Source organism: Stenotrophomonas sp. 3(2025), assembly GCF_052665395.1.
Window position 1 is genome coordinate 1 of sequence record NZ_JBQOIF010000008.1, and the last position, 113,609, is coordinate 113,609.

The 113,609-nt window shown below is 65.8% G+C and carries 100 protein-coding genes, 1 tRNA gene and 1 pseudogene (1 of these 102 running past the window's edge); 50 read left to right on the plus strand and 52 right to left on the minus strand.

The genetic code is table 11. From position 1 onward, the window contains the following. Nucleotides 1-467: 467 nt before the first annotated feature. Nucleotides 468-1,835, minus strand: a complete 1,368-nt coding sequence (gene purB, locus ACUXVE_RS08040; RefSeq protein ID WP_445514179.1) for an adenylosuccinate lyase — start codon at nt 1,833-1,835, stop codon at nt 468-470. Between the two features lie 300 nt (nt 1,836-2,135). Between purB and ACUXVE_RS08045 the strand changes: the two genes are divergently transcribed. Next, nucleotides 2,136-3,575 (plus strand): class II fumarate hydratase, encoded by a 1,440-nt coding sequence (locus ACUXVE_RS08045; protein ID WP_445514180.1) that lies wholly within the window; start codon nt 2,136-2,138, stop codon nt 3,573-3,575. An 81-nt stretch (nt 3,576-3,656) separates the two neighbouring features. Here the strand turns inward: ACUXVE_RS08045 and ACUXVE_RS08050 are convergent, their stop codons facing one another. From ACUXVE_RS08050 to ACUXVE_RS08075, 6 genes are all read right to left on the minus strand, one after another. Then, entirely contained in the window at nt 3,657-4,082 is a 426-nt protein-coding gene (locus ACUXVE_RS08050; protein ID WP_093819044.1) for a hypothetical protein, read from the minus strand. Nucleotides 4,083-4,189: 107 nt separating this feature from the next. Continuing rightward, nucleotides 4,190-4,792, minus strand: a complete 603-nt coding sequence (locus ACUXVE_RS08055) for a YggN family protein (protein WP_222388882.1) — start codon at nt 4,790-4,792, stop codon at nt 4,190-4,192. A 30-nt stretch (nt 4,793-4,822) separates the two neighbouring features. Next, on the minus strand, nt 4,823-5,707 hold the full coding sequence (locus tag ACUXVE_RS08060; RefSeq protein ID WP_445514181.1) for a GIN domain-containing protein: 885 nt from the start codon (nt 5,705-5,707) through the stop codon (nt 4,823-4,825). Between the two features lie 23 nt (nt 5,708-5,730). Next, complete coding sequence (locus ACUXVE_RS08065; RefSeq protein ID WP_445514182.1) at nt 5,731-6,756, minus strand: hypothetical protein; 1,026 nt, start codon at nt 6,754-6,756, stop codon at nt 5,731-5,733. After that, nucleotides 6,753-7,643, minus strand: a complete 891-nt coding sequence (locus ACUXVE_RS08070) for an ABC transporter ATP-binding protein (protein ID WP_222388885.1) — start codon at nt 7,641-7,643, stop codon at nt 6,753-6,755. The genes ACUXVE_RS08065 and ACUXVE_RS08070 overlap by 4 nt, the downstream gene beginning before the upstream one ends. Beyond that, the gene (locus tag ACUXVE_RS08075; RefSeq protein ID WP_012511573.1) at nt 7,643-8,002 is read right to left on the minus strand and encodes a GntR family transcriptional regulator; all 360 of its coding nucleotides are present in this window, start codon (nt 8,000-8,002) and stop codon (nt 7,643-7,645) included. The genes ACUXVE_RS08070 and ACUXVE_RS08075 overlap by 1 nt, the downstream gene beginning before the upstream one ends. Nucleotides 8,003-8,624: 622 nt before the next feature. Here ACUXVE_RS08075 and ACUXVE_RS08080 point away from each other — a divergent pair. From ACUXVE_RS08080 to ACUXVE_RS08105, 6 genes are all read left to right on the plus strand, one after another. Further along, entirely contained in the window at nt 8,625-9,212 is a 588-nt protein-coding gene (locus ACUXVE_RS08080) for a glutathione peroxidase (RefSeq protein WP_025876823.1), read from the plus strand. Nucleotides 9,213-9,308: 96 nt separating this feature from the next. Beyond that, nucleotides 9,309-10,286, plus strand: a complete 978-nt coding sequence (locus ACUXVE_RS08085) for an FKBP-type peptidyl-prolyl cis-trans isomerase N-terminal domain-containing protein (protein WP_049464138.1) — start codon at nt 9,309-9,311, stop codon at nt 10,284-10,286. 23 nt (nt 10,287-10,309) lie between these two features. Next, complete coding sequence (locus ACUXVE_RS08090; protein ID WP_093819050.1) at nt 10,310-11,659, plus strand: UDP-glucose dehydrogenase family protein; 1,350 nt, start codon at nt 10,310-10,312, stop codon at nt 11,657-11,659. Further along, nucleotides 11,652-11,891, plus strand: a complete 240-nt coding sequence (locus ACUXVE_RS08095; protein ID WP_025876828.1) for a SlyX family protein — start codon at nt 11,652-11,654, stop codon at nt 11,889-11,891. Before ACUXVE_RS08090 ends, ACUXVE_RS08095 begins: the two co-directional genes overlap by 8 nt. Before the next feature lie 10 nt (nt 11,892-11,901). Beyond that, nucleotides 11,902-12,585, plus strand: a complete 684-nt coding sequence (locus tag ACUXVE_RS08100) for a DUF2058 domain-containing protein (RefSeq protein ID WP_093819051.1) — start codon at nt 11,902-11,904, stop codon at nt 12,583-12,585. A gap of 68 nt (nt 12,586-12,653) precedes the next feature. Next, entirely contained in the window at nt 12,654-14,738 is a 2,085-nt protein-coding gene (locus ACUXVE_RS08105) for an acyltransferase family protein (RefSeq protein ID WP_445514183.1), read from the plus strand. A 110-nt stretch (nt 14,739-14,848) separates the two neighbouring features. On the opposite strand, the gene metH is transcribed toward ACUXVE_RS08105, so the two are convergent. From metH to ACUXVE_RS08120, 3 genes are read right to left on the minus strand one after another with little or no spacing between them, the layout of a single operon-like run. Then, a complete protein-coding gene (metH, locus tag ACUXVE_RS08110; RefSeq protein WP_093819053.1) occupies nt 14,849-17,533 on the minus strand; it encodes a methionine synthase in 2,685 nt (894 codons plus the stop codon). 54 nt (nt 17,534-17,587) lie between these two features. Then, on the minus strand, nt 17,588-18,682 hold the full coding sequence (locus ACUXVE_RS08115; protein WP_445514184.1) for a homocysteine S-methyltransferase family protein: 1,095 nt from the start codon (nt 18,680-18,682) through the stop codon (nt 17,588-17,590). 7 nt (nt 18,683-18,689) lie between these two features. Continuing rightward, a complete protein-coding gene (locus tag ACUXVE_RS08120) occupies nt 18,690-19,619 on the minus strand; it encodes an ArsR/SmtB family transcription factor (protein WP_025876836.1) in 930 nt (309 codons plus the stop codon). Between the two features lie 134 nt (nt 19,620-19,753). Here ACUXVE_RS08120 and ACUXVE_RS08125 point away from each other — a divergent pair, with 134 nt between their 5' ends. Together ACUXVE_RS08125 and ACUXVE_RS08130 are read left to right on the plus strand one after the other, a co-directional pair. After that, on the plus strand, nt 19,754-20,902 hold the full coding sequence (locus tag ACUXVE_RS08125) for an acyl-CoA dehydrogenase family protein (RefSeq protein WP_032976311.1): 1,149 nt from the start codon (nt 19,754-19,756) through the stop codon (nt 20,900-20,902). 147 nt (nt 20,903-21,049) lie between these two features. Beyond that, the gene (locus tag ACUXVE_RS08130) at nt 21,050-21,337 is read left to right on the plus strand and encodes a hypothetical protein (RefSeq protein ID WP_445514185.1); all 288 of its coding nucleotides are present in this window, start codon (nt 21,050-21,052) and stop codon (nt 21,335-21,337) included. Between the two features lie 99 nt (nt 21,338-21,436). On the opposite strand, the gene ACUXVE_RS08135 is transcribed toward ACUXVE_RS08130, so the two are convergent. The 4 genes from ACUXVE_RS08135 to ACUXVE_RS08150 form a co-directional block, all read right to left on the minus strand. Beyond that, nucleotides 21,437-22,321 (minus strand): hypothetical protein, encoded by an 885-nt coding sequence (locus tag ACUXVE_RS08135; RefSeq protein WP_445514186.1) that lies wholly within the window; start codon nt 22,319-22,321, stop codon nt 21,437-21,439. Between the two features lie 325 nt (nt 22,322-22,646). Beyond that, on the minus strand, nt 22,647-25,820 hold the full coding sequence (locus ACUXVE_RS08140; RefSeq protein ID WP_025876842.1) for a multidrug efflux RND transporter permease subunit: 3,174 nt from the start codon (nt 25,818-25,820) through the stop codon (nt 22,647-22,649). Nucleotides 25,821-25,834: 14 nt separating this feature from the next. Further along, nucleotides 25,835-27,100 carry an efflux RND transporter periplasmic adaptor subunit gene (locus tag ACUXVE_RS08145; RefSeq protein WP_093819058.1) on the minus strand — a complete coding sequence of 422 codons (1,266 nt, stop codon included), beginning with the start codon at nt 27,098-27,100 and terminating at the stop codon, nt 25,835-25,837. Next, a complete protein-coding gene (locus tag ACUXVE_RS08150; RefSeq protein WP_093819059.1) occupies nt 27,100-27,756 on the minus strand; it encodes a TetR/AcrR family transcriptional regulator in 657 nt (218 codons plus the stop codon). Before ACUXVE_RS08150 ends, ACUXVE_RS08145 begins: the two co-directional genes overlap by 1 nt. 250 nt (nt 27,757-28,006) lie before the next feature. Here ACUXVE_RS08150 and ACUXVE_RS08155 point away from each other — a divergent pair, with 250 nt between their 5' ends. The 3 genes from ACUXVE_RS08155 (at nt 28,007) to ACUXVE_RS08165 (ending at nt 34,947) form a co-directional block, all read left to right on the plus strand. Further along, nucleotides 28,007-32,983, plus strand: a complete 4,977-nt coding sequence (locus ACUXVE_RS08155; RefSeq protein ID WP_445514187.1) for an NAD-glutamate dehydrogenase — start codon at nt 28,007-28,009, stop codon at nt 32,981-32,983. A gap of 199 nt (nt 32,984-33,182) precedes the next feature. Further along, nucleotides 33,183-33,956 carry an NAD kinase gene (locus ACUXVE_RS08160; RefSeq protein WP_025876850.1) on the plus strand — a complete coding sequence of 258 codons (774 nt, stop codon included), beginning with the start codon at nt 33,183-33,185 and terminating at the stop codon, nt 33,954-33,956. Nucleotides 33,957-34,002: 46 nt separating this feature from the next. Further along, on the plus strand, nt 34,003-34,947 hold the full coding sequence (locus ACUXVE_RS08165; protein ID WP_033831508.1) for a 5'-nucleotidase: 945 nt from the start codon (nt 34,003-34,005) through the stop codon (nt 34,945-34,947). A 30-nt stretch (nt 34,948-34,977) separates the two neighbouring features. Here the strand turns inward: ACUXVE_RS08165 and ACUXVE_RS08170 are convergent, their stop codons facing one another. From ACUXVE_RS08170 to asnS, 11 genes are all read right to left on the minus strand, one after another. Next, entirely contained in the window at nt 34,978-35,529 is a 552-nt protein-coding gene (locus tag ACUXVE_RS08170) for a DUF2939 domain-containing protein (protein ID WP_093819061.1), read from the minus strand. A 73-nt stretch (nt 35,530-35,602) separates the two neighbouring features. Beyond that, on the minus strand, nt 35,603-36,289 hold the full coding sequence (locus ACUXVE_RS08175; RefSeq protein ID WP_025876858.1) for a DUF2461 domain-containing protein: 687 nt from the start codon (nt 36,287-36,289) through the stop codon (nt 35,603-35,605). Next, on the minus strand, nt 36,286-37,725 hold the full coding sequence (gene sbcB / locus ACUXVE_RS08180; protein WP_222388893.1) for an exodeoxyribonuclease I: 1,440 nt from the start codon (nt 37,723-37,725) through the stop codon (nt 36,286-36,288). The genes ACUXVE_RS08175 and sbcB overlap by 4 nt, the downstream gene beginning before the upstream one ends. Further along, nucleotides 37,725-39,092, minus strand: coding sequence for an FAD-dependent oxidoreductase (locus ACUXVE_RS08185; RefSeq protein WP_445514188.1), 1,368 nt, complete (start codon nt 39,090-39,092; stop codon nt 37,725-37,727). Before ACUXVE_RS08185 ends, sbcB begins: the two co-directional genes overlap by 1 nt. Before the next feature lie 29 nt (nt 39,093-39,121). Further along, complete coding sequence (gene kynU, locus ACUXVE_RS08190; protein WP_093819065.1) at nt 39,122-40,396, minus strand: kynureninase; 1,275 nt, start codon at nt 40,394-40,396, stop codon at nt 39,122-39,124. A gap of 141 nt (nt 40,397-40,537) precedes the next feature. Beyond that, nucleotides 40,538-41,056, minus strand: a complete 519-nt coding sequence (locus ACUXVE_RS08195) for a 3-hydroxyanthranilate 3,4-dioxygenase (RefSeq protein WP_093819066.1) — start codon at nt 41,054-41,056, stop codon at nt 40,538-40,540. Between the two features lie 18 nt (nt 41,057-41,074). Beyond that, a complete protein-coding gene (can, locus tag ACUXVE_RS08200; protein ID WP_093819067.1) occupies nt 41,075-41,737 on the minus strand; it encodes a carbonate dehydratase in 663 nt (220 codons plus the stop codon). Nucleotides 41,738-41,810: 73 nt separating this feature from the next. After that, nucleotides 41,811-42,449: an FMN-binding negative transcriptional regulator gene (locus ACUXVE_RS08205; protein ID WP_445514189.1), complete on the minus strand. Its 639-nt coding sequence runs from the start codon at nt 42,447-42,449 to the stop codon at nt 41,811-41,813. Nucleotides 42,450-42,458: 9 nt separating this feature from the next. Further along, on the minus strand, nt 42,459-42,773 hold the full coding sequence (locus ACUXVE_RS08210; protein ID WP_006376526.1) for a hypothetical protein: 315 nt from the start codon (nt 42,771-42,773) through the stop codon (nt 42,459-42,461). A gap of 7 nt (nt 42,774-42,780) precedes the next feature. Next, on the minus strand, nt 42,781-43,080 hold the full coding sequence (locus tag ACUXVE_RS08215) for a hypothetical protein (protein ID WP_006376524.1): 300 nt from the start codon (nt 43,078-43,080) through the stop codon (nt 42,781-42,783). A gap of 33 nt (nt 43,081-43,113) precedes the next feature. Continuing rightward, nucleotides 43,114-44,508 (minus strand): asparagine--tRNA ligase, encoded by a 1,395-nt coding sequence (gene asnS, locus ACUXVE_RS08220; protein WP_012511556.1) that lies wholly within the window; start codon nt 44,506-44,508, stop codon nt 43,114-43,116. Between the two features lie 130 nt (nt 44,509-44,638). Here asnS and ACUXVE_RS08225 point away from each other — a divergent pair, with 130 nt between their 5' ends. From ACUXVE_RS08225 to zipA, 7 genes are all read left to right on the plus strand, one after another. Continuing rightward, nucleotides 44,639-44,977: a HesB/IscA family protein gene (locus ACUXVE_RS08225; protein ID WP_012511555.1), complete on the plus strand. Its 339-nt coding sequence runs from the start codon at nt 44,639-44,641 to the stop codon at nt 44,975-44,977. Nucleotides 44,978-45,070: 93 nt separating this feature from the next. Then, on the plus strand, nt 45,071-45,613 hold the full coding sequence (locus ACUXVE_RS08230; protein WP_445514190.1) for a CbrC family protein: 543 nt from the start codon (nt 45,071-45,073) through the stop codon (nt 45,611-45,613). 201 nt (nt 45,614-45,814) lie between these two features. Further along, nucleotides 45,815-46,252, plus strand: a complete 438-nt coding sequence (gene rpsF, locus ACUXVE_RS08235) for a 30S ribosomal protein S6 (protein WP_025876882.1) — start codon at nt 45,815-45,817, stop codon at nt 46,250-46,252. 11 nt (nt 46,253-46,263) lie between these two features. Next, nucleotides 46,264-46,494 carry a 30S ribosomal protein S18 gene (gene rpsR / locus ACUXVE_RS08240; protein ID WP_002804494.1) on the plus strand — a complete coding sequence of 77 codons (231 nt, stop codon included), beginning with the start codon at nt 46,264-46,266 and terminating at the stop codon, nt 46,492-46,494. 105 nt (nt 46,495-46,599) lie between these two features. Beyond that, complete coding sequence (gene rplI, locus ACUXVE_RS08245) at nt 46,600-47,052, plus strand: 50S ribosomal protein L9 (RefSeq protein ID WP_049469063.1); 453 nt, start codon at nt 46,600-46,602, stop codon at nt 47,050-47,052. Between the two features lie 400 nt (nt 47,053-47,452). Next, the gene (gene smc, locus ACUXVE_RS08250; protein ID WP_445514191.1) at nt 47,453-50,956 is read left to right on the plus strand and encodes a chromosome segregation protein SMC; all 3,504 of its coding nucleotides are present in this window, start codon (nt 47,453-47,455) and stop codon (nt 50,954-50,956) included. Between the two features lie 46 nt (nt 50,957-51,002). Further along, nucleotides 51,003-51,740 (plus strand): cell division protein ZipA, encoded by a 738-nt coding sequence (gene zipA, locus ACUXVE_RS08255; protein ID WP_093819073.1) that lies wholly within the window; start codon nt 51,003-51,005, stop codon nt 51,738-51,740. 73 nt (nt 51,741-51,813) lie between these two features. On the opposite strand, the pseudogene ACUXVE_RS08260 reads toward zipA, so the two are convergent. Next, nucleotides 51,814-52,778 (minus strand): annotated as a pseudogene (locus ACUXVE_RS08260) (aminotransferase class I/II-fold pyridoxal phosphate-dependent enzyme). A gap of 180 nt (nt 52,779-52,958) precedes the next feature. Between ACUXVE_RS08260 and ligA the strand changes: the two are divergent. The 9 genes from ligA (at nt 52,959) to ACUXVE_RS08305 (ending at nt 66,554) form a co-directional block, all read left to right on the plus strand. Continuing rightward, nucleotides 52,959-55,430, plus strand: coding sequence for an NAD-dependent DNA ligase LigA (ligA, locus tag ACUXVE_RS08265; RefSeq protein WP_445514241.1), 2,472 nt, complete (start codon nt 52,959-52,961; stop codon nt 55,428-55,430). A 51-nt stretch (nt 55,431-55,481) separates the two neighbouring features. Further along, complete coding sequence (locus ACUXVE_RS08270) at nt 55,482-55,967, plus strand: GNAT family N-acetyltransferase (RefSeq protein WP_025876917.1); 486 nt, start codon at nt 55,482-55,484, stop codon at nt 55,965-55,967. Beyond that, nucleotides 55,964-56,920, plus strand: a complete 957-nt coding sequence (epmA, locus tag ACUXVE_RS08275; protein WP_222388905.1) for an EF-P lysine aminoacylase EpmA — start codon at nt 55,964-55,966, stop codon at nt 56,918-56,920. The genes ACUXVE_RS08270 and epmA overlap by 4 nt, the downstream gene beginning before the upstream one ends. Before the next feature lie 134 nt (nt 56,921-57,054). Continuing rightward, nucleotides 57,055-57,786, plus strand: a complete 732-nt coding sequence (locus ACUXVE_RS08280) for a DUF3011 domain-containing protein (protein ID WP_025876921.1) — start codon at nt 57,055-57,057, stop codon at nt 57,784-57,786. 47 nt (nt 57,787-57,833) lie between these two features. Further along, the gene (gene mtnA, locus ACUXVE_RS08285) at nt 57,834-58,898 is read left to right on the plus strand and encodes an S-methyl-5-thioribose-1-phosphate isomerase (RefSeq protein WP_032976294.1); all 1,065 of its coding nucleotides are present in this window, start codon (nt 57,834-57,836) and stop codon (nt 58,896-58,898) included. Between the two features lie 233 nt (nt 58,899-59,131). After that, nucleotides 59,132-61,846, plus strand: coding sequence for a DNA gyrase subunit A (gene gyrA / locus ACUXVE_RS08290; RefSeq protein ID WP_032976292.1), 2,715 nt, complete (start codon nt 59,132-59,134; stop codon nt 61,844-61,846). A gap of 130 nt (nt 61,847-61,976) precedes the next feature. Then, on the plus strand, nt 61,977-64,502 hold the full coding sequence (locus ACUXVE_RS08295; RefSeq protein ID WP_222388906.1) for a membrane-bound PQQ-dependent dehydrogenase, glucose/quinate/shikimate family: 2,526 nt from the start codon (nt 61,977-61,979) through the stop codon (nt 64,500-64,502). Between the two features lie 88 nt (nt 64,503-64,590). Next, nucleotides 64,591-66,021 (plus strand): serine hydrolase domain-containing protein, encoded by a 1,431-nt coding sequence (locus ACUXVE_RS08300; protein WP_445514192.1) that lies wholly within the window; start codon nt 64,591-64,593, stop codon nt 66,019-66,021. A 77-nt stretch (nt 66,022-66,098) separates the two neighbouring features. Next, nucleotides 66,099-66,554 carry a DUF4952 domain-containing protein gene (locus tag ACUXVE_RS08305; protein ID WP_222388907.1) on the plus strand — a complete coding sequence of 152 codons (456 nt, stop codon included), beginning with the start codon at nt 66,099-66,101 and terminating at the stop codon, nt 66,552-66,554. Nucleotides 66,555-66,699: 145 nt separating this feature from the next. Here the strand turns inward: ACUXVE_RS08305 and ACUXVE_RS08310 are convergent, their stop codons facing one another. The 4 genes from ACUXVE_RS08310 to ACUXVE_RS08325 all read right to left on the minus strand — a co-directional run bounded on the left by ACUXVE_RS08310 (nt 66,700) and on the right by ACUXVE_RS08325 (nt 69,861). After that, complete coding sequence (locus tag ACUXVE_RS08310; RefSeq protein ID WP_093819080.1) at nt 66,700-67,092, minus strand: DUF3037 domain-containing protein; 393 nt, start codon at nt 67,090-67,092, stop codon at nt 66,700-66,702. Further along, a complete protein-coding gene (locus ACUXVE_RS08315) occupies nt 67,070-67,846 on the minus strand; it encodes a HipA family kinase (protein WP_032976287.1) in 777 nt (258 codons plus the stop codon). The genes ACUXVE_RS08310 and ACUXVE_RS08315 overlap by 23 nt, the downstream gene beginning before the upstream one ends. A gap of 64 nt (nt 67,847-67,910) precedes the next feature. After that, nucleotides 67,911-69,341: an XVIPCD domain-containing protein gene (locus tag ACUXVE_RS08320; RefSeq protein WP_445514193.1), complete on the minus strand. Its 1,431-nt coding sequence runs from the start codon at nt 69,339-69,341 to the stop codon at nt 67,911-67,913. 13 nt (nt 69,342-69,354) lie between these two features. Next, nucleotides 69,355-69,861, minus strand: coding sequence for a hypothetical protein (locus ACUXVE_RS08325; protein WP_261311881.1), 507 nt, complete (start codon nt 69,859-69,861; stop codon nt 69,355-69,357). Nucleotides 69,862-70,620: 759 nt separating this feature from the next. Between ACUXVE_RS08325 and ACUXVE_RS08330 the strand changes: the two genes are divergently transcribed. The 4 genes from ACUXVE_RS08330 to ACUXVE_RS08345 all read left to right on the plus strand — a co-directional run bounded on the left by ACUXVE_RS08330 (nt 70,621) and on the right by ACUXVE_RS08345 (nt 74,916). Then, the gene (locus ACUXVE_RS08330) at nt 70,621-70,956 is read left to right on the plus strand and encodes a hypothetical protein (RefSeq protein ID WP_025876944.1); all 336 of its coding nucleotides are present in this window, start codon (nt 70,621-70,623) and stop codon (nt 70,954-70,956) included. A gap of 155 nt (nt 70,957-71,111) precedes the next feature. Next, nucleotides 71,112-73,574: a S9 family peptidase gene (locus tag ACUXVE_RS08335; RefSeq protein ID WP_222388920.1), complete on the plus strand. Its 2,463-nt coding sequence runs from the start codon at nt 71,112-71,114 to the stop codon at nt 73,572-73,574. A gap of 121 nt (nt 73,575-73,695) precedes the next feature. Continuing rightward, nucleotides 73,696-74,457 carry a hypothetical protein gene (locus ACUXVE_RS08340; RefSeq protein WP_445514194.1) on the plus strand — a complete coding sequence of 254 codons (762 nt, stop codon included), beginning with the start codon at nt 73,696-73,698 and terminating at the stop codon, nt 74,455-74,457. Between the two features lie 135 nt (nt 74,458-74,592). After that, complete coding sequence (locus ACUXVE_RS08345; RefSeq protein WP_222388924.1) at nt 74,593-74,916, plus strand: hypothetical protein; 324 nt, start codon at nt 74,593-74,595, stop codon at nt 74,914-74,916. A 13-nt stretch (nt 74,917-74,929) separates the two neighbouring features. Here the strand turns inward: ACUXVE_RS08345 and ACUXVE_RS08350 are convergent, their stop codons facing one another. After that, the gene (locus ACUXVE_RS08350; protein ID WP_445514195.1) at nt 74,930-75,913 is read right to left on the minus strand and encodes a hypothetical protein; all 984 of its coding nucleotides are present in this window, start codon (nt 75,911-75,913) and stop codon (nt 74,930-74,932) included. Between the two features lie 140 nt (nt 75,914-76,053). Here ACUXVE_RS08350 and ACUXVE_RS08355 point away from each other — a divergent pair, with 140 nt between their 5' ends. The 3 genes from ACUXVE_RS08355 to ACUXVE_RS08365 all read left to right on the plus strand — a co-directional run bounded on the left by ACUXVE_RS08355 (nt 76,054) and on the right by ACUXVE_RS08365 (nt 78,785). Next, on the plus strand, nt 76,054-77,022 hold the full coding sequence (locus tag ACUXVE_RS08355; protein WP_093819086.1) for a DUF2268 domain-containing putative Zn-dependent protease: 969 nt from the start codon (nt 76,054-76,056) through the stop codon (nt 77,020-77,022). A gap of 94 nt (nt 77,023-77,116) precedes the next feature. Then, nucleotides 77,117-77,863 carry an SGNH/GDSL hydrolase family protein gene (locus tag ACUXVE_RS08360; protein ID WP_445514242.1) on the plus strand — a complete coding sequence of 249 codons (747 nt, stop codon included), beginning with the start codon at nt 77,117-77,119 and terminating at the stop codon, nt 77,861-77,863. A 202-nt stretch (nt 77,864-78,065) separates the two neighbouring features. After that, nucleotides 78,066-78,785: a hypothetical protein gene (locus tag ACUXVE_RS08365; RefSeq protein WP_261311882.1), complete on the plus strand. Its 720-nt coding sequence runs from the start codon at nt 78,066-78,068 to the stop codon at nt 78,783-78,785. Nucleotides 78,786-78,800: 15 nt separating this feature from the next. Here ACUXVE_RS08365 and ACUXVE_RS08370 read toward each other — a convergent pair whose 3' ends face one another. Next, nucleotides 78,801-79,346, minus strand: coding sequence for a thioesterase family protein (locus ACUXVE_RS08370; RefSeq protein ID WP_222388938.1), 546 nt, complete (start codon nt 79,344-79,346; stop codon nt 78,801-78,803). A gap of 69 nt (nt 79,347-79,415) precedes the next feature. Here ACUXVE_RS08370 and ACUXVE_RS08375 point away from each other — a divergent pair, with 69 nt between their 5' ends. Then, nucleotides 79,416-79,994 carry a TetR/AcrR family transcriptional regulator gene (locus tag ACUXVE_RS08375; protein WP_140225818.1) on the plus strand — a complete coding sequence of 193 codons (579 nt, stop codon included), beginning with the start codon at nt 79,416-79,418 and terminating at the stop codon, nt 79,992-79,994. A gap of 12 nt (nt 79,995-80,006) precedes the next feature. On the opposite strand, the gene ACUXVE_RS08380 is transcribed toward ACUXVE_RS08375, so the two are convergent. Then, nucleotides 80,007-80,276, minus strand: coding sequence for a hypothetical protein (locus tag ACUXVE_RS08380; protein WP_258954329.1), 270 nt, complete (start codon nt 80,274-80,276; stop codon nt 80,007-80,009). 205 nt (nt 80,277-80,481) lie between these two features. Between ACUXVE_RS08380 and ACUXVE_RS08385 the strand changes: the two genes are divergently transcribed. Both ACUXVE_RS08385 and ACUXVE_RS08390 read left to right on the plus strand, forming a co-directional pair. After that, nucleotides 80,482-80,895 carry a VOC family protein gene (locus tag ACUXVE_RS08385; RefSeq protein ID WP_093819088.1) on the plus strand — a complete coding sequence of 138 codons (414 nt, stop codon included), beginning with the start codon at nt 80,482-80,484 and terminating at the stop codon, nt 80,893-80,895. Between the two features lie 48 nt (nt 80,896-80,943). Continuing rightward, nucleotides 80,944-81,459: a hypothetical protein gene (locus ACUXVE_RS08390; RefSeq protein ID WP_445514196.1), complete on the plus strand. Its 516-nt coding sequence runs from the start codon at nt 80,944-80,946 to the stop codon at nt 81,457-81,459. Nucleotides 81,460-81,500: 41 nt separating this feature from the next. On the opposite strand, the gene ACUXVE_RS08395 is transcribed toward ACUXVE_RS08390, so the two are convergent. The 6 genes from ACUXVE_RS08395 to hutI all read right to left on the minus strand — a co-directional run bounded on the left by ACUXVE_RS08395 (nt 81,501) and on the right by hutI (nt 90,589). Continuing rightward, nucleotides 81,501-83,609: a TonB-dependent receptor family protein gene (locus ACUXVE_RS08395; RefSeq protein ID WP_445514197.1), complete on the minus strand. Its 2,109-nt coding sequence runs from the start codon at nt 83,607-83,609 to the stop codon at nt 81,501-81,503. 116 nt (nt 83,610-83,725) lie between these two features. Then, the gene (locus tag ACUXVE_RS08400; RefSeq protein WP_445514198.1) at nt 83,726-85,162 is read right to left on the minus strand and encodes a serine hydrolase domain-containing protein; all 1,437 of its coding nucleotides are present in this window, start codon (nt 85,160-85,162) and stop codon (nt 83,726-83,728) included. Nucleotides 85,163-85,312: 150 nt separating this feature from the next. Further along, the gene (hutU, locus tag ACUXVE_RS08405) at nt 85,313-86,980 is read right to left on the minus strand and encodes a urocanate hydratase (RefSeq protein ID WP_445514199.1); all 1,668 of its coding nucleotides are present in this window, start codon (nt 86,978-86,980) and stop codon (nt 85,313-85,315) included. Continuing rightward, nucleotides 86,977-87,831, minus strand: a complete 855-nt coding sequence (gene hutG, locus ACUXVE_RS08410; RefSeq protein ID WP_025876972.1) for an N-formylglutamate deformylase — start codon at nt 87,829-87,831, stop codon at nt 86,977-86,979. The genes hutU and hutG overlap by 4 nt, the downstream gene beginning before the upstream one ends. Next, entirely contained in the window at nt 87,828-89,369 is a 1,542-nt protein-coding gene (gene hutH, locus ACUXVE_RS08415; RefSeq protein ID WP_445514200.1) for a histidine ammonia-lyase, read from the minus strand. The genes hutG and hutH overlap by 4 nt, the downstream gene beginning before the upstream one ends. After that, nucleotides 89,366-90,589, minus strand: coding sequence for an imidazolonepropionase (gene hutI / locus ACUXVE_RS08420; protein ID WP_445514201.1), 1,224 nt, complete (start codon nt 90,587-90,589; stop codon nt 89,366-89,368). Before hutI ends, hutH begins: the two co-directional genes overlap by 4 nt. A gap of 67 nt (nt 90,590-90,656) precedes the next feature. Here hutI and ACUXVE_RS08425 point away from each other — a divergent pair, with 67 nt between their 5' ends. Together ACUXVE_RS08425 and hutC are read left to right on the plus strand one after the other, a co-directional pair. Then, the gene (locus tag ACUXVE_RS08425; RefSeq protein WP_445514202.1) at nt 90,657-92,027 is read left to right on the plus strand and encodes a formimidoylglutamate deiminase; all 1,371 of its coding nucleotides are present in this window, start codon (nt 90,657-90,659) and stop codon (nt 92,025-92,027) included. Nucleotides 92,028-92,055: 28 nt separating this feature from the next. After that, nucleotides 92,056-92,784 carry a histidine utilization repressor gene (hutC, locus tag ACUXVE_RS08430; protein WP_093819095.1) on the plus strand — a complete coding sequence of 243 codons (729 nt, stop codon included), beginning with the start codon at nt 92,056-92,058 and terminating at the stop codon, nt 92,782-92,784. A 131-nt stretch (nt 92,785-92,915) separates the two neighbouring features. Here the strand turns inward: hutC and ACUXVE_RS08435 are convergent, their stop codons facing one another. The 3 genes from ACUXVE_RS08435 to ACUXVE_RS08445 form a co-directional block, all read right to left on the minus strand. Then, nucleotides 92,916-93,932, minus strand: a complete 1,017-nt coding sequence (locus tag ACUXVE_RS08435) for a restriction endonuclease (protein WP_093819096.1) — start codon at nt 93,930-93,932, stop codon at nt 92,916-92,918. Nucleotides 93,933-94,170: 238 nt separating this feature from the next. Next, a complete protein-coding gene (locus tag ACUXVE_RS08440) occupies nt 94,171-94,662 on the minus strand; it encodes a phasin family protein (RefSeq protein WP_025876984.1) in 492 nt (163 codons plus the stop codon). Between the two features lie 81 nt (nt 94,663-94,743). Further along, on the minus strand, nt 94,744-95,019 hold the full coding sequence (locus ACUXVE_RS08445) for a polyhydroxyalkanoic acid system family protein (protein WP_025876985.1): 276 nt from the start codon (nt 95,017-95,019) through the stop codon (nt 94,744-94,746). A 125-nt stretch (nt 95,020-95,144) separates the two neighbouring features. Here ACUXVE_RS08445 and ACUXVE_RS08450 point away from each other — a divergent pair, with 125 nt between their 5' ends. The 4 genes from ACUXVE_RS08450 (at nt 95,145) to aroA (ending at nt 99,827) form a co-directional block, all read left to right on the plus strand. Further along, nucleotides 95,145-95,954: an FHA domain-containing protein gene (locus tag ACUXVE_RS08450; RefSeq protein WP_445514203.1), complete on the plus strand. Its 810-nt coding sequence runs from the start codon at nt 95,145-95,147 to the stop codon at nt 95,952-95,954. 163 nt (nt 95,955-96,117) lie between these two features. Further along, nucleotides 96,118-97,203 carry a 3-phosphoserine/phosphohydroxythreonine transaminase gene (serC, locus tag ACUXVE_RS08455; RefSeq protein ID WP_445514204.1) on the plus strand — a complete coding sequence of 362 codons (1,086 nt, stop codon included), beginning with the start codon at nt 96,118-96,120 and terminating at the stop codon, nt 97,201-97,203. 51 nt (nt 97,204-97,254) lie between these two features. Continuing rightward, nucleotides 97,255-98,445 (plus strand): prephenate dehydratase, encoded by a 1,191-nt coding sequence (pheA, locus tag ACUXVE_RS08460; RefSeq protein ID WP_445514205.1) that lies wholly within the window; start codon nt 97,255-97,257, stop codon nt 98,443-98,445. A 74-nt stretch (nt 98,446-98,519) separates the two neighbouring features. Beyond that, nucleotides 98,520-99,827, plus strand: a complete 1,308-nt coding sequence (gene aroA, locus ACUXVE_RS08465; protein WP_445514206.1) for a 3-phosphoshikimate 1-carboxyvinyltransferase — start codon at nt 98,520-98,522, stop codon at nt 99,825-99,827. Nucleotides 99,828-99,983: 156 nt separating this feature from the next. Here the strand turns inward: aroA and ACUXVE_RS08470 are convergent, their stop codons facing one another. Together ACUXVE_RS08470 and ACUXVE_RS08475 are read right to left on the minus strand one after the other, a co-directional pair. Beyond that, on the minus strand, nt 99,984-100,553 hold the full coding sequence (locus ACUXVE_RS08470; RefSeq protein WP_093819101.1) for an energy transducer TonB: 570 nt from the start codon (nt 100,551-100,553) through the stop codon (nt 99,984-99,986). A gap of 118 nt (nt 100,554-100,671) precedes the next feature. After that, nucleotides 100,672-101,316, minus strand: coding sequence for an energy transducer TonB (locus ACUXVE_RS08475; RefSeq protein WP_445514207.1), 645 nt, complete (start codon nt 101,314-101,316; stop codon nt 100,672-100,674). Nucleotides 101,317-101,429: 113 nt separating this feature from the next. Here ACUXVE_RS08475 and serS point away from each other — a divergent pair, with 113 nt between their 5' ends. Beyond that, on the plus strand, nt 101,430-102,710 hold the full coding sequence (serS, locus tag ACUXVE_RS08480; protein WP_025878753.1) for a serine--tRNA ligase: 1,281 nt from the start codon (nt 101,430-101,432) through the stop codon (nt 102,708-102,710). A gap of 276 nt (nt 102,711-102,986) precedes the next feature. Here the strand turns inward: serS and ACUXVE_RS08485 are convergent, their stop codons facing one another. Beyond that, nucleotides 102,987-103,337: a ligand-binding protein SH3 gene (locus tag ACUXVE_RS08485; RefSeq protein WP_222388976.1), complete on the minus strand. Its 351-nt coding sequence runs from the start codon at nt 103,335-103,337 to the stop codon at nt 102,987-102,989. 130 nt (nt 103,338-103,467) lie between these two features. Then, nucleotides 103,468-104,055, minus strand: a complete 588-nt coding sequence (locus tag ACUXVE_RS08490; RefSeq protein ID WP_093819104.1) for an FMN-dependent NADH-azoreductase — start codon at nt 104,053-104,055, stop codon at nt 103,468-103,470. 122 nt (nt 104,056-104,177) lie between these two features. On the opposite strand from ACUXVE_RS08490, the gene ACUXVE_RS08495 reads away from it, so the two are divergent. Beyond that, nucleotides 104,178-105,170, plus strand: coding sequence for a LysR family transcriptional regulator (locus tag ACUXVE_RS08495; RefSeq protein WP_025878750.1), 993 nt, complete (start codon nt 104,178-104,180; stop codon nt 105,168-105,170). An 85-nt stretch (nt 105,171-105,255) separates the two neighbouring features. Then, nucleotides 105,256-105,345, plus strand: a tRNA-Ser gene (locus ACUXVE_RS08500). A 58-nt stretch (nt 105,346-105,403) separates the two neighbouring features. Here ACUXVE_RS08500 and ACUXVE_RS08505 read toward each other — a convergent pair. From ACUXVE_RS08505 to ACUXVE_RS08520, 4 genes are all read right to left on the minus strand, one after another. Continuing rightward, entirely contained in the window at nt 105,404-105,874 is a 471-nt protein-coding gene (locus ACUXVE_RS08505; protein ID WP_222388980.1) for a hypothetical protein, read from the minus strand. Nucleotides 105,875-106,094: 220 nt separating this feature from the next. Beyond that, complete coding sequence (locus ACUXVE_RS08510; protein WP_445514208.1) at nt 106,095-107,567, minus strand: XVIPCD domain-containing protein; 1,473 nt, start codon at nt 107,565-107,567, stop codon at nt 106,095-106,097. Next, nucleotides 107,564-108,202 (minus strand): hypothetical protein, encoded by a 639-nt coding sequence (locus tag ACUXVE_RS08515; RefSeq protein WP_222388984.1) that lies wholly within the window; start codon nt 108,200-108,202, stop codon nt 107,564-107,566. The genes ACUXVE_RS08510 and ACUXVE_RS08515 overlap by 4 nt, the downstream gene beginning before the upstream one ends. Before the next feature lie 580 nt (nt 108,203-108,782). Then, a complete protein-coding gene (locus tag ACUXVE_RS08520; RefSeq protein ID WP_222388985.1) occupies nt 108,783-109,169 on the minus strand; it encodes a hypothetical protein in 387 nt (128 codons plus the stop codon). Nucleotides 109,170-109,871: 702 nt separating this feature from the next. Between ACUXVE_RS08520 and ACUXVE_RS08525 the strand changes: the two genes are divergently transcribed. Then, nucleotides 109,872-110,279, plus strand: a complete 408-nt coding sequence (locus ACUXVE_RS08525; RefSeq protein ID WP_445514209.1) for a hypothetical protein — start codon at nt 109,872-109,874, stop codon at nt 110,277-110,279. Nucleotides 110,280-110,352: 73 nt separating this feature from the next. On the opposite strand, the gene ACUXVE_RS08530 is transcribed toward ACUXVE_RS08525, so the two are convergent. Beyond that, nucleotides 110,353-110,712 carry a helix-turn-helix domain-containing protein gene (locus ACUXVE_RS08530; protein WP_222388989.1) on the minus strand — a complete coding sequence of 120 codons (360 nt, stop codon included), beginning with the start codon at nt 110,710-110,712 and terminating at the stop codon, nt 110,353-110,355. 520 nt (nt 110,713-111,232) lie between these two features. Between ACUXVE_RS08530 and ACUXVE_RS08535 the strand changes: the two genes are divergently transcribed. After that, nucleotides 111,233-112,096: a Smlt3025 familytype IV secretion system inhibitor gene (locus ACUXVE_RS08535; protein ID WP_222388990.1), complete on the plus strand. Its 864-nt coding sequence runs from the start codon at nt 111,233-111,235 to the stop codon at nt 112,094-112,096. A 19-nt stretch (nt 112,097-112,115) separates the two neighbouring features. Next, nucleotides 112,116-113,441 (plus strand): Smlt3024 family type IV secretion system effector, encoded by a 1,326-nt coding sequence (locus ACUXVE_RS08540; protein ID WP_445514210.1) that lies wholly within the window; start codon nt 112,116-112,118, stop codon nt 113,439-113,441. A 45-nt stretch (nt 113,442-113,486) separates the two neighbouring features. Here ACUXVE_RS08540 and ACUXVE_RS08545 read toward each other — a convergent pair whose 3' ends face one another. After that, a protein-coding gene (locus tag ACUXVE_RS08545) for an EF-hand domain-containing protein (RefSeq protein WP_134833383.1) crosses the window boundary here: on the minus strand, nt 113,487-113,609 show its final stretch. 255 nt of this gene lie beyond the right edge of the window; only the last 123 of its 378 coding nucleotides appear in the window; its start codon lies off the right edge, out of view; it ends in the stop codon at nt 113,487-113,489.

The window sequence follows — 113,609 nt, forward strand, 5'->3', positions numbered from 1 at the left end:
CGGACCCCGCGACAAACCAGCACACGTGCGCAATCCCATCGAACGTCGGACAATGGAACCCTTGGCGGCCCGCCACGGAATGGAAGAAGAAAAGCAAGGCAACAGCGGGTCGCGCGCTGCGCTTGCTCCAACTGCCTGCGCCATAAACAAAGAGGGACGCGGCGAAGCCGCGTCCCTCTCTCAATTCCGTCCCGACAACCCAACGCTCTTCGATCCGTCACCGGGGATCTGTCAGAGGTGGGGCGGGTTGGGTTCGCGGGACCGTTGGCGCCATGGATGGCGCCATCGAGCCCCCAGGGACGGGTTTACGGCGTGTCCCGCGAACCCAACCCGCCCCGCCAAACACGGCAAAAACCCAGAGCCGCTTTTGACGTTGCTTTTGACGTTGCTGTTGCTGTTGCTGTTGCCGTGGCAGTACAAGCCTGCCGCAGGCAGCGCACGCGGCCGCCGCCGCAAGGAAAAAACCCTTAAATCTTCTTCGCCAGCGACTCGGCCAGGCCGGTGTAGCTGCCCGGGGTCATCTCCAGCAGGCGCTGCTTGGCATCGGCCGGCAGCTCCAGCCCCTGCACGAAGGTGCGCATCGACTCGGCCGTGATGCCCTGGCCACGGGTGAGCGCCTTCAGCTGCTCGTACGGGTTCGGCAGCCCATGGCGGCGCATCACCGTCTGCACGGCTTCGGCCAGCACTTCCCACGCCGCATCCAGATCGGCGTCCAGGCGCTGCGGGTTCACTTCCAGCTTGCCCAGGCCCTTGGCCAGCGAATCCAGCGCCACCTGGCTGTGACCGAACGCGGTGCCCAGCGCGCGCAGCACGGTCGAATCGGTCAGGTCACGCTGCCAGCGGCTGATCGGCAGCTTCGCGCTGAAATGCTCGAACAGCGCGTTGGCGATGCCGAAGTTGCCTTCGGCGTTCTCGAAATCGATCGGGTTGACCTTGTGCGGCATCGTCGACGAGCCGACTTCGCCTTCCTTCAGGCGCTGCTTGAAGTAGCCGAGTGAAACGTAGCCCCAGATGTCACGGGCCAGGTCGATCAGGATGATGTTGGCGCGGCGGGCGGCATCACCGATCTCGGCGATGTTGTCGTGCGGCTCGATCTGGGTGGTGTACGGGTTGAACACCAGGCCCAGCCCGGTCACGAAGCGCTCGGCGAAGGCCGGCCAGTCCACATCCGGGTAGCTGGCGATGTGCGCGTTGTAGTTGCCGACGGCGCCGTTGATCTTGCCGGTCAGTTCCACCGCGGCGATCTGCCGGCGCTGGCGCTCCAGGCGGGCGACCACGTTGGCCAGCTCCTTGCCCAGCGTGGTCGGCGAGGCGGTCTGGCCGTGGGTGCGCGACAGCATCGGCTGGCCGGCCTGGGCGTGGGCCAGCGTGCGCAGTGCAGTGGCGATGCCGTCCAGGGTCGGCAGCAGCACCTCGCGACGGGCCTGTTCCAGCATCAGGCCGTAGCTGAGGTTGTTGATGTCTTCGCTGGTGCAGGCGAAATGCACGAACTCCAGCGCCGGCGCCAGCTCGGCATCGTCCTTCAGCTGTTCCTTGATGAAGTACTCCACCGCCTTGACGTCATGGTTGGTGGTGCGCTCGATCTCCTTCACGCGCGCGGCTTGGGCCGGGCTGAAGCCGCTGGCCAGTGCACGCAGGCGGACAATGGCAGCGTCGGAGAACGCGGTCAGCTCGACGATGCCCGGCTCGGCGGCCAGGGCCAGCAGCCACTCCACTTCGACCGTGACACGGGCCTTGATCAGGCCGTACTCGGAGAAGATCGGGCGCAGGGCGTCGACCTTGCCGGCATAGCGGCCATCGAGCGGGGACAGGGCGAGCAGGGCGGATTCGGACATGTCGGCAGGGCTGGGACGAGCGGCGGGGCCGATATTCTACGATGCGTGGCCTTCGCATGCTCGGTAGCGCCGGGCCATTCCCGGCGAAGGGGGGGGCGCGCTGCGCGCGCGCCGGGCGCGGCCCGGCGCTACCCGGCGCTACCCGTTCAATCGGTCCTGCGGATGAAACGATCTGGCCCGTCCTCGCCATCCCACGCTGCGGACAAGGGAGTATCGTTGTCGTAGCCGCCAGCCCGGGAAGCGACACCCTGCCAGCCGCCGCTTTCCTTTCCCCAACTGAAGTAGTGCGGAGTTGATGCAATGAGCAAAGCTGCAAGCAAGAGTGCCTCCAAGGGGTTCCGGATCGAGCACGACAGCATGGGCGAGCTGCAGGTGCCTGCCGACGCCCTGTGGGGCGCGCAGACCCAGCGCGCTGTACAGAATTTCCCGGTGTCGGGCCAGCGCATGCCGCGCGGTTTCATCCGTGCGCTGGGCCTGGTCAAGGGCGCTGCCGCCGGCGTCAATGCCGAGCTGGGTCATCTGCCGAAGACCGTGGCCAAGGCCATCCAGTCTGCCGCGGCTGAAGTGGCAGACGGCACGTGGGACGTGCAGTTCCCGATCGACGTCTACCAGACCGGCTCGGGTACGTCCTCGAACATGAATGCCAACGAGGTCATCGCCACCCTGGCCAATCGCGCCGGCAAGGCCGGCAAGACCACGGTGCACCCGAACGATCACGTCAACCAGGGGCAGAGCTCCAACGATGTGATTCCAACCGCGCTGCGCGTGTCGGCCGTGCTGGCCACCCATGAGCAGCTGCTGCCGGCACTGGTGCACCTGCGCAGGACGCTGGACAGGAAGGGCCGCAGCCTGCGCAAGGTGGTCAAGACCGGCCGCACCCATCTGATGGATGCGATGCCGCTGACCTTCGAGCAGGAATTCGGTGCATGGTCGGCGCAGCTGGCCTCGGCCCAGGAGCGCATCGAAGACAGCCTCAAGCGCGTGCGCCGCTTGCCGCTGGGTGGTACCGCCATCGGCACCGGCATCAATGCCGACCCGCGCTTTGGTGCGCAGGTTGCCAAGGCGCTGAAGCAGCAGACCGGCTTCAAGTTCGACAGCGCCGAGAACAAGTTCGAAGGCCTGGCCGCGCAGGACGATGCGGTGGAACTGTCGGGCCAGCTCAATGCGCTGGCGGTGGCCCTGATCAAGATCGCCAACGACCTGCGCTGGATGAACGCCGGCCCGCTGGCGGGCCTGGGCGAGATCGAACTGCCGGCACTGCAGCCGGGGTCCTCGATCATGCCGGGCAAGGTCAATCCGGTGATCCCGGAGGCGACGGTGATGGCCTGCGCGCAGGTGATCGGCCACCACACGGCGATCACCGTGGCCGGCCAGACCGGCAACTTCCAGCTCAACGTGACGCTGCCGCTGATCGCGGTGAACCTGCTCGATGGCATCGGCCTGCTGGCCAATGTGTCGACCCTGCTGGCCGACAGCGCCATTGCCGGCCTGAAGGTGCGCGAGGACCGTGTGGCCGAGGCGCTGGCGCGCAATCCGATCCTGGTGACCGCGCTGAACCCGATCATCGGTTACGAGAAGGCCGCAGCGATCGCCAAGCGCGCCTACAAGGAACAGCGCCCGGTGCTGGACGTGGCGCTGGAAGACAGCGGCCTGGCCGAAGCCGAGCTGCGCCGCCTGCTGGATCCGGCCGCGTTGACGGCCGGCGGCATCCAGGCCGGTGGCGGTGGTGCCGGCGGCTGATCGAGCGGTGTGCGGGCCGAGGTCCGCAGCCACCACAGGCGAGAAGGAAGAACGCCGCCCGGGAGGGCGGCGTTGTTCGTTTCAGCGACGGTCGGCGACGATGTTGCCGAAGGTCTCGGTGTAATCCTTGAACTCGGGAATGGTCTGCACCAGGTCCGGCGGAATCACCTGCATGCCCTCCGGCGGCACGATCTTCACCGGCTGCATGTCGGGGTCGGCCGGTGCGGCCACCAGCGTGTTCTGGCGCAGCACCTGCAGCTTGCCGAACATCGTCTGCAGCATCTGCTTCTGTTCGGCGTTGAGCGGGATCAGGATCTCGTCGATCTTCATCTGCCCGTCGGGCAGGATGATGATGTTCGGTGCCGGCTGGCGGCGAACGGTCACGATGCTCTCGCTGACGGAAATCTTGGGTTTGCCACGCTCGGCGCGGTGGTTGCGGTAGTCCTGGTCACAGCCGACCAGGCCCAGGCAGAGCAGGGCGGCCAGCAGCAGAAACAGCTTTTTCATGGCGGTTCGATGAAGTGCATCCGGGGCTGCCATTGTAAGCCCGCCGGGGCGCTGCGGCCGGCAACGCAGGTGCGCGGCCGGCCGGGTGCGCTGATCTGTCACAGGGGTCAGCGGTTGACGACGGTGTCCTTGCCGCAGTCGTCCACATCGCTCTGGTCCATCGTGGCATAGGGCTTGAACGCCGGCAGCGAGGCAGCCAGGGCCTGCTGGCTGGCCAGCATGGCCGGCATGCGGTCGCAGATGCGCTTGGCCTGCGCCTCGATCTTGGCGGCCTCGGCGTTGATCCGTTTCTCAATGCCTTCGCTGTCACCGCTGAAGATGCCCTTCAGTGCTTCGCCGGCAGCGTTGGCGCCGAGCTTGGCACCTGCCAGGCCGACATCCATGCCGTCCATCGCCACCGCCACCACGTGGCCGCGGTAATCCAGCAGCTGGCGACGTTGGCCATCGTCCAGCGCCACCGGCTTGCCACCGATCAGCAGCTGTCCCTGCGGAGTGATCTCCGCGCGTGGCTGGTTGTCGGCCGAGATCTTGATGTTGCCGTCGGCGATTTCCCTGCGGGCGTCATCCATCGCCTCCTTGACGGTCTGGCCGACGCCACCGGCGGTGTCGGCCACCGCCTTGCCGGCGGTCTTGTCGGGGCTGGAGGTGTCGCCACAGGCGATCAGTGGCAGGCACAGCAGGGCAGCAGGCAGCAGGCGCAGCAGGTTCATGGCATTCCCCTCGGATGGGATGGTTGGACGTTACTTGCCGCGCGGCAGGGTGATGGTGCCGGACACGTTGCGATGCTGTACATCGCCGCTGCCACTGCGCTCGACGGTGAGGTTGCCGCGCACGCCGTCGACATCGATGTCGCCCGAGCCATGGCTGCGCACGCGGACATTGCCGCCGACCTGCTCGATATCGACGTTGCCGGAGCCGACCACGCCGACCTCGACGTTGCCCTGCACCTGCTTGAAGCCGATGTCGCCCGAGCCGACGGTATCCAGCCGCGCGTTGCCACGCACGTCGGTCACCTTCAGGTCACCGGAACCGACCGTGCCGACGCTGGCATCACCGCCGATGTTGCGGGCGTTGACGTCGCCCGAGCCCAGCGAGAGCAGGTTGAACGATGCGGCGCCATCGACGTCCAGGTCGCCCGAACCCACGGCGGCATGCACGCTGCCGCGGGTGCCGCGGGCGATGCCATCACCGGAGCCGACGTCCATGCTCAGCGACTGCGCGTTCTCGATGCTGCCATCGCCCGAGCCGATCTTGAACTGCAGCGGCAGGTTGTCCGGCACGCTGCCACGGATGTCCAGCCAGGCGTAGCTGTTACCCATCGACAGCGTGTCGCGGCTGTCGCGGCGCAGGCTCACCACCAGCTTGTCGCCTACGCGGCGCTGGTCCAGCACCAGCTGGTCCAGCCAGTCCTTGTTGGACGCGCAGGCACGGCCTTCGAGCTGGCCGCCACCGGCGCTGGCGACCACTTTCAGGTCATGCTGGTTGATCTCGAACACCACCGCTTTGGCACCGGCCGCGTCGATCTTCAACGTGCGCGGCGCGGAGAACTTGCAGTTCGGCGCATCGGCGGCCAGCGCCGACAGCGGCAACAGCAACAGTGCAGTACAGGCAATCAAGGAACGCATGGGTGGTGCCTCCAGGTTGGAGATCAGATTTCGCCAGCGCGCTTGCGCAGGCGGATGGCGATGAAGATGAAGGCCACGCCGAAGGCCGCGCCGATCCACAGGTCGGGCATTGCCAGCGACTTCAGCTGCTGGGCAGGGGCCATCAGCGAAACGATGGAATCCAGGCTCTTGTGTTCGTTGCTGGCGCCCAGGCGGTACAGCAGGTCCACGCCGGGAACGGTGCCCAGCAGCAGGCGGCCGACGATGTGCTGCCAGAACCAGCCGGTGCTCAGGTCGAACAGGTGCATCAGCTTGGTGGTGCTGACGATGATGCCGGCGAACAGCGGCAGCATCACCGCCCACAGGAACGGCTTGCTCTTGGCCCAGGCCGAGCAGAGCAGCAGCCAGCCGGCGGTAGGCAGTGCCCACAGCGCGTAGACCGGGATGGCGGCGAGCAGGCCGGCGGCAAGGGTCAGCGGGCTGGCCGGGCCCCAGATCAGGGTGGTGGGGCTGCCGCCATGGGTCAGCGCGACCAGGCTGATGATCAGCAGGAAGCCGAACATGGTGACGATGGCGGCCAGGGTGGCAACCAGCGGGGCCACGATCAGCGCGCTGAGCACTTTGGACAGTACGGTCTGGGTATCGGACAGCGGCAGCGACTTCCAGAACAGGATGCTGCGGTCGCGGCGGTCGTCGTACAGCGCGCCCAGGCAGTAGAAGAACACCACGAACGCCAGTACCAGGAAGGGCCAGGTCGAGCTGAGGATGAGGGTCAGGTCCAGGCCATTGCCCAGGTCAGCCATGTCCTTGGCGCTGATCTGGCGGGTCAGCAGGCCCAGATCCAGGCCGTTGATGTTCACGTCCTCGCCATCAATGTGCAGGCCGCCGTCGCGCGCGGCACGGTGCAGGGCGAACAGGCCCAGGCCGATGCCGATGCTGCTCATCAGCAGCGAGACGATGCCTGCGATCACCGGGGCATACAGGAAGCCACCGCGGTTTTCCCAGTACTCGCGCTTGAGCAGCCAGCGCAGGGTGCCTGCAGGGCTGACAGGATGGTTGACGGCATTCATGCGTAGGTCCCCTTCATGACAGCGACGAACAGATCGGCAAGGCCGGCGTTGCGGGTTTCACCCAGGCTGGCCAGCTGGCTGCGTGGCACCCCATCGAACAGCAGGACGGTCTTGCCGAAGGCCTGGCTGCGCTCGTCGATGGGCTTCAGTGCGCGGGCGGTTTCAAGCTGGTCGGCACCGACCAGCAGTTCGGTATAGCGCTCGCCGACCTCGTCCATTTCCGCATTGAGGACGATGCGACCATCGCGGATGAACATCACGTCGGTGAGGATATGCTCGATCTCTTCCACCTGGTGGGTGGTGACGATGATCGTCTTCTGCTCGTCGAAGTAGTCTTCCAGCAGGCGCTGGTAGAACTCCTTGCGGTACAGGATGTCCAGGCCGAGCGTGGGTTCGTCCAGCACCAGCACCTTGGCGTCGATGGCCATCACCAGGGCCAGGTGCAGCTGCACGATCATGCCCTTGGACAGTTCACGCACGCGCTGCTTGGGCTGCAGCTTGGTGTTGGCCAGGAAGCGTTCGCAGCGGGCGCGATCGAAGCGGGGGTGCACCCCGGCGACGAAGTCGATCGCCTCACGCACCTTCAGCCAGCGGGGCAGCACGGCGACATCGGCGATGAAGCAGATGTCGTTCATCAGATCGTCGCGGTGCACGCGCGGGTCACGGCCGAGCACGCTCAGTTCGCCTTCCACCGAGGTCAGGCCGAGTACCGCCTTCAGCGCGGTGGTCTTGCCGGCACCATTGGGGCCGATCAGGCCGATGATGCGGCCTGCCGGAATGGAGAAGGTGGCGTTGTCGAGCGCGAGCGTGTTCTTGTAAGCCTTGCGAAGGCCACGGGCGGTAATGACAGCGTCGCTTGGCACAGCGGTAGTGGGACTGGCATTCATCAGAATTTCCCCTGGGGCAACAATTCGTCGAGACTCAGGCCCAGTCGCTGGATGCGTTCCAGTACGGCCGGCCATTCTTCATTGAGGAAGCGTTCGCGCTCGCTGCTGCGCAGCTGCGTGGCCGCCTGTTCGGTCATGAACATGCCCAGTCCGCGGCGCTTCTCGACCAGGCCTTCGTCGGCCAGCTCCTGGTAGGCGCGCGAAACGGTGATGGGGTTGAGCTGGTAATCGGCGGCCACCTGGCGCACCGAAGGAAGGGCATCGCCCGGCTTGAGGATTCCGTCAAGCATCATGGCGATCACGCGTTCCTTCAGCTGGCGGTAGATGGGAGCGCCGTCGCTCCACTGGATGTCGCTCATATTCAGCTCCGTGGGGTCAGCGGCTGTGCGAACGAGAAATACGGCATGGACAGGGAGCTGTGCAGCCGACGCGGGGGGGAGGGGGAGGGAGCGGCATTCCCTGCCGTGGGTGCTGCTGCGTCCTGCGTACTGTCTTCGGAGAGGACGGGGGAGGATGCAGCCGGCGGTGCCGGCATGGCCAGCCAGACCAGCACGAACAGGGTTGATACCGCGGTGACCGCGGGGGCGGCAAGGCTGCGACGCATCCGACTGTTCATGGTTCCCCCTGTCTCAGGTGACTGGTGTTGTATGCAACTATAACACCGGCACGCCTGTGTGCAAGTCCTGCCCCCACCCAACTGATGGCAGGGGTGGTCACGGCACCGCAATATTCGTTCAACCGTTTGATATGCATCGAAAAAGAGAAACTGCGACGGGGGTTTTCAGTCGACCTCCCATTCAGCCATGTCCATGCTATGTCATCAGCAGCGGGCTGGGACGCGCGGCAGACTGCTTCCGCCACGCCGCGCAAAGCGCGACAACGTATGCGCTCCGGAGACGTGCAGACCCCGGTGCTATAGTTCGGCCGATTCCCGGCCGGTCACGGCCGGACCCCTGGAATGGCTACCGCGGACCGTCTCCCATGCCTTTGTCGACTGCCTCCTCGCGCCGCCTTCGCGGCCTGTCCCTGTTGACCCTGCTGGCCGCAGGCCTGGCCACGTCGGCCGCCGCTTCGGCCGCCGATCTGCTGGATCTGTCGTACCGGCCGCTGGCGGGCAAGCAGCAGGTCAACCTGCAGCAGCGTTACCACGGGCAGGTGCTGCTGGTGGTCAATACGGCAAGCAAGTGCGGCTATACGCCGCAGTACGAGGGTCTGGAAGCGCTGCAGAAGCAGTACGCCGGCAAGGGGTTTGCCGTGCTCGGCTTCCCGTCCAACGATTTCAAGGGGCAGGAGCCGGGTGATGAAAAGCAGATCCAGGATTTCTGCACGCTTACCTATGGTGTGAAGTTCCCGATGTTCGAAAAGGTGCACGTGACCGGCGCACAGGCCACGCCGCTGTATCAGCGCTTGACCGCCGCCACCGGCGTGGCGCCGGCCTGGAATTTCCACAAGTATCTGGTCGGACGCGATGGCACGGTCATTGCCCAGTTCGCCAGCAAGGTCACCCCGGATGATCCGCAGCTGAAAGCGGCCATCGACAAGGCGCTGGCGGCACCGGCCGCACATTGAATGCCGGCACGGATGCCTCGACATCGACGGCATGCGTGCGACAATACGTGTTTTCGCGCCGACGTCGGCGTCCAGTCACTTCCAGGAATGCAGCGAATGAAAATGGGAATGCGCGGCGCCGCGGCGTCGGTTCTGATTCTGGCGATGGGCACCACGGGTGTCGCCCTGTCGCAACAACCGGCCGCTCCTTCGGCCGCCAAGGAGACCGCACCCTTGAATTCCCCCAAGCAGAAGCTCGGCTACGCCATTGGTCTGGACGTGGCCAAGTCGTTCGCGCCGATCGCCGATGAAATCGATGCAGCCGCGCTGCGCACTGCCGTGGAGCGTTCCTTCGAAGGCCTGCAGCCGCAGATCACCCAGGAACAGGCCAAAGCGACCGATGCCGCCCTGCGCCAGGTGGTGATGGCCCGCAGCGGCCAGCAGGTGCCGGGCGTCGCGCCGGGCTCGCAGCCGGCGAAGGTCGACCGGGTCAAGGTCGCGCAGATGATCGGCGCCTATTCGGTGGGTCCGTCGCTGGCACAGCTGAAGGACGATATCGATACCGCCTCGCTGTTTGACGCGATCAACACTGGCCTGAGCAAGGGCCAGCCGAAGATGACCGAAGCCGACGCGACCGCCACCATCCAGTCGTTCATGGGTGCCAAGCAGGCCGAGATGCAGGCCAAGGCCGCACAGGCAGCACAGACCAACCGTCAGGAAGGCAACGCGTTCCTGGCCAAGAACAAGACCCAGCCGGGCGTGGTGACCACCCCGTCGGGCCTGCAGTACCAGGTGATCCGTCCGGGCAGTGGCGAACGTCCGCTGCCGACCAGCAAGGTGCGCGTGAACTACGAGGGCAAGCTGCTCAACGGCACGGTGTTCGACAGTTCAGCAGGGCGTGGCCCGGCCGAATTCGGTCTGGACCAGGTCATCAAGGGCTGGACCGAGGGCGTGGCCCTGATGCCGGTCGGCTCGAAGTACCGCTTCTGGATCCCGGGTGAACTGGCATACGGCGAGAACGGCACCCCGGGTGGTCCGATCGGTCCGAATTCCACCCTGACCTTCGACGTCGAGCTGCTGGGCGTTCTGCCGTAAGCCAACACGGAGTCAGCACGGATATGCGCGTTGCGATTTTTGGTACCGGCTACGTAGGTCTGGTGACCGGCACCTGCCTGGCCGACGTTGGCCACCAGGTGGTCTGCGTCGATATCGACCAGGCCAAGGTGGATGGCCTCAACCAAGGCATCATCCCGATCTACGAGCCCGGCCTGGAGCCGATGGTGAAGGCCAACCACGCCGCGTCGCGGTTGGTGTTCACCACCGACGCGGCGACCGCCATCGGCCACGGCCAGGTGGTGTTCATCGCCGTGGGCACGCCGCCGGACGAGGATGGCAGCGCCGATCTGCAGTACGTGCTGGCCGTGGCCCGCACCATCGGTCGGTACATTTCGGTGCCGACCGTGGTGGTCAACAAGTCGACGGTGCCGGTAGGCACCGCCGACAAGGTGCGTGCGGCCATTGCCGGGGAGCTGGCGGCGCGTGGGGCGGATATCGCCTTCGACGTGGTGTCCAACCCCGAATTCCTGAAGGAAGGCGACGCCGTTGCCGACTGCATGCGGCCTGACCGCATCATCATCGGTGCGACCAGCGCCGAGTCGGTCGCCGTGATGCGTCGCCTGTACGCACCGTTCAATCGCAACCACGATCGCGTGGTGGAGATGGACGTGCGTTCGGCCGAGCTGACCAAGTACGCCGCCAATGCAATGCTGGCAACCAAGATTTCGTTCATGAATGAAATCGCCAACATCGCCGAGCGCGTGGGCGCCGACGTCGAGCAGGTCCGCCAGGGCATCGGTTCGGATCCGCGTATTGGCTGGCACTTCATCTATCCGGGTGCCGGTTACGGCGGTTCGTGTTTTCCCAAGGACGTGCAGGCACTGGCGCGCACCGCGCAGCAGGCCGGCCTGGAGCCGAAGCTGCTGAACGCGGTGGAGGCGGTCAATGAATCGCAGAAGGGGCACCTGTTTGCCCTGATCCAGCGCCACTACGACAAGGGCGAAGACGAAGGTGTGCGCGGCAGGACGTTCGCCGTGTGGGGCCTGGCGTTCAAGCCGAACACCGACGACATGCGCGAGGCATCCAGCCGTCGCCTGCTGGCCCAGTTGTGGGAAGGCGGTGCGACAGTGCGCGCCTACGATCCGGAGGCGATGCATGAATCGCGGCGGATCTTCGGCGAGCGCGATGATCTGGTGTTCTGTGACAGCGCCGACGATGCGCTGCAGGGCGCCGATGCACTGGTCGTGGTGACCGAGTGGAAGCAATTCCGCAGCCCCGATTTCCAGATGCTGCGCGAGCGGCTGAAGGATGCGGTGGTGTTCGACGGCCGCAATCTGTACGAGCCGGCTGAAGTCGAGGCCGCCGGCCTCGCGTATTACGGCATTGGCCGGGGACGTTCGCTGCATGTCTGAAGTACCGACCGAACGCGAGCAGGCGCTGGAAGCGCGCCTGGTCGAGCTGGAGATGCGCGTGTCCTTCCAGGAACACGCGCTGGCCGAACTGAGCGATGCACTTGCAGACGCGCGCATGGAGGGCAGCCGCAATGCCGGCATCCTGCGCGTGCTGCTGGAAGACCTGGGCAAGGTCCGCAATGCATTGAATTCTTCTGATCCGGCGAGCGAACCGCCGCCGCCGCACTACTGATCCATATCCTATGAGCGATACCCTCCGCGACCAGCTGATGGGCCTGGGCTTCAAGCCCGCGCCCAAGCCCGAGCGCAAGAATGATGGCCCCCGCCGCGATGGCCGCCCGCAGGGCAAGGGTGGCGCTGGCAATGGAAAGCCGCAGCACGCTGGCAAGGGCGAACACAAACCCGGCGAGCGGCGGGCGCATGGCAATGGCGGGCCGGGCAAGCCTGGCCAGCAGCGTGGCCAGGGCCACGGGCAAGGGCCGCGCAAGCCGCGTACCGCCGAGGAAATGGATCTGGCCAAGGCTTACGCGATCCGTGCCCAGCGCGAAAAGGAAGAGCGCATCGAGACCGAGCGCCTGAAGCAGGAAGAAGCCCGCCAGCGCCGCGAGGCCAAGGTGAAGCTGGAAGAACTGCTGAAGGACAAGAGCCTGAATGCTGAAGCGGCCGATATCGCGCGCCACTTCCCGTACGGCGGCAAGATCAAGCGTATCTACGTCACCGCCGAGCAGCTCAAGGCACTTAATGCCGGTGAACTGGGCGTGGTCCAGCTCAACGGTCGCTACCTGCTGGTGACAGCTGAAGTCCTGGCCCAGTCTGAAGCGGTGTTCGCCGCTTCGGTGGCGTTGAAGGTCGACCCGAATGCACCGGCCGAGGAAGATCCTTACGCCGACCCGCAGTACCAGGTACCCGACGACCTGGTCTGGTAAGCCAGCGCCGCATCATGTTGAACGCATTGGGCGCCTTCGGGCGCTCGTTGCATGTCAGGAACAAGGCCATGCAGGAACGCAGTCCCGGGTATGTCCCGCATATTGATGGCCTGCGTGCGATCGCAGTGCTGGCGGTCATTCTCTATCACCTCAAGGCGAGCTGGCTGCCGGGCGGCTTTACCGGCGTGGACGTGTTCTTCGTCATCTCCGGTTTTGTGGTCAGCGCCTCGGTGGATCGCCTGCCGGCCATCGGGGGCTGGGCTGGGCTGGCGCGCTTCTATGCGCGCCGTATGCGACGCATCGCTCCGGCGCTGGTGGTATGCCTGCTGGTGACAGCGATGTTCAGCGCGTTGCTGATCCCTGAGTCCTGGCTCAGCGAGACCAGTGACAAGACGGGCCGACTGGCCTTCTTCGGGCTGAGCAACTGGGTATTGGCCAGTACCGGCAACGATTACTTCTCACCGCGCAGCGAGTTCAATCCATACACGCATACCTGGTCGCTGGGTGTCGAAGAGCAGTTCTACCTGCTGTTCCCCCTGCTGTTCCTGGCCTGGGCCAAAGGCCGGCGCGGACGCTGGCTGTCGGTGGGCCTGTTTGTCGCAGCGACAGCGGCATCGCTGGGATACGCGGTGTTCCGCGCGGGGCAGGGCGGCCATGAGGTGGATGCGTTCTACCTCACCACCACGCGGTTCTGGCAGCTTGGCGCTGGCGTGCTGCTGTTCCAGTTGTTGTCTTTGAGTGGCCGGTTCACGCCGCCAGCCGTCTCGCCGCGCGGGCTGAGCTGGCGCTCGCCTTTGTTGCTGCTGAGCGTGGGGGCGCTGGGCTACGGGTTATGGTTCGCGCGGCCGGGTCATTCGCCGTGGATCGACGGACTGTGGCCGGTGCTGGGCACGCTGGGCCTGCTGGGTCTGCTGCAGCGCTCGCCGCGGGGCTGGGTCGGGCGCGCGTTGTCGGCCACGCCGATGGTGACGGTCGGGCGCCTGTCCTATTCGCTGTACCTCTGGCACTGGCCGGTCTTCGTTCTGTTCCGCTGGACGGTAGGTCTGGAAACCATGGCTACCGGCGCTGCCGCACTGCTGTGCGTTGCGCTGCTGTCCTGGCTGTCGTGGCGCTGGGTCGAGCAACCGATGCGGCATGGTGCGCGCTGGCGAATCAGCAACGCGCGCTGGGTCGCGGCCGGGCTGGGGGGGCTGGTGCTGGGTGCAGGGTTGCAGTCGGCGCTGGTCAAGACCCAGCAGTACACCTCGCTCAGTGTGGTCAGCCGCGCACCGCTGGATTGGTATCCCTACGCAAAGGGGCTGAAGAAGGAGATGCCGGAGTGCCGCGTGCGGATGAGCAACGTGCCGGTGCTGGGTGGGCAGGCTCGCCTCTATGAGCGTGGGGAGTGTCCCGGACGCGCCGGTTCCTCTCGCCAGCTGTTCGTTGCCGGTGACTCGCATGCGCTGGCCTACCACGAGATGCTGCAGCGTCTTGCCGTGCTCGATGGCGCGACCATTCGGCTGTACAGCAGTGGTGGCTGCGCGCTGGTCGGGCTGCGTGCCTGGCAGGGCCCCAATCCGGCCTGCCAAGCCTATGCGCGCAACGTGCTGGACGACATCCAGGCACGCGCCCGGCCGGGAGATGTGGTGCTGCTGGCAGGCCTGCGCCTGCCACGCCTGTCCGAGCAGTATGCGTTGTTCGATGTTGCGCAGGTGCGTGCCGAGCATCTGGGCGAGACGGCCAGCGCGGGCCGCAAGGCCGAGGTCGCGCACTGGATCGAGCAACTCACCCCGCTGGCCGAACGTGGCGTGCGCATTGTGCTCGAAGCGCCCAAGCCGGTGCTGCCGGCGCCACCGTACCGCTGCTCGGATGTGTTCAACCGGCACAATCCGATCTGCGCCAACGGCATGACGGTGGCGCGCAGCGAGATCGAGCAGTTGCGCGCGCCGGTAATGGCAGGCCTGCAGCAGGTGGCTGCAGGTCTGCCTGGGGCAACCATCTGGGATCCGATGCCGTTGCTGTGCCCGGGCGAGCGGTGCCTGCCGACCGACGGCGGCAAGCCCCTGTTCTTCGATGGCGACCATCTCAGCGGATACAGCAATCGCCTGCTGTTGCCTGATTTCCGGGCTCAGTTGCAGCGTCTGCAGGCGCCTGAACCGATCATCGCGCCCTGATCAAGCCTCGTGCGATCAGTTGCCGGTAGCGGGATCCGCGTTGGCGCCGGCTCCCGTGGTGCGTGTTGGTGCAGCATGGAAGTCGGTCGCTGGACCGTTGCCGCGCGGTGTCATTCCGGATCGTAATCCAGGTTGGAGGCCAGCCAGCGTTCGGCCTGGGCGCGATCGACGCCCTTGCGGCGTGCGTAGTCGGTGACCTGCTCGCGACCGAGGCGGCCGACCACGAAATACTGGCTCTGCGGGTGGCTGAAGTAGTAGCCCGATACCGCCGCGGTCGGCAGCATCGCGAAACTCTCGGTCAGCTGCATGCCGGCGTTGGTTTCAGCGCCCAGCAGGTCGAACAATCGGCGTTTTTCGCTGTGCTCGGGACAGGCAGGGTAACCGGGCGCGGGGCGGATGCCGCGGTACTTTTCGTCGATCAGCGCTTCGTTGTCGAGCGTTTCGGCGTGGTCGTAGCCCCAGAATCCGGTGCGTACGCGCTGGTGCAGGCGTTCGGCCAGGGCTTCGGCAAAGCGGTCGGCGAGGGCTTTCAGCAGGATCGCGTTGTAGTCGTCATGGTCGGCCTCGAAACGGGCCACGTGCGCGTCGATACCGATGCCTGCGGTGACTGCGAAGGCGCCGATCCAGTCCTGCTTGCCGCTGTCGGCCGGGGCGATGAAATCGGCGAGGCAGAAATCCGGGCGTTCGGCCGGCTTGTCCACCTGTTGCCGCAGGAAGTGCAGGGTGGCCTCGCCATCGGGATGCTGCACGCGTACGTCGTCGCCGATGCTGTTGGCAGGCCACAGGCCGAACACGGCCCTGGCCCGCAGCCACTTCCCGCTGACGATGCGGTCCAGCATCGCGCGCGCGTCCCGGTACAGCTCGCTGGCCTGGGTACCGACGATTTCATCGGTGAGGATGGCCGGATACTTGCCGGCCAGCTCCCAGGCCTGGAAGAAGGGTGTCCAGTCGATGTAGGGCACCAGTTCGGCCAGCGGGTAATCATCGAATACATGCAGGCCCGGCTGCTTCGGTGCCGGTGGTGTGTACGCCTGCCAGTCGCACTGGAACTTCTGGCCGCGTGCATGCTCCAGCGATACCAGGCGCTTGGCGTCACCGCGGTTGCGGTGGCGGGTGCGGATCTCGGCGTAGTCCGCCTCGTTGGCGGCGACGAACGCATCGCGCAGCTCGCGCGAGATCAGCGACTGCGCCACGCCCACGGCGCGCGAGGCGTCCTTCACCCAGACCGTCGGCGCTTTGTAGTGCGGGTCGATCTTCAACGCGGTGTGCGCACGCGAGGTGGTCGCGCCGCCGATCATCAGTGGCAGATCGAAGCCCTGCCGCTGCATTTCACGGGCGACATGGCTCATTTCTTCCAGCGACGGCGTGATCAGGCCGGACAGGCCGATGATGTCGGCCTGGTGCTCGCGGGCGGCATCGAGGATCTTCTGCGCCGGCACCATCACGCCCAGATCGATCACCTCGAAGTTGTTGCAGGCCAGCACCACGCCGACGATGTTCTTGCCGATGTCGTGCACATCGCCTTTCACCGTAGCCATGATGATCTTGCCGTTGCTCTTGGCGGTGTCGCCGCTGCGGGCCTTTTCGGCTTCGATGTAGGGCAGCAGGTAGGCCACCGCCTTCTTCATCACACGTGCCGATTTCACCACCTGCGGCAGGAACATCTTGCCGGCACCGAACAGGTCGCCGACCACGTTCATGCCGGCCATCAGCGGGCCTTCAATGACGTCCAGCGGGCGGCTGGAACGTTGCCGGGCTTCTTCGGTATCGGCGTCGACCCAGGCATCCAGACCATGCACCAGCGCATGCGCCAACCGTGCGTCCACCGGCTTCTCGCGCCAGGCCAGGTCTTCGGTCTTCGCCGCGCCCTTGCTGCCCTTGTAGCGCTCGGCGATTTCAAGCAGGCGCTCGGTGGCATCACGGCGGCGGTTGAGGATCACGTCCTCCACGCGCTCGCGCAGTTCCGGCTCCAGCTCGTCGTAGATCGGCATGGCGCCGGCGTTGACGATGCCCATGTCCATGCCGGCGGCGATCGCGTGGTACAGGAACACCGAGTGGATCGCCTGGCGCACGGTTTCGTTGCCGCGGAACGAGAACGAAACGTTGGACACGCCGCCGGACACATGGCAGTGCGGCAGCGTCTGCTTGATGATGCGGGTGGCTTCGATGAAGTCGACCGCGTAGTTGTCATGCTCTTCAATGCCGGTGGCGACGGCGAAGATGTTCGGGTCGAAGATGATGTCCTGTGGCGGGAAGCCGATTTCATCGACCAGCAGGCGATAGGCGCGGGTGCAGATTTCAACCTTGCGCGCGCAGGTGTCGGCCTGCCCGCTCTCATCGAAGGCCATCACCACTGCGGCCGCACCGTAGCGCAGCACTTTGCGCGCGTGCTCGCGGAACAGCTCCTCGCCTTCCTTCAGCGAGATCGAATTGACCACGCTCTTGCCCTGCAGGCACTTCAGGCCGGCTTCGATCACGCTCCACTTGGAGGAATCGACCATTACCGGGATGCGGGCGATGTCCGGCTCGGACATGATCAGGTTGAGGTAGCGGGTCATCGCCGCTTCCGAATCAATCAGGCCCTCGTCCATGTTGACGTCCAGGATCTGTGCGCCGCTGGCCACCTGCTGCCGGGCCACGTCCACCGCTTCTTCGTAACGACCTTCCTTGATCAGCTTGCGGAACTGCGCGCTGCCGGTGACGTTGGTGCGTTCGCCGACATTGACGAACAGCAGATCCGGGGTGATGACCAGTGGTTCCAGGCCGGACAGGCGGGTAGGGCGGACAGGCGTCATGATCGGCGGCAACTCAGCGGCAACAGGGGGGCGTGCGGGAGGGGGCGGAGGTGTTCATGCCGCCCGCACCTGGGCGGCAGGCAGGGTGCGCGGCGGCAGCCCGGCCACCGCCAGTGCGATCGCGCGGATGTGGTCCGGGGTGGAGCCACAGCAGCCGCCGACCAGGTTGAGCAGGCCATCTTCGGCAAACCCACGCAGGGTTGCGGCCATTTCCTCGGGTGTTTCGTCGTACTCGCCGAAGGCATTGGGCAGGCCGGCGTTGGGGTGGGCACTGACGTAGCAGTCCGACACCTGCGACAGGGTTTCCACGTGCGGACGCATGGCATCGGCGCCGAGTGCGCAGTTCAGGCCGATCGATAACGGTCGTGCATGCGCGAGTGACGCCTGGAACGCCTCGGCGGTCTGTCCGGACAGGGTGCGCCCGGAAGCATCGGTGATGGTGCCGGAAATCATGATCGGCAGCCGCGCGCCACGTGCATCGAAAGCCTCCTCGATGGCGTACAGCGCAGCCTTGGCGTTGAGCGTATCGAAGATGGTCTCGACCATGATCGTGTCGGCGCCACCATCGATCAGGCCATCGATGGCTTCGCGGTAGGTGCCGCACAGCTCATCGAAACTGGTGTTGCGGAAGCCGGGATCGTTGACGTCCGGGCTGATCGAGGCGGTGCGGCTGGTCGGGCCGAGCACGCCGATGACGAAGCGCGGCTTGTCCGGTGTGGTGGCCGCCACCGCATCACAGCAGGCACGGGCGACGGCGGCCCCGGCCTTGTTCAGCTCGTACACCAGGTGTTCGAGGTGGTAGTCGGCCTGGCTGACCGAGGTGGCGTTGAAGGTGTTGGTTTCCACCAGGTCCGCGCCCGCTTCCAGGTAGGCGGTATGGATGCCGGCGATGACCTCCGGCCGGGTCAGCAGCAACAGGTCGTTGTTGCCTTTCAGGTCGTGGCCCTCCGGGGGGCCGCCGTGGTCGCAGCCGGGGCCATGGGCGTGGTCGTAACCGCCGGCGAAGCGCTCGCCCCGGTAGTCCTCTTCCTGCAGGCCGTGGCGCTGGATCATCGTGCCCATCGCGCCGTCGATGATCAGGATCCGATCACGCAGGGCAGCGAGCAGTGATTCCACGCGTTGCGGGTGCAACCAGGGCAAGGCGGGCATGTCGACCTCAGGGTTTGTTGGCGATCAGCGAGATCACTTCGAAATGCGGCGGGCGCTTTTCGCGGGTGACCGTTTCCAGGTTGGAGACCTGCAGGCCGGCCTTGTCGACGAACTTCTTCAGCTCCTTGTCGCTGAAGCCGAGATTGACGTGGCCATAGGCATCGACCGCGGCCTTGTGCTCGTGGCGGGCCAGGCTGCACAGCAGCAGGCGACCGCCCGGGCGCAACACGCGCGCGGCTTCGGTGACCGCCTGCGCCGGCTTGCTGGCGTAGGTCAGGGCGTGCATCAGCACCACAAGGTCGAAGCTGCGGTCCTTGAAAGGCAGGGCATGCATGTCGCCCTCGCGGACTTCCACGTTCGGCAGGCGGCGCAGGCGTTCGCTGGCGGCGGCCACCACGCGCGCGCTGGTGTCGATGCAGACATAACGCCGGGCGTGCGGGGCGACCAGTTCGGCCAGCACACCGTCGCCGGAGGCGATATCCAGCACGTCGCCGGTTTCCAGCAATGGCAGCGCGGTGCGCGCCAGCGCTTCCCAGGTGCGGCCCGGGGAGTAGTGGCGCTCCATGTCGCCGGCCACGCTGTCGGCCCAGTTCTGGTCGGCAGCGCGGTGGGCGAGCACCGCCGCTACGCGTTCAGCATCCTGGCGCAGCAACGGGTCGTCGCTTCCGTTGCTCAGGGCATGCCACAATGCACGCTGCGCCGGGTCCAGCTGGGCTTCGTCGAAGCGGTAGTAGGCCGACACGCCCGCACGGCGGTCGCGCACAAGGCCGGCTTCCTTCAGGCGCGCCAGATGAGTCGATACCCGCGGCTGCGCCAACCGGGTGATGGCCGAAAGCTCGGCCACGGTCAGCTCTTCCTGCTCCAGCAGCGCCAGCAGGCGCACACGGGTAGCATCGGCGAACACCTTCAGGCGGGTCGACCAGTCTTCCAGATCCATAAACATCTACCTATCGCGATATAGAGATATATTCGCTGACGGGGGCTGCCCGGTCAAGCCGCCGCCAGGGCCGAGTCAGCCGCCAATGCCCCGCCCCCGGTACAATCGGCGAACCATTTTCCCGGGAGGGTGTTGTGGATTTCAGCTTTACCGAAGAGCAGTTGATGCTGCAGGACGTTGCGCGCCGGATCGCGCAGGAAAAGATCGCCCCGAGTGCGGAGCACCATGACCGTACCGGCGAGTTCCCGCTGGACAACATCCGCCTGCTGGGCGAGAACGGCCTGATGGGCATCGAAGTGCCGACCGAATACGGTGGCGCGGGCATGGACCCGATCGCGTACGTGCTGGCGATGGTGGAGGTCGCCGCCGGTGATGCTGCGCATTCGACCATCATGTCGGTCAACAATTCGCTGTTCTGCAACGGCATCCTGACCCATGGCAGCGAAGCGCAGAAGCAGAAGTACGTGCGCGCCATCGCCGAAGGCGAGGCCATCGGTGCATTCGCGCTGACCGAGCCGCAGTCGGGCTCGGACGCCACAGCCATGCGTTGCCGCGCGGTCAAGCAGGCCGACGGCAGCTATGTCATCAATGGCAAGAAGAGCTGGATCACCTCCGGCCCGGTGGCCAAGTACATCGTGCTGTTCGCGATGAGCGAGCCGGACAAGGGCGCGCGTGGCATCACCGCGTTCATGATCGACACCGACAAGGCCGGATTCGGCCGCGGCAAGACCGAACCGAAGCTGGGCATCCGTGCCTCGGCCACCTGCGAGATCGAGTTCAACGATTACGTGGCACAGCCCGAAGACGTGCTGGGCCAGGAAGGCGAGGGCTTCAAGATCGCCATGGGCGTGCTCGATGCCGGCCGCATCGGCATCGCCTCGCAGGCGATCGGTATTGCCCGTGCTGCCTATGAAGCGACCCTGGAGTACGTGAAGGACCGCAAGGCCTTCGGTGCGGCCATCGGTACCTTCCAGATGACCCAGGCAAAGATAGCCGACATGAAGTGCAAGCTGGATGCGGCGCTGCTGCTGACCCTGCGTGCAGCATGGGTGAAGGGTGAGGGCAAGCGCTTCAGCAACGAGGCGGCCATCGCCAAGCTGACCGCTTCGGAAGCGGCAATGTGGATCACCCACCAGGCCGTACAGATCCATGGCGGCATGGGCTACTCCAAGGAGATGCCGCTGGAGCGCTACTTCCGTGATGCCAAGATCACCGAGATCTACGAAGGCACCTCTGAAATCCAGCGCCTGGTGATTGCCCGCAACGAAACCGGACTGCGTTGATTGTCCCGTGCCGCGCCGCTGCAATGGCGGCGCGGCCAGTAGGTCCACGCCATGCGTGGATGGCGTTGTGTCCAGATGGCGTGCCCGCCTCTTGCCTGCCAGGATGCATGCTGCTCCAATGCGGATCGTTTTTTCTGGAGATACCGCATGATCTACCGCGGCTGGGGCTTCATGACGCTGGTCACGCCGATCGCAGGCATCCTGTTGCTGGCGTACTTCTTCCCGCACGACGGCCCCAAGGGCAACATCCCGCTGCAGCAGGTGCTGCTGGGTGGTGGCATCGGCGCGGCAGTGAACGTGCTGCTGGGCCTGTGGCTCAACCGTGCGCCGCGGCTGAAGGGTGAGGCTGCACCGCATCATTTCTTCTTCGTGCCCATGCAATGGGCCGCACTGGTGATCGTCGCTGCCTGCTCCATGATCGCGCTGCTGCGCTGAGGCTCGGCAGATGCAAACCTTGGTTGGCACCAATCGGAGAGTGCCAACGAAGGTTGGCAGCGACCAGGCAGCAAAGAAGAAGGCCCCGGATCGACCCGATCACCTGCCTGCGCAGGTCAATGTCCGCCCGTCCCAGCGACAATCCAGTTGGCCTGCAATGCCGCTGCCTTCGATGACCGTCACACCGTAAAGGCGTGCGGTATCGATCCAGCGTTGCATCGCCTCCTTGTCGTTGAACTGATAGACACCAGCAAAGCCCTGTGCAGTATCCGGATTGCTGGCGGCGCCGTCGGGGATGCGGTTGCCCTGTGCATCCTTGCTTCCGCCTTGCACATATCTGGCTTCGTTAACGGAGTCGGCGCGGACGAGGAGAGTTGTCTTGGAACCGTCCCGCCACGTGATGACGTATATCGCTCCGTCGATGCCAAGCGCCTTACTGACGAAGCTCAGGCCAATGGAAGAGAGAAACGTCGCCATGCTGTTCCAGATGGTGGAGTTGGTGGTAGCACCGGTGAACGCTTCACCGATCTGTGATTCAAGTCGGAACCGAGCGGTCGCCATCTGGGCGATATCGTGTGCGTTATGGCCCTTGAATTCATCGGGAAAGACGATGCCATTGGCCGCGCCTGGGTCGTCAGGGTGGATTTCGAACTGCACTCCCCTCTGACCGGTGCGGATGCCACGCCGGTCAAGCATCCCCATGATGCGGTTGAACGACGCGACAATCGGATCCGGCACGGGTATCCGGACCGCCCGGTACCTGCGCAGCTCTCGGTCGTACTCAACCTTGTAGCCATGAAGCCTGCGCTGGCTGAAATCTGCGACGATGGTGGGACCGGTGCCGGATGTGAGCGCCATCGCACGGGGGTCCGCGCAGTTGTCACAGACCAGCACGCCTGCGGCATGTGTCAACGGTGAGAACAATGCGCTCAGACCCAGCAGCGCAAGGAGTTGTACAGCTCGCGGGACAGACGAATTACGCATGGGATCCTCCCTGATGTTCCTGTGGTAGAGATCCTTGGTTAAAGCGCTGTTCCGGTGGAGGTTGTGACGGATTGCGCGATATTGGATTTGCTGATGGATGGTGCCAGCTGGTGACGCATATGGCCCAGAAGCCGAGGGCGATCACGATATCCATCGCCCAATCTGGAGATCCATCGGCACACATGGCTGTCAGAGGCGACACTCGCAGTTGACGAATCCCGCTCCGCCATGAACGGCCGGGCATGGGCTCGGCTCTACAGAAGAGCAGCAAAGAAAAAGGCCCCGGATCGCTCCGGGGCCTTTTGCGTTTCACCTCACCGTCGGATCAACGATCCGGGCGGTGGGCGCTTTCCGCATCACGCTGGCGGCCGAGGAATTCCTTGGACGGTTCATCCAGCTTGTCGCCGAGCATGCGGCGCACGACCACGAAGAACACCGGGATCATCAGCAGGCCGAGCAGGGTGGCGAACAGCATGCCGCCGATCACGCCGGTACCGATGGCGTGACGCGAGTTGGCGCCAGCACCGGTGGAGATCGCCATCGGGATGACGCCCATGATGAACGCGAAGGACGTCATCAGGATCGGGCGGAATCGCAGGCGCGCCGCTTCGATGGTGGCATCGCGCAGGGTCTTGCCCGCCGCACGCTGCTCCACCGCGAACTCCACGATCAGGATCGCGTTCTTCGCGGCCAGGCCGATCACCGTGATCAGGCCGATCTTGAAGAACAGATCGTTCGGCAGGCCACGCATCATCGACAGGGCGAGTGCGCCCAGAACGCCAAGTGGTACCACCAGCAGCACCGCCACCGGGATAGACCAGCTTTCATACAGCGCGGCCAGGCACAGGAACACCACCACGATGGACAGCACCAGCAGCAGCGTCGCGGCGTTGCCTGCCAGGATTTCCTGGTAGGACAGGCCGGACCAGTCGTAGCCGAAGCCGGCCGGCAGGTCGTCGTTGACGATGCCTTCCATGGTCTGCATCGCTTCACCCGAGCTGGTGCCCGGCGCCTGCGAGCCGACGATGTTGATCGCCGAGTAACCGTTGTAGCGGCTCAGCGACGGTGGTGCCGAGACCCATTCGGACTTGACCACCGTGCTCAACGGAATCATCGCGTTGGTGCCATCGGCGTTGGTGGTCAGGCTGGACGGGCTGTAGAAGCTCTTCAGCGACTCCTGGCCAGTGCGGTACGGACCATCAGCCTGCATGGTCACGCGCTTGATGCGGCCTTCGTAGAAGAAGTCGTTGACGTACACCGGGGCCAGCATCAGCTGGATGGTGCTGTACACGTCCGACACCGACATGCCCATCGACTGCGCCTGCACGCGGTCCACGTGCAGCTGCAGCTGCGGGGCGTTTTCCAGGCCGTTCGGGCGCACGCCCACCAGGTGGTCCGGCTTCTGCGCGGCCTGGCCGAGCAGGATGTTGCGGGCCTGGGTCAGCTGCTCGTAACCGGCGCCGCTGCGGTCCTGCAGCCACATGTCAAAGCCGCCGAACTGGCCAAGGCCCTGCACGGTCGGCAGGTTGACCACGAAGATCTGCGCTTCCTTGATGCCGTAGAACGCGCCGTTCATGTTCTGGATGAATTCCGGAGCAGTGAACTTGCGCTCTTCCCACGGCTTCAGGCGGATGAAGCCCATGCCCACGTTCTCGCCGGAGCCGACGAAGCTGAAGCCGGCCACCTGCAGCATGCCTTCATAGCCATCCTGCTTTTCCAGGATGCCGCGCATCTGTGCGAACGCTTCGTTGGTCTGGCTCTTGGTCGAGCCCGGCGGCAACTGCACGATCGCCAGTGCATAGCCCTGGTCTTCCTCAGGCAGGAAGCTGCCCGGCATGCGGGTGAACAGGAAACCGCACAGCGCGGTCAGCACCACGAACAGGATCATCCAGCGTGGTGCGTGGCGCACCGCGGAGGTGATGTGGCCCACATAGGTGTGGCTGATCTTGTCGTAGTACTTGTTGAAGGTGCGGTAGACGATGTTCGGGTTGTCGTTGTGCGTCGGCTTGAGGAATGTGGCGCACAGCGCCGGGGTGAAGCCCAGCGCCAGGAACGCCGAGAACGCCATCGAGATGGCGATGGTCAGGGCGAACTGCTTGTAGATCTCACCGGCCGCACCGCCCTGCAGGGCGGAGGGGATGAACACCGCCGCCAGCACGACGGTGATGGCCACCACCGCGCCGGTGATCTGGGTCATCGCCTTCTGCGTGGCCGGCTTCGGCGCCAGGCCTTCCTCGGTCATGATGCGTTCGACGTTCTCGATCACCACGATCGCGTCATCGACCACGATGCCGATCGCCAGCACCATCGCAAACAGGGTCAGCTGGTTGATCGTGAAGCCGATCATCCACATGCCCAGGAACGTACCCAGCAGGGCCACCGGGATGACCAGGGTCGGGATCAGGGTGGCGCGGAAGTTCTGCAGGAAGATCAGCATCACCAGGAACACCAGCAACACCGCTTCGAACAGGGTCTTGACCACTTCCTGGATCGAGATCTTGACGAAGGTGGTGCTGTCGTAAGGCGAGAACCAGGTGACGCCGGCCGGGAAGCTGGGCTGCAGCTCGTCCATCTTGCCGCGCACTGCCTCGGCCACGTTCAGGGCGTTGGCGCCCGGCAGCAGCTGGATGGCGAAGGCGCCGGTGGGCTTGCCGTTGTACTGGGTATCAAAGCCGTAGTTGTTGGCACCGAAGGCGACGCGGGCGATGTCCTTCAACAGCACGCGCGAGCCATCGGCATTGGCGCGCAGGATGATGTTCTCGAACTCCTGCGGCGAGCTGAAGCGGCCTTCGGCCGACACCGTGGCGGTGAAGTGCTGGCCTTCCGGCGACGGGTCGGAGCCCAGTGCACCGGCGGCGAACTGCACGTTCTGCGCGCGTACCGCCGCCAGCACCTGGCTGGCCGACAGGCCATAGCCCTGCATCTTTTCCGGGTTGAGCCAGATGTTCATGGCGTACTCGGAACCGAACTGCTGGGTGCTGCCGACGCCGGGGATGCGCGAGACCTGGTCGAGCACGCGCGAGCCGACGATGTCGTTCAATGCGTCACGGTTGATCGTCGGCGTATCGGACTGCAGCGCCACCACCATCAGGAAGCCGGCGTTGGCCTTGGCCACCACCACACCCTGCTGGGTGACTTCCGAAGGCAGTCGCGGCGTGGCCAGCGAGACCTTGTTCTGCACCTGCACCTGGGCGATGTCCGGATCGGTACCGGTCTCGAAGGTCAGGGTGATCGAGGCGCGGCCGTTGGAGGCCGATGAGGAGCTGAAGTAGAGCAGGTGATCGATGCCGGTCAGCTGCTGCTCGATCACCTGGGTGACCGATTTCTCGGTGGTATCCGCACTTGCACCCGGGTAGGTGGCCGAGACGGTCACCTGCGGCGGGGCGATGTTGGGGTAGGACTCCACGCCGAGGTTGAGGATCGCGATCACGCCGCTGAGCGAGATCAGGATCGCCACCACCCAGGCGAAGACTGGATGTTCGATGAAAAATTTAGGCATGACGGAAGGTCCCGTTACTGCTTGTTCGATTCGGTGGCGGCTGGCTCGGCCTTGTCGGCCTGGTCAGCCTTGGCCGGTGCCTTGGCGTCGGTCGGGGCTGCGGCCGGCGCGCCCGCAGCAGCACCGCCGGCGGCAGGCTTGCCGTTGGCGTCCTGGCCCGGGGTCCACGGCTTGGCCGTGGCCGGCGCGCCTTCCTTGACCTTCTGCACGCCGGCGACGACTACCTTGTCACCCGCGGCCAGGCCCTCGCTGACCAGCCAGTTGCCGTTCTGCGCGCCGTCGGTCTTTACGTTCTTGCGGACGACCTTGCCGTCGGCACCCACCACCATCACATAGCCGCCGTTGGTGTCACGCAGCAGGGCCTGCTGCGGCACCAGGTAGGCGTTGTTGCGCTCGCCCAGGTTGGCCTGGAAGCTGACGAAGGCGCCCGGCAGCAGGATCTTCTGCGGGTTCGGCAGCACCGCGCGCAGCGACACCGCGCCGGTGGCCGGGTCGACCGTGGTCGAGGAGAAGTCCAGCGTGCCCGGCTCGCTGTAGGTGCTGCCGTCGGCCAGTTTGACGTTGACCGTGGCCTTGCCGTCGCCGGACAGGGCCAGGTTGCCCTTGGCCTGCTGCGCACGCAGCTGGGTCAGTTCATCCACGCTCAGCGAGAAGTTCACGTACAGCGGGTCGAGCTGGTCCACGGTGGTCAGCAGGGTCACATCGCCCTGGCCCACCAGTGCGCCTTCGGTGACCTGCTGCTTGTTGGCCACGCCACTGATCGGCGCGGTGACTTCGGTGTAGCCCAGGCTGATGCGCGAGGACGTCACCGCAGCTTCGGCCTGCTTGACCGCGGCCAGCGCGGTGCGCTCGGCCGACTCGGCATTGTCCAGGTCTGCCTTGGACACGAACTTCTGCGGCGCCAGCGAACGGGCGCGGTCAGCGGCGACCTTGGCGTTGGCGTAGGTCGCGCGGGCCGAAGCCAGCTGGGCCTCGGAGGCGTTGAGCGAGGCGCGCAGGGGCGCCGGGTCGATCAGGAACAGGGTCTGGCCCTGCTTGACCTCGCTGCCTTCCTGATAGACGCGCTTGAGCAGCACGCCGGGCACGCGGGCGCGCACATCGGCGCTGCGGAACGGCGACAGGCGACCGACCAGCTCGCGCTGCAGCGGCAGGGTCTGCGGCTTGGCGTCGATCACGCCCACCTCCGGCGGTGGGGGCGTCGGCTGTTCCGGCTTCTTGCAGGCAGCTACGGCGACAGCGACGGCGCACGTCAAGGCAAGGGTGCGGAGTGGGGCGGTCATCAGGAGGAACTCCGGGGTTGGTTTGAAGACGGGGCCGGCGAGGGCTGCGGCGCGAATGCGCGCAGGAAGCCATCGACGGAGAACTCTGCCCAGCGCCGACGCAATGCAGCGTCATCACGATGGGGGGTATGGAAGCGCTGTTTGTCGAAATCCTGACCGGCAATCATGCTCAGCAGCAGTTCGGCCATGAAGTGCGGGTCGTCATGCCGCAGCAGCCCGCGACTGCAAACGGTTTCAATCCATTCAGCAAGATGAAGCGTCAACGCGCCGGCGCCATGCCGGTACAGCGTACGCGCCTCTTCGGGAAACTGTGCTGCATCGGCGGCGATCAGGCGGCAGGCCTGGCCGACATGGGGCTGGTTGAAGTGCTCCAGGAAGTCGGTGGCGAACTGCAGCAGGCTGCCACGCAGGTCGTCACCGCGGAGTGCACGCAGCATGGCCCCGGTGGCGTGGCCCACATGGCGCTGCATCACCCGCCGCAGCAGGGCCTGCTTGTTGCCGTAGCGCGAGTACAGGGTCTGTTTCGAGCAGCCTGCCTGCTGGGCGACCGCGTCCATGCTCATCTGCATGCCCTGTTGGGCAAGCAGTTCGCGCACGGCGTCGAACACGCGCTCATCACGCGCGTCGAGGGCGACAGGAAGGTAGGCCGGATTCACGCGGTGGACTATACCGTCCAGTTCAGGATTGTGGAATCGCGCCGATGTTGCCGCATGTGTCTTCCGGTAACACGTTTTGCCGATCCTGTCGGCAACGCTGTGCGACTGCGATGCCCATACCGGTGCGAACTGAATAGGGCGTCTAAACCGCAGCAAACCCGAATCTGGTTATTCCGTCCTGCAGCAAGGCCTTTTCGTGCGGTAGGGCTACAATTTCATTTTCCCAACTGAGCAAGCGCGCCGCTCTGCCATGAAACCGCAAAAAACCGCAGCCAAGACCGTGAAAAACAAAAGCAAACCAGTTGAGTCGGAGGTCGCAGTGACCGCTGGTTTCTCCCTGGAGCCGGTGTACACGGCCTTGCGCAAGCGTTACCCCGCGGCCGCCCAGGCCGAGGCAGTGGCATTCGCCGCCGATTTCTACAAGCGCATGGAGGCCGACGAGTTCCCCCATCACAGCGCTGAGGAGTGGGCCGCGCTCGCAGCCGAAACGCTGGAATTCGCCCGTGCCCGCAAGGCCGGCAAGGCCAATGTCCGCGTGTTCAATCCGACCGCGAAGGCCAACGGTTGGGAATCGCCGCACACCGTGCTGCAGATCATCAACGACGACATGCCGTTCCTGGTCGACACCGTGACCATGTCACTGGCCGAGCATGGCATCGGCGTACACGTGCTGGGCCACCCGGTTCTGCATTTCACCCGTGACAAGGCCGGCAAGCTGACCAAGGTCGGCGAGGGCCAGCTGGAATCGGTGATGCTGCTGGAGATCGACCGCCAGCCGGCCGAAGCCATGGCAGACATCGAGCAGGCCATCAACAAGGCGCTGGACGAAGTGCGCGCCATTGTGCGCGACTGGCAGCCGATGCAGGACAAGGCGCTGGCGCTGGCCGACGACCTGGGCAGCCGCCAGCTGCCGGTCGACGCCGCTTCGCGCAAGGAAGCACAGGAATTCCTGCGCTGGGCCGCCGACAACCACTTCACCTTCTTCGGCTACCGCGAGTACCGCGTCGAGAAGCAGGGCAAGGAAGACGTGCTGGCGCCGCTGAACGACACTGGCCTGGGCCTGATGCGCGGCAAGGACAAGTCCGCTGCACGTCCGGTCAAGACCCTGGCCGCGCAGGGCCTGAACACCACGTCCGGGCTGAAGGACGCGCTGATCCTGACCAAGACCAATGCCCGTTCGCGCGTGCACCGCGCCGGCTACATGGACTACATCGGCGTGCTGGAATTCGACGCCAAGGGCAGGATCATCGGCGAACAGCGCTTCCTCGGCCTGTTCACCTCCAGCGCCTACAACCGCCGCCCGTGGGAAATCCCGCTGGTGCGCCAGCGCTACGAGCACGTGATGAAGCAGTCCGGCCTGGCCGGCTCCAGCCACAGCGGCAAGGCCCTGCGCCACATCCTGGAAACCCTGCCGCGCGAAGAACTGTTCCAGTCCAGCGAGGACGAACTGTTCCGCACCGCGATGGGCGTGCTGGGCCTGCAGGAGCGTGTGCGCAGCCGCCTGTTCCTGCGTCGCGACAAGTACAGCCGTTTCATTTCCGCGCTGGTCTACCTGCCGCGCGAGCGTTTCAACACCGACGTGCGCCTGCGCATCGAAGCGATGCTCAAGGAAGCGCTGCACGGCGAGTACGTGGACAGCTCGGTGGTGCTGGGTGAATCGCCGTTGGCCCAGGTGCACCTGATCGTGCGTCCGAAGCCGGGCGAAATGCTCGACGTCGATACCGCCGAACTGGAGCAGAAGCTGGCCCAGGTGCTGCGCAACTGGCAGGACGACCTGCGCGAAGCGCTGGTCACCCGTCATGGTGAAGCCGAAGGCCTGCGCATTGCTGCACGTATCGGCAAGGCGCTGCCGGCCGGTTACATCGAAGACAACAGCACCGCCGTTGCCGCCAACGATGTCAGCCAGCTCGACGCGCTGACCGGTCCGGACGACCTGCGCCTGAGCCTGCAGGCCGTGCCGCGCGAATCCGGCGATGGCCTGCGCCTGAAGCTGTATCGCCAGCTGGATGACATCCCGCTGTCGGACGCGCTGCCGATGATGGAAAACATGGGCCTGCGCGTGATCGCCGAGCGTCCGTACCGCCTGTCGGTGGACAACGCGCCGGTGTACGTGCAGGACTTCGAGGTCGAGTCGACCGCTGGTGCGATCGATGCGGCCAGCGTCGATGAAGCCTTCGGTGAGACCTTTGCCCGCGTCTGGCACGGCGATGCCGAGAACGATGGCTTCAACCGCCTGGTGCTGGCTGCCGGCCTGCACTGGCGCCAGGTCGCCATGCTGCGTGGCTACTGCAAGTACCTGCTGCAGACCGGCGTGCCGTTCTCGCAGGCTTACGTCGAAGGCACCTTCACCCGCTACCCGTTGCTGGCACGCCTGCTGGTGGAACTGTTCGAAGCCCGCTTCGATCCGGCCACCGGCCATGAAAGCAAGGAAGACATCGCCGCTGGCCAGGCGCAGCTGAAGGCCCACCTCGAGGTGCTGGCTGCCGGCGACGAGGCCACCCTGAAGGTGCTCAAGACCGTGGTCGACGCCCGCAAGGGTGACCGCGATACGCAGATGCAGGCCGCGCGCGAAGCGCTGCTGAAGCTGATGGACCGCGTGTCGAGCCTGGACGAGGACCGCATCCTGCGTTCCTTCATGGGCGTGATCGATGCGACCCTGCGCACCAGCTACTACCAGACCGATGCCAATGGCCAGCACGGCCATGTCATCAGCTTCAAGTTCGATTCGGCCCTGGTGCCGGACCTGCCCAAGCCGCGCCCGTACCGCGAAATCTTCGTGTATGGCCCGCGCGTGGAAGGTACCCACCTGCGCTTCGGTGCCGTCGCCCGTGGCGGCCTGCGCTGGTCGGATCGCCGCGAAGACTTCCGTACCGAAGTGCTGGGCCTGGTCAAGGCGCAGATGGTCAAGAACACCGTCATCGTGCCGGTCGGTGCGAAGGGCGGCTTCTTCGCCAAGATGCCGCCGGTGAACGGTGATCGCGATGCGATCTTCGCCAACGGCGTGGCCTGCTACAAGCTGTTCATCCAGGGCCTGCTGGACATCACCGACAACATCGTCAACAACAAGATCGTGCCGCCGGTGGATGTCGTGCGCCATGACATGGACGATCCGTACCTGGTGGTGGCCGCCGACAAGGGCACCGCGACCTTCTCCGACATCGCCAACGGCCTGGCCATCGCGCACGGCTTCTGGATGGGCGATGCATTCGCCTCCGGCGGTTCGGTCGGTTACGACCACAAGGGCATGGGCATCACCGCGCGCGGCGCATGGGAGTCGGTCAAGCGCCACTTCCGTGCACTGGGCCGTGACAGCCAGACCCAGGACTTCACCGCGGTTGGCGTCGGCGACATGTCCGGCGACGTGTTCGGCAACGGCATGCTGCTGTCGCGCCACATCCGCCTGGTCGCTGCGTTCGACCACCGCCACATCTTCCTGGACCCGAACCCGGATGCAGCGACCACGTTCGTCGAACGTGAGCGTCTGTTCACCGTGCCGCGTTCGAGCTGGGCGGACTACGATGCCAAGCTGATCAGCAAGGGCGGCGGCGTGTATCCGCGCAGCCTGAAGTCGATCGAGATCACCCCGCAGGTACGTGAAGCGCTGGGCCTGGACGAGAACGTCAAGGCGCTGTCGCCGAACGATCTGATGAGCGCGATCCTGAAGGCACCGGTCGACCTGCTGTGGAACGGCGGCATCGGTACCTACGTCAAGGCCGCCAGCGAGCAGCACAGCGATGTCGGCGACCGCGCCAACAACGCCCTGCGCGTGAATGGTGGCGAGCTGCGCTGCAAGGTGGTGGGCGAGGGCGGCAACCTGGGCATGACCCAGCTGGGCCGCATCGAAGCTGCCCAGGCCGGCGTGCTGCTCAACACCGACTTCATCGACAACTCGGCCGGTGTGGATACCTCCGACCACGAAGTCAACATCAAGATCCTGCTCAACGATGTGGTGCGGGCCAAGAAGCTGACCGTCGAGCAGCGCAACAAGCTGCTGGCGTCGATGACCGACGAAGTCGCCGCGCTGGTGCTCAACGACAACTACCGCCAGAACCAGGCCCTGAGCCTGATGGAGCGGATGGCGGTCAAGCGCCTGGGGTCCAAGCAGCACTTCATCCGTACCCTGGAACAGCAGGGCCTGCTGGATCGCCAGATCGAGTTCCTGCCGTCCGATGCCGAGCTGTCCCAGCGCAAGGCACGCGGCCAGGGCCTGACCCGTCCGGAACTGTCGGTGCTGCTGTCCTATTCCAAGCTGGTGGCGTTCGCCCAGCTGCTGGATTCGGACATTCCGGAAGATCCGTACCTGTCCAAGGAGCTGCAGCGTTACTTCCCGACGCCGTTGCAGAAGAAGTACGCCGACGCAATGGAGCGCCACCGCCTGAAGCGCGAAATCATCGCCACGGCCGTGACCAACCAGACCATCAACCGCATGGGCGCCACCTTCCTGATGCGCATGCAGGAAGACACCGGCCGTTCCATTGCCGAGGTCGCCAAGGCCTACACCATCAGCCGCGAAACGCTGGACGCACGCGCGCTGTGGGCGCAGATCGACGCACTTGATGGCACGCTGCCGGAGTCGGTGCAGATCGACGCGCTGGAAGTGATCTGGAAGCTGCAGCGTTCGTTCGTGCGTTGGCTGCTGTCGCGCCCGGGCCCGATGCCGGGCATCACCGAGGCGGTCAACCGCTACCAGGGTCCGTTCAACGACATCCGTGTTGCTTCGGGTGTGCTGCCGGATTCGCAGCGTCCGACCTACGAAGCCCTGGTGGCCGAGTGGAAGGAAAAGGGCCTGCCGTCGGCGCTGGCACAGCAGCTGGCCGAACTGCACTTCCTGGAACCGGCGTTCGACATCATCGAACTGGCCCGTACCCGCAAGCTGAAGCCGGTGGATGTCTCCAAGATCCACTTCCGCCTGGGCGATGCCCTGCAGCTGCCGTGGCTGTTCGAGCAGATCGACGCGCTGGAGGTCAACGGCCGCTGGCACGCAGTGGCACGTGGCGTGCTGCGCGACGAACTGGCCGCACACCACCGCAGCCTGGCCGGCCAGGTGCTGGCCACCAAGGGCAGCACCGCTGAAGCCAAGGTCGCCGCGTGGATCGGTCGTGACGACAGCAGCCTGCGCTTCACGCTGGCGATGCTGGCCGAACTGGCCGAGCAGAAGACCCTCGACTACCCGACCGTTTCGGTCGCGGTGCAGCGCCTGGGTCAGCTCGCTGCCCACGGCGCGTAAGTGAGGTAGTGCCAGGCCACGCCTGGCATGCGTGAACCGGAACGGCCCCGCGAAAGCGGGGCCGTTTTTTCTTGCGGACGACCGCCGGGCATGGCCCGGCGCTACCGATGTACGGCGGAGCAGGTAGCGCCGGGCCATGCCCGGCGAGCGCAGCGGTGCTCGGTTATGCTCTCCACCAAGCCTTCCCCCGGATCCACCGATGAGCGACACCCCCCGCATCGCTTTCCTGGCCAGTACCACCGAACCTGCACAGATGGCCCGTGCGGCGATGGTCTCGCGCTATGGCGACCACGCCCCGGACCAGGCCGATGTGCTGTGCCCGCTCGGCGGCGATGGCTTCATGCTGCAGACCCTGCATCGTCACGGACACCTGGGCAGGCCGGTGTTCGGGATGAAGCTGGGCACGGTGGGTTTCCTGATGAACCAGTACCGCGGCGACGACGACGTGCATGCGCGTATCGCTCGTGCCGAGCCGGCCCACCTGCGCCCGCTGGAAATGATGGCATTGACCGAATCGGGTACCACCACCGGCTCGCTGGCCTACAACGACGTCTCGCTGCTGCGCCAGACCCGGCAGGCGGCGCATATCGGCATCGACCTCAATGGCCAGGAGCGGGTGGGCGAACTGATCGGTGATGGCGTGCTGGTGGCCACCCCGGCCGGAAGCACCGCCTACAACTATTCCGCACATGGGCCGGTACTGCCGTTGGGCTCGCACACCATCGCCCTGACGCCGCTGGCCCCCTATCGCCCGCGACGCTGGCGCGGCGCCATCCTCAAGGCCGACACCGAAGTGCGCTTCCGCGTGCTCGATCCCTACAAGCGTCCGGTCAGCGTCACCGCCGATTCGCACGAGACCCGCGATGTGGTCGAAGTGACGATCCGTGAGTCGCGCGAGCACCGGGTGACCCTGCTGTTCGACCCGGAGCACAACCTTGAAGACCGGATCCTGAGCGAACAGTTCGTTTTTTGACGACAATAGGCGGCCGGCACTGCCGACCGCTTGAAGGACCCCACCGATGGGCGACAACTCCCCCCGTTTGCTGACCGTCGCGGTGACCTCGCGTGCGCTGTTCGACCTGGAAGAAAGCCATGCGCTGTTCGAGAGCGATGGTGTGGCCGCCTATGCCGAGTACCAGCGCCAGCACGAGGACGACATCCTCGGGCCGGGCGTGGCCTTCCCGGTGGTGCGCAAGCTGCTGGCACTGAACCAGGGCGCCAGCCCCGAGAACCCGCGCGTGGAAGTGATCCTGCTGTCACGCAACTCGGCCGATACCGGCCTGCGCATCTTCAATTCCATCCAGCACTACGGGTTGGGCATCATCCGCGCGACCTTCACCGCCGGTGAGCCGACCTGGCCGTACGTGAAGCCGTTCGGCACCGACCTGTTCCTGTCGGCCAATCCGGAATCGGTGCGCAGCGCGCTTCGCCATGGCATCGCTGCGGCCACCATCCTGCCCAAGCCGCCGGGTGAGACCGCTGCCGCTGCCGCCGACCAGATCGACATCACCCGCCCGGCCGGGCAGCTGCGCATCGCCTTCGATGGTGATGCGGTGATCTTCGGGGACGAGAGCGAGCGCATTTCCCGCGAGCAGGGCGTGGAAGCCTTTGGCCGGCACGAACGCGAGCGTGCACGCGAGCCGCTCAGTGGCGGTCCGTTCCGCGGCTTCCTCTCGGCGCTGCACACGCTGCAGGAAGTGTTCCCGGCCGGCGACAGCGCGCCCATCCGTACGGCGCTGGTGACCGCGCGTTCTGCACCGGCGCATGAGCGGGTGATCCGTACCCTGCGCGAATGGGGCGTGCGCCTGGACGAGGCGCTGTTCCTGGGAGGTCGACACAAGGGCCCGTTCCTGCAGGCGTTCGGTGCCGACATCTTCTTTGACGATTCGCAGCACAACATCGACAGTGCTCGTGAACATGTAGCCGCTGGCCACGTGCCGCATGGTGTCGCCAACGAAGGGTGATCGTCGCCGGGCATGGCCCGGCGCTACCGGTTACGGGCTGCCTGACATCCCCAACTGCAGGTCCACCACCTTCCAGCGCAGGCCCTGCGGTTCCAGCACTACCTTCAACGGAGGCTGGCCGGGGCCGCGATCGACGTCGACCACGAAGCGGTCCAGGGCTTCGAAGTGGTGTTCGGCGTTCTTCAGCGGTCGCGCCGGCTCGGTTGCAGCCAAGGCCTCGCCGCCCTGCAGTTCATTGCGGCCGCGCTTCCACAGGACGTGGCCCTGCAACATCGCGCCGATACCGGTGGGCGTGACCATCGTGTCCACCGCAGCGCCGCCCAGCTGGTCACCCAACCCGTACAGCAGGGCACCGAAGGGACTGGCAGCGACCTCGGGGCCGGCCTGGCGCACCAGGTAGTCATTGAGCTGGGCACGCAGGCTGGTACGCACGCGTGGGAAATCCACGTAGCGCTCCAGACGGGCGGTGTCCCGTTGTTCGATGGCCTTGGACAGGCCATGCACGGTCAGGTAGGGGCCGCCGAACCACCAGGCGGCCACCACAGCGATCAGCAGAACGAGGATGCCAATGAGCTTCTTCATGCTGCACAGCCTGCCGCAAGTACGGTTGCCGGTGGTGAACGGCGGGTGATCCCAGCGATGCCACCGGCGCCGCTCAGAACTCCAGGTCCAGTGCAGCGCACAGGTAGTCCACGAACGGGCCGAGCGCCGCCAGGTCCTTGCCGAGCGTGGACAGCAGGCGCGGGCCGGTCATCGTGGCATCGTCCAGCGAACGCCACATCACCCAGTTGCGGTGCTTGAGGTCATCGATGAACTCGAAGTCAGCCGGGAAGCCGCGCGGTGGACGCACCAGCTTCTCGGTTTCCTCGAAGTCGAAACGCCTGCGCAGCGCCGGCGCGTGCGCAGCCGCCTTCCAGCTGCCCGGGTTGTCGAGGATGAAGTGGCGGACGCGGCGCTGGGTTTCCGGTTCGGGATGCCACAGCCCGGCGCCGACGAAGCTCTCGCCCGGTTGCAGGTGCACGTAGAACGAGGGTGCGGCCACTTCGCGGCGGCGCTCATGGAACAGGCGGGCACCCTGCCAGGTCTTGTACGGTGATTTGTCGTTGGAGAACCGCGCGTCGCGGTGGATGCGGAACAACGAGCCGCCCACGCCACGCGTGTCTGCGCGGAAGTGTCCGCTGACCTCGGCCAGCGCCGGCTGCAGGTCGCCCAGCAGGCGCAGGAATGGCTGCCGCACGTGGTCTTCGTACTGCTGGCGATGGTCGTTGAACCAGGTCTTGTCGTTGTGCAGCGCCAGGCTGCGCAGGAACTTGAAACTGGCATCGGAGAAATAGGTGCTCACAGGTCCTCCTGCAGGTGCTGGCCCCAGTCACGCAGCGATTGCAGCAGCGCGGCGCGGCGGGCATCGTCGGGTGCTTCGGCTGCCAGCGCGTCGAGCTGCTGCTGGAACTGGGCCAGGTTGAGTTCGCCCATGCCTTCCTCGCCGAACAGGCGCTGGCGGCGATAGGCATTCCAGCGCTCGCGTTCTTCCGGTGCAAGGCTGTCGGGATGATTGCGGGCGCGGTAGCGGAACAACAGCTCGGGCAAGCGCGGGTCGCGGAAGCGGCCTTCCAGTGCCGCCAACTGTTCCGGTGGCGTGGTCCGTGCCAGTGCCAGCAGCGGTTTGTCGCCGGCACCGAGGAAGCCGTCGTACAGCGAAGCATCCACGTCGGAGACGATCGCCACGCGCGGCTGGTTGTAGACCTGGCGCGCCTTCTCGGCCAGCTGCGGCGCGAACGCGCGCAGGCGTTCGGCCTTGGCTTCGATCGCCGCCACGTCCAGCCCGAGTCGTGCGTGGTCATCAGCGCGCAGGTGGTTCCAGGCCACCAGCGCCGGCACCTTGTTCAGGTGCACTTCCTTCAACGGCACCCGGGCCACGCCTTCGGGCAGTTCGCTGGCGCGCAGGTACAGGCGCTGGGCGATCACGTCGGCGGGCAGTTCCAGCAGGTCATCGATGTCGCCGTCGAGATCGAACACGATCACCCGGTTGTTGATGGTCGGATGTACCGCCAGCGGCAACACCGGTGCCGCGCAGAGGCGGCTGGCCGGGTAGCGCATCGAGATATGCAGCACCGGCTTCAGCGCGGTGACGTCGAGCAGGCTGCCGACGAAACGCTTGTCGCGCAGTTTCAGCGCGTAGTCCCACAGGCGCGGCTGCGACTGCTTGAACAGGCGCGCCATGCCGATCGTCGCGCGCACGTCCGACAGCGCTTCGTGGGCATCGCCCTCGCGCACGCCGTTGGCCTCGGCCAGATGCTCCAGCTTGAACGAGGTGGCGCCATCCTCGCGTTTGGGCCAGTGGATGCCGTCCGGGCGGATGGCATGCATCAGTCGCAGCATGTCCAGCAGGTCCCAGCGCGAGTTGCCGTTGCGCCACTCGCGTTCGTACGGGTCGTGGAAGTTGCGGAACAGGCCGTAGCGGATGAACTCGTCGTCGAAGCGCAGGGTGTTGTAGCCCAGTGCGCAGGTACCGGGGCGCGAGAGCTGCTCGTTGATGCGATCGAACGCCTCGGCTTCGCTGATGCCTTCGGTCAGCGCCTGCTGCGGCGTGATGCCGGTGACCATCGTTGCCATCGGCGAGGGCAGCAGATCATCGGCCGGGCGAACGAAGAAGCTGACCGGCGTGTCGATCTCATTGAGGTCGCTGTCGGTACGGATTGCCGCGTACTGGGAGATACGGGTGCGGCGCGGATCCTGGCCGAAGGTTTCCAGGTCGTAGAACAGGAAGCTGTCGGCCATCAGTGCGCGCCCTCCAGCACCGGCAGCTGCGCATGGATCTGCGCCTGCAGTGCGTTCCAGTCGATGTTGTCCAGCGTATCGTGGCCTGCAGTGGCGGCGATCAGCATCGCGCGCTGGATGTCGGTGCGGCGCAGTGCCTCGGCGTAGGGCGTGTGCAGGAACGTCACCATCGTGTAGTGCGGGACGAAACGCGTGGGCCAGCGCCGCTGCAGTTCCTGTTCCAGCTCACGTTGCAGCAGGAAGGCCGGATCGGCCACCCTGTCACGCATCTCCAGATAGTTTTCCAGCGCCATCTGCTGGATCGCACGCGCGTTCGGCTTGCGCTCGGCCTCGAATGCGGCGAACGCACTCTGCAGGTCGTCCGCCTCCATCAGATGGCGGGCCAGCGCCACGCAGTCCTCGAACGCGCAGTTCATGCCCTGGCCGTGGAACGGCACCATCGCATGCGCGGCGTCACCGATCAGCACGGCACGTGCCTGCTGGTGCCAGCGTTGCAGGGTGAGGGTGCCGAGCAGGCCGGGCGGATGCTGCTCCCAGTCTGCACGCAGGTTGGGAATCAGCGGCAGGGTATCGGCGAACTCACGCGCGAACAGCGCTTCGGCCTGGGCGCCGGTGGTGACCGTGGCAAAGCTCGGATCGCCATCGTTGGGCAGGAACAGGGTGACGGTGAAGGTGCCCTCGTGGTTGGGCAGGGCGATGCACATGTAGTGGCCACGCGGCCAGATATGCAGGGCATTGCGCTCGATGCGGAAGCCGCCATCGTCGCCCGGCGGAATTTCCAGTTCCTTGTAGGAATGGTCGAGGAAGGCAATGTCCTCGCCCAGCGGCTCGCGCCGGTTCATCGCCGCACGCAGCGCCGAGCCGGCGCCATCGGCACCCACCAGCGTATCGAAGCGGATATCGTGCGGGCTGTCGTCACGATCATCGATGAAGCGTGCGTAGCCCGCATCGAAATCGACGGTGTGCAGGCGGCGGTGGAAATGCACGGTGGCGCCGGCCTGCTCGGCCAGTTCCAGCAGCGTGGTGTTCAGGTCACTGCGATGGATCGACCAGATCACTTCGCTGTCGTCGCGACCATAACGCTGCAGCTGCGGCTCGCCCTCGCGCGGATGCACCATGCGCCCGCGCATCATCACCGCCCGCGCCATCACTTCGTCTTCCACGCCGGCCTGGCGCAACGCGTTGCGCCCGCGCTCGGCCAGGGCCAGGTTGATCGAACGGCCGCTTTCGTAATCGGCGATGCGCGGATCGCCACGGCGTTCGTACAGGGTGATGCGCCAGCCCTGCCGTGACAGCAGGATGGCCAGCAGGGATCCGGCCAGGCCGGCGCCGACAATGCTCAGCGAGCGGGGTGCATGTGCGATCAACGAACTGTCCAGCAGTAGGGGAGGGCGGCTTACAGGCCAGCCCAGGCTTCCACTTCCTCGACGAAGTGGTGCACGTCGAGGTAGCGGTTGTAGAGCGGGGTGGGCGAGATGCGGATGACGTCCGGTTCGCGCCAGTCACCCAGCACGCCGATGGCGCGCAGGTGTTCGAACAGGGCGCGTCCACGCTCGCGGCCACCGATCACCCGCAGCGACAGCTGGCAGCCGCGGCGCTCCGGCTCGGCCGGGGTGACGATCTCAAGCACCTGCGGCAGGCGCGCGCGTACCAGTGCGTCGAGCATGCCGGTCAGTGCCAGCGACTTGCTGCGCAGCGATTCCATACCAGCGCGTTCGAACAGGTCCAGCGATGCCCGCAGTGGCGCCAGGCCGAGGATCGGCGGGTTGCTCAGCTGCCAGCCCTCGGCACCGACCGCCGGCGTGAACTGCGGTGCCATCTGGAAGCGGGTGGCTTCGTCGTGGCCCCACCAACCGGCGAAGCGCGGCAGGGTGGTGTCGCGATGATGGCGCTCGTGTACGAAGGCACCGGCCACGGCGCCCGGGCCGCTGTTGAGGTACTTGTAGTGGCACCACACGGCGAAATCCGGGGCGACGTCATGCAGGCGCAGCGGCAGGTTGCCGACCGAGTGCGCCAGGTCGAAGCCGATGCGCGCGCCCTGCAGGCGTGCGGCGCGGGTGATCGCATCCAGGTCGAAGGCCTGGCCGCTGCGGTACTGCACGCCGGGCCACAACACCAGCGCCAGGCGCGGACCGTGCGCGGCGATCGCACGCTCGATGGCAGCCATCGAGATCGTGCCGTTGGCTTCATCCGGCTGCACTTCCACCAGGCAGTCGGCCGGGTCGAAGCCATGGAAGCGGATCTGCGCCTCCACCGCATGGCGGTCGGTCGGGAACGCGCCGGCTTCCATCAGGATCACCGGGCGTTCGGCCGTGGGCCGGTAGAAGCTGACCATCATCAGGTGCAGGTTCACGCTCAGCGTGTTCATTGCCACCACTTCGCTGGGCAGTGCACCGACCACGCGCGCCAGCTGTGCGCTGACCAGGCGGTGGTACGACAGCCATTGGGTCGGCCCGGTGAAGTGGCCTTCCACTGCCAGTTCGCCCCACTGCTTCATCACTTCCTGCACCGCAGCCTGCGCACCGCGCGGCTGCAGGCCCAGCGAGTTGCCGACGAAGTAGGTCTGCTCACCGCCGCCGTGGCGCGGAATCAGGAATTCCTGCCGCAGCGGCCGCAGCGGATCGGCGGCATCAAGGGCAATGGCGTGGGTGCGGCTGAGCAGGTCGGACATGGTCGGGCAACAGGCTGCAACGGGGTTGCCAGTGTAGCGCCTGGGGCATGCATGATGCCTCGCGGTGCGCTCGCCGGGCGTGGCCCGGCGCTACCCGGAGGTCGCGTGCTTGGGTAGCGCCGGGCCATGCCCGGCGAACGTTCAATCCGCTGGCGCCGGCAACGGATCCACGTGGCCGCACGCGCTGCAGGTGCGCAGTTCCAGGCTGGCCTGGTAGTGCGCGAACACCTTCGGCAGGTCGGTCTCGATGTTCTGCAGCGTGAAGTACTCTTCGTACAGCTTGTGGTTGCAGCGCTCGCAATGCCAGATCACGCCATCGCGTTCATGCGGCAGGCGCTTGCGTTCCACCACCAGGCCGACGCCACCGGGCGGGCGCCGCGGTGAGTGCGGCACCTTGCCCGGCAGCAGGAAGATCTCGCCGGCCCGGATCGGGATATCGCGCACCGCGCCATCCTCCTGCACCTTCAGCACCATCTCCCCTTCCAGCTGGTAGAACCACTCCGGGCCTTCGTCGTAGTGGAAATCGGTGCGGCTGTTCGGCCCGCCGACCACCATCACGATGAAATCGCCGTTGTCGATCATCTTGTTGCCGACCGGCGGCTTCAACAGATGCCGGTTTTCCTCGATCCAGGCGTGCAGGTTTATCGGCGAAGCGAGCATGGTGTCTTCCCCAGGGGATCAGTCGCGCTTGCCCTTGCGCGGAACATAGGACAGCGCCTTTTCATAGGCCGGCTGCAGGTCTTCCTGGGAGCCGACGTCGATGCCCATCTCGCGCACGCGGCCGTCCTTCAGGCTGTACACCCAGCCGTGCACCATCAGCTTCTGGCCGCGGGCCCAGGCGTCCTGCACGATCGTGGAGCGGCACAGGTTGGCGACCTGCTCGATCACATTCAGTTCGCACAGGCGTGCGTGCTTGAGTTCATCGGTATCGATCGCATCGAGGATGGCGGTGTGCTTCTGCATGACATCACCGACGTGGCGCAGCCAGTTGTCAGCCAGGCCGACCCGGGTGTTGTGCAGGCATGCGTGTACGCCACCACAGCCGTAGTGGCCGACGATCAGGATGTGCTTCACCTTCAGCTGGTCCACCGCGTACTGCACCACGCTCAGGCAGTTCAGGTCGGTATGGGCGACCACGTTGGCCACGTTGCGATGCACGAACACCTCACCCGGGGCCATGCCGATGATCTGGTTGGCCGGCACGCGCGAGTCGGAACAGCCGATCCACAGGTATTCCGGATGCTGCTGCTTGGCCAGCTGATGGAAGAAATCCGGATCTTCCTTCTCGATCCGGTCAGCCCAGTCGCGGTTGTTCTGCAGCAGCTTGTGGATGTCTTTCATGTTCGGGGTCCCTGACGTCGGGTGGGGGCAAGGCGCGGCCGTTCTGGTCGCGTCGTCGCGGGAAACAGGGCGCTCAGCTGCCTGCGGCGGCTTCGTCGCGATACCGGCGCATCCACTGCGCCAGTTCGGTGGAATGGGGGTTGTCCAGGCGTTCCAGTTCGGCCATCACCGCCTGCTGGTTGGCCTCGGGGTGATTCTGGCTCAGCTTCAGCGTCAGCTGCACCTGCTCGACGGTGAAGCGGAAGCCGACGATGCCGCGCAGCTGGCGGCGGTGGTCGTCACGCTCGGGTTCGAACCGCCAGTTCTGGCCGACGCTGGCTTCGAAGTGGTCGCCGGTATCGCTGACCAGCTGGGCCAGGGCATCGGTATCGTCGAAGGGCTGCAACTGGCCGCGCAGCTCGGCGGCTGCGTAGTTCCAGGTGGGCACCCGTGCCATCGGTTCCTTGTCCGGGTACCAGCTGGCCGATACATAGCCATGCGGCCCCTCCACCAGCACCTTGGCCGCACCGCTGTGGCGTGCCTGCGGGTTGGCACGGGCCCAGTGGCCGCGCAGCTCGATGTGGTCGCCGTCGCGCTGGTACAGCACCGGCAGCCGGGTCAGTTCCGGCAGGCCATTGCCACCGGCGGTCAGCACGGTGACGAACGGATCACGCGCCAGCAGGCGATCCAGCCACAGCAGGTCGGTCTCGGCGAAAGCGCGCGGGGTGAACATCGGTTGGCCTCAGGCGCGGCTGCCGAGCGACTGCACCATGCGCCCGCGCAGGCCTTCGTCGCTGCCTGCCTGCGGTGGCTGCACTTCATGCAGCGAGAAACCGCGCACCAGGGCATCTTCTTCATCCAGGCCGTCGTACTCGACGAACTCGGCATCGAACAGCTGCGAGCGGGCGGTGTCTTCGCTGTCGTAGCTCAGCGTATTGCCATCGCTGTCCAGCACTTCGGCGGTGCCGGCCTCGCGGATGCGCAGGCGTGCCCAGATCAGGGTGTTGCCGAGGCTGGCCAGCCACCAGCTGTCGCGCACGTGGGAGAGTTCGTTCATGTGTGTCTTACCAGAGCGAGGCCAGCCAGAGCAGGGCAGCCATGCCCAGTCCGGCCAGCAGGGTCAGCAGCGATACCCAGGCGGGCGTCGCCAGCCCGGACAGCGAGCGGTCCGGCTGGGTGCGGTATTCGCGCCGCAGCAGCCAGCCCAGCGCATCGGGCTTGAGGAAGGCGCCACTGCCGAAGCGCTGCGCCAGCGCCGGATGGCGATCGCGCACATGCACCAGGGTCAGCGGCCAGAAAATCACGAAGGCACTGAACCCGGCCACTGCAACGCCGACGAAACACAGGGCGAAGAACAGGGTCATGGGGGCAGTACCTCCGTGGTCGTGCGTGTGGGCTTAGAAGTCCGCGCTGCCCGGGGCGCGCGGGTAGGGGATCGCATCGCGGATGTTGGACAGGCCGCAGACATACACCACCAGGCGCTCGAAGCCCAGGCCGAAGCCGGCGTGCGGTACCGAGCCGTAGCGGCGGAAATCGCGGTACCAGCTGTAGTGCTCGCGATCCAGGCCGAACTGCGCCATGCGTGCATCCAGCACGTCCAGGCGCTCTTCGCGCTGGCTGCCACCGATGATCTCGCCGATGCCCGGGGCCAGCACGTCCATCGCCGCGACGGTCTTGCCGTCATCGTTCAGGCGCATGTAGAAGGCCTTGATGTGCTCGGGGTAGTTGGTCACCACCACCGGGCGACCGACGTGTTCCTCGGTCAGCCAGCGCTCGTGCTCGGTCTGCAGGTCCAGGCCCCATTCGACCGGGAAGTCGAACTTCTTTCCGGACTTCTGCAGCAGGCTGACCGCATCGGTGTAGTCGATGCGTTCGAACGGCGCGTTGATGAAGTCTTCCAGCTTGGTGATCGCGTTCTTGTCCACGCGCTCGGCGATGAAGGCCAGGTCGTCGCCGCGCTCGTTGAGCACCGCGCGGAACAGGTACTTCAGGAATTCCTCGGCCAGGCGTGCGTCTTCGGCCAGGTCGGCGAAGGCGATTTCCGGCTCGATCATCCAGAACTCCGCCAGGTGGCGGGTGGTGTGGCTGTTCTCGGCGCGGAAGGTCGGGCCGAAGGTGTACACCTTGCTCAGCGCCAGGCAGTAGGCCTCGACGTTCAGCTGGCCGGACACGGTCAGGAAGGTTTCCTTGCCGAAGAAGTCGCGGCTGAAGTCGATCCCGCCCTGGGCGTCACGCGGCAGGTTCACCATGTCCAGGGTGGACACGCGGAACATCTGGCCGGCGCCTTCGGCGTCGGAGGTGGTGATGATCGGGGTGCTGATCCAGTTGAAGCCGTTCTCGTGGAAGAAGCGGTGCACGGCCTGGGCCAGGCAGTTGCGGATGCGGGTGACCGCGCCGAACAGGTTGGTGCGCGGGCGCAGGTGCGCCACTTCACGCAGGAACTCCGGCGTCATCGGCTTGGGCTGGATCGGGTAGGTGAGCGGGTCTTCGACCCAGCCGACCACCTCGACCGCGCTGGCCTGGATCTCGAACGACTGGCCCTTGCCCTGCGACTTCACCAGCGTGCCAGTGGCCACCAGCGAGCAGCCGGTGGTCAGGCGCTTGATCTCGTCGAAGTTGGCCAGCGCGTCGCCGGCCACGACCTGGATCGGGGCGAAGCAGGAGCCGTCGGTCACATTCACGAAAGCCAGATTTGCTGAACCGCGCACCGTGCGCACCCAACCGCGTACCGTGACTTCGCCACCTTCCGGGATCTTCCCGGCAAGCGCATGTTCAACGCTGACCACCGTCATGACTTGAATCCTCTGCTGATCGACTCGATCTATGAACACGGGAGTTTACCGGTTGCAGCGTTCTGCTTGCGAGGCATTTCTGCGGTCATCGGCTCCCTATAATGTCCCGGTACCTCTGGAGTGATCCACCATGGCTGTCAGCCTGACCCCTATTGCCTTCGAGCGCGTGCAGCGCTTCGTCGCCCAGACCCCCGGCGCGCTGGGCCTGCGTTTTGGCGTGACCAAGACCGGCTGCTCGGGCTGGGGCCACGTCACCGACCTGGCCCGCGACGAGCGCGCGGACGACACCGTGTTCGACCAGGACGGGGTGAAGATCTATGTCGACGCCAAGAGCTTGGCCCTGGTGGACGGCACCGTGATCGACTTCGGCAAGCACGGCCTGAGCGAGACCTTCACGTTCAGCAACCCGAATGCCACCGCCGAGTGTGGCTGCGGCGAAAGCTTCACCACCGACGCCGACAAGGCCTGACGGCCGATTCTGGCGCCCGCCGGACGTGGTCCGGCGCTATCGGAACCTGCTCTGGTAGATGCCGACCTTGGTCGGCAGGGAAGGGATCCACGGATGGAACGACCGCTTTTCATTTATCACCCCAACGCCTACGCCCTCTCCTTCGAAGAGGTCGAGGGGATCTGTGACTGCTGCGGTCAGTCGCGGATGCTTCGTTACCGGGGGCCGTTCTACACACCTCTGCGTCCCGATTACCTGTGCCCCTGGTGTATCGCCGATGGCAGGGCAGCGGCCAGTTACGAGGGTGAATTCACCGGCTGGAGCGATATCGAGGGGGTATCCCCGGATCCAGCCGACCCGCCGCCAACCATCGCCCGTGAGCTGCTGCTGGAGATCTGCGAGCGCACCCCGGGTTACTCGTCCTGGCAGCAATCGGTCTGGCTGAGCCATTGTGAACGGCCCTGCGCCTTCCTCGGCTTTGCCGGCAGCGAGGACCTCCTGCCCATCCTCGACCAGGTGCGGCCGGACGTGGCCGAGGTCAACCCGCGCGACGCCGACTGGCTGCTGGAACACCTGAGCCGGGACGGGGAGATGGTCGGCTGCCTGTTCCAGTGCCTGCAATGCGGCCAGCACCGCCTGCATGTGGATCTGGGGTAGCCCGGGGCGGTTTCCGCGTTCGCCGGGCATGGCCCGGCGCTACCAGATTCAGGTCGCTCTGCGGCTCGCCGGTTGCCCGGCAGCCCCATCTGCGCCATAATGCGCGGCTTCCTGCCTCCCTGGCAGGATCCCTTGCCCCACCGCGGTATCAACGGCGGGGGGCTGTCCGGCCGCAAGGCCACATCCGAAAGGTAGAAAAACATGAGTCGTCATTACGAAATCGTGTTCATGGTCCACCCGGACCAGAGCGAGCAGGTCCCGGCCATGATCGAGCGCTACAAGTCGCTGGTCGAGAACGGCAACGGCACCATCCACCGTCTGGAAGACTGGGGCCGCCGCCAGCTGGCGTACCCGATCCAGAACCTGGTGAAGGCGCACTACGTGCTGCTGAACATCGAAGTCGACCAGGCCGTGCTGACCGAACTGACCGAGAGCTTCCGCTTCAACGACGCCGTGCTGCGCAACCTGGTCATCAAGCGTGACGAGGCTGACACCGAGCAGTCGCTGATCATGAAGAGCAAGGACGAGAAGGGCGACAAGCCCGAGCGTGGTGAGCGTCGTCGTCGTGATGACGAAGAAGGCGAAACCACCCCCGCCGCTGACAACGATGCCGGCGACGACGCCGCTTCGGCCGCCTAAGGAGCACTGACATGTCCAAGTTCTTCCGTCGCCGCAAGTTCTGCAAGTTCACGGCTGAAGGTGTCAAGGAGATCGATTACAAGGATCTCAACACCCTGCGCCAGTACCTGACCGAGAACGGCAAGATCGTGCCGAGCCGCGTCACCGGTACCAAGTCGAAGTACCAGCGTCAGCTGGCGACCGCCGTCAAGCGCGCTCGCTTCCTGGCCCTGATTCCGTACACCGACAACCACGACGTCTGATGCCGGCGGGGCAGCTTCGCGCTGCCCCCGCTGTGCCAGCTATTCGGACAGCCTTTGTTGCGGGGCCCGCGCCTCGCTAACGAATAACTTATCTGGAGCAATACCATGCAGCTGATCCTCCTGCAGAAAGTCACCAACCTCGGCAACCTGGGCGACCTGGTCGACGTGAAGCCGGGCTACGGCCGTAACTTCCTCGTGCCGCAGGGCAAGGCCGTTCCGGCCACCGAGAGCAACAAGGCCGAGTTCGAAGCCAAGCGCGCCGAATACGAAGCCAAGGCCCAGTCCATCCACGCTGAAGCCGAAGCCCGCAAGGCCAAGCTGGAAGGCGCGAGCGTGACCGTCGCCGCCAACGCTTCGACCGAAGGCAAGCTGTACGGCTCGGTCGGCGCCCGCGAAATCGCTGATGCCTTCACCGCTGCCGGCCTGGCGCTGAGCAAGAGCGAAGTCATCCTGGGCGAAGGCGCCTTCCGCAACATTGGCGAGTACGAAGTCCTGGTGCACCTGCACGCGGACGTCGAGACCACCGTCAAGGTCGTGGTTGAAGCCGAAAAGGCCTGATCCCACGCCGCAAGGCCTGGTATCACCAGAACGGGCGCCCGCAAGGGTGCCCGTTTTGTTTTGGGGCGGCCCGTCCGGCCGGGCCGGTGCTTGGCCTGCTGCGCCTGCGCCGACAGAGCCTGGATGAATCCATGAAGATCAATGCGTTGGTCTCATTTTCCGGACCCGGGTTGGTGTCCGTGGCGGCCCCCGGCGGAGCCGGGAAGCGCGAGCGGGCGTGAGCGCTGAGCCTCCTGCCACGGCCATCCCGCCCGTGGAACATTGGCCCCGCTATACTCATTCCATTGCGTCACCCTTGGCCTTGTTGAATTCTTTTGAAATCAAGGGCTTGAGGTGCTGGCTGACCTGACATCCACTATGGTGGCGGCCGTAAGGCCCTTGCCCGGAACCCAATCACGCCATGCGTCTTTCCACGATCAAGCTGTCTGGCTTCAAGTCCTTCGTCGATCCGACCACCCTGCACCTGCCGACCAACATGACCGGCGTGGTGGGCCCCAATGGCTGCGGCAAGTCGAACATCATCGACGCGGTGCGTTGGGTCATGGGTGAAAGTTCGGCCAGCCGCCTGCGTGGTGACTCGCTCACCGACGTGATCTTCTCCGGTTCCAATGCCCGCAAGCCGGTCTCGCAGGCCACCGTCGAGCTGATCTTCGACAACTCCGACCACACGATCTCCGGCGAGTACGCCTCGTTCAACGAGATCTCGGTCAAGCGTACCGTCAGCCGTGACGGCAGCAGCAATTATTACCTCAACGGCACTAAGTGCCGCCGTCGCGACATCACCGACCTGTTCCTCGGCACCGGCCTGGGCCCGCGCAGCTACTCGATCATTGAGCAGGGCATGATCAGCCAGATCATCGAAGCGCGCCCGGAAGACCTGCGCGTGTACCTGGAAGAGGCCGCCGGCATCTCCAAGTACAAGGAACGCCGCAAGGAGACCGAGACCCGCATCCGCCACACCCGCGAGAACCTGGACCGCCTTGGCGACCTGCGCGAGGAAATCACCAAGCAGCTCGAGCACCTCAAGCGGCAGGCCAGGCAGGCCGAGCAGTACCAGGCGTTGCAGGAAGAGCGCCGGGTCAAGGACGCGGAGTGGAAGGCGCTGGAATACCGTGGCCTGGATGGTCGCCTGTCCAAGCTGCGCGAAGGGCTGTCGCAGGAAGAAACCAAGCTGCAGCAGCTGATTGCCGACCAGCGCGACGCCGAGGCGCGGATCGAGACTTCCCGCGTGCGCCGCGAGGAGGCTGCCGACGCGCTCAATGCCGCGCAGGCCGAGGTCTACCAGGTGGGCAGCACGCTGGCCCGCCTCGAACAGCAGATCCAGCACCAGCGCGAACTGTCGCAGCGCCTGCACAAGGCGCGCGATGAAACCCGCCAGGCACTGGCCGAACTGGGCCAGCACATCAGCGGCGACGAGGCCAAGCTGATGGTGCTGCGCGAAGCGGTCGATGCGGCCACCCCGCAGCTGGAAGCGCTGCAGGAAGAAAACGAGATCAAGCAGGAAGGCCTGCGTGAGGCCGAAGCGCGGTTGTCCGATTGGCAGCAGCGTTGGGAGCAGCACAGCTCGCAGAGCTCGGAAGCCTCGCGCGCCGGCGAGGTCGAGCGCACCCGCGTGGACTACCTGGACAAGCAGATCCTTGATGCCGATCGTCGCCGCGAAGCGCTGGCGGCCGAACGTGCCGGGCTGGACGTGGATGCACTGGAGGAAGTCTTCGAGCAGCTGCACCTGCAGCACGATACGCAGAAGACCGCGCTGGATGAGCTGACCGAGCAGGTCGAGGAGCGCAAGCACGGTGTCGCCGCCGTGCAGGAGCAGCAGCGCAACGGGCAGAACGAGCTGGCCGAGCTGCGCAAGCAGGTCAATGGCCTGCGCGGGCGCCTGTCTTCGCTGGAAACCCTGCAGCAGGCTGCACTCGGCCAGGAGCAGGGCGCGGCGGTGGCGTGGCTGAAGTCGCGTGGGCTGGATTCGGCCGCGCGCGTGGGTGAGCGCCTGGATGTTGATGCGGGTTGGGAAAACGCAGTGGAAAGCGCGCTCGGTCAATTGATCGAAGGCGTGCTGGTCGACGACCCGGCCAGCCTGGTCGATGCGTTGGGTGAGCTGGGCGAAGGCCGCATCGCGCTGGTTGCCAATGACGGTGCGGACCTGAAGGTTGCGCCGACCTCGCTGGCTGCACGCGTGCGTGGCCCGGCGCCGATCCGGCGCCTGCTTGCACGCCTGCACGGCGCGCGTGACCTTGCCGAAGCCAATGCACTGCAGGCCAGCCTGCCCGAGGGCGATTCCATCATCACCCAGGGCGGTGAACGCCTGGGCGAGGGCTGGGTGCGCGTGTCGCGCTCCGGCGCCGCCAAGCAGGGCGCGCTGCTGCGCGAACGCGAAATCAACGAACTGCGCGAGCAGATCGAGCAGCTGCAATCGCGCGAAGCCGAACTGGAAGAACAGCTGGCCGGTTTCCGCGAGCACCTGTTGGCCGCCGAACAGCAGCGCGAGGATGCGCAGCGTGCGCTGTACCTGGCGCACCGCGCGGTGTCCGAACTGGCCGGCCAGTTGCAGGGCCAGCAGGGCAAGGTGGAGGCGGCACGTACGCGCATCGACCGTATCGAAGGCGAGCTCAGCCAGTTGCTGGAGACCCTGGACATCAATCGCGAGCAGGCGCGTGAAGCGCGTGCGCGGTTGGAGAATGCGGTCAACAGCATGGGTGACCTGGAGTCGAACCGGCAGGGCCTGGAGGGCGAACGCCGTCAGTTGACCGAGGCGCGTGATCTGGCCCGCGACGCCGCCCGTGCGGTGCGCGAGCGGTCGCACGCGTTGGCCCTGACCCTGGAATCACAGCGCGCCCAGGTGGCGTCGTTGAGCCAGGCGCTGGAACGCATGAGCACCCAGCGTGGCCAGCTTGATGCACGCTTGGGCGAACTGCATTCGCAGCTGGACGAAGGCGATACCCCGGTCGAATCGCTGCAGGCCGAGCACCAGAACGCGCTGGAAGAGCGTGTCCGTGCCGATCGCGTGCTGACCGAAGCGCGCACGTTGCTGGATGGCATCGATGCCGAACTGCGCAACTACGAGCAGACCCGCCACCAGCGCGACGAGCAGGCGCTGTCCCAGCGCGAGCGCATCTCGCAGCGCAAGCTGGACCAGCAGGCGCTGGTACTCAGTGCCGAAACCCTGCAGGGCGCAGTGGAGAAGGCCGGTTTCGTGCTGCAGGATGTGATCAACGCGCTGCCCGAAGAGGCCCGCCTGGGCGACTGGGAGCAGGCCGTGCACCAGATCGACGGTCGCATGCGCCGGCTGGAGCCGGTCAACCTGGCCGCGATCCACGAGTATGGCGAAGCCTCGCAGCGCTCGGAGTATCTGGATGCCCAGCACGTGGACCTGACCACCGCGCTGGAGACCCTGGAAGATGCGATCCGCAAGATCGACCGCGAGACCCGGGGCCGTTTCAAGGACACCTTCGACCGTGTCAACGCCGGTGTGCAGGCGCTGTATCCGCGCCTGTTCGGTGGCGGCCACGCCTACCTGGAGCTGACCGGCGAAGACCTTCTCGATACCGGCGTGACCATCATGGCCCGTCCCCCGGGCAAGCGCGTGTCGAGCATCTCGCTGCTGTCCGGCGGCGAAAAGGCGATGACCGCCGTGGCGCTGGTGTTTGCGATCTTCCAGCTCAACCCGGCACCGTTCTGCCTGCTGGACGAGGTGGACGCGCCGCTGGATGAAGCCAACGTCGGCCGCCTGGCCAACATGGTCAAGGAAATGAGCGAGAAGGTGCAGTTCCTGTTCGTCAGCCACAACAAGGCCACGATGGAAGCGGCGCACCAGTTGTCGGGCGTGACGATGCGCGAGCCGGGAGTCAGCCGCCTGGTCAGCGTGGACCTGGAAGAAGCCGCGCGATTGGCGGGCGCGGCCTGACGTGCCATCCTAGTTACCTGAATGAACTAGCCGGAGAACCTAACGAATGTCCGACACGGCACTGTTGCGCATCGGCATCCTGGCCGCCGGCCTGCTGTTGGTCGCTGCGATCTTCCTGTTTGGCCGCCCGAAAAAGAAGCCCCAGGGTCGTCGCCTCGATAGCGCTGAACCGAGCAGCGGCGAGCGTCGCGAGCCGGTGCTGGGCGAGGATGGCGTGCCTGTGGCCGGCGACCGCGTCGAGCCTGGCATGGGCGAGACGGTCGAGCAGGCCGAACTGGGGCTGCCCGATGTCGATGGCGCGGCCAGCGACCTGGGCAAGCGTGCGACGCAGGATTTCGACAAGATCGTTTCGCTGTTCGTGGCCGCCCGCGCCGGTGAGCAGCTGCGCGGCGAAGACATCGTCGTGGCAGCGGAGAAGACCGGCCTGGTGTTTGGCCACATGAATGTCTTCCACCGGCTGGTGGAGGGGCATCCCGAGCGAGGCCCGATCTTCTCGATGGCCAGCATCATGAAGCCGGGCAGCTTCGACATGGGCAACATCCGCGCCATGGAAACCCCGGCCATCGCCTTCTTCCTGACCCTGCCGGCACCGCTGACCGCGCTGGACGCCTGGGAGAAGATGCTGCCGACCGTGCAGCGCATGGCTGAACTGCTCGATGGCGTGGTGCTGGATGACAGCCGCAACGCGCTCGGCCGCCAGCGCATCGCCCACATCCGTGATGAGCTGCGCGCCTATGACCGCCAGCACCAGGCGCCGCCGCTGACCAAGACCCCGCGCTGGTAAGCGCGGCAGGTCCTGGCGTGCCGACCAACGGTCGGCACCCACGGCAGTAGATCCACGCCATGCGTGGATAGGGTCAGACCGGTACGCCGGCCACCTTCGCGAACGCGCTGCGGAAGCGCGCCATCTCTTCCTCGGTGCCCACGGTCACGCGCACGCGCTGCGGCCAGATCGGCCAGCTGCGGCCGATCACCACGCCGTTGTCCGCCATCGCCCTGGCAAAGGCGGCACCGTCGCGCTGCACATCCACCACGAAGCAGTTCGCTTCGGTCGGCAGGCAGTCGAAACCACGCTTGCCCAGCCAGGCGATGGTGGCCTGCCGGACCTTGGCGTTCTGCAAGCGTCGCTGCGGGATCAACTGCGGGTCACGCAGGCTGGCCAGTGCCGCTGCAAGGGCGGGCACCGGCAGCGGGTTCTCGCCCAGGCTCGCCAGCTCGCGCAGGCGCTCCGGATGCGCTGCAGCCAGGCCAAGACGCAGGCCGGCCATGCCGTACAGCTTGGAGAAGGTGCGCAGCACGATCAGGTCATCGCGCTGGGCCACCTGTGCAATCAGGCTGGGCTGTTGGCTGTACTGCAGATAGGCCTCGTCCAGCAGCACCCGGGTACCTGCGGGCTTGTTGGCCAGCAGCCAGGCCAGCTCGTTGGCCGGACTGATCGAGCCGGTGGGGTTGTTGGGATTGCACACGTACAGCAGGCCGGTCGGCCGCGCGTGCGCGGCGGCCACCATCGCGCGCAGGTCGTGCGCGCCATCGCCGCCCAGCGGCACCTTCTGCACGTGGGCGCCACGCGCAGCTGCCATCTCGCCCAGCGTCTCGAAGGTCGGGTCGGCCACCACCAGGCCCGCCTGCGGGCCGGTCCACAGTCCGGCGAGGGGCCATAGGGGCATTCGTTGAAGTTCAGCAGCACCGCGCCCGCATCGGCGGGTGGCGGCGCAACGGTCGCCGGCTGTGCCTGGGCCGACCGGGGCAGGCCGCTGCTGGCGAGGGCGAGACCGGCACCGGCCAGCTGCAGGAAGTGGCGACGGGAGGCGGGCAAGGTCACAGGGGACGGTTCCGGAAGGGCGACCGACGCACGCTAGCGCTGGTGGTCAGCGTGGGCAAGGGGGTATGCAGCGTCTCCAATCATGCGCGACCGTTGCTCGCCGCCAGTCCCGCATGTCCCAGTTCTACAAGGTGCTGCGCGCAGGCGCGGTAGAATTCCCGGCCATCCCAGAACCCGCGGATTCCGATGAGCCCCAGCCCCGCCGAACGTGCCGAAGACCTGCGCCGGCAGATCGCCCAGGCCAATCGCGCCTATCACGAGCTGGATGCGCCGGAGATCCCCGACGTCGACTACGACCGCCTGGTGCGCGAACTGGAGGCGCTGGAGCGCGAGCATCCTGATCTCGCCCGTGCCGACAGCCCGACCCAGCAGGTCGGCGCACGTCCGTCGGGACGTTTCGCCGAAGTCACCCATGCGGTACCGATGCTGTCGCTGTCCAATGCCTTCAGCGATGAGGAAGTGGCCGACTTCGTGCGCCGCATCGATGAGCGCCTGCGCCGCGGCACGCTGCGTTTTTCCGCCGAACCGAAGATGGACGGCCTGGCGATCAGCCTGCGTTATGAGGACGGTCATTTCGTGCTGGGCGCCACCCGGGGCGATGGCAGCACCGGTGAGGACGTGACCGCCAACCTGCGCGAGATCGGCGACATTCCCAAGCGCCTGAAAGGCAGGGACTGGCCGGATGTGCTGGAAGTGCGCGGTGAGGTCTACATGGCCCGCGCCGACTTCGAGGCCTACAACGAGCGCGCGCGCCTGCACGGTGGCAAGGTGCTGGCCAATCCGCGCAATGCCGCGGCCGGTTCGCTGCGCCAGCTTGACCCGAAGATCAGCGCGCAGCGCAGGCTCAGTTTCTTCACCTACGGTACCGGTGAAGTGCAGGGCGGTGAGTTGCCCGATACGCACTCGGGCACGCTGGCGCAGCTGCGCGACTGGGGTTTCCCGGTCAGCGACCTGTGCAAGGTGGTGGAAGGCAGCGACGGCCTGCTGGCGTACTACCGTGACATCGGCGAGCGTCGCGACGGCCTGGCATTCGACATTGATGGCGTGGTCTACAAGCTCGATGACCGCGCCGGCCAGCAGGCCATGGGCTTCGTGTCGCGCGCACCACGCTGGGCCATCGCGCACAAGTTCCCGGCGCAGGAACAGAGCACGACGCTGGAGGCCATCGAAATCCAGATCGGCCGCACCGGTGCCGCCACTCCGGTGGCGCGCCTGGCGCCGGTCGCGGTGGCCGGTGTGATCGTCTCCAATGCCACCCTGCACAACGCCGACCAGATCGCGCGCCTGGATGTGCGCGTGGGCGACAGCGTGATCGTGCGCCGGGCCGGCGATGTGATTCCGGAAGTGGTCAGCGTCATTCTCGACCGCCGTCCCGCCGGCACCACGCCCTGGCAGATGCCGACCAGCTGCCCGGTGTGCGGCTCGGAGATCGTGCGCGAGGAAGGGGCTGCTGCCTGGCGTTGTTCGGGCGAGCTGTCCTGCCCGGCGCAGCGCAAGGAGGCCATCGCCCACTTCGCCTCGCGACGGGCGATGGATATCGACGGTCTCGGCGACAAGTACATCGAAACCCTGGTGGACGCCGGCATCGTCAGCAGCGTGGCTGATCTGTACCGCCTCACCCGCGACCAGCTGCTGCACCTGAAGCTGGTGCTGGATGCTGAAGATCCTTCCGCGCTCGCGGCCAGCCTGAAACTGCACCTGCCGGCCGAGGGCAGCGGCGCGGTGCTCAACGCTGTGTTGAAGCTGGATGGCAACGACGCGGGGTGGCGCGCGCAGGCACTGGCGCAGCCGGCAGCCTTTGAATGGAACACAAAGAAGATCGCGACCAAATGGGCTGACAACCTGATCGCTGCGATCGATGCCAGCCGTGATGCCACGCTGGAGCGCCTGCTGTTCGCACTGGGCATCGAGCACGTCGGCGAGAGCACCGCCAAGGCACTGGCACAGTGGTTTGGCGATCTGGCGTTGATCCGTCGCCTGCCGTGGCCGTTGTTCAAGCGCGTGCCCGACATCGGTGGCGAAGTGGCGCGCTCGCTGGGCCACTTCTTCGAACAGGAAGGCAACCAGCAGGCCATCGACGCGCTGCTGCAGGTGGGGCAGGTGCGCATCAGCGACGTGCACCCGCCAAGTGCGAAGCTGCGCGAGGGGCTGGACCTGGCCCAGTTGCTGGTCGAAGCGGAGATTCCCGGTATTACCCGCCTGCGCGCCGAAAAACTGGTCGCAGTACTGCCCAGCGCGCAGGCGGTGCTGGACGCCGAGCACGGCCAGTTCGTCAACGCCGGCCTGCCCGACGACACCGCGCGCGGCGTCGCTGACTGGCTGGACAGCGAGGGCCATGGCGCGATGTTGCTGGCCGCCGAAGTGGAGATGAAGCACATCCTGGCCAGTGCGCCGGCCCTGGCCGACGTGGTGGCCGGTCCGCTGGACGGGCAGACGGTGGTGCTTACCGGCACGCTGGCCCAGCTCAACCGCGATACCGCCAAGGAGCGCTTGGAGGCGCTGGGCGCCAAGGTGTCGGGCAGCGTGTCGAAGAAGACCAGTTTCGTGGTGGCCGGCACCGAAGCGGGTTCAAAGCTGGACAAGGCGCAATCGCTGGGCGTTCCGGTGTGGGATGAAGAACGCCTGCTGGCCTACCTGGCCGAACACGAGTGATGAACCGGCCGGGTGCGCAGGCACCCGGCACGCAACCGCAAAGGAACACTGATGCAGACCGCTCCGCTGGATTTCCGCCTGGCCACCCGTGCCGACGAGGAACTGCTGATCGCGCTGATGCGCGATTTCTACGCCGAAGACAAGATCGAATTCGACGATGCGCGCGTGCGCCGTGGTGTCGATGCGCTGCTGGCCGATCCGCGCAACGGGGAAGTGCTGCTGTGGCTGGACGAGGCCGCGGCCGTCGTTGGCTATGCGGTCATCGCGATGGGCTTCAGCCTGGAGCAGGGCGGCCATTTCATGCTGCTCGACGAGCTCTACCTCAGCCACCGCGCGCGTGGCCGTGGCCGCGGCAAGCGGGCACTGGCCATCTGCGAACAACGCGCGCGCGGGCGTGGTGTCAGCCGGCTGCGGCTGGAGGTGAACCATCACAACGAACTGGCGCGCCGCCTGTACCTGGCCAGTGGCTACATCGACGACACGCGCGATCTGCTGACCCTGCCGCTGGACCATCCGCGCCCGGAGGGCATCCTGTGAGCGAGGCACTGCTGCGCAGCCTGCAACAGCGTGCCAGCCTCAATGCGCTGGTGCGGCGCTTCTTCGCCGAGCGTGGCGTGCTGGAAGTGGAAACGCCGATTCTTTCCGTGGCGGGCAACACCGAGCCGAATATCGACAGCTTCCACACCGACTTCAGCGGCCACGTCGATGCGGGCGGACGCCGACGCTGGCTGCGTACCTCGCCGGAGTTCCCACTCAAGCGCCTGCTCGCTGCCGGCGTGGGCGACTGCTATGAGCTGGGCCGGGTGTTCCGCAATGGCGAAGCCGGTGGCCGCCACAATCCCGAGTTCACCATGCTGGAGTGGTATCGGGTTGGCTGGGACCACCATCGGTTGCTGCAGGAAACCGCGGAACTGGTGGTGCAGGCACTGGCGCTGGTTGGCCGCAGCGCGACGCTGCGCGTGCTGAGCTATCGCGAACTGTTCCAGCAACAGGCCGGCGTGGACCCGTTTGATGCCGATGAGGGCCAACTGCGCGCCGCGCTGGGCGAGGTGCACATCGATCCGGTGGGCCTGACCCGCGATGATTGGCTGGATCTGTTGATGACCCACCGTATCCAACCACACTTCGATGACACGGTCATGACCGTGGTCCACGACTGGCCCGCCAGCCAAGCGGCACTGGCGCGCATCCGCCCCGGGACGCCCCCGCTGGCCGAGCGTTTCGAGTTGTACCTGGGCGCGGTGGAGCTGGCCAATGGCTATCATGAACTGAACGATGCGGCTGAACAGCGCGCGCGTTTCCAGCATGACCTGCAGCGCCGCCATGCACGGGGGCAGGTACAGCCCGCGCTGGATGAAGCCTTGTTGCATGCACTGCCTGCAATGCCCGCCTGTGCCGGTGTTGCCGTTGGCATTGATCGCCTGCTGATGGCGATGCACCGCACACCGCGCATCGCCGACGTGCTTGCATTCGATTTCGCCCACGCATGAGCCCATTTCCCCCGGACCTGGCAGGCTGAACGAAAACACGCGTCTGCGCGCTTGATTCAGCAACCACGATGATGCTCTTATCACAGCCGATGCCGCACACTTGCGTCGTGGTTCATCCATTCATGGGGAAGGCTTTGGTCAAGTGGTTTGCGGTCGTAGCGGCACCTATGTACTCCGTGGCGATATGGGGTGGCCTGCTTCCGTCGACCGCATCGGCGCAGTCGCTTGGCTATGACAGCGAAGTGGTGACCTGCGAATCCCGCGACATGGGTTGGGTGCATTGCGACATCGATGTCAGCAACGGCGTTGACCTGATCCGCCAGTTGTCCAACAACAGCTGCATCCGTGGCAGCGAATGGGGCACCGACCGCAGTGGCGTGTGGGTTACCTTGGGCTGCCGCGCCGAGTTCCGCGCGCGCGGTGCAGAGACTGATGCCGTGCCCTCGGCCGAGGGCCGCAAGCGACTGGTGCGGCGGGTGGTGCGCTGTGAGTCCAACGGTCGCCCGCAGAGCTGCCCGGTACGCCTGGACGGTGCGCCGGTACGGTTGCTGCGGCAACTGTCGGTGCTGCCGTGCCGGGAAGGGCAGGGCTGGGGCTACAAGCGCAATGAGGTGTGGACCACCCGCGGTTGCCAGGGTGATTTCGAGGTGGCCGACGAGCAGGGCCGTTTCGTCGACATGCCGCGCCGGCTGACCTGCGAATCCAAGTCCAAGAAGCGCCGCTTCTGTGGCGCCAGCATCTCCACCAGCGCCACCCTCTCCAACCAGCTTTCCAGCACGCCATGCGAGGAAGGCAGCACCTGGGGCTGGAACCGCAACGGCATCTGGGTCGACGGCGGCTGCCGCGCCGAATTCTCGGTGAACTGACCCCGGACGGGGTCCATCCGTGCGTGGCGTGGCCCTACAATGGGGCCATGAATACCGCCACCGACCTCGACTACGCCCGCTACGACCACATCCGCCCGATCCTGTGGACCGGCGATGCCCTGCAACTGCTCGACCAGCGCAAGCTGCCGTTCGTGGTCGAGCATGTGGCCTGCCATGACAGCGATGAGGTGGCTGCCGCCATCCACGCCCTGACCGTGCGCGGTGCGCCGGCCATTGGCATCGCTGCCGCCTGGGGTGTGGTGCTGGCCGCACGTGATGTGCAGGCTGCCGATGGCGCGCATGCGCTGCAGCAGCTGGAACCGGCGCTGCAGCGGCTGAATGCTTCGCGCCCGACCGCGGTCAACCTGGCCTGGGCGCTGGCACGCATGCGACGTTGCCTGAGCGCTGCCGGTGCCGACTGGAAGGCGTTGCTGGAGGCTGAAGCGCAAGCGATCGCCGAAGAAGACCTGGCCGCCAACCGCCACATGGGCGCACTCGGTGCCGGCCTGATCGAGGCCGGCAGCGGCGTGTTGACCCATTGCAATACCGGCTCGCTGGCCACCGCTGGCTTCGGTACGGCGCTGGGCGTGATCCGCGCCGGCATGGCCCAGGACCGCATCGCCCGTGTGTTTGCAGGTGAGACCCGGCCGTGGTTGCAGGGGGCGCGCCTGACGGTATGGGAGCTGCAGCAGGACGGCATCGACGCGACGCTGATCGCCGACTCTGCCGCCTCGCACCTGATGAAGACCGGTGCGGTGCAGTGGGTGATCGTGGGCGCCGATCGCATCTGCGCCAATGGCGATACCGCCAACAAGATCGGCACCTACCAGCTGGCCATCGCGGCCCGCCACCACGGGGTGAAGTTCATGGTCGTGGCGCCGTCCTCGACGGTGGACATGGATACCGTGGACGGCAGCCAGATCGAGATCGAGCAGCGCGACCCGGGCGAACTGTACGGCGTGGGCGGCACCCGTACCGTGGCCGAGGGCATCGCCGCCTGGAACCCGGTGTTCGATGTCACCCCGGGCGAGCTGATCGATGCCATCGTGACCGAGCGGGGGGTGATCCTGAACCCGACCGCGGAGAACATGCGCGCCGCCTTTGGCGGTTGACGCGGGCAGGGGCGGCTGCCTTTCCGCTGGAAAGGGCTCCGACCCCGGCATCCGGTAGTGCCGGCCGCTGGCCGGCAACCCCCTAAGTTCCTGATTTGTGCCGGTAAAATCACCGTAAAGGCAGGCGGAAAACGGCCCCGTGTGGTAGAATCCAGCGGTTGAATCGAGGTTCCGGCACGATCACCCCCGGGTGGATGCGCCGGACTGGACCGCTACCAGACAACGGAACCCGAATGGCAGAAACCGCCAAGGAAATCATCCAGGTCAACCTGGAAGACGAGATGCGCAAGAGCTACCTCGATTACGCCATGAGCGTGATCGTGGGGCGCGCGCTGCCAGATGCGCGCGATGGCCTCAAGCCGGTGCATCGTCGTGTGCTGTTTGCGATGAATGAACTCAACGCGCACAGCAACAAGCCCTACTTCAAGTCGGCACGTATCGTCGGTGACGTCATCGGTAAGTACCACCCGCATGGCGACCAGTCGGTGTACGACACGCTGGTGCGATTGGCACAGCCGTTCTCGCTGCGCTACATGCTGGTCGATGGCCAGGGTAACTTCGGTTCGGTCGACGGCGACTCCGCCGCGGCGATGCGATACACCGAGGCGCGCATGTCGCGGCTCGCGCATGAGCTGATGGCGGACATCGACAAGGAAACCGTCGATTTCCAGCCCAACTACGACGAAAAGGAGCTGGAGCCGACGGTCATGCCGACCCGGTTCCCGAACCTGCTGGTCAATGGTTCGGCCGGTATCGCGGTGGGCATGGCGACCAACATTCCGCCGCACAACCTCACCGAATCGATCAATGCCTGCATCGCGCTGATCGACAATCCGGAAATCGATATCGATGGCCTGATGGAGTTCATCCCGGGCCCGGATTTCCCGACTGCGGGCATCATCAACGGCACCGCCGGCATCATCGCCGGTTACCGCACCGGCCGTGGCCGCGTGCGCATCCGTGCCAAGGCGGATGTCGAAGTGGCCGACAACGGCCGCGAGTCGATCATCGTCACTGAAATTCCTTACCAGGTGAACAAGGCGCGTCTGATCGAGAAGATCGCCGAGCTGGTCAAGGAAAAGAAGATCGAAGGCATCAGCGAGCTGCGCGATGAGTCCGACAAGGACGGCATGCGCATCTACATCGAAATCAAGCGCGGCGAGTCGGCCGAGGTTGTGCTCAACAACCTCTACCAGCAGACCCAGATGGAGTCGGTGTTCGGCATCAACATGGTGGCGCTGGTCGACGGCCGCCCGCAGTTGATGAACCTCAAGCAGATGCTGGAGGCCTTCGTCCGCCACCGCCGCGAAGTGGTTACCCGCCGCACCGTGTTCGAGCTGCGCAAGGCGCGCGCCCGTGCCCACGTGCTGGAAGGCCTGACCGTTGCGCTGGCCAACATCGACGAGATGATCGAACTGATCAAGACCTCGCCGAACCCCACCGAGGCACGCGAGCGCATGCTTGCGCGCCTGTGGGAACCGGGCCTGGTCGGTTCGATGCTCGGCGCTGCCGGTGCCGAAGCCTCGCGTCCCGATGACCTGCCCAAGGGCGTGGGCCTGATAGAAGGCGGCTACCAGCTGACCGAGATCCAGGCGACGCAGATCCTGGAAATGCGCCTGCACCGCCTGACCGGGCTGGAGCAGGACCGCCTGACCGAGGAATACAAGCAGCTGCTGGAAGTGATCGCCGGGCTGATCCATATCCTGGAAGATCCCGATCGCCTGCTGCAGGTGATCCGCGAAGAGCTGATCAACGTGCGGGCCGAGTTCGGTGACGAGCGCCGTACCGAGATCCGCCACAGCGAAGAAGACCTGGACATCCTCGACCTGATCGCCCCGGAAGACGTGGTGGTCACCCTGTCGCATGCCGGTTACGTGAAGCGCCAGCCGGTCAGCGCCTATCGCGCCCAGCGTCGAGGCGGCCGTGGCCGCAGCGCGGCGTCGACCAAGGAAGAGGATTTCATCGAGCAGCTGTGGCTGGTCAACACGCACGACACGCTGCTGACCTTCACCAGTTCGGGCAAGGTGTTCTGGCTGCCGGTCTACCAGCTGCCTGAAGCCGGTTCCAACGCCCGCGGTCGTCCGATCATCAACTGGATCCCGCTGGAGCCGGGCGAGCGCGTGCAGGCCGTGCTGCCGGTGCGCGAGTACGCCGATGGCCAGTTCGTGTTCTTCGCCACCAAGAACGGTACGGTCAAGAAGACCCCGCTGGGCGAGTTCGCCTTCCGTCTGGCCCGCGGCAAGATCGCGATCAACCTCGACGAGGGCGATGCCCTGGTCGGCGTCGGCCTGACCGATGGCGAGCGCGACATCCTGCTGTTCGCCTCCAACGGCAAGACCGTGCGCTTCGGTGAAGACAAGGTGCGCTCGATGGGTCGTACCGCTACCGGCGTGCGCGGCATCAGGATGCCGGCCGGCGAGGAAGTGGTCAGCCTGATCGTGGCCGAGAGTGCTGGCGGCATCGAGGACGAGAACGAGGACGACAACGGTGTCGAGGAAGCCGTCGCCAATGGCGATGCGCTGATCGAAGGTGCCGACGACGCCAACCTGCGTTACATCCTCACCGCCACCGAAAACGGCTACGGCAAGCGCACCCCGCTGCCGGACTACCCGCGCAAGGGGCGTGGCACGCAGGGCGTCATCGGTATCCAGACTACCGAGCGCAATGGCAAGCTGGTTGCCGCCGTGCTGATGGGTACCGACGATGAGGTGCTGCTGATCTCCGATGGCGGCACCCTGGTGCGTACCCGTGGCTCGGAAATCAGCCGCGTCGGCCGCAACACCCAGGGCGTGACCCTGATCCGCCTGTCCAAGGACGAGAAGCTGCAGGCGGTGGAGCGCATGGATGCCTCGATCGACGAGGACGAGGACGAGGTGGCCGCCGCTGCCCCGGCCACGACCGACGGCGCACCGGCTGCTGCCAGCAGCGAGGACGCCGCGCAGGAGTGATCCTGCCGCGATGCTGAGGTACCCGACGACGCCGGCCTTGTGCCGGCGTCGTCGTGTCTGCAGTCGAAAATACGCACGCACTTCACGGTGACGGTGGCATAAGGGCGCATGCTGCCCCCGGAGATCGACGATGTCCGCCACGCCGCAGTCTGCTTCCGCGCCTCCGCCCCGCCATCCTCTCGTTACCGTGCTGGCCCTGTTGCTGATCGTGCTCGGCCTGGTCATCGGCGGCCTTGGTGCGTGGCTGCTCAGTCTCGGTGGCTCCTGGTACTACGCCATTGCCGGCCTCGGCCTGCTGGTCTGCGGCATCCTGTTGTGGGGCAATCGGCGTAGCGGTGCACTGCTGTACGCACTGGTGTTCATCGGCAGCCTGCTGTGGACCTGGTGGGAGTCGGGCAGCGATTACTGGCGCTGGGTACCGCGGCTGGGCCTGGTGACCGCCCTTGGCATCGTCCTGGCATTGCTGGCGCCGACCCTGCAGGCGCCGGTGCCCAGGCGGCTGTCGCGCAGCGTGGCCGCTGTACTGATGCTGGTCTTCGTGGCCGCCTTCGGCCTCGCGTTCACCCCGCATGGCGTGGTCGACGGGCATCAGCCGTTCCCCGAGCCGGCGGTCGGCGCCGGGCTTGATCCCACCCGTGACACCACCGGCCTGCAGCCTGCCGACCAACCGGCCGAGGGCGACTGGCCGGCATGGGGGCGCAGCAATGCGGCCACCCGCTATTCGCCGCTGCAGCAGGTCACCCCGGAAAACGTGGGAACCCTGCAACTGGCGTGGCAGTTCCGCACCGGCGACCTGCCGAAGAAGCGCTGGGGTGCGGAAACCACGCCACTGAAGATCGGTGATCGGTTGTACCTGTGCACCGCACGCAATCAGTTGATCGCCCTCGATGCCGGCAGCGGCAAGGAGCTATGGCGTTTCGATCCGAAGGTGAAAGATGCGTCGATCCCGTACACGGCCGCCTGCCGTGGCGTGTCCTATTACGAGCTGCCCAGCGCGCCGACCCTCGCCGATGCCGCACTGGCTGACGTGGCTGCCGATCTCGCGCTGCCTGCACCGCCGCCGACCCGCACCCACCAGAGCGCGGCGCCAGGGAGCCGCCCAGCCTGCAGCGCACGCATCATCGAAGGCACGCTGGACGGCCGCCTGATCGCGGTGGACGCCGACAGCGGTCGCCCCTGCGCGAATTTCGGCAACAACGGCCAGGTCGACATCACCCTGGGCATGGGCGAGGTGCCGCCGGGTTACGTATCGATCACCTCGCCGCCGGCGATCGTCCGCGGTGTCATCGTCACCGGCCACCAGGTACTGGACGGCCAGCGCCGCGACGCGCCCTCCGGCGTCATCCAGGCCTACGACGCGATCAGCGGCAAGCTGCGCTGGGCGTGGGACATGGACCAGCCCGAGCGCAGCGGCCTGCCACCGCGCGAGCAGACCTACACACGTGGCACACCGAACATGTGGACCACCGCGACCGGCGATGAAGCACTGGGCCTGGTGTACCTGCCGATGGGCAATTCCGCAGGCGACTACTGGAGTGGCTCGCGCACCGAAAACCAGAACAGGTACGCGACCTCGCTGGTCGCCATCGATGTGGATACCGGCAAGCCGGTCTGGCATTTCCAGGCCGTGCGCAAGGACGTCTGGGACTACGACCTGGGTTCGCAGGCCAGCCTGATCGACTACCCGACGGCATCGGGCAAGGTGCCGGCGATCCTGCTGCCCACCAAGCAGGGCGACATGTACATCCTCGACCGTCGCAACGGCCAGCTGCTGACCCCGGCCGAGGAGCGCAAGGTGCCACAGGGCGGCGTGGAACCCGAGCAGCGTGCCGCCACCCAGCTGTTCTCGCTGTACCACACGTTGCGGCGCGACGACGCGCTGACCGAGCGCGACATGTGGGGCATCACCCCCATCGACCAGCTGGTCTGCCGAATCCAGTTCCGCAAGGCACATTACGAAGGGTTCTACACACCGCCCAGCAGCGATCACCACTCCATCGAATACCCCGGCTACAACGGTGGCTCGGACTGGGGAAGCGTGGCCATCGATACGCGGCGTGGCGTGATCGTGGCCAACTACAACGACATGCCCAACTACAACCGGCTGGTGCCGCGCGCCGAAGCCGACCGCAAGGGCTGGCTGCCGCGCGAGCAGATGCGCGCCGACAAGGGGGGGGCCGAAGGCGCAGGGGATCCGCAGGTCGGCACGCCCTATGGCATCGACGTCAACGCCGGTTGGCGGCTGCCGTTCACCGGCCTGCTGTGCAAGCAGCCGCCCTATGGCGGTATCCGTGCGATCGACCTGCGCAGCGGCAAGCTGCTGTGGGACCGGCCGTTCGGCAGCGCGCGTGGCAACGGCCCCTTCGGCATCCGCTCCGGCCTGCCCATTGAAATCGGCACGCCGAACAATGGCGGTTCGGTGGTGACCGCCAGCGGCCTGATCTTTATCGCCGCAGCGACCGATGACCTGCTGCGTGCCATCGACCTGAAGACCGGCAAGGAGCTGTGGCACACCAAGCTGCCGGCAGGTGGACAGGCCAACCCGATGGTGTACGAGCAGGGCGGGCGGCAGTACGTGGTCATCATGGCTGGCGGGCACCACTTCATGGAGACGCCGGCCGGGGATTACGTGATGGCGTATGCGTTGCCGGAATAGCTCAAGGAGCTGCGTGCGGCTGTAGTGCATGGACTCTATGCGATTGTCCTCTAGGATGGCGCTACGTTCTGCCTGCGAAGGATTCGCCATGTCCGTGTACCGTCAACGCTCCTGTGCCTTGCTGTTGGCGTTCGCCCTGCTGCCGGCACTGTCATCCAGTGTTGGTGCGGCCGAAGTACCTGCCGGATCGAGTGGTCCGCGCGCACAGGATGCCGTGGATGAATGGTTGGCTGCCTTCAATGCGGGCAGCCTCGATGGATTGCAGGCGTTCGCCGACAGGTACGCAAAGAAGGCGGGCAGCGGCCCGCAGGATTACCTGGAGTTCCGTGCGTCCAGTGGGCCGATGAAGGTCCTCGACGTCCGCTCGAGCACGCCGGAGAAGGTCGAAGTGCTGGTGCTGGGCGAGAACAGTGAACGGGCGATGCTGTTGACTGCGGAAATGGACCCTGCCGCTCCACGCCACGTGAAGCTGTTCCAGTTGGAAGGTGTGCCGACGCCGCCACAGTTCCAGCCCGCACGCATGGAACTGCCGGCACTTCTGGGCGAAACCACGGCACGGCTCAACGCGCTGCAGGCGGCCGACGCACTCTCTGGCTCCGTGCTGGTCGCGCACGATGGCAAGGTGCTGATGCAGTGGCAGGGAGGGCTCGCCAACCGCGAGCAGCGCGTGCCCGTCGATGCGCAGACGCAGTTCCGCCTTGCCTCTTCCAACAAGATGTTCACCGCAGTGGCGATCCTGCAACTGGCTGAGGCCGGCCGTCTTGCCCTGGATGACACCATCGGCAAGCGCCTGCCGGACTATCCCAACGAAGGGGTGGCAGGTACGGTGACGATCCGGCAACTGCTCAACCATACCAGTGGGCTCGGTGATTTCTTCGGTGATGATTTCGAGCACTACGCGGCGTCTTTGAGAACGCACGACGATTATGTGCAGCGCTTCGCCAAGGATCCCCCGCAGTTTGCCGCAGGCAGCCAGGATGGCTATTCCAACTACGGGTTCATTGTGCTCGGTAGGATCATCGAGGTGGTGTCCGGGCAGACGTACTACCGCTATGTCAACGGCCATATTCTCCGCGCAGCGGGCATGACGGCAACCGGCTTTGAGCCGGAACTGGTGGACGTTCCACATCGTGCACCCGGCTATACCCGGGTGAAAGGACAGTGGCTCAGCGAAACCAGATCCCTGCCATGGCGCGGGACTGCGGCCGGTGGCGGTTACAGCACCGTGGGTGACATGTTGAAGTTCGCCGAGGCCCTGCGTGCCGGCACCCTGGTTTCGCCGGCGTGGCTACAGCAGGCCACGCGTCCGCAGAACAACAAGGGCTGGTACGGCTACGGGTTCATGGTGCAGGGAGAGGGCAGGCAGCGCCAGTTCGGCCATGAGGGCGGGGCGCCCGGCTCGAACAGCGCCATTGTGGTGATGCCTGAGCAGGGATATGTACTGATCGGCCTGGCCAACGTCGATCCGGATGCGATGGGCAATGTGATCAACTACATCGCCCGCCGCGTGCCCCTGTGATGCACGGTGCCGGCAGCAACGACCGACAGCAGAGCGGCAAGAGGGGCCTGATTGGACTGCAATGGTCATCGCTGTGCATGGCTTTCCTTCTTGCCGGCACAGCACAGGCACAGCTTCCCGACGCCGCGCTTGCAGAATGGGAGCTGCACGGCCGCTCCGAAGGCCTGGCCCGCCCCGACACCGTCTGCCAGGATTTCCTGCAGGCGATGGGACGCAAACCAGCCGAGCTGGAATACGTAGGCTGCACGCAGGACGACGATTCCTACATCCAGCCGATGGAAGCGCGGTATCGCGTCAACGGTGCCTCGGCGGCGAAGATCGAAGCCTATCTGCAGCAGACCTTTGGCATGCCGTCATTGACGTATGTATGTTGTGGCTGGAGCAGCGGCGCGCCTTATTTCTGGCATGAGCAGCCGGGCAGCGTGAAGTACCAGATCGGCATGGGCGTGGAATCGCTGCATCATCCGCGCACGCAGTGGAGCGTGATTCCCTACTTCACGGTAACCGTTGCGGTGAACCGCAAAGGCCCCTGATGGCGTTTGCTTGAAACCAACCACTGGATCACCTGGACCGGTTGAATGTCGGTAACGGGCGTATGCTGTTCGGCGAGGAGGCGGCCGCGCCCGGTTTGGCGAGCAAGCGCGGCAGGATGCACCACGTAAAGGCGGCGGCAGGTCGTTAGTTGGGAACGCGCACCATCTTTGCCATCAGGTGTTCGACCACGCCCGCCGGGTCCGCCGTGCGGCCTACGTGTGTGCTGGACATCTGCACCACCGAGCTGCGCTTGGCGGTCAGGAAATGGAAGCGCGCGCGCGCAGGCAGCTGCGCGATCGGGCCGGCGCCGGCATCGCCCCGGCAGATCGCCACGATTGCATCCAGCCAAGGCTGCAGCGCTTCAATATCCAGCGCCGGCGCGAAGGCGTGCAGGCGCGCGGCATCGATCTCGATTGCCGCTTCCAGGTGACGTGCGCCCGGGCAGGACACGATCACCCCAACGTTGATGAATTCCTCGCGCTCCACCCGCGGTACCACGCGGATGACGGCATAGTCATACGTGTGCAGCGTGGGCACGGATGGCCTCCTGCACGAACACCGCACGCACCTTCAGGCGATGCTTCAGGTAGTTGATGTAGCCCTGCCGGTAAGCCTGCGGGCTGTCGAAGGCCGGCTCATCGACCAGCCAGCTGTCCGGCACCAGGCCGACGATGCGCTCGATCTCCGCATCAGGCAGGCGCGCGGCCAGCTCGGCATCCACCTCGGCGATGCGGCTGGCGAATGACAGCAGCACATGGTCACGGATCAGTACGAAGGGCTTCTCGCAGGCATCGCCGGCGTTGGCCCAGTCGTGATGGAAGTACATCGCCGCACCGTGGTCGATCAGGTACAGCTTGCGGTGCCAGACCATCAGGTTCGGATTGCGTGTGGTGCGATCGACGTTGCTGGTGAATGCATCAAACCAGACGATGCGCGAGGCCAGGTCGGCGTCCACCGGCATCGCCGCCGGATCGTAGTTGATCGCGCCGGGCAGGTAATCCAGGCCCAGGTTCAGGCCCTCGCTGGCGCGGATCAGGTCCTGGATCTCCGGGTCCGGCTCGGTCCGCGCGAACTCGCTGTCCAGCTCGACGAACAGGATCTCCGGAATCGGCAGGCCCACCGCGCGTGCCATCTCGCCTGCGATCAGCTCGGCGATCAGCGCCTTGGGTCCCTGGCCAGCGCCCCGGAACTTGAGTACCGCCATGCCGTCGTCGTCGGTCTCGACCACGGCAGGCAGCGAGCCACCTTCCCGCAAGGGGGTGATGTAGCGGAGGGCATGGACGGTACGCATGGGTGCATTCTAGCGTGGCCCATGCATGGGGTGCGCCGGGCGGTGCCCGGCGCTGTCCCTGACCTCAGTGCGACAACGCGCTGCGCTGCTGTTCCTGCACCTGCTGGCGCGTCTGTTCCTGCGAGGCGTGGTCGGCCTGGCGCTGGTTGACGGTAGCGAGGCTGTCCAGGCTTTCCTGCACCGGCCGCTGCGCGGCTTCGGCTGTGGCTGTCGATGCGCGTAGCGACGCAGGATCATCCAGAGCGCCCTTCACCACGAACACGTTCTGCGCCGCAGCGACATCGCCTGCCTGCCGGCTGAGCACCACATGATCCACGCGGTCCAGGCCGTTCTCGCGGGCCAGTACCAGCAGGCTTGAGCTCAAGCGTTCACTGGAGGCGTCGAAGCTGCGGCCGTTGGCGGCATCCAGCTCTGCCACCTTGCCGCGGATCTGATCGTGCAGGGCGCGGTCGTTGCCACCCGCCAACGGCGCAGCCTGCGCCGCGGTCGGCACGGGTGTGGTTGCCTGTGCAGTGATGGGTACGTGGGCGTAGGTGCCTTCGGTGTGGTCGAAATAGTGCAGCGTGGACGGCGAGGTGCTGGTATCGAAGTAGGGCTGCCGTGGCTGCGTGCCCTCACCCAGAGACAGGCCGTTCTGTTCCAGCAGGCTTTCCTGCAGGCCCAGCTGCGCCATGTTCACCGACATCCGGCTGATGCCATCGGGTGCCGGGTTTCTGGCCTCTTCCTCGCAGGCCCGGCCGATGGCATAAGCAGCGTAGAAATTCTGGTAATCCGAATTGCCATTGGGACCCAGCCGCGACGACACGCCTTCGTCGTAGTAGTGCTTGCCCATGCCCTCGATGTTGGCGGCAGTGGCGGTCATGCTCAGGTCTGCATTGAGTGTGAGGTCCGGATGCGCGGCATAGGTCATCGGCGGGCCGGGCTGTACGCGCACGAACTCCTCTGCACGGGTACTTGCTTTGTAGACATCTTCCAGCGTGGCGTCCGGTTTGGCGGTCTTGACCATGCCTACCAATGCGTTCCAGCCCTCGATGTTCGCCGATGCCTCGTCGCGCCGGTTGGCTGCGAGCAGGTTGCCGATGGCCTGGGTGTAGTCGTGGGTCGAATCGCGTGCGGCAATGTCTGCAATATCGGAATCAAACTGCTTATAGGCCCGTTCGGTCGCTGCATCATTGAACCCGTGCTGCAGCTCATGGCCCAGAACGAATGTCAGCTCTGCAGCGTCATGCCTGTCCCGCGCTGGGGTGGACAGACTGGACGCAGGCAGGCTGATCGTCTTTGCGCCGCCGTCGTACTCGCCGCCCACACTGCTGTCGGCAGGCAGCAGCTCAAAGCGCTGCAGATGACCGGCGGCGATGGCCGAGTCGACCTGGGTTGCCAGCGCCGGAGAGTTGGCGATGGCCTTGCGAAGGTTGTCGACCTGATCGGTCGTTACATCGGGTTTTCCTGCAAATTCGGTCAGCAGGCGTTCCGTATCCGCTGAAAGCGTAGGCATGGTGCGCCGCTCCTTACTGCACGGTGACAAGGCGGACGCAGGCATGTGCCGGCTCGCCAGACGGGGTCGGATTCTCAGCCATCGTGTCGACCTTGATGCTCAGGTTCGGGCGATCGAAACGGTCATGGATGACGCGGCCGTGCTCGCCGCGGATGGTTTCACGCTTGAAACCCGCGGCCTGCAGACCCGAGGCGAACTGATCGAAGTCGACCTGACAGATCGCCGATGCGTTCGCTTTGCGCTCGGCGGTGGTATCGATGAAATTGAGATCCAGACGCGTATCGGCGGCGCCAGCCGTCTTGATTTCCAGCCCGTAGCTCCATTCCGGCGTCAGCGTGCCGCCGTAGCCGAAGTGACCCGGGCCGAAACGCTGCGCGGGCGCCTGCATGGCCTGCGATACCCGTTCAAGGGTCAGTTCACGGGTGGAGTTGGTGTCCTTGATCAGATCCAGCAGGCGCAACAGGAGTTGGTCTGCGGTGAGCGCAGACGGCGTTGCGGCGTCGGAGGCAGTCGATGCCATGGTGGTGGGTCCTTGAGAAGTCGACGATTGGTCAGTCGCGTGTGCGCAGGCGCAGAGCGAGGCCGCACTTAGGACGATTGTCCACGGCCGTGTGAATGCGTACCCAAGCATGAGCGTTCCTTGCACGTTGAGCGCTGACTCTGGATGGGGTCAGGTGAATCACAGGTTAAATGCAATGGATGATGGCTGAAACCGGGCAGGGCGCTTCGGGGCTCGGGCCTTGGCTGCAGCTGGATTACCCGCGCAGAGCGTGGCCATGGCCGCGCGCAGTTGGCTCCGCATGCATGGATCTTTCTTCACTTCGTCGTTCCGCGACCGATGGCAGCATCCAGCGGTGTAGACGATAGATTGAGCGCTGGCGTGGCCTTGAGTTGCAGGTCTGCCGCTTTCCCGCGACCGACACCCGCCAGCTCGTTTCCGGCACATTTGCGCAGCGTTGAACGTGGCCCTGCGAGGCCACTCCCCTCGGCAAGGAGGCCCGCGATGCACAGTCCTGTTCACGCGTATACCTACCGCATCAGCAACCAGCCTATCGCGCAGGCAGCGTGCGCTGGTGTTGGCAGACATGCTGAAGACGTTGCTGCGGTTCATGCAGCCTCAGACAGAATTCTTCCGTGAGTTGAGCACCGATGGTTGGCTCTGCATCACGCAGTGCGCAGAGCCACTACATGCATGCGAGTCGCCCCGGGGCGCTGCTTCGTTCGCAGCACTGGGCGCGCATCTCGTCCACGATGTCCACGCAGGCTTCCGAGGTGCACGATGAGCAACGAATCGAGAGGAGCCCTGCCGCCCCTGGATCTGGATGATGCCAAGGCCGCGCAGATGATTGGCAAGCTGGTGCTGGTGGGCGTGACCCGTTTTGGCGGCGATGGTCAGGTGCAGGGGCTGGAGCAGTTTGCCGGCACCGTGCTGAGGGTCAGTGCCGAAGAAGGGCTGGTGCTGGCCGATGGCGATGACGGCCATGAGCGCTACCTGCCGCCCATGCTGGACCAGTACCTGCCGGCCGCGCCGGGCGAGTACCAGTTGCGGTCCAGTGGGGTGACGGTGATCGATCCCGATTATCTGTCCACCTGGGAGTTGCACGCGCGGCAGTAGGCGAGGGGCGTCCAGAGAGGGGCCGGGCCAGGCAGGGCCACGCTTTGCAGGATGGGGCGACTAGCCCTTCCGGCCCATTTCCCGGTGGGCAGGGGGTGTTAGATTCGGCCCATGCCCGCCGTGCGGGTACCCAACTCACACCCCAGGGGAAAAGGATGCTCATCCGTCGTACCTCTCTGGCGGCGGCCGTTGCCGTTGCCACGCTCGGCCTGCTGGCCGCCGGCCCGGCCTTCGCCGACTACGCCAAGCCGCCGGAACACCTGCTCAAGGTGCTCAAGGCGCCGCCGCCGCCGGCACCGAACATCGACCCCAGCGGCCAGCGCCTGCTGCTGACCACCGCGCAGACCTATCCGTCCATCACCCGCGTCGCCCAGCCGTACCTGAAGCTGGCTGGCGTGCGCCTGGAACCGAAGAACCGCAGCCGCCACGACACCCCCGGCGGCTATGGCATTCCGGCCTGTGTGGCCGACTTCACCCTGGTCGAGATCGTCAGCGGCAAGAGCACCAAGGTGAACCTGCCGCAGGGGTGCGCAGGTGGCGCACAGTGGTCGGCCGATGGCAGCCGTTTCGCCTTCCAGAATGCCGTCGATACCAGCGTGCAGCTGTGGGTGGGCGACGCCGCCACCGGCCAGGTGAAGCAGGTGCCGAACGTGCAGTTGAACCCCATCTTCGGCAGCACGGTGCAGTGGCTGGGCGGCAGCCAGAACCTGCTGGTGAAGCTGGTGCCGGCCAACCAGGGGCCGGCGCCGTCCAACGGCGGTACGCCCACCGGTCCGGACGCGCAGGAGTCGCTGGGCAGCAGTGGCGAGAGCAGCACCTATGAAGCGCGTGACACGCTGACCAGCGTGCACGATGAAAAGCTGTTCGCCTATTACGGTGCCTCGCAGCTGGCGGTGGTCGATGCCGCTGCCGGCAGCGTGCGCCCGGTTGGCCAGCCGGCGCTGTACAACGACGTCAACGCCGCGCCCGATGGCGAGCATGTGCTGACCGAGACCCTGAAGGCGCCGTTCTCGCATGCGGTGACCTACCAGCGTTTCGCCAATGATGTGGCGGTGCTGGATCTGGCCAATGGCCGCAATACGGTTCTGGCCAGCCTGCCGCTGGCCGATCGCGTGCCGGTACACGGTGTGCCGGAAGGCCCGCGGGGTTATGACTGGCGCTCCACCGATCCGGCCACCCTGGTCTATGCCGAAGCGCTGGACAAGGGCGACTGGAAGGTGAGCGTGCCGCATCGCGATCGCGTGCTGATGCTGAAGGCCCCGTTCACCGGCAAGCCGGTGGAAATCGCCCGCACTGCACAGCGCTTCGAGGGCTTTGCGTGGTCGGCCGACCCGGCCGTGTCGTTCCAGTTCGAGAACGACGAGAACCGCCACTGGATGCAGGCCCGCATCGTCGATGTGGACCAGCCGAAGAAGGAAGGTCGCCTGCTGTGGGACATGTCCAGCGATGAGCTGTACGGCAACCCGGGCAACCTGGTGTTCAAGCGCCTGCCCAGCGGTGCGCCGGTGGTGCGCCAGGAGGGCAACACCGTGTTCCTGCGCGGGCAGGGGGCGTCGCCGCAGGGCGACCGTCCGTTCCTGGATGCGCTCGATCTGGCTACGTTGAAGAGCGAACGTCTGTTCCGCAGTGATGCCGATGCGTACGAGCAGTTCCTGGGGTTCAGCAATACACCGGGTCGCTTCCTGACCTGGCACCAGTCGGTGATGGACCCGCCGAACGCGTTCGTGCGTCTGCTCGGTGAGCGCATCAACGATGCCAAGGCCGGCGAGGCACAATTCCAGTCCAAGCCTGCTGCGTTGACCAAGCTGGTCGACCCGACCCCGGAAGTGCGGCAGATCCAGAAGCGCCTGGTGACCTACAAGCGCGCCGATGGCGTGGACCTGTCGTTCACCCTGTACACGCCGCCGGGCTACAAGGAAGGCCAGCGCGTGCCGGCGATCCTGTATGCCTACCCGGCCGACTTCGCCAATGCCGCGCAGGCCGGGCAGGTCTCCGGTTCGCAGCAGACGTTCACCCGTCTGCAGCCGTACCGCCTGATGCTGCTGGCCGGCTACGCGATCATCGACAACGCCTCGTTCCCGATCGTGGGTGACCCGAAGAACGCCTACGACACCTATCTGGAACAGCTGGAAGCCGACGCCAAGGCGGCGGTGGACAAGGCCGTGGAGCTGGGCGTGGTCGACCGCAACCGCATCGGCGTGACCGGCCACAGCCATGGTGGCCTGATGACCGCCAACCTGATCGCCCACACCAACCTGTTCAAGGCCGGCGTGGCGACCAGTGGCTCGTACAACAAGACCTTCACCCCGTTCGGCTTCCAGAACGAGCGTCGCTCGGTATGGCAGGCGCAGGATGTGTACCTGAAGGCGTCGCCCTTCTTCTACGCCGACAAGATCAAGCTGCCGCTGCTGCTGGTCCACGGCGAGGATGACGCCAACCCGGGCACCGAGCCGTTCCAGTCGCGCAAGCTGTACCAGGCGATCCGCGGCAATGGTGGTACCACCCGCCTGGTGATGCTGCCCAACGAGCCGCACTGGTACACCGCGCTGGAATCGAACGAGCAGCTGGTCTATGAAATGCTGAATTGGTTCGACACCTACGTGAAGAACGCGAAGTAATCCTGCAAGGCCGCCTTCCGGGGCGGCCTTTCTGGTTCAGGCGTCCAGTAGCACCGAGCCATGCCCGGTTGTGATGCACGAAGGCTGCATGTGCCACAGAATCCGCTTTCCAAGGAGCGTCATGAAGGCCTGGTTTCTCGTCGTCGTAGCCCTGTGTCCGGCCGCTATGGCTGCTGCAGCCGATGGGCCCATGCGCATCGATGTGGCCTACGACTGGTCCGGTTGGGGAGGTGTTTCGGAGCACTGGCTTATCGAGCGCAATGTACGTGGAATCACCACGCGTGTTCGTGTCACAGATTCGGCGGGAAGCCAGGAATTGCCCAAGCAGATATTGCCGGCTGCTGCGGTCGAAGCGTTCGAAGCGGCTATTGATGCTGCCCCGCTGTCCAAGGAGGCCACGATCAGTCTGATTGCGGGCCGCCTTGATCGCGCTGAGATGCTGGAGTTGGATCCGAAACTGCGGTCAATGCCGCCGGCATCGTGCACATTCGCCGATCAGCAGGCGTGGGCCCGTCGGACGTTGACTGTCCAGGGGCTGCACCAGCGAGTGCAGCAGCACTTCAGGGGGGACGGGGTGGCGTGGACTGACGATTATCCGGTGATGTCGGTAACGGTGAAGCGCCAGGGCAAGCCTGACGTGGTGTTTCTGTCGAGATCGCAGAAGGCCTTGATGTTGCCATGGAAGCAGCTGTCTAGTGGGCAGGTGAATCAGCGATCACTGTCGCTCGCGCCGGATCAGTGGCGCCCCGCGCTGAGTGACGCGTTGACCCGGTTGCTGCCAGAGGGGGAGGCAACACGTGCCCGCTTCAAAAGCACCTGGCTGCAGCATCGCTTGAAACAGGAGCTTGAGCTGGAGGCATTGAAGTGCACGACCGGGCCATGAACAGGGGGGACTACGAGGGCACAGCCGGGCCAGGTATCCCCCTGTCGCTGTTGCGTAACCATCTGTGATGCAGGCATGGATCGGCCACAAAGCTGCGGTACGCTGCGCATCTGATGTCCGCTACGGGTTCGCTCCATGAAGGCCTTCATCCTCGCCGTATCGCTGTCGATTTCCGTTGGCCCGGGCATTGCATTCGCCCAGCCGCTGCCGGCCGAGCTGGCAGCGTTGGGCATCACTGCCGGCATGCCCTACAGCAAGGCCAAGCGCCTTCTTGATGCCGCAGGATGGCAGGCCAGCCCGCCACGCGATGCGCCCGAAGTATTGGATGGTTTCCCGGAAGTGGGTTGCCAGAAGGGCGGTAACAATTGCAGCAGCACCTTCGCCAAGGATGGGCAGCAGGTCGTCCTGCAGGTGGGAACCACGCTGGCGGGCCAACCCTTCGTGCAAGGCGGTCGCTGAGCACGACGGGCACTCAGCCCAGCGGCAGGTTCTCCAGCGCACGCGACATCCGGTCATGCAGGTCGCGCACGCGTTCGGCCTTGGCGTCCACGCGGCGCTCATCGCCGAAGCTGCGGACATAGGCGCATGCAGCGAAGCCGACGCTTTCCCTTTCGTACTCGGCGATCCACGCCAGGCGGTCGGGGTTGCTGGCCTGCTCGGCCGACCAGGCCGCCACCGGTGGACGGATGCGCGCGATGATGCCAAGCCGCCACGGTTTGGGTGTCAGCCGCGCACGGAAGCAATGCTGCAGCGTGCACATGCGTGCATACAACGTGTCGGTGCCCAACGCCTTGAAGAAGGCATGCACCTGCGCATCCTGTGGTTCGAACGTGGCATGCATGGCCAGTATGCGCAGCCCGGCCGGGGTGCGGTAAGCGCGCAGGTGCCAGTCTGGGTGGTGCTCGACGAATGCCTGCACGCGCTGCAGTGCGATGCCTTCGACACCGCCGGACCGGGCCAGCCGTCGCTTGCGCCGCCCCGACAGGACCTGGTTGACCACCACCATGGCAATGCCGCCGGCCGCCAGGCCGATGTTGAAGTTGCCCAGCGCACCGCCGATCAGCGCACCGGCCGCCAGCAGCCCCAGCGCACCGAGCAGCGGCAATGCGCAGCCTGACGGAGTGGACACGTGGTCGATATCCGCAAACAGTATGTCCGGGGTGTTCAGGCACAACGCGCCGTAGCTGTTGCGGGTAACGATGACGTCATCGCTGCGCTGCACGATCTGCTCGCGGATCGGGATGCCTTCCACGCCGTAGTTGGTTCGTCGCTCGCGACGCGGCACGGCCTGGCCGCTGAGGATGGCATCGAGCGCTTCGCGCGCACGTGCATCGGCATGGGCCTGCGCGGCATCCTGGTCGTCGTCGGACCAGCCGAACCGGCGTACCACCACCGGGCGTCCCCTGTACCTGTCCTGCAGGCGGGCTTCGGCCCAGTACGCTGGAACGATCATCATCCTGTCTTCCCCTTGCTTCCATGGCAGCCGCTCGCCGCGAGTCTGGCATAGCAGGGGAGGGCGTTGCACGATACGGCAGCGCATGCGACGACGCGGTGGTAGATTGCGCGCTTCGCGTGCACTCCACCAAGGACGGAGCCATGTTCGTGTCATTGCGCTGCCTGCTTGCCCTGGCCCTCGGCGGGGTGATCGGCACTGCCCAGGCGGCCGCGCCGGGACCGGAAATCCTGACCGCCGATGCCAGCCGTTTCTACGCGCTGTACGAGGCCGCTGGCGGCAAGCCCAGCGTGGCCCAGCTTGAGCAGTACCTGGCACAGGGCACGCCGAGCCTGGCCCAGTTCGCCAAGCTGCGTCGGGTGACTGCCCAGCGCATGGCCGAAGCGATGGCGCGCGACCCTGCGCTGTACGCCAATGGACGGGCCTGCCTGGCGGAGTTGCCGGCGGTGCGGCAGCGACTGGTGCAGGTGTTCGCCACTCTGCAGGCCATCTATCCGCAGGCGAAGTTTCCGCCGGTGGCGATCGTGGTGGGGCGCGGCAAGCCGGTGGGAATGACCTACCCCGATGGCGTGGTGATCGGCCTGGAAGCGCTGTGCGCGGCCGATTTCATGAACGCCAACGCGCAGGACCGCTTCGTGCACGTGATCGCGCATGAATACGTGCATATCCAGCAGACCGGCGTGAGCGAGTACGAAGCAGGCGACCCGCGGGCGACGGTGCTGCGCGAGTCGCTGGGCGAGGGGATCGCCGAGTTCATCGCCGAGCTGATTTCCGGCAACGTTGGCAATGGCCGGCATGCCGGCTGGACGCGGGGCAGGGAAGTGCATATCGAAAGCGCCTTCGCGCTGGACGTGGACAGCACCGATCTGACGCCCTGGCTGTACAACTACACGCCGGGTTCGCAGGAGCCCTACGATCTGGGTTACTGGGTGGGCTACCGCATCGCCAAGGCGTATTACCTGCAGGCCGGCAACAAGCGCGATGCCGTGCGCGCGCTGATCCAGCAGGACAACCCGAAGGCGATCCTGCAGGCCAGCGGCTGGACGCCAGGCATGTGGATGCCGGCGAAGGTGACGGGTGTGGCGGCAAGGACGGCTGCATCGGCCAAGTGACTATTGGCAGGCCGCGCTAGACTGCTCAGGTCGACAACGGAGGATGCTCATGCGCAGGAGGACTTCACTGGCCTGGCTGCTGGCCGGATCGCTCATGGCGGGGCTGGCCACGCCCGTATTGGTGCAGGCGGCCAGCAATCCATTGCTGACCAAGCCAGTGGAGCAGGTGCAGCCAGACGAAGTGCGCTTCATGCAGCAGCGTCTGTCCGACTGGCCGCAGCTGCAGAAGTACCGCGCAGCCAATGCCGCATTGCCCGCGCCACGGGCCGGCCAGTCACGCGTGGTGTTCTTCGGCGATTCGATCACCGAAGGCTGGGGCAAGGAAGGCAGCAGCACGTTCTTCCCCGGCAAGGGCTACCTCAATCGCGGCATCAGCGGACAGACCACCGCGCAGATGCTGGTGCGCTTTTCGCAGGATGTACTGGCGCTGCGCCCGGATGTGGTGGTGATCCTGGCCGGCACCAATGACATCGCCGGGAACACCGGCCCGTCCACGCAGGCGATGATCGAGGACAACCTGCAGGCCATGCTGGATCTGGCCAAAGCGCATGGCATTGCGGTGGTGCTGGCGTCGGTGTTGCCGGTCAGCGAGTACCCGTGGACGCCGGGCATAGCACCTGCGCCCAAGGTGCGTGCATTGAATGCTGCGTTGAAGCGGCAGGCCGATGCGCGCGGGCTGGTCTATCTGGACTACCACACGCCGATGGCCAACCGTGCCGGCGGACTGGATGCGCAGTTGGCAACCGATGGCGTGCATCCGACGGCGAAGGGCTATGCGCTGATGGCACCGCTGGCCGAGGCGGCGATCAAGCGCGCGCAGGCGAACGCGCCCAAGCGCTGAGATTGGGGTAGTGCCGGCCGCTGGCCGGCAACCTCGATCTGCATGCCGAACGGATTGCCGGCCAGCGGCCGACACTACCCTATCGCCAGTTCCGCCAGAAGCCACTCACAGAGCCGCACCACCAACGGACGCGGCGCCGCTGCGATAAAGTGTCCACCGAGCCGGCCGCGCACGGTGGCCGCCAGGGACGACGAGGCAGGGAATGCAGAACGGAATCGGCAGCAGGCTGCGCTTGGCCGGCGTGGCCACGGTACTGATGTTTGCAGGTCAGGCGAGCGCCATTGCCGCGCCTGCAGCGTCACCGGTCACACGTGAGGCGGTGGCCGGCATTTCCCTGAGCGAATGGACCGCGCGTTGGTGGCGCTGGGCTGACGCGCAGAGGGTTGCGCCTTACCTGGATCCCGATGGTCGCCTGTGTGAACTGGGCCAGGAGGGGCCGGTCTGGAACCTGGCAGGCACCAATGGCCGCTTCCAGCCACGCAGGCAGTGCGTGGTGCCCGAGGGCAGGCACCTGTTGCTGCCCATCATCAACATGGCCAGCTACCAGACCGGGGAAGACGTCTCCTGCGAGGAGCTGCAGGCCGGCGCGGCGATCAACAACGATTATCTGGTCAGCGCTGTGGTGCTGCTGGACGGGCAGCCGTTGGGTGACGTGCGCCTGCACCGGGTGAAGAGCGAAGGTTGCTTCCGCATGGATCCGGATGACGATGATTCGCGATTGGCTGCGGCCGACGGCTACTGGCTGATGCTCAAGCCACTGACGCCCGGTCGGCACACCGTGAGCGTCGGCGCCAACTATGGCGCGCCCGAAGGTGGCGCGTACAGCCAGATGCGGCAGACCTTCGAGTATGTGCTGCATGTGGGTGGCCGCACGCAGATCACCTTCGTGACCCCCATGAGGGTGGAGGCGTCTGCCCCCTGATCTGCGCGGCAGGGGTCATTCATGGTCCTGCTTCAACGCCAGATCGGCAGCCAGCAGCGCCTCGGCTGCAGCACTCAGGGCCGGCGCGGGCGGAGCAACCACGCCGATCGATTCCATCATCTGTGGCATGCCGACGAACTGACGTGCGCGGCGGTCGTAGATGCCGGTGATCAGCAGTGCACGCGTGGCGGTTTTCTGCTCCGGGCCGATCAGTACGCGCTGCTCCATGATGCCGCGTGTGCCGACCCAGCCGACCAGTCGCGTTTCCAGGGTGAAGCGCTGGAACGGCTTCAGCTCGCGCCGGAACTGGATGGTGCCGGCGCCAACAATCGGCGCCCACTTCTCACGCAGCGCCACCTTGCCCAGGCCCATGCGCAGGATCAGGTCCAGCCGGCCCAGGTCGAAGATGTTCCAGTAGCGGCCGTTGGTCATGTGCAGGTTGCTGTCCAGGTCGTTGGGCAGCACCCGGAACTGCAGGCGGGAGACGCCGAACGGGGCCTCCAGCTTCGGCCGGAACAGGCTGCGCAGCAGCAGGTGGAGCAGGCGGAACCAGAGATTCATGATTATGACGACTGTTATAGAACGGTCGATACGCTAGTCTATGACGACTGTCTTAGCAAGGAGCCGGCCGTGAGCCCGCGATCGTCCGATGCCCCCCAGCGTGTGATCGATGCCGCAGCGCAGATGCTCGCGCGTGTGGGCCTCAACGCGACCAGCATCCGCGAAGTGACCAAACTGGCTGATGCGCCGCTGGGGTCCACGTATCACCACTTCCCGGGCGGCAAGCAGGAATTGTTGGCACGGGCCACCACGATGGCCGGCGACAAGGTGGAGGCGCTGCTGATCGAACTGCTGAAGGGCGGCGCGGTGCAGGGGTTGCAGCAGTTCCTGGCGATGTGGCGCGAGCGCCTGCTGCGTACCGGTTTTCGTGCCGGCTGCCCGGTGCTGGCGGCGGCCGTCGAGGAGCCGGTGGAGGCCCTGCCGAGCCAGCCACGTGCGGCGGCCGCCGAGGTGTTTGCGCGCTGGCAGGGGCACCTGGCTGAGGCGTTCGTCGCCGATGGGCACGCGCCCGCCCAGGCGACCGGCCTGGCCAGCCTGGTGATTGCCAGTGTGGAAGGCGCAGTGGCGATGAGCCGTGCACTGCAGGACATCACCCCGTTCGACCAGGTGGCTGCGCAGTTGTTGAAGGCGGCTGCACCGCCTGCTTGAGCGGCGCGCGGACTACTTGAAGAACATGTAGACCCACCCGGCAAACATGGGCACCATCACAGCGACACTGGATGCCACCAGCCAGCGTACATAGCGGCTGGCCGCATCGGCCCCTTGCCGTTTCAGTGCCCAGGCATGCACAGGCAAGACCAGCAGGGCCTGCAGGAACAAGGCCGCCATTGCGCCAAGCCAAAGTGCAAACACGCCCAGGCAGCCGTCACTCATGCAATAGGTCGCGAACCACGACCCCCAGCCTGCCAGGCCGATCATCGGCAGGAACATGACGATGGCAACAGGGCGGGTGAACTGGGACGCTTGCATGCAGGAGCCGATCCGTTCCGTGGCTGCCCAGAATATAGGATCCACACCGGACCGCGGTTGCCGTGGATCGGGCGGGAACTGGATGGGACGTGGCCTGTAGACGCGGCGCCACGGCAGGGTAGAATCCGGCCAGCGCAGCCCGCGCGTGCTTGGCAAGGATGTCTGCATGCTGCACCACCTCTCGTTGGGTGTCCGCGATCTCGAGCGTGCAGGTCGCTTTTACGATGCCGTTCTTGCAGCACTCGGTTACCGCCGCGTTTTCGAAGACGACACTGCGATCGGCTATGGTCTGGTCGAGGATGAAGACCTGTTGTGCCTGAAGCTGCGCGACGATGCGGTTGCGCCGGGACCTGGCTTCCATCTGGCGCTGGCGGCAACCACGCGCGACGCCGTTGATCGGTTCCATCATGCGGCCTTGGCCACCGGAGGCCAGGACAACGGACCTGCCGGTCTGCGCCCGGACTATGGCGAGCGCTACTACGCTGCGTTCGTGATCGATCCAGATGGTCATCGCATCGAGGCGGTGACCAAGGCGGCGCCGGATGCGGTCAGCCTGATGCAGGTATTGAAGGCGTTGTAACAGGATCTGCCACGACGTTTAATATCAATCACACGCAGGGAGAAGCGCATGGATGTCGCTGCACGCAGGAACAGGAAGTTCGTTCGTTGGCTGATGGTGGCGATGTTCGCCCTGTTGATGCCCTTCGCGGTGCTGGCCCAGTCCGGGCCTACGGCCACCCCGCCCACAACAGATGCGGCCGCCGAAGAAGCCCAGTGCCGCGCCTCCACCTATGAACGCATCGGGCACAAGGTCGACATCGGCCTGGTGGCCTTGGTGTCGCTGCTGGTGGTCGGCCTGCTGGTGGCCATTTCCCGCGAATGGGGGACGACCTCGCAGCGCTGGACCTGCCGCACGATGGCCCTGCTGCTGGTGGGCATCGGGGTGGCCCTGCTGTGGTGGGCGGGCAGCATCATCTACCTGGGCTATAACCCGTGGCAGGAGGACGCCGCTCCGCTGGATGCCGCGTTGGCCTCTACGCTGCTCAGCACGTCGCCGAAGTGGCTGGCAGGGCTGTTGATGATGGGTTTCGCGCCCACTGTCTGGCGACGCAGCGAGCGCCTGCCGTCCTGGCGCATTGCATGATCCATGGGGCGCCGGGCGATGCCCGGCGCTCCCCATGTGAATCAGTCGAAGCGCCAGCGCACGCCTGCATACACGCCGCGGCCTTCACCGGGCGTCGAGCGCGCCACGTCCTTGCCGGCATCGTTGTAACCGGGGGTGACGGTGGCGGCGTAATGGCGGTCGGCGATGTTGCGCATCTCCGCCCACAGCTGCCAGCGGCCGCCCGGTGCGTCGTAACCGATGCGACTACCGAAGATGACGTGGCCGTCCGCCCAATAGCTGTTGGCGTAGTCCACCGCGATGCGTGAGGCGTACTCGGTGTTCAGTGCGGCATACAGGCCCGAGGCGTGGTCGAAGCGCAGTTCGGCCTGATAGGCGTGGCGCGGCAGGCCGGGCAGGCGGTTGCTGCCGAAGCGCGTGTCATGGCGATAGCGGAAATCGCTGAAGGTGTACGCCTGGCGCAACGACAGACGGCCCGGTGCAGCCTGCCACAAGGTGCTGTCCAGACCGGCCTCGATGCCACGGTGCACGGTGGGGCTGGCGTTGTTCTCAGCGATGAACAGGTTCGGCACCGGCTGTAGTTCCACGCTCAGCAGCTCGTGGTTCACGTGCGCGTAGTAGCCGGTCAATTCCCAACGACCCAGCGCCGCTTCGCCGCGTGCGCCGAGTTCCAGCGTGGTGGCGGTCTGGTTATGCATCGGCACCGGCGCGCGCTGGCGGCCGGTGGACGGACCATTGCCCGCGCCGAAGTACTGGTTCGAGCCCCAGATCATCGACCACGGGTGCGGCGCTTCCACCGAACGGCTGAGGTTGCCGAACCACTGCGTCTGCGGCGTCTGCTGCCAGGTGAAGCCCAGCCGCGGCGCGTAATCCCAGTCGTGGTCGCGCAGGCGGCCGCCGCTGCTCGGCCAGGTGACCTGCACATCGCGGCGGGTGTTGATCAGTGCAAAGCCGGTCTGTACGCGCAGGCGTTCATTCACGGCCAGGTTGTTGCTGATGTGCAGCGTGCTGTCGGTGCCGTGGTGGCGGAAGTCGCGCGTGCGGGTGCCGGCGGCATAACCGTTGTTGGCAAAGCGCAGCGACTCACGCACATCGGCATCCAGGTCGTGGGTTACGCGCAGGCCGATGGTGGTTTCGCTGTCCAGGCCGAACAGCGTATGCCGGCGGCGGTAGTCCAGCGTGGCGTTGAGGTTGGCGTAGTCCAGCTGCTGGCGGTACAGGCTCTCGTTCAAGTCCATCGGGTATTTGTGATAGACCAGCCCGGCCTGCAGCGAGGAATCCTCGTCGATCTGCAGGGTGGTGAGATTGCCCACCCACGTGCTGCCCGGCTGAGGACGGCGCGCATCGATGGCCAGGTTGGCCGCGTTCGCCGCGCGCGGATCATTGCGGATCTGCTCGCGGGTCAGGCGCCCGGGTGTCTCGTGGTTGGTTTCGCGGTAGCGCACGAAGAAGCGTGTCTGCAGATCGGGGGTGATCTGCCAGCCGATGTTGGCCATCGCGCCCTTGCCATCGCCGGCCGCATGGCGCTGGTAGCCATCGAATTCGGTATCGGTATAGGCCAGGAAGTAGGCGACGTCACCACTGGCGCCGCCCCAGCTGATCCCGCGCTTCTGGTAGCCGCGGCTGCCGGCTTCGTAGTGCAGCTGCACGCCCGCCGAGTCGCGACCGCTGCGGCTGATGTAGTCGATGGCTCCGCCCAGTGCCAGCGCGCCGCGTTCGAAGCCGTTGGCACCGCGCAGCACTTCCACGCGTGACAGCCACAACGGTTCCAGCAGTTCGTAAGGCGTGCCGCCGGGGCCGGTCAGTGGAAGGCCGTCGATCGACACCGCGACGCCGGAAGCATGTGCACCCGGGCCGCGGTTGATGCCCGAGCCGCGGATCGACACCTTGGTGCCTTCGTTGCCCGGCGACTGCGCGCTGATGCCGGGCTGGTAGGCCAACACGTCGGCGCTGCTGGACAGGCGGCTGTCCGCCTTGGCCACGTCGATCACGTTGCTGGCGCCCGGCACGCGCTTCAGCGCCTCGCGCGCCTGCGCGCTGGCATCGGCGGCAGTGACCTGCACCGCGTCCAGCGTGGTGGCCTGTGGGGCCGCGTGGGCGGTGGTGGAAAGGCTAAGCAGGATGGCCAGCGACAGCAAGGAGGGGGCGGGGCGATGCGGCAGGAAGTGCATGCGGACAGTCTGTAAACCAAAAAACAGGCGCGCAAGTTAACAGGTCGAGTACGGTACGTCACCCACCGGGTGCGTATGGGCTCACCCCGATGCGTGGCGTGGATTCACAGAAGAATCTACGGCGAGGTTTTCGCCAGCCCCTTCGACTTCGCATACAGCCGATCAGCGGTCTCCCTCTCGCCCAGCGCAGCATGGCATTCGGCAAGGCTGTCCCAGGCATTGGCCGAGGTGGGATACAGGGCAGTATTGAGGGCGAAGATCTTGAGCGCGGGCCGGTTGCCCAGATTGTTGCGGATCGCGTAGCCGGTTGCATTGATGGCCCACTCCAGTTCGTTGGATGCAATGCCACTGTTCTCGCTCAGCCACGCACGCAGGCTGCTTTCACTGCCGCTGTCACCGGTCAAGGCATAGCCGATCAAACGTTCGGACAGTGCTGCATGCGGAAACTCGCCTGCCGCAGCCACTGCCATCGTGCTTTCCACCAGCGTGCTCGACCAGGCATTGCGGGCGCTGCCATTGGTCAGGTACACGAACACCCAGTAGCCGCTGGCCAGCGTGCCCTTGTAGGCCAGCCGCGCGCGCACGCGGGTGCCACCATCGTGGCCGACCTGTGTGTAGCCATCGCTGCGGGTCGTATCCCAGCCGGTGGCGAAGAAGTTGCTGCCGCCGCCGGTCAGTGTCTGTGGCTGCCACAGCGCTTCCAGCGTGGCAGTGCGCACCAGCTTGCCGGTCGCCAGTGCCTGCAGGAAACGGTTCATGTCGCCCACGGTGGTCTGCAGATCGGCGTGGCCCCAGCCGTAGTGCGGCCATGGATCTTCATTGGCCGGCTGCAGCTGGCCGTCCTTGCCGATGTACGGCATTGCCGCGCGCTCCGCCGGCACGCTGGCTGCTCCCCACGAGGTGCTGGTCATTTCCAGCGGCTGCAGAATGCGTTCGCGGGCGATGGCCGGATAGGGCTTGCGGTACTGGGCCTCCAGCAACGCAGTCAGCACCAGGTAGTTGGCCTGCGTGTACTGCACGCGGCTGCCGGTTCTGAACTGCGGCGGCGCCGAACCGGCCACCTTCAACGCAGCAGCAAGATCGGGTGCCACGCCCCGGTAGCCTTTGCTCACCCAGCGGTTGTCCACGCGGTCGTAGTATTCGCCGATGCCAGAGCTGTGGTTGAGGAAGTCACGCACGTGGATGGCCTGCCACGCGGTCGGCAGGTCCGGCACATAACGACTGGCGGGGGCATCCAGATCCACCTTGCCCTGGTCCACCAGCTGCATCACCAGCGTGCTGGTCAGCAGCTTGGCCATCGACTGCGCGGCGAAGATGGTATCGACGGTGGCGGGCGCGTGGGTGGCCGGGTCGCGTTCACCACTGGCGCTCTCGTACAGCACGTTGCCGTTGTGTGCGACCAGTACCGCCTGGCCGGCGATGCCGTAGCGTTCGCGATTGGCCTGGAGCTGGCTGTTGAGCCGGGAAGCAAGATCTGGCGGAACATCCCGCGCCGAAGCGAACGGGGTGGCGAACAGGGCGCAGAGCAATGCAGCAGCGAGCGTGCGGTACATCGCGGTGATCCGTCAGCGGCGATGGCGCATCTTGGTCACGGCGGGGGATAGGGTCAAGCCAGGAGGGTTGTGCCGACCAAGGTCGGCATCTACCAGAGCGATGGCCATCAGGAAGAGCCGGCCAGCGGCCGGCACTACCCGGGTGCTGGGTCAGCCGAGGATTCCCGGCAGATTCAACCCCTTCTCCTTCGCGCACTCAATCGCGATCTCATACCCCGCATCGGCATGGCGCATCACGCCGGTGGCCGGGTCGTTCCACAGCACGCGTGCAATGCGCTTGGCCGCCGCTTCAGTGCCATCGCAGACGATCACCATGCCGGCATGCTGCGAGAAGCCCATACCCACGCCGCCGCCATGGTGCAGTGACACCCACGTCGCGCCACTGGCGGTGTTGAGCAGGGCATTCAGCAGCGGCCAGTCGGACACAGCATCGGAGCCGTCGGCCATCGCTTCGGTTTCGCGGTTCGGCGAGGCCACGCTGCCGCTGTCCAGATGGTCGCGACCGATCACCACCGGCGCCTTCAGTTCACCGTTGGCCACCATCTCGTTGAAGGCCAGGCCCAGTCGATCACGATCGCCCAGGCCGACCCAGCAGATGCGCGCCGGCAGGCCCTGGAACTTGATCTTCTCGGCGGCCATGTCCAGCCAGCGGTGCAGATGCGGGTTGTCCGGAATCAGCTCCTTCACCTTGGCATCGGTCTTGGCGATGTCTTCCGGGTCGCCGCTCAGCGCCGCCCAACGGAACGGGCCGATGCCACGGCAGAACAGTGGACGGATATACGCCGGTACGAAGCCGGGGAAGTCGAACGCGTTCTCCACGCCTTCTTCCAGCGCCATCTGCCGCAGGTTGTTGCCGTAGTCCACGGTCGGTACGCCCAACGCGTGGAAGCCGAGCATGGCGCGGATGTGGTTGGCCATCGACGCACGCGCGGCCTTTTCCACTTCCTTGGGGGCGGACACGCGCTTGGCGTCCCACTGCTCGACGGTCCAGCCCTGCGGCAGGTAACCGTTCACCGGGTCGTGGGCGGAGGTCTGGTCGGTCAGCAGGTCCGGCTTCACGCCGCGGATCAGCAGTTCGTCCAGCACGTCGGCAACGTTGCCGAGCAGACCCACCGACAGCGGCTTTTTGGCGGTGCACGATGCTTCGATCAGGCGCAGGGCCTCATCCAGATCGTCGGTCCAGGTATCCAGGTAGCCGGTGCGCAGGCGCATCTCGATGCTGCTCTTGCGGCATTCCACCGCCAGGCAGGAGGCGCCGGCCATCACCGCGGCCAGCGGCTGCGCGCCACCCATGCCGCCCAGCCCGCCGGTGAACAGCCACTTGCCGGCCAGGCTGCCGTTGTAATGCTGGCGGCCCATTTCCACGAAGGTCTCGTAGGTACCCTGCACGATGCCCTGTGCGCCGATGTAGATCCAGCTGCCGGCAGTCATCTGGCCATACATGGCCAGGCCCTTCTTATCCAGCTCGTTGAAGTGATCCCAGTTGGCCCAGCGCGGCACCAGGTTGGAGTTGGCGATCAGCACGCGCGGTGCATCGGCATGGGTGCGGAACACGCCCACCGGCTTGCCCGACTGCACCAGCAGCGTCTGGTCATCGTCCAGGCGCTTGAGGGTTTCGACGATGGCGTCGAAGCTCTCCCAATCGCGTGCGGCACGGCCGATGCCGCCGTACACCACCAGCTCCTGCGGCCGCTCGGCCACGTCCGGGTGCAGGTTGTTCATCAGCATGCGCAGCGGCGCTTCGGTGAGCCAACTCTTGGCGGTGAGCGTGGTGCCGGTCGGTGCGGCAATGGTGCGGGACGGGTCGTTGCGGGTCATGCGGCGCTCCGGTTCGTAGCGAATTCAAGGCAGGCATTGAGCACCTGCGCCAGGGTGTGGCGCAGCGGTGCGGCGTGATCGGGGTCGAGCGGGGTGGGCCAGCTGTGCTCATCCACCTGGTCGGGTAGTGGTTCGTGCATGTAGCCGCGGCAGGCCAGTTCCATCTGCAGGCTGTGCACACCACCGGCAATGCTGCTGTAGTGGCGGGTGATCCAGCCGCCCTTGAAGCGGCCATTGCGCACCTGGCTCATGCCGCTGAGCGCCAGCAGGTTCTCCACCACATCGCTCAGTGCGTTGTCGCAGGAGGTGTCCGGTGCACCGGACGGCCCGGCGGTGCCGAGATTGAACTGCGGCAACTCGCCCTCGAACAGGTGCGGGATGTGCGAACGGATCGAATGCGCGTCGTACACCACCACGGTGCCGTGGCGTGCACGCAGGCGTGCGATCTGCGTGGCCAGTGCGTTGTGGTACGGCGCGAAATACGTGTCGCGGCGCCGGGCAATCTCGGCGTCATCCGGCTCGCGGCCGGCGTGGTACAGCGGCTGGTTGTCGAAGGTGGTCAGCGGGCACAGGCCGGTGGTGTTTTGCCCCGGGTACAGCGACACGCCGCTGGGGTCGCGGTTGAGGTCGATCACCGAACGCGAGATTGCCGAGCGCACGGTGGTCGCGCCCATGCCGCGTGCGAAGTCGTACAGCTCATGCACCCACCAGTCGGCATCGCGGCGCGCCAGCCATGGTGAGTGGAAATCGCCGATCAGGTCATGCGGCAGCTCGCTGCCGGTGTGCGGGAAGCTGACGATCAGCGGCGCATCGCCTTCGTGCACGGTCAGCCATTCGGGATGGCCGTTCATGCCTGCGGTTCCACCGTGGGCAACAGCTCGGCCAGTCCCTTGGCCAACGCGCCGCTGCGGACCAGGTCGGTTGCGATCACCATGTCCGGGTGGAAATAGCGATCGTCCTGCAGCATCGGCACCTGTGCACGCAGCGTGGCGCGCACGTTTTCCAGTGCCTTGCTGGAGCGCAGCGGCGCATGGAAGTCGCAGCCCTGCGCAGCGGCCAGCAGCTCGATGCCGATCACGTTGGCCGCGTTCTCGGCCATCTGCATCAGGCGGCGTGCACCGTGCGCGGCCATCGACACGTGGTCTTCCTGGTTGGCCGAGGTGGGAATCGAATCGACGCTGGCGGGGTAGGCGCGCTGCTTGTTTTCCGAGACCAGTGCAGCGGCGGTCACCTGCGGAATCATGAAGCCGGAGTTCAAGCCCGGGCGCGGGGTCAGGAACGCCGGCAGGCCGGACAGCGCAGGGTCGACCAGCATCGCCAGGCGACGCTCGCTGATCGAGCCGATTTCGCACACGGCCATCGCCAGCATGTCGGCGGCGAAGGCCACCGGCTCAGCGTGGAAGTTGCCGCCGGACAGCGCCTCACCGGTATCGGTGAACACCAGCGGGTTGTCGGACACGCCGTTGGCTTCGATTTCCAGCGTGGTCGCAGCCTGGCGCAGGATGTCCAGCGCCGCGCCCATCACCTGCGGCTGGCAGCGCAGGCAGTACGGGTCCTGCACGCGCACGTCGTTGTCACGGTGCGATTCGCGGATGCCCGAATCCTGCATCAGCATGCGCAGGGTGGCGGCGGTGGCGATCTGCCCATGCTGGCCACGCAGCGCATGGATACGCGGATCGAACGGCGTATCTGAGCCCTTGGCCGCTTCCACCGACAGCGCGCCGGTGACCAGTGCGGCCTGGAACACGGTTTCGATCTCAAACAGGCCGGCCAGTGCGTACGCAGTGGAGAACTGGGTGCCGTTGAGCAGGGCCAGGCCTTCCTTCGCGCCCAGTTCCACCGGCTGCAGGCCGGCGCGAGCCAGTGCGTCCAAGGCGGGCAGGCGTTCATCGCCGACGAAGGCGTCGCCGACGCCGATCATCACGCTGGCCAGATGCGAGAGCGGTGCCAGGTCGCCCGAGGCACCGACCGAGCCCTGCGCCGGCACCACCGGCAGCACGCCCTTCACCAGCATTGCTTCCAGCAGCAGCAGCGTTTCCTCGCGCACGCCGGAAGCACCCTGGGCCAGACTGACCAGCTTCAACGCCATCATCAGCCGCACCACATTGGCCGGCATCGGCTCGCCCACGCCCGCGGCATGCGAGAGCACGATGTTCCGCTGCAGGGTGGCCAGGTCCTCGCGCTCGATGCGCACGCTGGCCAGCTTGCCGAAACCGGTGTTGATGCCATACACCGGTGCGCCCTTGGCGACGATGGCAGCCACCGTTGCGGCACTGGCACGCACCGCCGGCAACGCGGCCGGGTCAAGCGACAGCGGGGCACCGCGATACGCCTGCCGCCACTGGGCGAGGGTGACATGACCGGGGCGAAGAACCAGGGTGTTGCTCATGTGTTGCTCCAGGAGGCAGGCAGGTCGGGCTGTCCGCGCATCACGCGCGCGTGCAGCGGGTTGAATCCAATGCGATAGACCAGGTCGGCGGGGGCGTCGATGTCCCAGATCGCCAGGTCGCAGTCCATGCCGACGGTCAGGCGGCCGATGCGCTCGCCATGGCCCAGCGCACGCGCCGCTTCACGGGTGAAGCCGGCAATGCATTCGTCCACGGTCAGGCGGAACAGGGTCGCGCCCATGTTCATTGCCAGCAGCGGGCTGGTCAGCGGCGAGGTGCCGGGGTTGCTGTCGGTGGCCAGTGCCAGCGGCACGCCGGCCGCACGCAGCGCGGCGATCGGCGGCAGGGTGGTATCGCGGGTGAAGTAGAACGCGCCCGGCAGCAGCACGGCGACGGTACCGGCGGCGGCCATCGCGGCGATGCCGGCGTCGTCCAGATGTTCGATATGGTCGGCCGACAGCGCACCGAAACCGGCCGCCAGTTCGGCGCCATGCTGGTTGCTCAGTTGTTCGGCGTGGATCTTGATCGCCAGCCCATGCGCACGCGCAGCGTCAAATACCTGGCGGGCCTGCGCCGGCGAGAACGCGATGTTCTCGCAGAAGATGTCCACGGCCTCGGCCAGGCCTTCTGCAGCGATGGCCGGAATCATCACCTCGCACACCTCATCGGTGTATTCCTGTGCCTCGCGACCGGGCGGCACCGCGTGCGCACCGAGGAAGGTCGGCACCACGTTCACCCGGCATTGTTCGCCCAGCGAGCGGGCCACCTGCAACTGCTTGCGCTCGTCCTGCAGGGTCAGGCCGTAGCCGGACTTGATCTCGATGGTGGTTACGCCTTCGGCGCGCATCGCCAGCAGGCGCGGGCGGCTCTCGCGTGCCAACTGCTCTGGCGAGGCAGCACGGGTGGCGCGCACCGTAGAGACGATACCGCCACCAGCACGGGCGATCTCGGCATAGCTCACGCCGTGCAGGCGCTGCTCGAATTCGTTGGCGCGGTTGCCGGCGTAGACCAGGTGGGTGTGGCAATCGATCAGACCAGGCGAGATCCATCGGCCTTCGCCGTCGATGCGGGTGGTCGGCTGCAGTTGGGCATCGCTGCCGGCGGGGCCGACATGCACGATGCGGCCATCGGTGGCGGCCAGTACTCCATCGCGCAGGACACCCAGGCCCTCGCCATCGAGGGTCATCAGGTGGACGTTGGACCAGAGGGTATCGACGTGCATGGCATCCACAACGCAGCTGTGCTTATATGTCTATACAATATAGGCGTCCAATTCGGGTTGTCCAGCCATGTCCGATTCGCGTCCCGCGCACTCCTTCCATGCCGCCCATGCCCTGCTGGCCGACGGCTGGGCCGCCGACGTCCGCCTGCAGGTGCAGGACGGGCGCATCGCCGCGGTCACGCGTGGGCAGGCTGCGCAGCAGGGTGATACCCGCGCGGGCATCCTGGTGCCCGGCCTGCCGAACCTGCACAGCCATGCCTTCCAGCGCGGCATGGCCGGCCTGACCGAGATCGGTGGCGGCGACGGCGACAGTTTCTGGAGCTGGCGCGAATTGATGTACCGCTTCCTTGCCCATCTGCGCCCGGAAGCAGTGCAGGCCATCGCCGCCCAGGCCTACATGGAAATGCTGGAAAGCGGCTTCACCCGCGTCGGCGAATTCCACTACCTGCATCACGACGCCGATGGCCACCCCTACGCCGATCGCGCCGAGATGAGCGCGCAGATTGCAGCTGCAGCCGCGCAGACCGGCATCGGCCTGACCCTGCTGCCGGTGTTCTACGCCCACGCCGATTTCGGTGGCGCGCCGCCGAACCCGGCACAGCGCCGCCTCATCCATGACGTAGACGGGTTCGCGCAGCTGCTTGATGGCGCCCGCACCGCGCTGGCCACGCTGCCCGATGCGGTGCTCGGCATCGCCCCGCACAGCCTGCGCGCGGTGACGGGCGAGGAGCTGAGCGCACTGCTGCCGCTGACCGATGGCCCGATACACATCCATATCGCCGAGCAGGTGCGCGAGGTCGAAGCCTGCCTGGCATGGAGTGGCCGGCGACCGGTGCAGTGGCTGTACGAGCATGCCCCGGTCGATGCGCGCTGGTGCCTGGTGCACGCCACCCACATCACCGACGACGAACGCGCGCAGATGGTCGCCAGCAACGCCGTGGCCGGCCTGTGTCCGATCACCGAGGCGAATCTGGGCGACGGCCTGTTCCCGATGCAGGCCTTCGCGCGCGAGGGCGGGCGCTTCGGCGTGGGCTCCGATTCCAACGTGCTGATCGATGCCGCAGAGGAGCTGCGCCTGCTGGAATACGGCCAGCGCCTGACCCTGCGGGGTCGCAATGTGCTGGCCGCGGATGCCGGCCGCAGCACCGGGCGCTTCCTGTTCGAGGGTGCGCTGCAGGGCGGTGCCCAGGCGCTGGGTGTGGCCGCCGGCCTGCAGGTGGGTGCCAGCGCAGACATGGTTGAACTGGACGCCGCGCACCCCGCGTTGCAGGCGCGACACGGTGACGCATGGCTTGACAGCTGGGTGTTCGCCGCACGTAATGGCGCGCTGCGATCGGTCTGGCGCCATGGCCGCCAGTGCGTGGCCGACGGCCGCCACCTGCAGCGCGAGGCCATCACCAGCGCCTTCGCCGCTGCCCTGCGTGGCGTGCTGGGCTGATCGCCTCCCACCATCGAGACTCCACCACGTGAAGGCCAGCAAGTCCGCCACGCTCAACCAGCGCATCCGCAGCGACCTGGAAAGCCGCATCCTCAGCGGAGAGTGGGCGCCGGGCTTCCGCATTCCGTACGAGCACGAGCTGATGGAGCAGTACGGGTGCTCGCGGATGACGGTGAACAAGGTGCTGACGGCGCTGGCCGAGAGCGGCATGATCGAGCGCCGCCGCAGGGCAGGCTCCTTCGTGGCTCGGCAGCCACCGCACCTGGAGCAGGTGGCGCTGGAGATCCCGGACATCGCAATGGAGGTCGGATCGCGCGGACATCAGTACGGCTACCGGCTGCTGCAACGCGAACTGCGCCTGGCCGAGGCAGCCAATGCCGGCGAAGTGGAGTTGGCCGGCAGTGAGCAGTTGCTGGCGATGCGCTGCCTGCATCTGGCCGATGGCCGGCCGCTGGCGCTGGAGCATCGCCTGATCAGCCCGGTCGGCGTGCCCGAGGTGCTGGAGGTGGATTTCAGTACCACCGCGCCGGGCAGCTGGCTGCTGCAGAACGTGTCGTGGACGCGCGCCCAGCACCGCATCAGCGCCTGGGGCGCCGATGCGCCCACCGCCAGGCTGCTGGACGTGAAGCCCGGTACCGCCTGCCTGGTGATCGAGCGCCTGACCTGGCGCGGCGAACAACCGATCACCCGCGTGCGGCAGATGTTCCTGGGTGATGCCTGGGACCTGGTCGCCCGTTTCGCGCCTGGGGCGCGATAGCGGCGAACCCACGCTCGGCTTCTTCCCCGGGCGCTTTCAGCCAAGCCGGAATGAATCGCCGCGAGTAGATCCACGCCACGCGTGGATGTGGTGCCGAGCAGCCGAGCTCGGCACCATCACGCCTCAGCCCATCAATACGTCGCGCACTGCCGCCAGCGTACCGGCTCATCCACACCGGGGCGGGCGTTGAGCTGCACGCGCACGTTGCGCAGGGCGGGGTAGCGCAGTACTTCCTGGCACACGCGTGGCCATACGGTTTCCAGGTCACCGGTGCGGTTGATGGCCAGCGTCTGCCGGGTCAGCCAGACAGCACTGGCGATGCCGGATTGTCCCGCCAGCGCGCGGGCCAGTTCGGCCTGGTAGCGGTCCAGCGTGGCAGCGTCCGGGTTGGGATTGCTGCGCGCATCGTCGGCATTCTGCGGCGCGGCTGCGGCGACCACGGGAGCGGGCGCATTCGCGGCGCTGTCCGGCGCGGCGGGCGTCAGCACAGGAGGTGCAGCCGGCGGTGCGACAGGTGCAACGGCCGGTGCCGGGATCGGGTCCGCCTGTTCGCGGCGCAGGCCCTGCAGGCCAAGCCCGACCAGCAGGCCCAGCGTCACTGAAGCCAGTGCGGCAATGGCGATGCGGCGCAGCGCTTCATGGCGGGCGATCGCGCGCACGCGGGTCTCAACATCGGCCGGCAGGTAGGGCTGCAGCAGTGGCCACAGGCGCGGACCATCGATTACTTCCACTGCCTGCTTTTCTGCTGCGCCCAGGCCATCGCGCTCAACCCGGCCTTCGGTGATCAGCATGCCGCCCTTGGCGCCTGCCAGTCGCGCGGCAGCACCCAGTTCGTTCACCGCAGCGGTGCCGATGCGATAGGCCAGGCCGTGCTTGCACGACACCCGCCAGGTGTTCGGGCCATCGCTCAGCAGGAAATCGCTGCTCGGCTCGCGGCTTTCCTCGCTCGGATCCTGCAGTTCACGCAGGCCCCGCTGCTCGCGCAGCATGCGCTTGATCAGGGCGGAAAACTCGCGCCAGTGCATGCCCGCCAGGGCCTGCAGGCCCAGTTGCATTTCGGTACGTCGACGCTTGAACCACCACAGGTACACGGTGGCCAGGGTGCAGGTAAGCAGGGCCGACAGCAGGGCCAGAATCCAGGGAAGCATGCAGGGCGACGACGGAAGGGGCGAAAACGGAAGCCCACAGTGTAAAGGGCCGACCGGTTGATTGCGTCAGGGTGTTCCCGACAACAACCGTGATGCAGCCCGCAGATCTGCATGCGCCAGACACGAAGAAACCCGCCAATCCTGAAGCCGTGAGGGGAGGGAACAAACGGCAGCCGAAGCGATTGGCGGGTTCTACGCGATTGTCAACGAAAATTTATTGCGTTGCAACAAAGGCGGTTCAGGGCGTGCTGCCCGGCGACTGGTGGCTGCCCGGCGAGGGGGCGTCCACGTCGGTGGAGGCACGGTGTTCGAGCTTGGCCAAGCGTGCGGTCAGGGCATCGATGCGGGCTTCCAGCGCGGTCACCTGATCGGCGGTCGGCACGTGCAGTCGCTTGAGTACGCCCTGCACCTGGTCATCGAAGGCCTTGTTGACCTTGTCCCAGGTTCCGGATGCCTTCTCGCGGGCTTCGTCCAGCGAGTGCTCGACGTTGTCGCGCCAGCCCGGTTCCTGCTCGCCGCTGCGTTCACGGCGGCGGGCTTCCCAGGCTTCGCCTTCCTTCACCAGGCCATCGAAGAACCGGCCTCCCTCTGCCTGCGCGCGCCCGAGGGCGCCCAGACCAGCCAGCCAGACCTGCTGTGCCGAATCGCTCAGCTTGCGCGAAAAGCGCTCTGCCTGGTCGCCGAAGCCGGCATCGTCGTCGCGGCGATCGTCATTCTCGTAACGGTTCATTGCATTCCCCGTGGGAGTTGGGCCTATCCCAGAGGGTAGCGCGGCGCGCCGTTGCTGGGCCGTGATGGCCGCAGCGCAGGTTCAGCCCAGCTTTTCCTTCAACACACGCTGGATCTCGCTTTCCACCATGCCCTTCATTGCCGACAGCAGGAAGCCCAGCTTGGCCGTGACCCGCACCGCGCCCGGCTGCAGTTCGATCGCACCGTCCACGCCACTGCCGGAGAAATTCAGCACGTCGGCGGCCCACGACGACTTCAGGCCGAAGCGTTCGCCCAGCTTTGCGGCAACCTGCTCGATCGCTTCACGTGCCTGGGTGTCGGGCAGGGTGTGGGCGTGGCGGACATCGATGGTGGACATGCAGGCTCCTGGCGCAGGGCGGGGATCAATTGAGAGGGCGAGCATTGTGCGCATCGACGGCGCCCACGCCAAGCGCTCATCGCAGGTTCTTCTTCGTGGGCGGCCAACCTGCTAGTCTGCGCCGCGTGCAGAACCTGCTAGTTCACTTCAGTCAACAACAACAGCCCGACCAGCCGCTGCGGCCCGGGGTGCAGCGCATCGTGCGCCAGGCAAACGGCAGCGTGCGCCTCGGTGATGCCGGCAACGGCGCGCTGCTGCTTGCGCAGTTCTGCATGGACGACCGGGGCCTCTGGCTGCAGGTCGGCAACGGTATCCGTGGCATCCATGTGAATGGTCGCCCGGTGCGGCGCATGGCCCTGCTGAGGGCGGGCGACGCGGTCTACGTCGATGGCGTGGAAATGGTCCTGCAGGGCGAGGTCGACACCCTGCTGCAGGCACCGGCGCCGGCAGCCAGCGTCGAAGGCAGCGGTGACGAGCAGCGTCTGCTGCGCGGTGTGGGTGGCCTGCACCACGGCCGCAGCTACCCCCTGTCGCGCGCGCGGGTGATCGGCCGTGGCAGCGATGTCGACATCGAGATCGATGAGCCCGCCTTCGCCGAACAGCACGCGCGGGTGGAAGTCCACGGCGAGCGGGTACTGCTACGCGACCTGGGCAGTGCCGATGGCACCCGGGTCAACGGCGTTGCCGTACGCCACTGCTGGCTGCAGGCCGGCGACCAGGTCGTGTTCGACGGCCAGCACCGGTTCGTGCTGGAAGTGCCGCACGACCCGCGCCGGCGACCACCACTGGCCGATGAGGAAGGCAGCGACGAAGCCGAACAGGCACCGGTGGTACCGGTCGCTCCGCGTCGGGTGCGGCGCTGGCCGTGGTTGCTGGGCAGTGCGTTGCTGCTGGCAGCCGTGCTCAGCCTGCTGCTCTGGTTCGGCGCGCGCTGAATTCGTTCCACCGGGCATGGCCCGGCGCTACCGCCCGGACCAACCCGCTTTGGGTAGTGCCGCCGCGGCAATGGATACGGATGCAACCAAATTTCCCTTGCGCCACAAGGCCGCAAGGCTGGGGCAGTGCGGCATACTAGGGGTCTTGCCCCACAGGTGTGCCATGACGCGCGCGTTCAACTTCAGTGCCGGCCCTGCAACGTTGCCGGAATCGGTCCTGCGCCAGGCGCAGGCGGAAATGCTGGACTGGCACGGTAGCGGTGCCTCCATCGTGGAAATGAGCCATCGCGGTCCGGAGTTCATGTCCGTGGCCGCCGAGGCCGAGGCCGACCTGCGTCGCCTGCTCGACATTCCCGAGGACTATGCGGTGCTGTTCCTGCCCGGTGGCGCCACCACCCAGCAGGCGTTGATCCCGCTCAACTTCGCCAGCCCCGGCCAGCGTGCCGACTACGTGGTCACCGGCCACTGGGGCAAGACCGCAGTCAAGCAGGCCAGCCCCTACGTGGACGTCAACATCGCCGCCAGCAGCGAAGCCGAAGGGTATCGCCAGCTGCCCGAGCGCGCCGGTTGGCAGCTCTCTCCCGACGCCGCGTACGTGCACATCACTGCCAACGAGACCATCCACGGCGTCGAGTTCCGTGATGTGCCCGAGACCGGCAACGTGCCGCTGGTGGCCGACTTCAGTTCGTCCATCGCCAGCGAGCCGCTGGATGTACGCCGCTACGGTGTCATCTATGCCGGTGCGCAGAAGAACCTGGGTCCGGTCGGCATCGCGGTGATGATCATCCGTCGCGACCTGCTGGAGCGTAGTGGCCAGCCACGCGCGGACATCTTCGATTACCGCTCGCACGTCGCCCGCGATTCCATGCTCAACACCCCGCCCACCTGGAACTGGTACCTGGCCGGTCTGGTGTTCAAGTGGATGCTGGCCGAAGGTGGCGTGGTCGAGTTCGCCAAGCGCAACGTCGCCAAGGCCGCGCTGGTGTACGGCGCCATCGATGCCTCCGGCGGCTTCTATCGCAACGAGGTCGCCCATTCGGCGCGCTCGCGGATGAACATCCCGTTCTTCCTGCCCAACACCGACCTCGATGCCCGTTTCGTCGCCGATGCCAAGGCCGCCGGCCTGCTGGCGCTGAAGGGTCACAAGGTGGTCGGTGGCATCCGCGCCTCGCTTTACAACGCCATGCCGCTGGCCGGGGCGGAGGCGCTGGTCGCCTTCATGGCCGATTTCCAGCAGCGTCACGGCTGAGCAATGAACGGCGCGCATCGTCGGGTGCGCGCCCCGCAACAAGGAATTCCGATGGCAAGCAAACCCAGCAAGAAGGCGTCGAAGAAGGCCGAGCCGGCCAAGGACAGCGCCACTGCCAAGCCCAAGGGCAAGTCGAAGGCAACCGCGGTGCCGACCCTGGCGCCACTGGCACTGGCCGATGTGCGTTCGAAGATCGACCAGATCGACCGTGACATCCAGAGCCTGATCGCCGAACGCGCACAGTTCGCCCACCAGGTCGGCAAGGCCAAGGGCAAGCTCGCCGCCGCCGTCGATTACTACCGCCCCGAGCGCGAGGCGCAGGTGCTGCGCATGGTGGTGGATCGCAACGAAGGCCCGCTCAGCGATGAGCTGCTGGTGCACGTCTACCGCGAAATCATGTCGGCCTGCCTGGCCCAGCAGGAGCCGTTGAAGATCGGCTACCTCGGCCCGGAAGGTACCTTCAGCCAGCAGGCCGTGCTCAAGCACTTCGGCCGCTCGGCGCTGGGCCTGCCGATGGCCAGCATCGAAGAAGTGTTCCAGGAAGTGGAAGCGGGCAACGCCGATTTCGGCGTGGTGCCGGTGGAAAACTCGGGGCAGGGCACCATCCAGATCACCCTGGACATGTTCCTCACCTCCAACCTGAAGATCTGCGGCGAAGTGGAACTGCGCGTACAGCAGTACCTGATGTCGCGCAGTGGCCGCATCGAGGACATCGAGCGCGTCTACGGCCATCCGCAGTCGTTCATGCAGACCTCGGCATGGATGCGCGCCAACCTGCCCAAGGCCGAGAAGATCCCGGTGGCCAGCAACGCCGAAGGCGCGCGCCGTGCGCGCAACGCCGACGATGCAGCGGCCATTGGCGGCGAGAGCGCCGGCCATGTATACGGCCTGAAGAAGGTCGTCACCAAGCCGATCCAGAACGATGCCGACAACACCACCCGTTTCCTGGTGGTGGGTCGCAACATCTTCCCGACCTCCGGCCATGACCGCACTTCGGTGCTGGTGTTCATCCATGACAAGCCCGGCGCGCTGTTCGATGTGCTCAGCCCGTTCGCGCGCCATGGCATCAGCATGAACCGCATCGAATCGCGTCCCTCGCACCATGGCAAGTGGGAATACGGCTTCTTCATCGACCTGGCCGGTCACATCGACGATGCGCCGATGCAGGCCGCACTGGCCGAACTGGAAGCGCACTCGGCGCAGATCAAGGTGCTTGGCTCCTATCCGGTAGCCGTGCCCTGATCCCTGCTGTGGCGGCTGCGGCCGCCACTCCTGATGCACCGCCGGCGAGCCGGCGTTTACGGAACCATTCAACGATGAGCAACGCGCAGCACTGGATCGCCCGCAAGGGCCAGCCCCTGCAGGGCAGCCTGACCATTCCCGGCGACAAGTCGGTCTCGCACCGCTCGGTGATGTTCGCCGCGCTGGCCGATGGCACCTCGCATATCGAAGGCTTCCTGGAAGGCGAAGACACCCGCGCCACCGCGCGCATCTTCAGCCAGCTGGGCGTGCGCATCGAAACCCCCAGTGCGTCGCAGCGCGTCGTACACGGCGTCGGCATCGATGGCCTGCAGGCACCCAGCGCACCGCTCGACTGTGGCAATGCCGGCACCGGCATGCGCCTGCTGGCCGGCCTGCTGGCCGGTCAGGCATTCGACTGCACGCTGGTCGGCGACGAATCGCTGTCCGGCCGTCCGATGCGCCGCGTCACCGGTCCGCTGTCGCAGATGGGCGCGAAGATCGACACCGAGGAAGACGGCACGCCGCCGCTGCACGTGCATGGCGGGCAGACGCTGCACGGCATCGACTTTGCCTCGCCCGTGGCCAGTGCGCAGATCAAGTCTGCCGTGCTGCTGGCCGGCCTGTACGCGCACGGCGAAACCAGCGTGACCGAACCGCACCCGACCCGCGACTACACCGAGCGCATGCTGTCCGCGTTCGGCGTGGACATCGCGTTCTCGCCGGGCAAGGCCCGCCTGCGTGGTGGCCAGCGCCTGCGCGCGACCGATATCGTGGTGCCGGCCGACTTCTCCTCGGCCGCGTTCTTCCTGGTCGCGGCCAGCATCATTCCCGGCTCCGAACTGCGCCTGAAGCAGGTCGGCCTCAATCCGCGCCGTACCGGCCTGCTGCACGCGCTGCGCCTGATGGGCGCGGACATCACCGAACAGAACCCGGCACAGCAGGGCGGCGAACCGGTGGCCGATCTGCTGGTGCGCTACGCGCCGCTGAAGGGTGCGCGCATTCCCGAGGAGCTGGTGCCGGACATGATCGACGAGTTCCCGGCATTGTTCGTGGCCGCTGCTGCCGCCGAAGGCCAGACCGTGGTGACAGGCGCCGCCGAACTGCGGGTGAAGGAATCCGATCGCCTGGCTGCGATGGCGACCGGCCTGCGCGCGCTGGGCATGCAGGTGGACGAAACCGAAGATGGTGCCACCCTGCACGGTGGCGTATCGCTGGGCAGTGGCACCATTGAAAGCCACGGTGATCATCGCATCGCGATGGCCTTCGCCATTGCCGGCCAGATCAGCCATGGCGAAGTGCGCATCAACGACATCGCCAACGTCGCAACGTCCTTCCCGGATTTCGACGAACTCGCACGCAGCTCCGGCTTCAACCTGGCCTGAGGTAGTCCCGGCGCCGCTGCGCTCGCCGGGCATGGCCCGGCGCTACCCTTCGGCCCCTGTTCCGGTAGCGCCGGACCATGCCCGGCGGAATCCCAACGCGCGCGAAAAAAAACGGAGGCCGAGGCCTCCGTTTTCATTTCAGGCGTCAGCCGGTGATCAACGCTGTTCGGTACGGAAATCCACCGGCACGCGTACCACGCTGGCCACCGCACGGCCCTGGTGCATGGCCGGCTCGAACTTCCAGCCCTGCACGGTGTTCAGCACGGCACGGTCCAGGTCGCGGCTGCGCTCACCACTGCGCGACACGATCGCAGCGTCGGTCACGTTGCCACGTGTATCCACATTCAAGCTGGCAACCACGCTGCCCTGCACGCCACTGCGCAGCGCGGCGGCCGGATAGTTCGGCTTGCTGTTGCTGGCCAGCGGACGCGCCTCACGGTTGCGTACGGCCGGGGCTGCCTTGCGCTCGCTCTGCGCGGGCGTGGCCTGCCGCGCAGCCGGGGCGGGCGTGGTGGCAACCGGGGTCTCCGTGGCCGGCAGCATGCGCTCGCTTACCGGCGCAGGCGCGACATCGTCATGGCTGGAGAATCGCAGCCAGACCAGTGCCGCGGCGAACATCGCCACAATCAGGGCCAGCCACAGCCAAGGGGAGGTCGAGCGCGGCTCGAGCGCGCCATCCTGCTGCAGTTGCGGCGAATGAAGATTCTCGTGGGTGGTGGCAGTCATCGCAAACTCCTCACGTCAGTAACGACGCCCAGAGTGTTGCCCGAGGCGGCGTCGAAGCGTGTCAGCACTGCGTCAACGCAACCTGCAAGGTTCAGCTTTTCTGCGGGGAAGCGTTCAGTTACTGCGGTTTGAAGTCGAACGGCACTTCAATGCTGCCGGGTACCGGCTGGCCATTGCTGACTGCCGGGCTGAAGCGCCAGCGACGCACCGCGTCCGTCGCTGCACGGTCCAGCTCGCGCGAACCACTGCGCTGGATCACCGTCACGTTGTTCGGGTAGCCGGTGGCATCCACCTCCACCCGCACCACCACGCTGCCCGCTTCACCGCGTCGCAGGGCGGCGGCCGGGTAAGCCGGCGGCGGCGACTGGCTGGCAATCGGCATCGGCTGCGCATTGGCGGTTGCCGGTGCCGCAGTGCCCGGCGCGGCCGGAGCGGGTTCAACCGTGGCCGGTGGCGGGGGCGGGGCGGTTTCCACCAGCTTCGGCGCATCTTCTTCGTCCGGCACCGGGGCCGGCTTGGCGTCTGGCATGTCGCTGGAACCTGCGGCCGCGGCCAGCGGCTCGGGCAGCGGTTCCACCTGGGCGGTTTCTTGCGGCGTGTGCGCGGCCGGGTCGGCACGGAAGAATTCCTTGTCGCGTCCGGTCAGCCAGACCAGCACGAACAGCAGGATGCCCACGCCGAAGGCGATGCCGGCGATCTTCAGGGCGTTGCGCGGGATATGCACGGTGAACGACTTGGCAGGCGACGGACGGGGAGCAGACATGGACCAGACCAGTACGGAATGCCTCGATTCTGCCACGGCCGGAATGAACCGGGCGGCAGAATTCCGTATAACAGGCGATAATCCCGTTCCTGTTACCCACCACGACGCCTGCCATGCTTGATCCAGCCCTGCTCCGCCACCAGCCCGCCGACCTCGCCGAACGCCTGCGCACCAGCCGCGGCTTCGAGCTCGACGTGTCTGCCCTGGAGTCACTGGAGGCCGATCGCAAGCGCATCCAGGTGCGGACCCAAGAGCTGCAGAGCCTGCGCAACAGCCGTTCCAAGGCCATCGGCCAGGCCAAGGCCAAGGGCGAGGACGTTTCGGCCATCATGGCCGAGGTTGCCGCGTTCGCCGATGAGCTGAAGGCCTCGGAAGTGGCCCTGGACGAGCTGCGCGAGAAGATCGACACGATCTCCATGGGCATCCCGAACATTCCCGCCGATGACGTGCCGGCCGGCGCCGACGAGAGCGAGAACGTCGAGCAGTCGCGCTGGGGTACCCCGCGCCAGTTCGATTTCAAGGTGCTCGACCACGTTGAACTGGGCGCCCGCAACAAGTGGCTGGACGGCGAGACCGCCGCCAAGCTGTCCGGTTCGCGCTTCACCGTGCTGCGTGGCCCGATCGCCCGCCTGCATCGCGCCCTGGCCCAGTTCATGCTCGACCTGCACAGCGGCGAGCATGAGTACCAGGAAACCAACGTGCCGGTGATCGTCAACGCCGACAGCCTGTACGGCACCGGCCAGCTGCCCAAGTTCGAAGAGGACATGTTCATCACCCAGCTGGGTGAGCAGAAGCGTTACCTCATCTCGACCTCGGAAATCTCGCTGACCAACATCGCCCGCGACGAGATCCTCGACGCCGAGCGCCTGCCGCTGCGCATGACCGCCCATTCGCTGTGCTTCCGTTCCGAAGCCGGCAGCGGTGGCCGCGACGTGCGCGGCATGATCCGCCAGCATCAGTTCGAGAAGGTCGAGCTGGTTTCGATCTGCCGCCCGGAAGACAGCGACGCCGAACACCAGCGCATGACCCGCTGCGCCGAAGTGGTGCTGGAGAAGCTGGGCCTGCCGTACCGCAAGGTGCTGCTGTGCACCGGTGACATGGGCTTCTCGGCCATCAAGACCTACGACCTGGAAGTCTGGCTGCCGTCGCAGGAGACCTACCGCGAGATTTCCTCGTGCTCGAACTGTGGTGACTTCCAGGCCCGTCGCATGCAGGCCCGCTGGCGCAACCCGGCCACCGGTAAGCCGGAGCTGGCGCACACGCTGAATGGCTCGGGCGTGGCCGTCGGCCGCGCGATGATCGCGGTGATGGAGAACTACCAGAACGCCGACGGCAGCATCACCGTGCCCGAAGCCCTGCGCCCGTACATGGGCGGCATCGAAACCATCGGCTGATCAGCCGGTAGCGCCGGGCCATGCCCGGCGGCCTTTTGATGGGTGCCGGCCATGTCGGCACCGCATCCACGCATGGCGTGGATCTACTGAGGCGGTGCGACATCCACGCATGGCGTGGATCTACCGAGGCGGTGCGACATCCACGCATGGCGTGGATCTACCGAGGCGGTGCGGCATCCACGCATGGCGTGGATCTACTGACACGGTGCGGCATCCAGGCGCTGGGGGCTTAGGGCTTTGCAGTAGATCCACGCCATGCGTGGATGACGCAATCCATCAACCTGCTACGCGCAGCTTCTCCAGCGGTACCCAACCGGCCTCGCCAGCCACCGGCACACACCACGCCCACCCATTGAGCGTGCGCACGCCGCGCAGGTGCTGCCCCGGCTCCACATCCAGCTCCCGTGCGCAGTAATCCTCCGTGGCAAACGCGCCACCCTGCGCATCGCGGCCGATCACCGGCGCCGGCACGAACCCCGGCTGCTGTCCCTCGGCCTCGCACAGGAACCAGTCTTCCCAACCCTCGGGCCCCTCATAACGTTCGCCCACCACCAGTGCCTGGCCACGGTGCAGGGTGATCGGGTGCGGAAATTCGCTGCGGTGCGCAGCCATCACGATGTAGTTCATCGCCCCATGGTGGCAAAAAAAAACGGCCCCGCAAAAGCAGGGCCGCCAGGGTGGGCCGGGATGGGGGAGGGAATCCCGGCCCGCGTTCAGCGCCCAGACGAGGGAGAGAGGCGCCGAACGCTGGAACGTGTTACGCCGCTGCCACTTCCGCCGTCTCATGCGACGGCAGCGCTGCCAGCGCACCGGCAATCGCATCTTCACGATGCTGCGGCGAATAGGCGATGCCCTCGGCACGCACGAACTCGATGTCGTTGATGCCCCAGAAGGCGAACGTCTGGCGCAGGAAGGGCTCCTGGAAGTCTGCCGGCGAATCGGTATAGATGCCGCCACGGCTGCTGACCACGATCACCCGCTTGCCACCGGCCAGGCCCACCGGGCCGTTCTCGGTGTACTTGAAGGTGCGCCCGGCAACCGCCACGCGGTCGATCCAGGCCTTCAGGGTGGAGGGCACGCTGAAGTTGTACATCGGCGCACCGATAACCACGATGTCTGCGGCCAGGAACTGCTCGAGCACCTGTTCAGCATCAGCGGCCTCGGCCGGGTCGGTCTTGGCCAGCGAACCGCTGCGCAGATGCGGTACCGGATTTGCGTCAAGATCGCGATAATCAACCTGCAGGCCGTCGATCTGCTGCTTGAACTGGGCCACCACGGCGGCGGTCAGGTGGCGGGAGACGGAGTTGTCGCCAAGCACGCTGGCGTCGATGTGCAGAAGCTTCATGGCAGTACCTATGTTCGGGAGAGGTGGCGGGCTTGCCGCCGACGGAGAGAACGATAGGTTGTTGCATCGACGGGATAAAGGTGGTTGAATGCCACGTATTGTTCTATCAATGGAACTCGGGTATGCATGACCTGAATGATCTGTACTACTTCGCGATGGTGGTCGACCACGGCGGTTTCGCCGCCGCCGAGCGCGCACTGGGCATCCCCAAGTCGCGCCTGAGCCGCCGTATCAGCCAGCTGGAAACCGACCTGGGCGTGCGCCTGCTGCAGCGCTCCACGCGCCGCTTCGCCGTCACCGATGTCGGTACCAGCGTGCACCGCCACGCCCAGACCATGCTGGCCGAGGCGCAGGCCGCGCGCGAGGTGGTGGACCGCCTCAGCGCCGAGCCGCGCGGCCTGGTGCGCGCCAGCGTGCCGGTATCGCTGGCGCAGATGCAGCTGCCCAAGCTGCTGCCCAAGTTCCTCGAGCAGTACCCGAAGGTGCGGCTGCAGCTGAACATCAGCAACCGCCGCGTGGACATCATCAACGAAGGCTACGACGTCGCCCTGCGCGTGCGCTCGCGGCTGGATGACGACGGCAGCCTGGTGATGCGCAGCTTCGGCCAGGTGCAGGAACTGCTGGTGGCCAGCCCGAAGTACCTCGACCGCGCCGGTCGCCCGAAGGACCCGGAAGAGCTGGCCAACCACGTAACTCTCAGCATCAGCGAAGACGAAGCGCGCCAGCGTTGGGAACTGCATGGGCCGGAAGGCGCGGTGCGCCGGGTGGACCTGCAGCCGCGCGTGGCCGGTTTCGACTTCCCGCTGCTGCAGAGCATGGTGAAGGACGGCTTCGGCATCACCATGCTGCCGGAAACCGTCTGCGCCGATGCCGTGCGCAACGGCGAGCTGGAAGTGGTGCTGCCGGACTGGTCGCTGCCCCAGGGCGTGTGCCATGCCGTGTTCGCCTCGCGTCGCGGCCTGCTGCCGGCGGTGCGGGTATTCATCGACTTCCTGGCCGAACACCTGCCGCCGCAGCTGGAGGCCTCGCGCCTGGATTGCGGTGGCGCCTGCGAGAAGGCCAAGGAGCGGATCAAGGCCAGTGCGCTGGGTGCGTTGGCGGTGGACGCGGGCTGAGGCGCCGCCCCGACGGAACAACGGTCTTGGGCAAATCGCCCGGCCGTGCGAGAATGCGTGCCCGGCCAGCAGGCTGGGCCGATACGGAGAGATGGCCGAGCGGTTTAAGGCACCGGTCTTGAAAACCGGCGAAGGGTCAAACCTTCCGTGGGTTCGAATCCCACTCTCTCCGCCAGAATGCAAAAACGCCCCGAAAGGGGCGTTTGCATTTGTACAGAACCGAGGCTTCTTCGTCAGAATGCAGGCTCGATCACCGGAGAAGAATCAACCGTCGGGTAGGAGAGCCGATACTTCCGCGTGGTGTCCACATCCACCAGAATCTCGATGGAGCGTCGCCTGGCCACCGCAGCCTTGGTTACGCCCAACGCGCACAGGCCCGTGGCCTCCAGCACAGTCGCGGTCATCAGATGCCGCCCCGGCTTTAATGCAAACGTGACCGTTTCGGCAGTGTTGAGGTGCGCGGCCATCTTTTCGTCAACCATGACGCCCACGGCGCACATTCCGTTGATCGCACCTATATCGCGTGTTACCACGACATTGCCAGTGGAAGGCCCCTGATCGGCAAGTGGGAATACCCGCTCAGCGGGCACTGGCCTTACGTCAGCGACCTCGGGCTGCCGGGTAGGCAAGGCGCAGCTCGTGGCCAGCAGTGGAACGGCGCACATTGCGGTACGCATCATGATCTTGGCGGTTCTGCGATACATGCTTCCCTCCCTGTAGAAAAGACCTGTCCCAGCGCGAAAGCTCGCTCTGTTGGCGCGACTTTACAGGAAGCCGAGGTACCTTCGTTCATGGCTCTACAGGAACGTCGGTTTTTGCCAGCAGGTCGCCATAAGTACTGCTGAGTCTGACTATCAGATGGGCGTTTCGCTGATGAATTCTGCAGGTGGACTACCGATCCACATCGCCTCTGATTGACTGCGTTCAGCCCATGCGCATCGCTGCTCGCGTCTGCTCTTGGGTATGATCCTGCTGCGCGACCTGTTGCGCCTGTGAAACTTGTTCGACCTTGGCAAGCGAATGCTCTACGGGCGTGTTGACCGCCTCGCTGACCGCCACCGATGCGCGCAGGTGTGCCGGGTTGTTGAGTTCGCCCTGCACGACGAACATGCGCGGGCCAGACTCGTTATTGGGCGGGTTGCCCAGTACCACATGATCCACGCGCTCCAGGCCGCTGTTCTTGGCCGTTGCCAGCAAGCTGGCTGTTACCCGCTCACTGGTTTCATCGAAGCTGCGCCCGTGCTTGGCATCCACGGCGGATACGCCGTCGCGAATCTGCCGGTAGAGCGAATGGTCAGGATGGCCTTCCTTCCTGGGATCCAAGCCTGCCTTGTCCAAGGTGGATTCGATGCTTTGCTGCAACGGGCTCTTGGGAGAGAAGCCCGGATTGCTGAGAGAGGGAGAGCCCTTGTCAGTTGCGTCCTGTGCCATTCGCTCACCGGGTTTGAGCGCATTGCGGGGCTGTTGCTCCGCTTCGGCCTCGCGGCGAGCGTAGGCGCCAGCATCCTCGGTGCCACGCAGGTAATTGATCCCGTCGCGCAGGAGGCCAGGTCCACCGCCTGCAAGCACCGTGACTCCCGCGCGCAGTTGGTGGATGTCACTGCGGTAGTCGGCAATCCGGCGCAGGTCTTCAGGATCTGTAACCCGGGCATTGGGGTCATCCAACACGGACTGCACTGGCCCCTTTTCGGTCATACGGTCAAGGAAATGAACCATTCGATGGGAGTCACCCAGCTGGACCGCCACGGCAGCGGAGATGGCGTGGCCGCCCCTCAATCCGGGTGCTACGAGGGACGCAACGCGTTGGCCCTGCTCGGCATTGCGAAGAACCTCGAGTTCCTTCGGGAGCGCGTACATCTCAACCTTACCGTAGTGCGGGCCGCCAGCGCTGACCAGGTCGCCTGCCATCACATGGTTGGTGAAGGGCGCCGCATTGGCGGGTTGGCCTTCGGGCATGCGGTACGCCAACCCAGCAGCACCGTAAGGATTGAAGGCATCGCCGGGGAGGTTGTAATGGTGTGCAGTGATCTGTGCGAGCGCGCCACCCAGTGAATGGCCGGTGACGTACACGGCCCCAATCCCCCTTTCATCGGTCAGCTTGATAGCTTGCCGGGTCAGTGCCAGGGCGTCGTCGAGTTGTGCGTTGATTCTCGCGGTTACCATCGCAGCGTCGATGCCGCCATCAAGCAGTGCCTGACGATCGAACTCGGTGCCGCGATGGGCAATGATGACTTCGTCGGTTTCAACTTTGCGATAGACAATACCTTGGTAGCCGGTGCTGGAATCCCGTCTAGCCAATATCTCGTACTCGATTCCTGCAATGGTGACGGACGTAGTGTCCGGAGATAGCTCATTGTAGGCATGGTCCGAGAGCGTGGCGCTGGTAATAGGGTTCATGGAGCGTCTCCTTGAATCCGTGTGGAGATCTCAATTGGGAAGTACTTCGGGTGATCGGCGAGTGGGCGCTTATCGAACATAGTCTTAGACAATGTCCACGCCCGTTCAGGTGTCTGCCCTGGGATCAGGGGCTTTAGTGCCTTCTCTACGTAAGTAGTAGAGCGTCCCTCCTCTTCAATTCTCCGGAAAGAGACGCCGACTGTGGCGTAGATTGAGCGCCCATCAATGATCATTGGGAATGCAGCTTGCAGGGTGTTTGGCGTCCATTTGCATGGGCCTCGCCCGTAATAGTCAGCGACCGCCATCCCATCTTTGAACGCTGTGGTGGTGAAATCGGTTGGGCTGACGCGCTGTACCTGCAATTGAACAGAGTGCCACTTAGGTTCGTAATGCACGCCCTCGTAGTTGTTGATCGGGGGGAGGCAAAGCGGGTCTATCTCGTACAAGACGGTTACTTTTGGGGTTGGGACGTCCACAGGCGCGTCATGGACCCGGATCACAATCGGCAGCGCATCCTTGGGGGCGGGATTCTCGCGATAGACCGGGTATGAGCGTTCCTTGTTGCAGCCCGGAACGGCCAGGGTGATCAACGCGATCAATGCCACGTGTGGAAGAGCTGGAAGAAATTTCAGCATGAGCGGTCCATGTCGCTGATTGAAGTACTACGGGGGTAGGCTTGTACAGGGCGACTACGGAGCGTGGTTCTCAAAGCGTGAAACCGCAGACAGGGCTTACCTGATCGCTTGTGGGCCCGACACGGGGTTCCCTTGTGGGACACGGCGCCTTGCGCCAGACCTGGGGGCAGACGCGACAGCCCTAGTCTCGCTGACTGTTCATTTCCATGGCCTTCATCCATCCGACCCGATGATTCAGGGCCTTGCGAGGTGACGTTCACCGGCGCTCCATTGCTCTGCGTCATCTGACTATACGGCCCGCATCGGTTGGGCTCCAAGGTCTCGACCCGTCATGCCAAGGTATGAGCGCTGGATCACACATTCAGAATGCCTAAGCCTGCGTCAATGCGTACCTGCAGAAGTTGGCCCACCCCGTCATCATGCGGCGCCTCTTCCCCAGCACTGTGCCTCGCTTGAAGGCGGGCTGGCCTTGTCATAGATCTGGCGCGCTTGGCGGTCTCGGGCAGGATGTCCGGGGAGTCGGTGTAGAGCCCACCTGTCGCAGCGACCTACGAGCGGTCGCCGATACAAGAGCGTTGGGTCAGGCGGCTTGGACCTTCCGCCCCTTGAGGAGCCGCACCGCAACCAAGCCCAGCGCCACCAGACCGGAGGCAATGGCCAGCCATAGCATCAGAAGCGAATTGTCAGCATCTCCAGCGGCCACCGCCACGGACGGATCGTGGAGGTAGTAGCGGATATCAATCTCCTCGGCTTCGTCGGATGCACACATCTGATTGCCGAGGCTGTTGGATACCGCAATCTTCTCCACCCGCTCCTGGCCGTCTTCAGTTTCGAACTCGACATTCAGGACGAAATTGTTCTCTCGACCCTTTCGCTCGTCCCAGGTGACTTCAGTCACCAGGCCCACGGCATCCCGCCCGTCGAGCCCGTCGGCAAGGGCATGGCGATGATGGTCTTTGTAGGCCACCACAGAGAGGCAATAGCCACACCAGCGGCAACGAGAATGTTGCGCCAGGAAGTGAAAGTCACGGTCAGCTCCTGAATCGATTGAAGCCGGCGACCTTACTGACCCGCGCGGTATCGGACTTGATGGGCGCGGAGTAGGTACGTCACTTGGCGGCCTTTGAGCCCTTGCGGTGGAAGCGTTTCCGGTAAGTGCCCACGACACCTTGGCGGGTCGAGACACCGAGCGCGGACGGGGCGGATTGCGACGTTCTGCGCGTTGACGGCAGGTGTGTCCGGATCTCGCTGCGCCTCGCGTAGCGCGTGTCGCTTCTGACACCACGCTGCGTATGGGCGGTCCAGATTCTCGGCGGTATCCGGCATGCAAAGCGCGCCATTCAATGCGCAAATCGGCATCCCATGACGCAACATCCGCAACCACGCACTGATGCGAGCTTTCCCTGCTTTTCATCGCCGCCGCAACGAGTCAACCATGGCGTCGCCAAGGCACCTGCCTCGGCCGGGATTGGCGTCCCGAACTTACGTATCACTACGGATCGTGTTGCAGCCACAACTGCAATAACGACAATGCACCGTCTGCCAGTCCATGGCGGACGGTGCGTGGGGATCTCTCGATCCGCCGGCTTTAGTGGTACGTATCCGGCACGCCAACCCGCACCGTCCGCCACCTTGCATCTGCGGGTGGCCACACCGTGAGGTTGCCGCCATGCCTGACCTGCTTCCCGACTATCCCCGTCTGCACGCGCTGCTCGGCGATGCCGTGCGCGATCTTCCCAATGCTCTCGCCGAAAAGATGGAAGACGCACTCAGTGATGCCGCCGAGTCCGTGCCGCCATCGGCGTTCTTCACGTTCCTGCAAAGCCACGGCAAAGGCCGCCGTGCGGATGGCGCGCCCTGGAGCGAAACCCGCCTCACACCCGGCCGCGCATTCGATCTGGCCCTGGCCACCCGCAGCGCCTCGGGCATCACCGCGCTCACTGCCATGTTGCACGCCGCACACGTAGCCCGGGAGAACGACGAACCGGGCTTCTATCCGTCGGCGGCGCTGGTCGATGGGCTGTTTGATGCCTGCGAAGCGCTGTCGCTGCAGGTGGAGCGCTGTCTCGACCCTTGATTCACAGGTGCGCCGCAACGGGAAGGGTGGGGACTTCCAACGTGGTCCCCATGCCTGGGGTTCAAGCGCCGTGCTAGTCGCTGTCGCTTTCTGCTTGCTCTGCGACGCTCGACCGCTTCGCGCGCTCTTTCAATTCGGCGGCCAGGCGTCGCTGTTCTGCGTGCGGCATCCTGGCGGCTGCGAGAATGACATTGGCCAGTACATCGCTATCGGCCAATAGATAGGCGAGAGGAACGCCCAGTTCGGCAGCCATCTTGCCGGCAGTGGCAAAGTCCGGCTCCGACGTGCCCTGTTCGTAGCGTGTCACCCGGCTGGACACCACATCCTCAGACAAGCCAATGCGCCGGCCCAGCTCGCGCTGGGAAATGCCCATCGCCAAGCGCGCTTCTTTGAGGCGCTTGGTGAACTGGTCGCGGAGAGGTGTGGGGGACATTACCCGCCTGGGCGCATCCTGTAACGGTCTACAGGATGGCAACCGGCCCACATTTCGTATGCTACATTATTTGTAGCATCGTAGGCGGGGGTGGGGCATGAAGCCGTCTTCGCGGCCAGCGCCGCTTGGCAGCACAACTTCGACAACCTGCCTTGCCTGCGGATACCGCGGCCCGATGGCCATCCGCAATGGCCGCGGGCATTGGTCTAGCTCCGGGTGGGCATTCACGCTTCTCGCGCTGCTTGGCGGTGCAGTTGGTTTCGTATTGATGGGCGTCACCGGGATGCTGGCCATGTCGATACTGATCGGCATTGTGGGCGCACTCGCGGTCCGCCCGGCATCTGCCTACCACTCCTGCCCGCGATGCCACGTCGATCTGCAGTGGCGTTGAATGTGCCAACTGGTACGGCGACGGAGGTGCGTAGGAAAAGTCTGATCGTGGGCAGGTAGTGATGACGTTCCTGTCCCGTTGATCGGCCTTTGCCTATAGTGGAGCCAAACCCCGCAATGGAATGGCCCGATGCACCCGATGTCCTCCGGCCGGTGCTTGGCACTCGCAATCGCCGTTGCTGTGAGCGCCAGTGCCTGCGCACGACCGCCGTCCACCGAAAACGAAAGGAATCCTGCCATGTCCGGCGCAACGCAGACCGGCCGCACCCTCAACGGCCACACCTATACCAACGCGCCCGTCGACGTGAAGCTGGGGCCAAACACCTTCCGTATCCCCGCCAACTATCTGGACAGCCAGATTGCGCCATGGCCGGGTGAAGGCGTTTCGCTGGTCATTGAATGGCCGGACATGACGCCAACCGCACCGGGCGCACGGGCCAATCCCCGTACGAATGATTTCCGCAAGGAAATTTCCGTTCGGATCAATTACGTTGATCGCGTTCCCATCGAAGACTTGATGGAGCGCTACGCGTCCAACGAGGCCCTTGCCGAGGCGGATTCGGTGGAACGCGGAGATCCCAGGGATAGGCTCGATCTTCGAATTCCCCAGCCTGAGACAATGGGGTTGACGCCGTACGCCATCGACGAAGCGGCGATGAAGGAGTTCGCAAAGCGCTACGAGGCGCGATATGGGAAGGCTCCCGTCAGGAATCCAGCTTACGAAAGGGACTGGTACATCGCACGACAAGCCGATGGCCGGATCAGCACGTTCATCAAGTGTGATGCCGAGGGCTTTCGTCAGGATGGCGTGCGGCTGGAGGGGGATCAGGTGATCAGCGTGCAAGGTGAGGTTGCCGCCGGCTGTGTTCACTACTTCGTGGATAGTGACAACAAGCTCTCCGTTACCCTGGACTACAAGAGAGCCTTCCTGAAGGACTGGAAGCGTATGGAAGACGCTGTCAGAGATGTCATCACGCGCACCCGATCCAATTGATCCAAGGAAGGATTCAGGCATGAGTGGATTGACCGAACATGACCTCAGGATCCTTGGCAGCTATGCCAAGGATGGCAACCGCGAGCTCTATTGGAACTACCTGTCGCAGTTGCCGGACGCCGACGGTTACGGAACGCTGGCACTGGGTGTCGTCAGGAATGACAGCCTGCCAGGAAGGGTTGCGAACAGCTACGCGCAAAGCGTTGCCAGGACGCAGCAAGATGAAGGTTCCCGGTTTCCGAACGCCGAATTGACCGAGCGCCAGTGGGAATCGTTTGGGCAGACACTGCTTGATAGAGATCTGGAGCTACGGCAGAAGTGGATGGCCGAACGCCGCCCGGACCTGGCGCTGAACCTGCCTGGGGCTGACGTGATGCTGGCCCACGACCGCGCCTTCGATCAGCATCATCTGGATCCCAATTGCTGGACACCCCGCGTGCTGCTTCAGGCCGCACTGGAAAAGAGTGGCCCGCAGAAGCTCGAGCAGATCTGGAGCAACATGCTCGACAACGATGGGGCCGGATTGCCTCGGGTGGGAAGTACCAGCCGCGATGCCATCACCCAGATGGGATTGAGCAAGGGGAGCCAGTACCTCGGCACGCTGACGTTCCATGAAGTCACCCAGGCCCTGGGTGGCCGCTCCTCGGTCGACCCCAACGTCATTGGCGGCCTCAATTCCTACGCGTTGTACTTTGAAAAGGACGGCAAGTGGGTCAGTATCACCTCCGGCGGTGGGCACAGTTCGCTGCGCGAGATTACCGATCCGCCCCGCATCGCCGAACTCAACGATGCCCGCGAAGTCCGCCTGGAGCGCCAGCAGAAGGCCACCCAGTTCCACCCGGAAGACCCGTACCGAACCATCACCCGCAGTCCGCTTACCGCATCGGCAGATGGCCTGCCGGATCTCCAGCGCACACCCACCCGTCTGGCGGACATTGGACCGGGCCACGCCGAGTACAGTCTGCTGCAGCAGGTCAGCGGGCATGTCGCCGGCATCGACGCCAGAGCAGGACGCACGCCGGATGAAAGCAGTGAACGTCTGACCGCCAGCGTGATGGTCCTGGCTCGGCAGAACAACCTGGACCGTGCCGACCATGTGCTGCTCAGCGCGCAGACGGCGGACAGCCCAGCTGGCCGCAACGTGTTCGTGGTGCAGGGCGAGATGAACGACCCGGCACACCTGAGGGCTTCCATGCCCACCGATGTGGCTGTGCAGACGCCGGTAGAGCAGTCGTTGCAGCGTCTGGAGCTGGCCAGTGCAGAACGGCAACAAGCCCAGTCCCAGCGTCAGCAGCAGGAACTGGACAACCAGGTGCGCGAGCATCCGGCAATGCGCCTGGCATAGTGCACAGCAAGGGGCAGTGGGGTATTCCCATTGTCCCCGCACCCGTCACTTGCCCGGTGCGTCGGCAGTCTGCGCCGCCACCATCGCCTGCTGCATTTCCTTCAGCGACAGGTAGCCATCGCCGTCGGTATCCAGCCCCGTGAAGTACTTCGCAATTTCCGGCACCAC

Bases quoted from the DNA above. Each gene is read 5' to 3' on its own strand.
- ACUXVE_RS08525 (WP_445514209.1), top strand. From the start codon at position 109,872: ATGCCTGACCTGCTTCCCGACTATCCCCGTCTGCACGCGCTGCTCGGC.
- ACUXVE_RS08060 (WP_445514181.1), bottom strand. From the start codon at position 5,707: ATGCGTTCCTTGATTGCCTGTACTGCACTGTTGCTGTTGCCGCTGTCG.
- ACUXVE_RS08350 (WP_445514195.1), bottom strand. From the start codon at position 75,913: ATGATGATCGTTCCAGCGTACTGGGCCGAAGCCCGCCTGCAGGACAGG.
- gyrA (WP_032976292.1), top strand. From the start codon at position 59,132: ATGGCAGAAACCGCCAAGGAAATCATCCAGGTCAACCTGGAAGACGAG.
- ACUXVE_RS08140 (WP_025876842.1), bottom strand. From the start codon at position 25,820: ATGCCTAAATTTTTCATCGAACATCCAGTCTTCGCCTGGGTGGTGGCG.
- ACUXVE_RS08095 (WP_025876828.1), top strand. From the start codon at position 11,652: ATGTCTGAAGTACCGACCGAACGCGAGCAGGCGCTGGAAGCGCGCCTG.
- ACUXVE_RS08105 (WP_445514183.1), top strand. From the start codon at position 12,654: ATGCAGGAACGCAGTCCCGGGTATGTCCCGCATATTGATGGCCTGCGT.
- ACUXVE_RS08145 (WP_093819058.1), bottom strand. From the start codon at position 27,100: ATGACCGCCCCACTCCGCACCCTTGCCTTGACGTGCGCCGTCGCTGTC.
- ACUXVE_RS08530 (WP_222388989.1), bottom strand. From the start codon at position 110,712: ATGTCCCCCACACCTCTCCGCGACCAGTTCACCAAGCGCCTCAAAGAA.
- smc (WP_445514191.1), top strand. From the start codon at position 47,453: ATGCGTCTTTCCACGATCAAGCTGTCTGGCTTCAAGTCCTTCGTCGAT.
- ACUXVE_RS08170 (WP_093819061.1), bottom strand. From the start codon at position 35,529: ATGAAGAAGCTCATTGGCATCCTCGTTCTGCTGATCGCTGTGGTGGCC.
- ACUXVE_RS08065 (WP_445514182.1), bottom strand. From the start codon at position 6,756: ATGAATGCCGTCAACCATCCTGTCAGCCCTGCAGGCACCCTGCGCTGG.
- asnS (WP_012511556.1), bottom strand. From the start codon at position 44,508: ATGACGGTGGTCAGCGTTGAACATGCGCTTGCCGGGAAGATCCCGGAA.
- can (WP_093819067.1), bottom strand. From the start codon at position 41,737: ATGAAAGACATCCACAAGCTGCTGCAGAACAACCGCGACTGGGCTGAC.
- pheA (WP_445514205.1), top strand. From the start codon at position 97,255: ATGGCAAGCAAACCCAGCAAGAAGGCGTCGAAGAAGGCCGAGCCGGCC.
- ACUXVE_RS08135 (WP_445514186.1), bottom strand. From the start codon at position 22,321: ATGCGTAATTCGTCTGTCCCGCGAGCTGTACAACTCCTTGCGCTGCTG.
- rplI (WP_049469063.1), top strand. From the start codon at position 46,600: ATGCAGCTGATCCTCCTGCAGAAAGTCACCAACCTCGGCAACCTGGGC.
- ACUXVE_RS08315 (WP_032976287.1), bottom strand. From the start codon at position 67,846: ATGCGTACCGTCCATGCCCTCCGCTACATCACCCCCTTGCGGGAAGGT.
- ACUXVE_RS08495 (WP_025878750.1), top strand. From the start codon at position 104,178: ATGCATGACCTGAATGATCTGTACTACTTCGCGATGGTGGTCGACCAC.
- ACUXVE_RS08535 (WP_222388990.1), top strand. From the start codon at position 111,233: ATGCACCCGATGTCCTCCGGCCGGTGCTTGGCACTCGCAATCGCCGTT.
- mtnA (WP_032976294.1), top strand. From the start codon at position 57,834: ATGAATACCGCCACCGACCTCGACTACGCCCGCTACGACCACATCCGC.
- hutI (WP_445514201.1), bottom strand. From the start codon at position 90,589: ATGCACGTCGATACCCTCTGGTCCAACGTCCACCTGATGACCCTCGAT.
- ACUXVE_RS08325 (WP_261311881.1), bottom strand. From the start codon at position 69,861: ATGGCATCGACTGCCTCCGACGCCGCAACGCCGTCTGCGCTCACCGCA.
- hutU (WP_445514199.1), bottom strand. From the start codon at position 86,980: ATGACCCGCAACGACCCGTCCCGCACCATTGCCGCACCGACCGGCACC.
- ACUXVE_RS08205 (WP_445514189.1), bottom strand. From the start codon at position 42,449: ATGTTCACCCCGCGCGCTTTCGCCGAGACCGACCTGCTGTGGCTGGAT.
- ACUXVE_RS08230 (WP_445514190.1), top strand. From the start codon at position 45,071: ATGGAACGACCGCTTTTCATTTATCACCCCAACGCCTACGCCCTCTCC.
- ACUXVE_RS08445 (WP_025876985.1), bottom strand. From the start codon at position 95,019: ATGTCCACCATCGATGTCCGCCACGCCCACACCCTGCCCGACACCCAG.
- aroA (WP_445514206.1), top strand. From the start codon at position 98,520: ATGAGCAACGCGCAGCACTGGATCGCCCGCAAGGGCCAGCCCCTGCAG.
- ACUXVE_RS08515 (WP_222388984.1), bottom strand. From the start codon at position 108,202: ATGCTGAAATTTCTTCCAGCTCTTCCACACGTGGCATTGATCGCGTTG.
- ACUXVE_RS08345 (WP_222388924.1), top strand. From the start codon at position 74,593: ATGAAGGCCTTCATCCTCGCCGTATCGCTGTCGATTTCCGTTGGCCCG.
- ACUXVE_RS08540 (WP_445514210.1), top strand. From the start codon at position 112,116: ATGAGTGGATTGACCGAACATGACCTCAGGATCCTTGGCAGCTATGCC.
- ACUXVE_RS08510 (WP_445514208.1), bottom strand. From the start codon at position 107,567: ATGAACCCTATTACCAGCGCCACGCTCTCGGACCATGCCTACAATGAG.
- ACUXVE_RS08195 (WP_093819066.1), bottom strand. From the start codon at position 41,056: ATGCTCGCTTCGCCGATAAACCTGCACGCCTGGATCGAGGAAAACCGG.
- ACUXVE_RS08490 (WP_093819104.1), bottom strand. From the start codon at position 104,055: ATGAAGCTTCTGCACATCGACGCCAGCGTGCTTGGCGACAACTCCGTC.
- ACUXVE_RS08215 (WP_006376524.1), bottom strand. From the start codon at position 43,080: ATGACCCTGTTCTTCGCCCTGTGTTTCGTCGGCGTTGCAGTGGCCGGG.
- kynU (WP_093819065.1), bottom strand. From the start codon at position 40,396: ATGTCCGACCTGCTCAGCCGCACCCACGCCATTGCCCTTGATGCCGCC.
- serS (WP_025878753.1), top strand. From the start codon at position 101,430: ATGCTTGATCCAGCCCTGCTCCGCCACCAGCCCGCCGACCTCGCCGAA.
- ACUXVE_RS08400 (WP_445514198.1), bottom strand. From the start codon at position 85,162: ATGTACCGCACGCTCGCTGCTGCATTGCTCTGCGCCCTGTTCGCCACC.
- ACUXVE_RS08485 (WP_222388976.1), bottom strand. From the start codon at position 103,337: ATGAACTACATCGTGATGGCTGCGCACCGCAGCGAATTTCCGCACCCG.
- ACUXVE_RS08440 (WP_025876984.1), bottom strand. From the start codon at position 94,662: ATGAACCGTTACGAGAATGACGATCGCCGCGACGACGATGCCGGCTTC.
- ACUXVE_RS08130 (WP_445514185.1), top strand. From the start codon at position 21,050: ATGATCTACCGCGGCTGGGGCTTCATGACGCTGGTCACGCCGATCGCA.
- ACUXVE_RS08210 (WP_006376526.1), bottom strand. From the start codon at position 42,773: ATGAACGAACTCTCCCACGTGCGCGACAGCTGGTGGCTGGCCAGCCTC.
- ACUXVE_RS08475 (WP_445514207.1), bottom strand. From the start codon at position 101,316: ATGTCTGCTCCCCGTCCGTCGCCTGCCAAGTCGTTCACCGTGCATATC.
- ACUXVE_RS08435 (WP_093819096.1), bottom strand. From the start codon at position 93,932: ATGCTTCCCTGGATTCTGGCCCTGCTGTCGGCCCTGCTTACCTGCACC.
- ACUXVE_RS08365 (WP_261311882.1), top strand. From the start codon at position 78,066: ATGCAGAACGGAATCGGCAGCAGGCTGCGCTTGGCCGGCGTGGCCACG.
- ACUXVE_RS08335 (WP_222388920.1), top strand. From the start codon at position 71,112: ATGCTCATCCGTCGTACCTCTCTGGCGGCGGCCGTTGCCGTTGCCACG.
- ACUXVE_RS08370 (WP_222388938.1), bottom strand. From the start codon at position 79,346: ATGAATCTCTGGTTCCGCCTGCTCCACCTGCTGCTGCGCAGCCTGTTC.
- ACUXVE_RS08425 (WP_445514202.1), top strand. From the start codon at position 90,657: ATGTCCGATTCGCGTCCCGCGCACTCCTTCCATGCCGCCCATGCCCTG.
- ACUXVE_RS08305 (WP_222388907.1), top strand. From the start codon at position 66,099: ATGGCTTTCCTTCTTGCCGGCACAGCACAGGCACAGCTTCCCGACGCC.
- ACUXVE_RS08225 (WP_012511555.1), top strand. From the start codon at position 44,639: ATGGCTGTCAGCCTGACCCCTATTGCCTTCGAGCGCGTGCAGCGCTTC.
- ACUXVE_RS08160 (WP_025876850.1), top strand. From the start codon at position 33,183: ATGAGCGACACCCCCCGCATCGCTTTCCTGGCCAGTACCACCGAACCT.
- ACUXVE_RS08395 (WP_445514197.1), bottom strand. From the start codon at position 83,609: ATGCACTTCCTGCCGCATCGCCCCGCCCCCTCCTTGCTGTCGCTGGCC.
- ACUXVE_RS08080 (WP_025876823.1), top strand. From the start codon at position 8,625: ATGCCTTTGTCGACTGCCTCCTCGCGCCGCCTTCGCGGCCTGTCCCTG.
- ACUXVE_RS08165 (WP_033831508.1), top strand. From the start codon at position 34,003: ATGGGCGACAACTCCCCCCGTTTGCTGACCGTCGCGGTGACCTCGCGT.
- purB (WP_445514179.1), bottom strand. From the start codon at position 1,835: ATGTCCGAATCCGCCCTGCTCGCCCTGTCCCCGCTCGATGGCCGCTAT.
- ACUXVE_RS08340 (WP_445514194.1), top strand. From the start codon at position 73,696: ATGAAGGCCTGGTTTCTCGTCGTCGTAGCCCTGTGTCCGGCCGCTATG.
- ACUXVE_RS08050 (WP_093819044.1), bottom strand. From the start codon at position 4,082: ATGAAAAAGCTGTTTCTGCTGCTGGCCGCCCTGCTCTGCCTGGGCCTG.
- serC (WP_445514204.1), top strand. From the start codon at position 96,118: ATGACGCGCGCGTTCAACTTCAGTGCCGGCCCTGCAACGTTGCCGGAA.
- hutH (WP_445514200.1), bottom strand. From the start codon at position 89,369: ATGAGCAACACCCTGGTTCTTCGCCCCGGTCATGTCACCCTCGCCCAG.
- ACUXVE_RS08045 (WP_445514180.1), top strand. From the start codon at position 2,136: ATGAGCAAAGCTGCAAGCAAGAGTGCCTCCAAGGGGTTCCGGATCGAG.
- ACUXVE_RS08085 (WP_049464138.1), top strand. From the start codon at position 9,309: ATGAAAATGGGAATGCGCGGCGCCGCGGCGTCGGTTCTGATTCTGGCG.
- ACUXVE_RS08390 (WP_445514196.1), top strand. From the start codon at position 80,944: ATGGATGTCGCTGCACGCAGGAACAGGAAGTTCGTTCGTTGGCTGATG.
- metH (WP_093819053.1), bottom strand. From the start codon at position 17,533: ATGACGCCTGTCCGCCCTACCCGCCTGTCCGGCCTGGAACCACTGGTC.
- ACUXVE_RS08100 (WP_093819051.1), top strand. From the start codon at position 11,902: ATGAGCGATACCCTCCGCGACCAGCTGATGGGCCTGGGCTTCAAGCCC.
- ACUXVE_RS08320 (WP_445514193.1), bottom strand. From the start codon at position 69,341: ATGCCTACGCTTTCAGCGGATACGGAACGCCTGCTGACCGAATTTGCA.
- ACUXVE_RS08470 (WP_093819101.1), bottom strand. From the start codon at position 100,553: ATGACTGCCACCACCCACGAGAATCTTCATTCGCCGCAACTGCAGCAG.
- ACUXVE_RS08120 (WP_025876836.1), bottom strand. From the start codon at position 19,619: ATGGATCTGGAAGACTGGTCGACCCGCCTGAAGGTGTTCGCCGATGCT.
- ACUXVE_RS08075 (WP_012511573.1), bottom strand. From the start codon at position 8,002: ATGAGCGACATCCAGTGGAGCGACGGCGCTCCCATCTACCGCCAGCTG.
- ACUXVE_RS08385 (WP_093819088.1), top strand. From the start codon at position 80,482: ATGCTGCACCACCTCTCGTTGGGTGTCCGCGATCTCGAGCGTGCAGGT.
- ACUXVE_RS08380 (WP_258954329.1), bottom strand. From the start codon at position 80,276: ATGTTCCTGCCGATGATCGGCCTGGCAGGCTGGGGGTCGTGGTTCGCG.
- ACUXVE_RS08270 (WP_025876917.1), top strand. From the start codon at position 55,482: ATGCAGACCGCTCCGCTGGATTTCCGCCTGGCCACCCGTGCCGACGAG.
- ACUXVE_RS08330 (WP_025876944.1), top strand. From the start codon at position 70,621: ATGAGCAACGAATCGAGAGGAGCCCTGCCGCCCCTGGATCTGGATGAT.
- ACUXVE_RS08115 (WP_445514184.1), bottom strand. From the start codon at position 18,682: ATGCCCGCCTTGCCCTGGTTGCACCCGCAACGCGTGGAATCACTGCTC.
- rpsR (WP_002804494.1), top strand. From the start codon at position 46,264: ATGTCCAAGTTCTTCCGTCGCCGCAAGTTCTGCAAGTTCACGGCTGAA.
- ACUXVE_RS08295 (WP_222388906.1), top strand. From the start codon at position 61,977: ATGTCCGCCACGCCGCAGTCTGCTTCCGCGCCTCCGCCCCGCCATCCT.
- ACUXVE_RS08155 (WP_445514187.1), top strand. From the start codon at position 28,007: ATGAAACCGCAAAAAACCGCAGCCAAGACCGTGAAAAACAAAAGCAAA.
- ACUXVE_RS08505 (WP_222388980.1), bottom strand. From the start codon at position 105,874: ATGTATCGCAGAACCGCCAAGATCATGATGCGTACCGCAATGTGCGCC.
- rpsF (WP_025876882.1), top strand. From the start codon at position 45,815: ATGAGTCGTCATTACGAAATCGTGTTCATGGTCCACCCGGACCAGAGC.
- ACUXVE_RS08355 (WP_093819086.1), top strand. From the start codon at position 76,054: ATGTTCGTGTCATTGCGCTGCCTGCTTGCCCTGGCCCTCGGCGGGGTG.
- ACUXVE_RS08055 (WP_222388882.1), bottom strand. From the start codon at position 4,792: ATGAACCTGCTGCGCCTGCTGCCTGCTGCCCTGCTGTGCCTGCCACTG.
- ACUXVE_RS08090 (WP_093819050.1), top strand. From the start codon at position 10,310: ATGCGCGTTGCGATTTTTGGTACCGGCTACGTAGGTCTGGTGACCGGC.
- zipA (WP_093819073.1), top strand. From the start codon at position 51,003: ATGTCCGACACGGCACTGTTGCGCATCGGCATCCTGGCCGCCGGCCTG.
- ACUXVE_RS08070 (WP_222388885.1), bottom strand. From the start codon at position 7,643: ATGAATGCCAGTCCCACTACCGCTGTGCCAAGCGACGCTGTCATTACC.
- ACUXVE_RS08300 (WP_445514192.1), top strand. From the start codon at position 64,591: ATGTCCGTGTACCGTCAACGCTCCTGTGCCTTGCTGTTGGCGTTCGCC.
- hutG (WP_025876972.1), bottom strand. From the start codon at position 87,831: ATGAACGGCCATCCCGAATGGCTGACCGTGCACGAAGGCGATGCGCCG.
- ACUXVE_RS08360 (WP_445514242.1), top strand. From the start codon at position 77,117: ATGGCGGGGCTGGCCACGCCCGTATTGGTGCAGGCGGCCAGCAATCCA.
- sbcB (WP_222388893.1), bottom strand. From the start codon at position 37,725: ATGGCCGACAGCTTCCTGTTCTACGACCTGGAAACCTTCGGCCAGGAT.